The sequence below is a fragment of the Bacillus sp. 7884-1 genome (assembly GCF_002272245.1).
In the GTDB taxonomy this organism is placed as follows: domain Bacteria; phylum Bacillota; class Bacilli; order Bacillales; family Cytobacillaceae; genus Neobacillus.
Map to the genome: position 1 here is coordinate 1 of NZ_NPDD01000022.1, position 85899 is coordinate 85899.

89 protein-coding genes, 4 pseudogenes, 1 riboswitch and 1 other annotated feature are annotated in these 85899 nt (G+C 37.2%); of the genes and pseudogenes, 76 read left to right on the forward strand and 17 right to left on the reverse strand.

Annotation, left to right across the window (positions count from 1 at the left end; translation table 11 throughout):
* The first annotated feature begins 64 nt into the window (after window positions 1-64).
* The 22 genes and pseudogenes from CHI06_RS03490 (at window position 65) to CHI06_RS03595 (ending at window position 20213) form a co-directional block, all read left to right on the forward strand.
* Window positions 65-697 (forward strand): NfeD family protein, encoded by a 633-nt coding sequence (locus CHI06_RS03490; RefSeq protein ID WP_095247040.1) that lies wholly within the window; start codon window positions 65-67, stop codon window positions 695-697.
* Window positions 698-750: 53 nt separating this feature from the next.
* A complete protein-coding gene (gene floA / locus CHI06_RS03495) occupies window positions 751-1716 on the forward strand; it encodes a flotillin-like protein FloA (RefSeq protein WP_133367663.1) in 966 nt (321 codons plus the stop codon).
* A 33-nt stretch (window positions 1717-1749) separates the two neighbouring features.
* The gene (locus CHI06_RS03500) at window positions 1750-2184 is read left to right on the forward strand and encodes a hypothetical protein (protein WP_095247042.1); all 435 of its coding nucleotides are present in this window, start codon (window positions 1750-1752) and stop codon (window positions 2182-2184) included.
* A 95-nt stretch (window positions 2185-2279) separates the two neighbouring features.
* On the forward strand, window positions 2280-2582 hold the full coding sequence (gene yqfC / locus CHI06_RS03505; RefSeq protein WP_095247043.1) for a sporulation protein YqfC: 303 nt from the start codon (window positions 2280-2282) through the stop codon (window positions 2580-2582).
* Window positions 2579-3772: a sporulation protein YqfD gene (gene yqfD, locus CHI06_RS03510; protein WP_095247044.1), complete on the forward strand. Its 1194-nt coding sequence runs from the start codon at window positions 2579-2581 to the stop codon at window positions 3770-3772. The genes yqfC and yqfD overlap by 4 nt, the downstream gene beginning before the upstream one ends.
* The gene (locus tag CHI06_RS03515; RefSeq protein ID WP_095247045.1) at window positions 3769-4731 is read left to right on the forward strand and encodes a PhoH family protein; all 963 of its coding nucleotides are present in this window, start codon (window positions 3769-3771) and stop codon (window positions 4729-4731) included. The genes yqfD and CHI06_RS03515 overlap by 4 nt, the downstream gene beginning before the upstream one ends.
* Before the next feature lie 195 nt (window positions 4732-4926).
* The gene (locus tag CHI06_RS03520) at window positions 4927-7095 is read left to right on the forward strand and encodes an HD family phosphohydrolase (protein ID WP_095247046.1); all 2169 of its coding nucleotides are present in this window, start codon (window positions 4927-4929) and stop codon (window positions 7093-7095) included.
* Complete coding sequence (gene ybeY / locus CHI06_RS03525; protein ID WP_095247047.1) at window positions 7092-7565, forward strand: rRNA maturation RNase YbeY; 474 nt, start codon at window positions 7092-7094, stop codon at window positions 7563-7565. Before CHI06_RS03520 ends, ybeY begins: the two co-directional genes overlap by 4 nt.
* Entirely contained in the window at window positions 7549-7926 is a 378-nt protein-coding gene (locus CHI06_RS03530; protein ID WP_095247048.1) for a diacylglycerol kinase family protein, read from the forward strand. The genes ybeY and CHI06_RS03530 overlap by 17 nt, the downstream gene beginning before the upstream one ends.
* Window positions 7927-8118: 192 nt before the next feature.
* The gene (locus CHI06_RS03535; RefSeq protein WP_095247049.1) at window positions 8119-8520 is read left to right on the forward strand and encodes a cytidine deaminase; all 402 of its coding nucleotides are present in this window, start codon (window positions 8119-8121) and stop codon (window positions 8518-8520) included.
* Window positions 8510-9430 (forward strand): GTPase Era, encoded by a 921-nt coding sequence (gene era / locus CHI06_RS03540; RefSeq protein ID WP_095247050.1) that lies wholly within the window; start codon window positions 8510-8512, stop codon window positions 9428-9430. Before CHI06_RS03535 ends, era begins: the two co-directional genes overlap by 11 nt.
* Window positions 9431-9597: 167 nt before the next feature.
* Window positions 9598-9741 carry a YqzL family protein gene (locus CHI06_RS03545; RefSeq protein WP_095247051.1) on the forward strand — a complete coding sequence of 48 codons (144 nt, stop codon included), beginning with the start codon at window positions 9598-9600 and terminating at the stop codon, window positions 9739-9741.
* A gap of 31 nt (window positions 9742-9772) precedes the next feature.
* Window positions 9773-10525: a DNA repair protein RecO gene (recO, locus tag CHI06_RS03550; protein WP_095247052.1), complete on the forward strand. Its 753-nt coding sequence runs from the start codon at window positions 9773-9775 to the stop codon at window positions 10523-10525.
* A gap of 50 nt (window positions 10526-10575) precedes the next feature.
* Window positions 10576-10762, forward strand: a binding site (T-box leader).
* Window positions 10763-10829: 67 nt separating this feature from the next.
* Window positions 10830-12212: a glycine--tRNA ligase gene (locus CHI06_RS03555; RefSeq protein ID WP_095247053.1), complete on the forward strand. Its 1383-nt coding sequence runs from the start codon at window positions 10830-10832 to the stop codon at window positions 12210-12212.
* Window positions 12213-12266: 54 nt separating this feature from the next.
* Window positions 12267-12902 (forward strand): helix-turn-helix transcriptional regulator, encoded by a 636-nt coding sequence (locus CHI06_RS03560; protein WP_165978985.1) that lies wholly within the window; start codon window positions 12267-12269, stop codon window positions 12900-12902.
* A 68-nt stretch (window positions 12903-12970) separates the two neighbouring features.
* A complete protein-coding gene (locus CHI06_RS03565; RefSeq protein WP_095247054.1) occupies window positions 12971-13780 on the forward strand; it encodes a pyruvate, water dikinase regulatory protein in 810 nt (269 codons plus the stop codon).
* 504 nt (window positions 13781-14284) lie between these two features.
* Window positions 14285-14431, forward strand: a pseudogene (locus CHI06_RS30350) (DUF188 domain-containing protein); the annotation flags it as partial.
* A gap of 38 nt (window positions 14432-14469) precedes the next feature.
* Window positions 14470-16278 carry a DNA primase gene (gene dnaG, locus CHI06_RS03575; protein ID WP_095247055.1) on the forward strand — a complete coding sequence of 603 codons (1809 nt, stop codon included), beginning with the start codon at window positions 14470-14472 and terminating at the stop codon, window positions 16276-16278.
* 42 nt (window positions 16279-16320) lie between these two features.
* Window positions 16321-17448, forward strand: coding sequence for an RNA polymerase sigma factor RpoD (rpoD, locus tag CHI06_RS03580; RefSeq protein WP_095247056.1), 1128 nt, complete (start codon window positions 16321-16323; stop codon window positions 17446-17448).
* Window positions 17449-17949: 501 nt separating this feature from the next.
* Complete coding sequence (gene cccA, locus CHI06_RS03585; RefSeq protein WP_095247057.1) at window positions 17950-18309, forward strand: cytochrome c550; 360 nt, start codon at window positions 17950-17952, stop codon at window positions 18307-18309.
* Window positions 18310-18388: 79 nt separating this feature from the next.
* Complete coding sequence (locus CHI06_RS03590; protein ID WP_095247058.1) at window positions 18389-19120, forward strand: tRNA (adenine(22)-N(1))-methyltransferase; 732 nt, start codon at window positions 18389-18391, stop codon at window positions 19118-19120.
* Window positions 19098-20213, forward strand: coding sequence for a Nif3-like dinuclear metal center hexameric protein (locus CHI06_RS03595; protein ID WP_095247059.1), 1116 nt, complete (start codon window positions 19098-19100; stop codon window positions 20211-20213). Before CHI06_RS03590 ends, CHI06_RS03595 begins: the two co-directional genes overlap by 23 nt.
* 64 nt (window positions 20214-20277) lie before the next feature.
* Here CHI06_RS03595 and CHI06_RS03600 read toward each other — a convergent pair whose 3' ends face one another.
* Both CHI06_RS03600 and CHI06_RS03605 read right to left on the reverse strand, forming a co-directional pair.
* Entirely contained in the window at window positions 20278-21216 is a 939-nt protein-coding gene (locus CHI06_RS03600) for a 4-hydroxy-3-methylbut-2-enyl diphosphate reductase (protein ID WP_095247060.1), read from the reverse strand.
* A gap of 164 nt (window positions 21217-21380) precedes the next feature.
* Window positions 21381-22022, reverse strand: a complete 642-nt coding sequence (locus tag CHI06_RS03605) for a YqfQ family protein (RefSeq protein WP_257009154.1) — start codon at window positions 22020-22022, stop codon at window positions 21381-21383.
* A 252-nt stretch (window positions 22023-22274) separates the two neighbouring features.
* Between CHI06_RS03605 and CHI06_RS03610 the strand changes: the two genes are divergently transcribed.
* Window positions 22275-23585 carry a DEAD/DEAH box helicase gene (locus CHI06_RS03610; RefSeq protein WP_095247061.1) on the forward strand — a complete coding sequence of 437 codons (1311 nt, stop codon included), beginning with the start codon at window positions 22275-22277 and terminating at the stop codon, window positions 23583-23585.
* A 24-nt stretch (window positions 23586-23609) separates the two neighbouring features.
* Window positions 23610-24503, forward strand: coding sequence for a deoxyribonuclease IV (locus CHI06_RS03615; RefSeq protein WP_095247062.1), 894 nt, complete (start codon window positions 23610-23612; stop codon window positions 24501-24503).
* 39 nt (window positions 24504-24542) lie between these two features.
* Here CHI06_RS03615 and CHI06_RS03620 read toward each other — a convergent pair whose 3' ends face one another.
* On the reverse strand, window positions 24543-24797 hold the full coding sequence (locus tag CHI06_RS03620; protein WP_095247063.1) for a DUF2624 domain-containing protein: 255 nt from the start codon (window positions 24795-24797) through the stop codon (window positions 24543-24545).
* A 171-nt stretch (window positions 24798-24968) separates the two neighbouring features.
* Here CHI06_RS03620 and CHI06_RS03625 point away from each other — a divergent pair, with 171 nt between their 5' ends.
* The 3 genes from CHI06_RS03625 to CHI06_RS03635 are packed head-to-tail and all read left to right on the forward strand — an operon-like array spanning window position 24969 to window position 27015.
* The gene (locus CHI06_RS03625) at window positions 24969-25748 is read left to right on the forward strand and encodes a metal ABC transporter ATP-binding protein (protein ID WP_095247064.1); all 780 of its coding nucleotides are present in this window, start codon (window positions 24969-24971) and stop codon (window positions 25746-25748) included.
* A complete protein-coding gene (locus CHI06_RS03630) occupies window positions 25745-26608 on the forward strand; it encodes a metal ABC transporter permease (protein ID WP_095247065.1) in 864 nt (287 codons plus the stop codon). Before CHI06_RS03625 ends, CHI06_RS03630 begins: the two co-directional genes overlap by 4 nt.
* Entirely contained in the window at window positions 26605-27015 is a 411-nt protein-coding gene (locus CHI06_RS03635) for a Fur family transcriptional regulator (RefSeq protein ID WP_095247066.1), read from the forward strand. The genes CHI06_RS03630 and CHI06_RS03635 overlap by 4 nt, the downstream gene beginning before the upstream one ends.
* Window positions 27016-27055: 40 nt before the next feature.
* Here the strand turns inward: CHI06_RS03635 and CHI06_RS03640 are convergent, their stop codons facing one another.
* The gene (locus CHI06_RS03640) at window positions 27056-27619 is read right to left on the reverse strand and encodes a hypothetical protein (protein ID WP_095247067.1); all 564 of its coding nucleotides are present in this window, start codon (window positions 27617-27619) and stop codon (window positions 27056-27058) included.
* Window positions 27620-27727: 108 nt separating this feature from the next.
* On the opposite strand from CHI06_RS03640, the gene CHI06_RS30355 reads away from it, so the two are divergent.
* On the forward strand, window positions 27728-28108 hold the full coding sequence (locus CHI06_RS30355; RefSeq protein WP_257009155.1) for a DUF4190 domain-containing protein: 381 nt from the start codon (window positions 27728-27730) through the stop codon (window positions 28106-28108).
* 73 nt (window positions 28109-28181) lie between these two features.
* On the opposite strand, the gene ispG is transcribed toward CHI06_RS30355, so the two are convergent.
* The 3 genes from ispG to CHI06_RS03660 all read right to left on the reverse strand — a co-directional run bounded on the left by ispG (window position 28182) and on the right by CHI06_RS03660 (window position 30599).
* Window positions 28182-29285 (reverse strand): flavodoxin-dependent (E)-4-hydroxy-3-methylbut-2-enyl-diphosphate synthase, encoded by a 1104-nt coding sequence (ispG, locus tag CHI06_RS03650; RefSeq protein WP_179292528.1) that lies wholly within the window; start codon window positions 29283-29285, stop codon window positions 28182-28184.
* Between the two features lie 118 nt (window positions 29286-29403).
* Entirely contained in the window at window positions 29404-29733 is a 330-nt protein-coding gene (locus CHI06_RS03655) for a hypothetical protein (protein ID WP_095247069.1), read from the reverse strand.
* Window positions 29734-29819: 86 nt separating this feature from the next.
* Entirely contained in the window at window positions 29820-30599 is a 780-nt protein-coding gene (locus CHI06_RS03660; RefSeq protein WP_095247070.1) for a DUF1189 domain-containing protein, read from the reverse strand.
* Between the two features lie 139 nt (window positions 30600-30738).
* On the opposite strand from CHI06_RS03660, the gene CHI06_RS03665 reads away from it, so the two are divergent.
* On the forward strand, window positions 30739-31221 hold the full coding sequence (locus CHI06_RS03665) for a DUF456 domain-containing protein (RefSeq protein ID WP_095247071.1): 483 nt from the start codon (window positions 30739-30741) through the stop codon (window positions 31219-31221).
* A 39-nt stretch (window positions 31222-31260) separates the two neighbouring features.
* Here CHI06_RS03665 and CHI06_RS03670 read toward each other — a convergent pair whose 3' ends face one another.
* Window positions 31261-31956 (reverse strand): Crp/Fnr family transcriptional regulator, encoded by a 696-nt coding sequence (locus tag CHI06_RS03670; protein ID WP_095247072.1) that lies wholly within the window; start codon window positions 31954-31956, stop codon window positions 31261-31263.
* A 305-nt stretch (window positions 31957-32261) separates the two neighbouring features.
* Between CHI06_RS03670 and CHI06_RS03675 the strand changes: the two genes are divergently transcribed.
* The 16 genes from CHI06_RS03675 (at window position 32262) to CHI06_RS03750 (ending at window position 47970) form a co-directional block, all read left to right on the forward strand.
* Window positions 32262-32870 (forward strand): superoxide dismutase, encoded by a 609-nt coding sequence (locus CHI06_RS03675; RefSeq protein ID WP_095247073.1) that lies wholly within the window; start codon window positions 32262-32264, stop codon window positions 32868-32870.
* A 107-nt stretch (window positions 32871-32977) separates the two neighbouring features.
* Entirely contained in the window at window positions 32978-34195 is a 1218-nt protein-coding gene (locus CHI06_RS03680) for an MFS transporter (protein ID WP_095247074.1), read from the forward strand.
* Window positions 34196-34405: 210 nt separating this feature from the next.
* Window positions 34406-36508 carry a peptidoglycan D,D-transpeptidase FtsI family protein gene (locus CHI06_RS03685; protein ID WP_179292529.1) on the forward strand — a complete coding sequence of 701 codons (2103 nt, stop codon included), beginning with the start codon at window positions 34406-34408 and terminating at the stop codon, window positions 36506-36508.
* Window positions 36509-36738: 230 nt separating this feature from the next.
* Window positions 36739-37701 (forward strand): PstS family phosphate ABC transporter substrate-binding protein, encoded by a 963-nt coding sequence (locus CHI06_RS03690; protein ID WP_095247076.1) that lies wholly within the window; start codon window positions 36739-36741, stop codon window positions 37699-37701.
* Between the two features lie 60 nt (window positions 37702-37761).
* Window positions 37762-38727, forward strand: coding sequence for a phosphate ABC transporter permease subunit PstC (gene pstC / locus CHI06_RS03695; RefSeq protein ID WP_095247077.1), 966 nt, complete (start codon window positions 37762-37764; stop codon window positions 38725-38727).
* Entirely contained in the window at window positions 38727-39605 is an 879-nt protein-coding gene (pstA, locus tag CHI06_RS03700; protein WP_095247078.1) for a phosphate ABC transporter permease PstA, read from the forward strand. Before pstC ends, pstA begins: the two co-directional genes overlap by 1 nt.
* Before the next feature lie 25 nt (window positions 39606-39630).
* The gene (gene pstB, locus CHI06_RS03705; protein WP_095247079.1) at window positions 39631-40431 is read left to right on the forward strand and encodes a phosphate ABC transporter ATP-binding protein PstB; all 801 of its coding nucleotides are present in this window, start codon (window positions 39631-39633) and stop codon (window positions 40429-40431) included.
* Window positions 40432-40443: 12 nt separating this feature from the next.
* On the forward strand, window positions 40444-41103 hold the full coding sequence (gene phoU, locus CHI06_RS03710; protein ID WP_095247080.1) for a phosphate signaling complex protein PhoU: 660 nt from the start codon (window positions 40444-40446) through the stop codon (window positions 41101-41103).
* A gap of 211 nt (window positions 41104-41314) precedes the next feature.
* Window positions 41315-41998, forward strand: coding sequence for a DUF4912 domain-containing protein (locus CHI06_RS03715; RefSeq protein WP_095247081.1), 684 nt, complete (start codon window positions 41315-41317; stop codon window positions 41996-41998).
* The gene (locus CHI06_RS03720; RefSeq protein WP_095247082.1) at window positions 41991-43229 is read left to right on the forward strand and encodes a glycosyltransferase family 4 protein; all 1239 of its coding nucleotides are present in this window, start codon (window positions 41991-41993) and stop codon (window positions 43227-43229) included. The genes CHI06_RS03715 and CHI06_RS03720 overlap by 8 nt, the downstream gene beginning before the upstream one ends.
* Window positions 43230-43391: 162 nt before the next feature.
* Window positions 43392-43541 carry a 50S ribosomal protein L33 gene (gene rpmG, locus CHI06_RS03725; RefSeq protein WP_015594975.1) on the forward strand — a complete coding sequence of 50 codons (150 nt, stop codon included), beginning with the start codon at window positions 43392-43394 and terminating at the stop codon, window positions 43539-43541.
* A gap of 58 nt (window positions 43542-43599) precedes the next feature.
* Window positions 43600-44166, forward strand: a complete 567-nt coding sequence (locus CHI06_RS03730; RefSeq protein WP_095247083.1) for a 5-formyltetrahydrofolate cyclo-ligase — start codon at window positions 43600-43602, stop codon at window positions 44164-44166.
* A complete protein-coding gene (locus tag CHI06_RS03735) occupies window positions 44163-44951 on the forward strand; it encodes a DUF92 domain-containing protein (protein ID WP_095247084.1) in 789 nt (262 codons plus the stop codon). The genes CHI06_RS03730 and CHI06_RS03735 overlap by 4 nt, the downstream gene beginning before the upstream one ends.
* Window positions 44952-45049: 98 nt before the next feature.
* Window positions 45050-46000, forward strand: a complete 951-nt coding sequence (locus CHI06_RS03740) for an L-lactate dehydrogenase (RefSeq protein ID WP_095247085.1) — start codon at window positions 45050-45052, stop codon at window positions 45998-46000.
* A gap of 55 nt (window positions 46001-46055) precedes the next feature.
* Entirely contained in the window at window positions 46056-46262 is a 207-nt protein-coding gene (locus tag CHI06_RS03745) for a hypothetical protein (protein ID WP_095247086.1), read from the forward strand.
* A 136-nt stretch (window positions 46263-46398) separates the two neighbouring features.
* Window positions 46399-47970, forward strand: coding sequence for a rhomboid family intramembrane serine protease (locus tag CHI06_RS03750; protein WP_373558130.1), 1572 nt, complete (start codon window positions 46399-46401; stop codon window positions 47968-47970).
* On the opposite strand, the gene CHI06_RS03755 is transcribed toward CHI06_RS03750, so the two are convergent.
* A complete protein-coding gene (locus tag CHI06_RS03755; protein ID WP_095247088.1) occupies window positions 47933-48760 on the reverse strand; it encodes a hypothetical protein in 828 nt (275 codons plus the stop codon). The genes CHI06_RS03750 and CHI06_RS03755 overlap by 38 nt on opposite strands.
* 184 nt (window positions 48761-48944) lie before the next feature.
* Between CHI06_RS03755 and CHI06_RS03760 the strand changes: the two genes are divergently transcribed.
* The 4 genes from CHI06_RS03760 (at window position 48945) to CHI06_RS03775 (ending at window position 52763) form a co-directional block, all read left to right on the forward strand.
* Window positions 48945-49154 carry a YqgQ family protein gene (locus CHI06_RS03760; protein WP_095247089.1) on the forward strand — a complete coding sequence of 70 codons (210 nt, stop codon included), beginning with the start codon at window positions 48945-48947 and terminating at the stop codon, window positions 49152-49154.
* A 9-nt stretch (window positions 49155-49163) separates the two neighbouring features.
* On the forward strand, window positions 49164-50138 hold the full coding sequence (locus CHI06_RS03765) for an ROK family glucokinase (RefSeq protein WP_095247090.1): 975 nt from the start codon (window positions 49164-49166) through the stop codon (window positions 50136-50138).
* Window positions 50139-50238: 100 nt separating this feature from the next.
* Window positions 50239-51426, forward strand: coding sequence for a M14 family metallopeptidase (locus CHI06_RS03770; protein WP_095247091.1), 1188 nt, complete (start codon window positions 50239-50241; stop codon window positions 51424-51426).
* A 194-nt stretch (window positions 51427-51620) separates the two neighbouring features.
* The gene (locus CHI06_RS03775; RefSeq protein WP_095247092.1) at window positions 51621-52763 is read left to right on the forward strand and encodes a hypothetical protein; all 1143 of its coding nucleotides are present in this window, start codon (window positions 51621-51623) and stop codon (window positions 52761-52763) included.
* Window positions 52764-52801: 38 nt separating this feature from the next.
* Here the strand turns inward: CHI06_RS03775 and CHI06_RS03780 are convergent, their stop codons facing one another.
* On the reverse strand, window positions 52802-52978 hold the full coding sequence (locus CHI06_RS03780) for a DUF2759 domain-containing protein (RefSeq protein ID WP_095247093.1): 177 nt from the start codon (window positions 52976-52978) through the stop codon (window positions 52802-52804).
* A gap of 195 nt (window positions 52979-53173) precedes the next feature.
* Here CHI06_RS03780 and CHI06_RS03785 point away from each other — a divergent pair, with 195 nt between their 5' ends.
* Both CHI06_RS03785 and CHI06_RS03790 read left to right on the forward strand, forming a co-directional pair.
* Window positions 53174-53809: an MBL fold metallo-hydrolase gene (locus CHI06_RS03785; protein WP_095247125.1), complete on the forward strand. Its 636-nt coding sequence runs from the start codon at window positions 53174-53176 to the stop codon at window positions 53807-53809.
* Between the two features lie 224 nt (window positions 53810-54033).
* Window positions 54034-55116 (forward strand): class I SAM-dependent methyltransferase, encoded by a 1083-nt coding sequence (locus tag CHI06_RS03790; protein WP_095247094.1) that lies wholly within the window; start codon window positions 54034-54036, stop codon window positions 55114-55116.
* Between the two features lie 45 nt (window positions 55117-55161).
* On the opposite strand, the gene CHI06_RS03795 is transcribed toward CHI06_RS03790, so the two are convergent.
* Both CHI06_RS03795 and CHI06_RS03800 read right to left on the reverse strand, forming a co-directional pair.
* Window positions 55162-55404 (reverse strand): DUF2626 domain-containing protein, encoded by a 243-nt coding sequence (locus CHI06_RS03795; RefSeq protein ID WP_095247095.1) that lies wholly within the window; start codon window positions 55402-55404, stop codon window positions 55162-55164.
* A gap of 80 nt (window positions 55405-55484) precedes the next feature.
* The gene (locus CHI06_RS03800; protein ID WP_095247096.1) at window positions 55485-56180 is read right to left on the reverse strand and encodes a helix-turn-helix transcriptional regulator; all 696 of its coding nucleotides are present in this window, start codon (window positions 56178-56180) and stop codon (window positions 55485-55487) included.
* Window positions 56181-56474: 294 nt separating this feature from the next.
* Between CHI06_RS03800 and comGA the strand changes: the two genes are divergently transcribed.
* The 8 genes from comGA to CHI06_RS03840 all read left to right on the forward strand — a co-directional run bounded on the left by comGA (window position 56475) and on the right by CHI06_RS03840 (window position 60739).
* Window positions 56475-57560: a competence type IV pilus ATPase ComGA gene (gene comGA, locus CHI06_RS03805; protein WP_095247097.1), complete on the forward strand. Its 1086-nt coding sequence runs from the start codon at window positions 56475-56477 to the stop codon at window positions 57558-57560.
* The gene (gene comGB, locus CHI06_RS03810) at window positions 57547-58578 is read left to right on the forward strand and encodes a competence type IV pilus assembly protein ComGB (protein ID WP_095247098.1); all 1032 of its coding nucleotides are present in this window, start codon (window positions 57547-57549) and stop codon (window positions 58576-58578) included. Before comGA ends, comGB begins: the two co-directional genes overlap by 14 nt.
* Window positions 58579-58612: 34 nt before the next feature.
* A complete protein-coding gene (gene comGC / locus CHI06_RS03815; RefSeq protein ID WP_095247099.1) occupies window positions 58613-58924 on the forward strand; it encodes a competence type IV pilus major pilin ComGC in 312 nt (103 codons plus the stop codon).
* Entirely contained in the window at window positions 58924-59358 is a 435-nt protein-coding gene (gene comGD / locus CHI06_RS03820) for a competence type IV pilus minor pilin ComGD (protein ID WP_095247100.1), read from the forward strand. Before comGC ends, comGD begins: the two co-directional genes overlap by 1 nt.
* Window positions 59342-59680 carry a hypothetical protein gene (locus CHI06_RS03825; RefSeq protein WP_095247101.1) on the forward strand — a complete coding sequence of 113 codons (339 nt, stop codon included), beginning with the start codon at window positions 59342-59344 and terminating at the stop codon, window positions 59678-59680. Before comGD ends, CHI06_RS03825 begins: the two co-directional genes overlap by 17 nt.
* Window positions 59664-60104, forward strand: a complete 441-nt coding sequence (comGF, locus tag CHI06_RS03830; RefSeq protein ID WP_257009158.1) for a competence type IV pilus minor pilin ComGF — start codon at window positions 59664-59666, stop codon at window positions 60102-60104. The genes CHI06_RS03825 and comGF overlap by 17 nt, the downstream gene beginning before the upstream one ends.
* A complete protein-coding gene (gene comGG, locus CHI06_RS03835; RefSeq protein ID WP_179292526.1) occupies window positions 60101-60484 on the forward strand; it encodes a competence type IV pilus minor pilin ComGG in 384 nt (127 codons plus the stop codon). The genes comGF and comGG overlap by 4 nt, the downstream gene beginning before the upstream one ends.
* Window positions 60485-60553: 69 nt before the next feature.
* A complete protein-coding gene (locus tag CHI06_RS03840) occupies window positions 60554-60739 on the forward strand; it encodes a YqzE family protein (RefSeq protein ID WP_095247127.1) in 186 nt (61 codons plus the stop codon).
* 93 nt (window positions 60740-60832) lie between these two features.
* Here CHI06_RS03840 and CHI06_RS03845 read toward each other — a convergent pair whose 3' ends face one another.
* Window positions 60833-61624 carry a YqhG family protein gene (locus tag CHI06_RS03845; RefSeq protein ID WP_095247103.1) on the reverse strand — a complete coding sequence of 264 codons (792 nt, stop codon included), beginning with the start codon at window positions 61622-61624 and terminating at the stop codon, window positions 60833-60835.
* The gene (locus CHI06_RS03850) at window positions 61602-63290 is read right to left on the reverse strand and encodes a DEAD/DEAH box helicase (RefSeq protein ID WP_095247104.1); all 1689 of its coding nucleotides are present in this window, start codon (window positions 63288-63290) and stop codon (window positions 61602-61604) included. Before CHI06_RS03850 ends, CHI06_RS03845 begins: the two co-directional genes overlap by 23 nt.
* A 155-nt stretch (window positions 63291-63445) precedes the next feature.
* Window positions 63446-63534: riboswitch (glycine riboswitch) on the forward strand.
* A gap of 195 nt (window positions 63535-63729) precedes the next feature.
* Between CHI06_RS03850 and gcvT the strand changes: the two genes are divergently transcribed.
* Genes gcvT through gcvPB form a run of 3 tightly spaced genes read left to right on the forward strand, consistent with a single transcriptional unit; the run spans window position 63730 to window position 67653 of the window.
* A complete protein-coding gene (gcvT, locus tag CHI06_RS03855; RefSeq protein ID WP_095247105.1) occupies window positions 63730-64833 on the forward strand; it encodes a glycine cleavage system aminomethyltransferase GcvT in 1104 nt (367 codons plus the stop codon).
* Window positions 64834-64853: 20 nt separating this feature from the next.
* The gene (gcvPA, locus tag CHI06_RS03860) at window positions 64854-66200 is read left to right on the forward strand and encodes an aminomethyl-transferring glycine dehydrogenase subunit GcvPA (RefSeq protein ID WP_095247106.1); all 1347 of its coding nucleotides are present in this window, start codon (window positions 64854-64856) and stop codon (window positions 66198-66200) included.
* Entirely contained in the window at window positions 66193-67653 is a 1461-nt protein-coding gene (gcvPB, locus tag CHI06_RS03865; RefSeq protein WP_095247107.1) for an aminomethyl-transferring glycine dehydrogenase subunit GcvPB, read from the forward strand. The genes gcvPA and gcvPB overlap by 8 nt, the downstream gene beginning before the upstream one ends.
* A 92-nt stretch (window positions 67654-67745) precedes the next feature.
* On the opposite strand, the gene CHI06_RS03870 is transcribed toward gcvPB, so the two are convergent.
* Window positions 67746-68129, reverse strand: a complete 384-nt coding sequence (locus CHI06_RS03870) for a rhodanese-like domain-containing protein (protein ID WP_095247108.1) — start codon at window positions 68127-68129, stop codon at window positions 67746-67748.
* Window positions 68130-68312: 183 nt separating this feature from the next.
* On the opposite strand from CHI06_RS03870, the gene CHI06_RS03875 reads away from it, so the two are divergent.
* Complete coding sequence (locus CHI06_RS03875) at window positions 68313-69149, forward strand: lipoate--protein ligase family protein (protein WP_095247109.1); 837 nt, start codon at window positions 68313-68315, stop codon at window positions 69147-69149.
* A 42-nt stretch (window positions 69150-69191) separates the two neighbouring features.
* On the opposite strand, the gene CHI06_RS03880 is transcribed toward CHI06_RS03875, so the two are convergent.
* A complete protein-coding gene (locus CHI06_RS03880; RefSeq protein ID WP_095247110.1) occupies window positions 69192-69671 on the reverse strand; it encodes an SRPBCC family protein in 480 nt (159 codons plus the stop codon).
* Between the two features lie 389 nt (window positions 69672-70060).
* Between CHI06_RS03880 and CHI06_RS03885 the strand changes: the two are divergent.
* The 5 genes and pseudogenes from CHI06_RS03885 to CHI06_RS03905 form a co-directional block, all read left to right on the forward strand.
* Window positions 70061-71500, forward strand: a pseudogene (locus CHI06_RS03885) (vitamin B12-dependent ribonucleotide reductase); the annotation flags it as partial.
* A 176-nt stretch (window positions 71501-71676) separates the two neighbouring features.
* Window positions 71677-72192, forward strand: a pseudogene (locus CHI06_RS03890) (vitamin B12-dependent ribonucleotide reductase); the annotation flags it as partial.
* Window positions 72193-72492: 300 nt separating this feature from the next.
* Window positions 72493-73086 (forward strand): annotated as a pseudogene (locus CHI06_RS03895) (hypothetical protein); the annotation flags it as partial.
* A gap of 58 nt (window positions 73087-73144) precedes the next feature.
* Window positions 73145-73267, forward strand: coding sequence for a hypothetical protein (locus CHI06_RS30360; protein ID WP_257009156.1), 123 nt, complete (start codon window positions 73145-73147; stop codon window positions 73265-73267).
* Window positions 73268-73764: 497 nt separating this feature from the next.
* Window positions 73765-73962, forward strand: coding sequence for an HNH endonuclease (locus CHI06_RS03905; RefSeq protein WP_095247113.1), 198 nt, complete (start codon window positions 73765-73767; stop codon window positions 73960-73962).
* A 253-nt stretch (window positions 73963-74215) separates the two neighbouring features.
* Here the strand turns inward: CHI06_RS03905 and CHI06_RS03910 are convergent, their stop codons facing one another.
* Window positions 74216-75409 carry a chromate transporter gene (locus CHI06_RS03910; RefSeq protein WP_095247114.1) on the reverse strand — a complete coding sequence of 398 codons (1194 nt, stop codon included), beginning with the start codon at window positions 75407-75409 and terminating at the stop codon, window positions 74216-74218.
* Between the two features lie 282 nt (window positions 75410-75691).
* Here CHI06_RS03910 and CHI06_RS03915 point away from each other — a divergent pair, with 282 nt between their 5' ends.
* The 8 genes from CHI06_RS03915 (at window position 75692) to CHI06_RS03950 (ending at window position 85780) form a co-directional block, all read left to right on the forward strand.
* Window positions 75692-76507: a hypothetical protein gene (locus CHI06_RS03915; protein WP_095247115.1), complete on the forward strand. Its 816-nt coding sequence runs from the start codon at window positions 75692-75694 to the stop codon at window positions 76505-76507.
* A gap of 164 nt (window positions 76508-76671) precedes the next feature.
* Window positions 76672-77406: an urease accessory protein UreH domain-containing protein gene (locus CHI06_RS03920; protein ID WP_095247116.1), complete on the forward strand. Its 735-nt coding sequence runs from the start codon at window positions 76672-76674 to the stop codon at window positions 77404-77406.
* 160 nt (window positions 77407-77566) lie between these two features.
* Window positions 77567-77773: a copper chaperone CopZ gene (gene copZ / locus CHI06_RS03925; protein WP_095247117.1), complete on the forward strand. Its 207-nt coding sequence runs from the start codon at window positions 77567-77569 to the stop codon at window positions 77771-77773.
* Between the two features lie 84 nt (window positions 77774-77857).
* Complete coding sequence (locus CHI06_RS03930) at window positions 77858-80272, forward strand: heavy metal translocating P-type ATPase (RefSeq protein ID WP_095247118.1); 2415 nt, start codon at window positions 77858-77860, stop codon at window positions 80270-80272.
* 113 nt (window positions 80273-80385) lie between these two features.
* On the forward strand, window positions 80386-81072 hold the full coding sequence (locus CHI06_RS03935; protein WP_095247119.1) for a response regulator transcription factor: 687 nt from the start codon (window positions 80386-80388) through the stop codon (window positions 81070-81072).
* Window positions 81073-82440, forward strand: a complete 1368-nt coding sequence (locus CHI06_RS03940; RefSeq protein WP_095247120.1) for a HAMP domain-containing sensor histidine kinase — start codon at window positions 81073-81075, stop codon at window positions 82438-82440.
* Between the two features lie 104 nt (window positions 82441-82544).
* Window positions 82545-83258, forward strand: a complete 714-nt coding sequence (locus CHI06_RS03945; protein ID WP_095247121.1) for a hypothetical protein — start codon at window positions 82545-82547, stop codon at window positions 83256-83258.
* A gap of 92 nt (window positions 83259-83350) precedes the next feature.
* Complete coding sequence (locus CHI06_RS03950; RefSeq protein WP_095247122.1) at window positions 83351-85780, forward strand: heavy metal translocating P-type ATPase; 2430 nt, start codon at window positions 83351-83353, stop codon at window positions 85778-85780.
* Window positions 85781-85899 lie beyond the last annotated feature (119 nt).

An 85899-nucleotide genomic window follows, 5' to 3' on the forward strand; every position in this document is an offset into this window, starting at 1 on the left:
GGAAAGTTGAAACTTATTTGGATATAAAACGTATACATAGTGTCGACATGAAGGGAGGATAAATATGGTTGAGTTTTTAACAAACCCAGTCGTTGTAACACTGCTATTAACGATTGCAGGGGCAGCTATTGTCTATGAGCTGTTTTCGTCAAAGTTTGGAATATCAGGATTCATAGGTTTATTTGCATTACTTCTTTTCTTTTATGGACATTTTCAAGCTGGTCTTGCTGGTTTTGGAACGATCATGTTATTTGCTGTAGGAATCATGCTAATTTTCTTAGAATTTTTTCTTCCAGGGGCCATTTCAGGAACACTAGGTTTGGCAGCATTAATCGCAAGTCTTTTCATAGCAGGAGAAAATCCATTGAATATGGGAATATCCATTTTCATTGCTATTTGTATTTCAATTGCTGTCCTATTTTTTATGATTAAGATCCTAGGCAAGAAAATGGTTTTATTTAATCGAATGATACTATTTGATTCTGCAAAAAAAGAGGATGGCTATGTGTCTAATGTGAACCGTACAGATTTAGTAGGAAAAGAAGGAATTGCATTGACAGTATTACGGCCATCAGGAACAGCAGTTATAAATAATGAAAGAATTGATGTTGTGACTGAAGGCGACTTCATTGATCAGAATGCAAAAATCACCGTTATTAAGGTTGAAGGAGTACGTATTGTAGTTAGGAAAGTATAATGAAGGACAACAAGGAGGTAAGTGCTGTGGAATTAACAAGTGGAACTTTATTTATGATTGGTATTATCGTTGTGGCTCTAATTTTTCTTGGAATATTATTATCCTTTGTTCCGGTAATGCTTTGGGTTTCTGCTCTGGCTGCAGGAGTTCGAATTAGTATCTTTACATTAGTAGGGATGAGACTTAGACGGGTTACACCAAGCAGAGTAGTCAATCCGCTTATAAAAGCGCATAAGGCAGGATTAAACGTAACAACAAATCAGCTCGAAAGTCACTACCTGGCAGGTGGAAATGTAGATAGAGTGGTGAATGCTTTAATCGCTGCACATCGTGCAAACATTGAGTTATCATTCGAACGTTGTGCCGCAATTGACCTTGCAGGGCGTGATGTCTTAGAAGCTGTTCAGATGAGTGTAAATCCAAAAGTAATCGAAACCCCATTCATCGCAGGTGTTGCCATGAACGGAATCGAAGTAAAAGCAAAAGCGAGAATTACCGTACGTGCTAATATCGACCGTCTTGTTGGTGGCGCGGGTGAAGATACTGTCGTAGCACGTGTAGGTGAAGGGGTCATATCGACGATTGGCTCCTCGCTCGACCATAGTAAAGTGCTCGAGAGTCCTGAACTGATTTCGCAAACAGTCTTAGCAAAAGGATTAGATTCTGGTACCGCTTTTGAAATTCTTTCGATTGATATCGCCGATGTTGATTTAGGCAGAAATATTGGTGCTGAGCTGCAAACGGAGCAGGCGGAAGCCGATAAGAAAATTGCTCAGGCAAAAGCAGAAGAGCGCAGGGCGATGGCTGTCGCTACTGAGCAGGAAATGAAGGCAAAAGTAGAAGAAATGAGAGCAAAGGTTGTAGAGGCAGAAGCAGAGGTGCCGCTGGCTATGGCAGAAGCATTAAAATCCGGAAATATAAGTGTCATGGAATATATGAATTATAAAAATATTTCTGCTGATACAGATATGCGCGGATCTATCGGCAAGATGACTGGTGATAAAAAAGACGACAAATAAACCACCAATTTTTCCTAAAGAAGGAGGGTGGATATGGAAACCATTTTATTTTTAATTATTGCTGGAATTCTCTCATCAATCTTTGGAAAAGCGAAGGGTAAAAGTAATTCTGGAAGAAGAACAAAATCCTTTCCTGCAAAAGGAATTGATGATTTTCGTACAAAGGTTGAACAACAAATGATGGGCATTCCAAGAAACAAAGGACAAATCTCTACAGGCCAGCCTGCGAAGAAGGCAACTGATTTGCAGAGTTTGGAGGAGAAATATCATGAGATAAAGCAGAATCCAGTTGTCTCGAAAGGCCAAGTAAAGCAGCTGCAGCCAAGTAAAGTTGTCAGAATCGAAGAGGTATCTGACGACATCCCATTTGAAAAACCAGACGAAAAAACGATTATTAATGGGATTATTTGGGCTGAGATACTAGGTGAACCACGAGCGAAAAAGCCATACTTCCCGAGAAAAAGCTAAAAAATTCATTTTGAAAGCCTTCTTATTCGATAGAAAAAGGTGTGCTAGAACCCCCTTTCATTTCATATTATGAGATGAAAGGGGGTTCTTTTTTTATGGCAAAAAAATGGGGCCTGCGTGTCCGGAACTGGATGGCACAAAAAATGGATCTTCCTCAAGATGTCATGATGGATTTACCCCGGATTACGATGATTGGGCAAATCCATATATACATTGAGAACCATAGAGGATTGATTACTTTTACAGAAAAAGAATTGCGTCTGTTGTTAAAGCAGGGTCAATTGCAAATAAAAGGGAATTCTTTCGTGATTAAAACCATATTGCCTGAAGAGATTTTACTTGAGGGGAAAATTGATCAGGTCATTTATATAAATGAAAATCCAGGAGGAGCAAAATGAAAAACCAATGGATCGAATTTTTTTCTGGCAAAGTAACGGTTAAAGTCTCGGGAAGAGGAATAGAAAGATTTTTAAATGTTCTTACTAGGAACGGCCTGATGATTTGGAATGTAAAACGACATGGGACTGAAACGATTACTTTTACAATGAGGCTCAGTGATGCTTTGAAAATCCGACATTATGCAAGAGAAAAAGAATGCTCCATCAAATTCTTAAAGAGGGCAGGGATGCCTTTTTTATTTAAGCGATTATTGAAAAATAGTGGGTTTGTTGGTGGAGCTATTCTGTTCCTCGTAATTATTATGTTTTTATCGAATGTCATTTGGGGAATTGAAATTAAGGGAGCTAAACCTGCAACGGAGTATCAGATTCGCAAAGAATTGGACAAGATGGGAGTAAAAATTGGTAAAGTCCAATTTTTTGTGGATAACGTAGAAGGGATTCAAAGGAAATTGACTAATAATGTTGGTAACCTTACTTGGGTAGGTGTGGAATTAAAGGGGACAACCTATCATCTTCAAGTGGTAGAGAAAAAGGAACCCGAAAAGCCGGAACAACTTGCACCAAGAAATCTGGTTGCAAAAAAGAAGGCCGTTATTGATTCTATGTATGTTGAAACTGGACAAAAAATGGTTGATATACATGACCATGTTGAAGCTGGACAATTGTTAGTATCCGGTATAATTGGAAAAGAAGGTCAAACACAGCAAGTTGCAGCAATTGGAGAGGTTTGGGGGGAAACGTGGTATAAAAGCCATGTAGAATTGCCGTTAGATACAAAATTCTTTGTATTCAACGGTCAGGAAAAGCAAAAACTTTCTTTAATCATAGGAAATCTAGAAATCCCTATTTGGGGATTTGGCGAACCGGATTTTCAGGAATTTGAAGCGGAAAAGAATGTGAATAAAATTCATTTCCTAAAATGGGAGCTGCCTATCTCGATTGGAAATGAAACATTAAGAGCACGAGAAGAAACAAACCGCACGTATACGGAACAAGAAGCCGAAAAAAATGCAATTGATTTAGCAAAAAATAAAATAAAAAGTGGATTGGATGAGGAAGCTATAATAAAAGATGAAAAAATTTTACACAAAGAGTTTAAAAATGGTAAAGTTATCCTAGATATCCACTTTAAAATTATCGAAAATATTGCGGTTGGACAACCAATACCCAAGGAGACTCCTGAATGACAGTAAAGTTAAAAACAATAAATGTACAATTAGAAAATCCAACAGAAGCGATTGCCCTGATTGGCAATGCGGATGCAAATTTAAAAATAATCGAAGAAGAGCTTGAAGTATCGATTGTCACACGCGGAGAATCTGTCAGTCTTTCTGGAGATGAAGAAAGAGTGATGCTTGCTAGTCAGATTCTAGATAAGCTAATTTTTGTTATTAGAAAGGGTGTAACCATTAGCCAAAGGGATGTTTTGTCAGCCATCCAAATGGCTCAAAAAGGCACACTTGATTACTTTGACAATCTTTATGATGAGGAAATAGCAAAGAATGTTAAAGGAAAGAGTATTCGAATTAAGACGCTAGGGCAAAGACAATATATAATGGCTATCAGACAAAATGATCTTGTATTTGGAATTGGCCCAGCGGGTACCGGCAAAACGTATTTAGCTGTGGTAATGGCAGTAAATGCATTGAAAAATGGTCAGGTAAATAAAATCATTCTAACAAGACCTGCGGTAGAAGCTGGTGAAAGTCTTGGATTTTTACCTGGTGATTTAAAAGAAAAGGTCGATCCGTATTTACGACCTCTATATGATGCACTGAATGACGTTTTAGGTGCCGAACATACTCAAAGGTTAATAGAACGTGGAACCATTGAAATTGCGCCGTTAGCCTATATGAGGGGCCGGACATTAGATGATGCCTTTGTTATATTAGATGAGGCTCAAAATACCACTCATGCTCAAATGAAGATGTTCCTGACAAGGCTTGGTTTCGGTTCAAAAATGGTTATAACTGGTGACCAAACGCAAATCGATTTACCTAAAGGTGCAAAGTCAGGGCTAATTGCAGCAGAAAAAATCTTGCAAGATGTAAATGGAATCTCTTTTGTTTTCTTAAATCAAAGCGATGTTGTTCGTCACCCGCTTGTCGGCAGGATTGTCGAGGCATACGAAAAGAAGCCGCTGTAAGGCTAAAGCAAAGGATAAAGGGATAAACCGTCTAATGGTTTATCCCTTTTGCCATATATTCTTAACAAATAGCTTGCAAAAATAGCCCATCATTTATTAGAGGGTGAAACTTGAGAGAAAAACTGTTATCATTTTACATAAAGCGTGTTTACATACTTGTCTACGGTTATTTTTGGTGCTTTTGGGGGGAGTTAGTTGAAAAAAATACAGCAATACTTAATTCAAATAAAAAAGCTTCTAGATTATACCTTTTTCAGAGTATTAGTGTTTGTTGTTTTAGGAATCATTCTATTTACCTCTATGTATGGAAATGTAAAGCCTGAAAAACTCGATATTAGCCTATTAACAGTAGCTGAGAAAACAATTCGATCCCCAGCAACGGTAGAGGATAAAATTAGTACAGAAAAAAAACGTCAAGAGGCATTAGACCAAGTTCAAGATGTATATACATTAAAAAAAGAATATTCATCCAATCAAGTAGATTTGATTTCATCCATATTTGACTCAGGTACAGAAGTAAATGAAGAAATAGAGGATGAAAGGAAAAAACAGATTGCGGCAGAGGAAGAACCTATAGATGTACTGCAGCCAACTATTGAAGAAGAAGTAACCATGCTAAAGGCGAAATTAACAGATCGTGTAATCAAGGATCTATCAGAGCGAGTTTTTACTGCACTTGTACAAGCCAGCGATGATGAATTAGCGATTGCAAAAGACCTAACGGTAACAGCCATCAACAATGTTATGAACAAGCGGATTTCTGCAGATGATGTAGAAAATGCAAAAAAAAGCCTGGAAGAAGAGTTAAAATTTACGACCCTGAATAGTGACTTAAAGAATGCTGCCATAGAATTAGGCAGATATGCAGTCATTCAAAATGAATTTTATGATCCAGAGGCAACAGAAGAGCTGCGTAAACAACAAGCAGAGTCTGTTGAGCCCGTTAAAATCCTACAGGGACAAATTATTATTGAAGAGGGTAAATTAATCCGTCAGGAAGAATTTCGACAGTTAGAACTAGTAGGATTATTAGACAACAAACAGTCTTATAAACCATTCATTGGTTTATTTATCTTAATTTCAATTATTCTTTCGTCACTTTATTACTATTTCTATCAATTGAAGGAGCAGCCGGAAAAGAAACATACCAACCTGCTCTTGTTTGGGATTATTTTTATCCTGACGTTTTTTATTTTGAAAATTGTCAGCATGCTTCAAATTTTTAACTATTCAGGAATTGGCTATTTATTCCCTGCAGCTATGGGCGGGATGTTAATTAAGATATTAATTGATGAAAAACTTGCGATTCTTTCTTCGATTATCTTTTCTATTTTTGGCAGTCTTTTATTCAATGAAGGGGTTTCTGGAACGCTAAATTTTTTTGTGGGGATTTATATAATGTTTAGTTCCCTTGCAGCTTTGCTCTTTTTAAGTGACCAAAATCAGCGCTCTAAAATTCTGCAAGCAGGTTCCTTTGCAGCAGCAGTAAATCTTTTTACCATTTGGGCACTTATGTTTTTACCGAATGGACAATTTTCAGGATTGGAATATGGGTATTATATCTTAACAGCCATTTTTTCAGGTATCGGTTCCGCTGTTTTGACGATGGGATTATTACCATTATTTGAAACCAGCTTCGGAATTCTCTCTACAATGAAGTTGATTGAGCTTTCAAACCCTAATCATCCACTTCTGAGGAAAATCTTAATGGAGGCACCTGGGACCTATCACCATAGTGTTATGGTTGCTAATTTAGCGGAAGCAGCCTGTGAAGCCATTGGAGCTAATGGTCTGCTTGCAAGGGTAGGCTGTTATTACCATGATATTGGGAAAACAAAACGTCCAAACTTTTTTATAGAAAATCAGATGCACCGTGAAAACCCGCATGACCGGCTGCCGCCTGATAAAAGTGCAAATATCATTATTTCACACGTAACAGATGGGGCAGCAATATTAAAAAAATATAACCTGCCAAAAGAAATCATCCATATCGCTGAACAGCATCATGGGAATACTTTATTGAAGTTCTTTTACCATAAGGCTGTACAAGGCGAACAAGAGGTAAAGGAAGAAGATTACCGTTATCCTGGTCCAAAGGCACAAACGAAAGAATCAGCTATTGTTGGTATTGCTGACAGCGTAGAGGCTGCAGTTAGATCCCTTAACCAGCCTACGCCTGAAACAATCGAATCGCTCGTTAAGAAGATTGTTTCAGACAGGCTTCAGGATGGGCAACTAAATGAATGTGATTTAACATTAAAAGAATTAGAAACGGTGTCCCACTCGTTTTGTGAAACGTTAAAGGGAATTTTCCACTCGAGAATCGAATATCCAGAAATGACGAAGAAGGTGGTTCAAGTATGAACAAGTTGATGATTGATTTAGTGGACGAAACAAATCAACTGTCTGCTGAGCAAATGGAACAAATCGAGAATCTGTTAAATTTTGCTGCTGGCAAAGAAAATGTTGAAGACAATAGCGAGGTTTCTGTTACATTTGTATCCAATGAAAGAATTCACGAAATTAATCAAGAATTTAGAGATAAAGATGCCCCCACGGATGTTATTTCCTTCGCAATGGAAGAGCTTGGTGAAGGAGAAATACAGTTGATAGGGGCGGAGCTCCCGCGTGTCTTGGGGGATATCATCATTTCTATACCAAAGGCAGAAGAACAGGCAAAGGAATATGGGCATTCTTTTATTCGCGAACTAGGCTTTTTATCTGTCCATGGTTTTCTCCATCTCCTGGGATATGATCACATGGAAAAGGCAGAGGAAGAAAAAATGTTTTCGAGACAAAAGGAAATTTTAGACGATTATGGACTTACAAGATAAACGTATTCCTTTATGGAAATCATTTTATTATGCCTTATCGGGGATTCAGACAGCTCTTAGGACAGAAAGAAATATGCGCATCCATTTATTGGTTTCTATTGTGGTAATTGGGTGTTCGATATTTTTTTCAATCAATAAATTGGAATGGTTATTTGTCATTGTAGCAATAGGTGGAATTTTCTCCTTAGAATTGATGAATAGTGCAATAGAGCGTGTCGTTGATTTGATTACAGCGGAGTACCACCCACTTGCTAAACAAGCAAAGGATTTAGCTGCAGGAGCTGTTTTTATTTATGCTGTTTTTGCGGTTGCGATTGGGATTATCATCTTTATACCCTATTTTTTTAGATGGTTATTCTGATGTGATTTGAAATGGAATTACGAATTCGGTACAATAACTTATCAGCTTATCCGAATATAGATGAATTAGCTGATTTTTATGAAAATTCAAATTTTTATATTACTTTTTCGCTACAAGTGATGATTTTGTGACATTTTTAGGGTAAAATAAAGAAAGCGGCAGATAATTACTGCTGGAAGGGAAGATTGAACTTTGAACACCGAGAAATTAATCGAAGAATCAAAGAAAGCAAGAGAAAAAGCCTATGTTCCTTACTCTAATTTTCAAGTAGGAGCGGCCCTTTTAACAACAGATGGAAAAGTATATCATGGATGTAATATTGAAAATGCCGCTTATAGCATGTGCAATTGCGCTGAACGTACTGCATTATTTAAAGCGTATTCTGAAGGTGATCGAGACTTTAAAATGCTTGCAGTAGTGGCTGATACTGATCGACCGTGCTCACCTTGCGGGGCATGCCGGCAGGTAATCTCGGAACTTTGTCCAAGTGACATGAAGGTTGTTCTTACCAACTTAAAAGGTGATACTTTAGAAATTACTGTAGCTGAGTTACTTCCAGGTGCCTTTTCTCCGGAGGATTTACATGCTAAGTAATGATAATAAAGGTTATAAATCAGGTTTTATTTCAATTATTGGACGTCCAAATGTAGGTAAGTCGACATTTCTTAATCGAGTTATTGGTCAGAAAATTGCTATTATGAGCGATAAACCACAGACAACTCGAAATAAAATTCAGGGTGTATTAACCTTAGATGATACCCAAATGGTCTTTATTGACACTCCAGGGATTCATAAACCAAAGCATAAACTAGGCGATTTTATGATGAAGGTTGCACAAAACACATTAAAAGAAGTTGATTTAATCCTATTTATGGTAAATGCTGAGGAAGGGTTTGGACGTGGGGAAGAATTTATTCTTGAAAAGTTCGAAACCATCAACACACCTATCTTCCTTGTTATAAATAAAATTGATCAAATACACCCAGATGAATTACTGCCACTAATTGAATCATATAAAGAAAAGTATCCCTTTAAAGAAATTGTACCTATTTCAGCACTTGAAGGAAATAATGTGGAACGTTTACTAGAACAAATTAAAGTTTATTTACCTGAAGGACCGCAGTACTATCCTGCCGATCAGGTAACTGATCACCCAGAAAGATTTATTATCACAGAATTAATTCGGGAGAAGGCGCTGCACTTAACACGTGAAGAAATTCCTCATTCCCTTGCTGTTGTTCTAGATAAGATGGAACGGCAACACGGAGGTAAGGATATCATTCATGTAATGGCTACTGTTATTGTGGAGAGAGATTCTCAAAAGGGCATTATTATTGGGAAACAAGGGAGTATGCTGAAGGAAATAGGAAAACGTGCCCGAGTGGATATTGAAAATCTTTTAGGGTCAAAAGTTTTCTTAGAGCTTTGGGTTAAAGTTCAAAAAGATTGGCGGAATAAAATGTCCCAGCTTCGCGATTATGGCTTTAACGAAGATGAATATTAATCCTAACTAATTAACCCTATCTAAAATATTAACCCTTATATAGAATTATGCATGGACAACATTAACAATATTTTCGTCTTATGATTTTTGCTTAGGCAGGCTATGATAATTGTAAGGTTTGGGATTCTTTAAAAGGCTAGTCTATATCATGAAAGGTGGGGTTTTCGATGATGGATTTTACGTGGAAAGTATTCCTACAGACAGGTAATATTGACACATATCTTCTCTTTAAAGAGCTTGAGAAGGAAAACCAAGAAATACCCGGAAATCAGACTGAAGATCTAGCGCAAATGGATTTTCCCGTTTCATAAGTTTGTCTAATGTATCGGGATGGTGACATATATGCTCCAAAAGTGTGAAGGCATCGTCATTAGAACTACAGATTATGGTGAAACCAATAAAATTATTACCTTATATACGAGGGAATGGGGAAAGATCGGTGTTATGGCAAGAGGTGCTAAAAAGCCAAACAGCCGGCTTTCCTCTATTACCCAGCTTTTTACTCACGGTTACTTTCTAGTCCAAAGAGGATCTGGATTAGGTACCGTACAACAGGGAGAAATGATTACTAGTTTTCGCAGTATTGGTGAGGATATTTTCCTTACTGCCTATGCTAGTTATATTGTAGAATTAACAGATAAGTGTACGGAGGATAAGAAACCAAACCCATTTCATTTCGAACTGCTCTTTCAAACACTTAATTATTTGAACGAAGGGTATGATTCAGATATTCTGATGAATATCTACGAGATGAAAATGCTGAATGTATTGGGATTATATCCAATACTTAATCAATGTTCCGTTTGCGGCAGCACAGACGGACTTTTTTCATTTTCAATTCGTGAAGGCGGCTTTATCTGTCACCGCTGTTTAGATAAAGATCCGTACCATTATAAATTATCGCCATCATCTGTAAAATTATTACGATTATTTTATTTTATTGATCTTTCGAGATTAGGAAATATCTCAGTAAAACAGGAAACAAAAGATGAGTTAAAAACAGTTATTTCATCCTACTACGAAGAATACTCGGGTCTTTATCTAAAAACAAAGAAATTCCTCCAATCCATGGAAAAATTTCGTGATCAATTATAGGACTTATTGACTTTTATTTTAGTTTTCGATAATATGTGATTTAATAATAAATAGTTGCTATGAAGGAAAAGAGTACTTAGCAATCTTTATAAAAGCGAACCTAGGATGGTGTGAGCTAGGGTATAGGGACCTAAGGAAGGCGTTCTTGAGCATATCTTGTGTGACATCACACATTAAAGAGGCTGCTTTTAACATGCAGCAAATAGGGTGGAACCGCGGGTAACTCTCGTCCCTATGCTTAAAAAGCATAGTGACGGGAGTTTTTTATTTTTAATTTTTTATAAAACGAAGAGGAGTAAAGAAAATGAAAGTATCAATGGAGCAAATTGTTTCTCATGCAAAGCACAGAGGATTTATCTTTCCGGGGTCCGAAATTTATGGAGGACTTGCAAATACATGGGATTATGGACCATTAGGTGTTGAATTTAAGAATAACATTAAACAAGCTTGGTGGAAAAAGTTTGTTCAAGAGTCTCCATACAATGTCGGATTAGATGCAAGCATCTTAATGAATCCAAGGACTTGGGAGGCTTCTGGGCATATCGGTAACTTTAATGACCCAATGATTGATTGTAAAAACTGTAAAGCCAGACATCGTGCTGATAAGTTAATTGAAAATGCTCTTGATGAAAAGGGAGTCGAGATGATCGTTGATGGACTTCCGTTTGATAAAATGGAAGAGCTTGTTAAAGAACATAATATTGCTTGCCCTGATTGCGGCAGTCATGATTTTACCGGCATTCGCCAATTTAACCTCATGTTTAAAACCTTTCAAGGGGTAACTGAATCTAGCACGAATGAAATATTCCTGCGTCCTGAAACAGCACAAGGGATATTCGTTAATTTTAAAAATGTTCAGCGTACGATGAGAAAGAAATTACCTTTTGGGATTGCGCAAATCGGAAAAAGCTTCCGTAATGAAATTACACCTGGAAACTTTACTTTCCGGACTCGTGAGTTTGAACAAATGGAGCTAGAGTTTTTCTGTAAGCCTGGTGAGGACTTGAAATGGTTCGGTTATTGGAAGAACTTCGCAGAACAATGGCTTCATTCTTTAGGGTTGAATAAGGAAAATTTAAGACTTCGTGATCATTCTGAGGATGAACTTTCACATTATAGTAATGCGACTACCGACTTTGAATATAAATTCCCATTTGGCTGGGGAGAACTTTGGGGTGTAGCTTCACGGACGGATTATGATTTAAAGCAGCATATGCAATTCTCAGGTGAGGATTTTAACTATATTGATCCAGAGACAAATGAAAGATATATTCCTTATTGCATCGAGCCTTCTCTAGGGGCAGACAGGGTAACATTAGCATTTTTAATTGATGCCTATGACGAAGAGCAGCTCGAAGATGGAACGTCCAGAACGGTCATGCGCTTTCACCCGGCACTTGCACCGTTTAAGGCAGCGATTCTTCCATTGTCAAAGAAACTCTCTGAAGAAGCAAGAGAAGTCTATGAAACATTAGCAAAGTATTTCTCCGTTGACTATGATGAAGCTGGTTCAATCGGAAAACGGTACCGCAGACATGACGAAATTGGTACGCCTTTCTGTATCACTTTTGATTTTGATTCAAAAGAAGACAAAATGGTAACAATTAGAGACCGTGACACAATGGAGCAAACACGTGTCTCAATCGCAGAACTAGTCACATTCATCCAAGAAAAGATCTTGTTTTAACTTTTAAAAATTTTGAGGTGCGGTTTATACCGCACCTCACATAATGGATTATATATGGTGGTGAGAAAAATAGAACTGACCAAACGCCAAGAAACTATTATTCAAATTGTAAAGGATAATGGACCGATAACTGGGGAAAGCATCGCTGAACAGCTAAGCCTAACAAGAGCAACATTAAGACCAGATTTGTCCATATTAACAATGGCTGGATATTTGGACGCAAGACCTCGTGTAGGGTACTTTTATACAGGGAAATCTGGAACGCAGCTATTAACGGAAAACCTCCAGAAGATACTTGTACGAGATTATAATTCAATCCCTGTCATAGTTAGGGAAAATGTTTCGGTTTATGATGCGATTTGTACAATGTTCCTTGAGGATGTGGGAACATTATTTGTTGTAGACCAAAACGCTCTGTTAGTTGGGGTATTATCAAGAAAAGATTTGCTTAGAGCCAGTATCGGCAAACAGGAGCTTACGGCACTGCCAATAAACATCATTATGACTAGAATGCCTAATATTACAATGTGTGAAATGGATGACTCATTAATCGATGTCGCTAAATTACTAATTGATAAACAAATTGACGCGTTGCCTGTAGTAAGGCAGTCAGAAAATGGTTATGAAGTAATCGGCAGAATAACAAAAACAAATATCACAAAAGCATTTGTTGCCTTGGGTGATGAGTGATTCGTAAAACCTATGGCCCGGACGTAGAAAAATAATAAAAGTAATACCAGAGGAGCTGTTGAGGAAGAATGATTACACCAGTCATATATGTAGTATCTGATTCAGTGGGGGAAACAGCTGAATTAGTTACTAAAGCAGCAATCAGCCAGTTTAATGGGTCAGGAATGACATTAAAGAGATTCCCATATGTGGAGGACAAGGAACATATTGATGAAGTAATTTCGCTTGTTACAATGGACCACGCTATGATTGCATTTACTCTTGTAAAACCTGATATGAGAGTTTATATGAAGGAAAAAGCGGATGAAGCAGGAATTTACGCTGTTGACTTAATGGGACCAATCATGGATCAAATTCAAATTTTCAGTGGGAAAGCCCCTCTTTGCGAACCCGGACTCGTAAGAAAACTGGATGAAGACTATTTTAAAAAAGTTGAAGCCATTGAGTTTGCTGTGAAATATGATGATGGACGAGATCCAAGGGGAATCTTAAAAGCGGATATTGTCTTAATTGGAGTGTCTAGGACGTCAAAAACTCCTTTGTCTCAATATTTAGCTTTAAAACGTTTAAAAGTTGCCAATGTACCCCTAGTTCCAGAAGTGGACCCTCCAGAGGAATTATACAAAGTGCCCGCTGAAAAATGTTTTGGATTAAAAATAAGTCCACAAAAACTAAATAATATTAGGCGTGAACGGTTAATCTCACTAGGATTAAATGACCAGGCAAGCTACGCAAATATTGAACGAATTCGTGATGAATTAACTTTCTTTGAAAAAATAGTAAATAGAATTAATTGTCCCGTTATTGATGTTACCAATAAAGCCGTGGAAGAAACAGCAAATGTTATTCTAAATTACTTTCATAAAAGAAGGTCCTAACACATAATCTTAGATTATGTGTTTTTCATATAAGGCTAAAAAAAGTATGGAAATGTAGAAAAGAATGTACTATAATAAAAAATTGTGATAAAAATGAATCTTTTAGGTTTAGACTTGCATGTATACGAATAAACTATTTATTGTTAGATGTCAAGGGAACCTAAAGAAAAAAATTCGACATAAGTCTTTTTGGGCTATTCAGATTTCACATTTATAAATTCTGAATGTATAAGTACAACTACCCTCATGCTCCGGTCTTTTGAACTTGCCAATTAGCGAGTTTCCTAAAAAAGTTAGCATCTTAAAGAAGGAATATGCTGAGAGATGTAGAATTAATACTTATACAAATGGGATTTCAACTAAATTTGTCGATGCAGATTCATGCCCGTTAAAAGAGGAAAATGTCGAAATTGCTTCTACCTTTTCCATTTTATTGCTTCTTATGATCAACATGGAAACAATACGACTACATATGGTAACGCTACATAGAAAGTTGATTCCAGAAAAGAAGCAGCGGACTTATTCATTATGAATCATACTGCAAAGGGGGATATTACTGTAACACAGGATATTGGAATTTATAATTCTGATGATCGTTCAAAATTTACGAAAGAATTAACAAAAATTTTGTCGAAATATGCAGGAATTTAGATTTCTTTGCAGAATAAGTATAAATGGAGATGTTTTTCATGGCAGAACGGATTGCCGAAGAAAAAATTAATCAAATTCGTCAGTCTGTTGATATTGTTGAAATTATTAGCGAATACGTTCAACTGAAAAAACAAGGGCGAAATTACTTCGGATTATGTCCTTTCCATGGAGAAAACTCCCCATCATTTTCCGTTTCAACCGATAAACAAATTTATCATTGCTTTGGCTGTGGAGCGGGAGGAAATGTTTTCTCATTTTTAATGGAGCTTGAAGGAATTTCATTTCTAGAAGCAGCCGTTAAATTAGCTGAAAAGGCTAATGTTGACTTACAAGTAAACTTCTCAGTTAATGGGAAGGGTAAGAGTGTTTCTCCAGAACTTCAGTCAATGCTGGACGCGCATGAGCTTTTGCGTAAATTCTACCATCATTTATTGGTTAATACGAAAGACGGTCAACATGCTTTAGAGTATTTGTTGAACAGAGGCTTTACCCGAGAATCGATTGATAAATTTCAAATTGGTTATTCATTAAATTCATGGGATTTTGTATACAAATTCCTTGCGAAAAGGGATTTTTTACCAGAAATAATGGAAAAGGCCGGATTGATTATCAAACGAGAACGGGATGGAACTTACTTTGATCGATTCCGAGATCGGATTATGTTCCCGATTTTTGACCGCAATGGAAACTGTATTGCTTTTTCGGGGAGATCATTAGGGGCGGATGAGCCCAAATATTTAAATAGTCCCGAAACGGTAATCTTTAATAAAAGTAAAATTTTATATAATTTTCATCTGGCCAAACCTAGTATTCGAAAATTGCAGCAGGCTGTTCTTTTTGAAGGATTTGCTGATGTCATTGCTGCTGATAAATCTGGCGTGGAAAATGGTATCGCCACAATGGGTACTTCTTTAACAGAAGAGCACATTACTCTAATACGGCAGAATACTGAGTCGATAACGATTTGTTTTGATTCAGACAAAGCAGGAATTGAAGCTGCCTTTAGAGCTGGGAATATGCTCATCGATGCGGGCTGTTCTATAAAAGTTTCTATGATGTCTGATGGACTTGATCCAGATGAATATATAAAAAAGAATGGTCCAGAAAAGTTTCGTAATGAGGTCATAGGTGCAAGCCATACATGGATGGCTTTTAAATTTCTTTATTTTCGAAGAGGAAAAAATCTTCAAATAGAAGGAGATCGGCTTGCCTATATCGAAACAATACTTAAAGAAATAAGTAAATTGACAAAAGCTGTTGAAAAAGATCATTATTTGCGGCAGCTTGCCTCTGAGTTTTCCATTTCACTTGACGCCTTACAGCAACAGTTGAAACAAGTTTTCTTCACAGAAAAAAGGAAGTCACATGGTCAAACACCACCAATAAATAAGCCTAGTGTTAGGGTTAAACAGGATAAGAAATTAAAGCCTGCTCATTACACTGCTGAAAGACGGTTAATTGCCCATATGTTAAGAAATCGAGACACAGCTTATAGGGTTCAGGATTTATTACGGGGTAATACGTTTAATATCGATGAACATCAGGCAATAATAACATATCTAATTGGTTTTTATGAAGAGCATATGAATCCTGATTCTAGTGCATTTTTAACCTATATTCAAGATGAAAATCTTAGAAGAATAGTCGCTGACATTGAGATGATGTCGATTAATGAAGAATTAAGCAGTCAAGAATTAACTGATTATATCAAACAGGTGTTGAATTATCAAAAATTGTTAAAGATAAAAGAAAAAGAAGTGGAACAAAAAGAAGCTGAGCGACAAAGTGATTTTAGTAAAGCTGCCGCAATTGGGAATGAAATTATTCAATTGCGTAAATCGCTATAGATTCCATTTTTAATGTCTTTGATTCTGGAAGGAGGGGGACATATGGCTGAAAAATCAGCCCGTTCAAAAGAGACCGAGAACGAATTGACTTTTGAACAAGTAAAAGACCAGTTAACGGTACTGGGAAAGAAAACCGGCGTCCTTGCCTATGATGATATTGCGGAAAGAATGGCAAATTTTGATTTAGAATCCGATCAAATGGATGACTTTTTAGAATCCCTAACTGAGCAGGGAATTGAATTAGTCGGTGAAAGTGAAGACGAAGATCCAAACCCTAAGCAATTAGCAAAAGGGGATGACGATGAGTTTGATTTAAACGATCTTAGCGTTCCACCTGGAGTTAAGATAAATGATCCTGTTCGTATGTATTTAAAAGAGATTGGCCGTGTTGATTTGCTTTCTGCCGACGATGAAAAAGAGTTGGCACTTCGTATAGAAAAAGGTGACGAAGAAGCGAAGCGACGACTAGCTGAAGCAAACCTCCGGCTCGTGGTCAGTATTGCAAAGCGTTATGTTGGACGTGGTATGCTATTTCTTGATCTTATTCAGGAAGGCAATATGGGATTAATTAAGGCTGTTGAAAAATTTGATTATCAAAAAGGCTTTAAGTTCAGTACCTATGCTACCTGGTGGATACGTCAAGCTATCACTAGAGCAATTGCTGACCAAGCTAGGACTATTCGTATTCCTGTTCATATGGTTGAAACCATTAATAAACTTATCCGTGTCCAAAGACAATTACTTCAGGACCTAGGTCGCGAACCTACACCAGAAGAAATTGGCGAAGATATGGACTTAACACCAGATAAAGTTAGAGAAATATTAAAGATTGCTCAAGAGCCTGTCTCCCTTGAAACGCCTATTGGCGAAGAGGATGATTCGCACTTAGGTGATTTCATTGAAGACCAAGATGCTACATCACCCTCAGAGCATGCTGCCTATGAATTATTAAAGGAGCAGCTAGAAGATGTCCTTGATACATTAACGGATCGTGAAGAAAACGTCCTTCGTTTACGCTTTGGGTTAGATGACGGCCGCACACGCACTCTAGAAGAGGTAGGAAAGGTTTTCGGTGTTACCCGTGAACGTATCCGCCAAATTGAAGCAAAGGCGTTGCGTAAATTAAGACATCCTAGCCGCAGTAAGCGTCTAAAAGACTTTTTAGAATAAATAACTAAATAATATTAAGTAGTTTACTTCTAACTAAGAGGTAAACTATTTTTTTGAGTTTTGGAAATGAAAGCACTTTCCTCATTTGTATTTATTTTACTGAATTGTTTTACACTTTGCAAATAGGTAAAAGTAAACATTTTGATTTTAATCACAATTCATTTTTGTAAGAAAGGGTATTCCTTTGCTCATTCCCCGAGAAGTTGGATGTTGATAGTCGGAAATTCATATTCAAAAATAACTAAAATTAATTAAAAGATTTTTTATTTTATGAGTATTAACTGCACAATTGTACGATTATTTGGTTGTTAAAAGGAATAAAAGGGAAGAATAAACAGGCTGACATTTCCTATGGAATTCAGCATGTTTCGTTTTTTTTATAAATATTATCGTGACAAAGTAAGTTTAGGGCTTTTCCTTCTTAAGTTTTTAAAGTAAAATAGTAGTTGTTTGTAGAAGACTATTTATTTACAGCTATACGTACATAAGGGAGGTTATATGATGAATCGAAATCCGGTAATTCCTTACATCCTAATCTTTGTATTTGGAATCGGACTAATGTTCTTATTGTCTTTCAAAGGCCTCGGGGATATGGATGAGCTTGCCAAGGAAAAAGAAGGCGGAGCTGAAACAGAACAGGTTGTAAGAGCACCTGAAGACATTTACACAGGTTCTTGTGTCAGCTGTCACGGTGACGCGTACCAAGGGGGAATGGGGCCTGCTTTAACCGGTGTTGGTGACAGGTATTCCCAAGACGAGATTAAGGATATTGTAGTTAATGGTAAAGGAAATATGCCAGCCGGTATGGTTAAACCAGAGGAAGCCGATGCTATGGCTGAATGGTTAGCAAATATTAAATAATGTTACAATGAAAAGGTCCTTTGCTAATGTAAAGGACTTTTTTTATACTGTAAGTAATACATAAAGAGTGGTGAATGATTTGAATACAGATAAATTATCCGTACGGTTAGAAACGGTAGCAAAACATGTTCCAAAGGATTCAAAGTTAGCAGATATAGGTTCTGATCATGCATATTTACCAAGTTATCTTGTTAAGAACGGTGTGATAACCTTTGGGATTGCTGGTGAGGTTGCAAAAGGCCCATTTCAGTCTGCTGAAAAAAATGTAAGGGCAGAAGGACTTACTGACATGATTTCAGTGAGAATGGGTGATGGTTTGGAGGTAATTCAGCCAGGAGATGTGGATTGTATTACCATTGCCGGAATGGGCGGCAGTCTTATTGCCAATATTTTAGAAAATGGTAAAGAAAAGCTTTCTGCAGTTAAGCGGCTTGTCCTGCAGCCTAATCTGAATGCAATTGCCATTCGAAAGTGGTTAATCGATAACAATTGGGAACTGATTGCTGAAGAAATCATTGAAGAGGATAGCAAAATATACGAGATTTTAGTTGCTGAAAGGGGAGACCCCTTAAAGCCATATCGTGATATTAATTTAGAAACTGGCCTTTTAGTCGGACCTTTTCTGCTTTTGAGAAAAGAAAGTGCGTTTAGAAAGAAATGGAGTTTAGAAAAAAAGAACTGGAAGCGGATTTATGAACAGCTTGAAAGTGCTGCACCTTCTGCAGAAACAGAAGAGAAAAAAGGAGAGGTCTTAGAAAAAATCACTCTAGTGAAGGGGGTATTGGGCAATGAAGAAAGCGAATGGACATGAAATCATTCAACTATTTGAACAGTTTTCTCCTAAGGGTCTTGCGATGGAAGATGATAAGATAGGTTTGCAAATTGGCCGGTTGAATCAGAAAATAGATAAAGTCATGATTGCTCTTGATGTCCTAGAAGAGGTGATTGATGAAGCCATTGAAAGGAATGTACAGCTAATCATCGCCCATCATCCGCCAATTTTTCGCCCTCTAAAGAATGTCCTAACAGACACTGTACAGGGAAGAATGATTGAAAAACTATTAAAGCATGATATAGCGGTTTATGCAGCTCATACTAATCTTGATGTGGCTAAAGGCGGGGTAAATGACCTCCTAGCGAACGCACTGGGATTGGAAGCCCCTGAAGTCCTAGTACCTACATACGAAACGAAACTTAAGAAACTAGTTGTCTACACACCGGCAAGTCACGCAGAGGAAATTAGGAAGGTCCTTGGGGATACTGGTGCTGGCTATATCGGTAATTACAGCCACTGTTCCTTTTCAGCTGATGGAACTGGGAGGTTTTTACCAGGGGAAAATACGGACCCGCATATTGGCCAGCAAGGTCGTTTAGAATCGGTGGATGAAGTAAGAATTGAGACGGTTGTACCTGAGCATCTGTTAAAAAGGGCAGTTACAGCTATAGTAAAAGCTCATCCATATGAAGAAGTTGCTTATGATATTTATCCTGTTGAAAATAAAGGAGAAGTTCTTGGGCTTGGCAGAATCGGCAAAGTCAAAGAAATGACACTCGGAGAATTTGCTGAGAGGGTAAAAGAAGCATTGGAAGTTGATAAGGTTAGGGTAGTTGGTGATTTATCATCACGTGTCAAGAAAGTGGCTGTATTAGGCGGAGATGGCAATAAGTATTTCATGAGCGCAAAGTTTAGGGGTGCAGATGTCTATATTACAGGGGATATTTATTATCATACTGCACATGATGCGATGATGCAGGGATTAAACATGATAGATCCTGGTCATAATGTCGAAAAAATTATGAAAAAGGGACTTACGGCAACACTTTCAAAAATGTGTAAGGAATCTGGCTATGAAGTTGAAATTTTCCCTTCAAATGTGAACACGGATCCGTTTCAATTTGTATAGAAAAGTGGAAGCCCCTAGGTGCTGTAGCTAGACAAGAAAAACCGGTCGAATGTGATGCGACCGGTTATTTTTTTACTTTAGGTAATATTTTATTTAATGGAACATTTCTCTGACGTTCCCAAGTTGCTTCGTTTTTGGGATCAAATTGCTCTAAGAAGGTTATGACTTCCTTGGTGATTGGTGTAGGAGTCGAAGCGCCAGATGTTACGGCGACGTTCTTCGCATCCTTAATCCACTCAATATCTAACTCAGAGATATCAGCAATTCGATAAGCCTTTGTACCAGCAATTTCTTCCGAGACTTGCGCGAGTCGATTGGAGTTATTACTCATCGGGTCTCCAACCACAATCGTTACATCAGCCTCAGTGGCTTGACCAGCAACTGCTTCCTGACGCACTTGTGTGGCGTTGCATATTTCATTATAAGCCTGTGCATGCGGATATTTCTCCTGAACCTTTTTCATGGTATCAGTAACATCCCATTGGCTCATGGTGGTTTGATTGGTAACAATCAGTTTATCACTATGAATGTTTAAGGCTTCTACATCGCTTGGTGTTTCGACAAGGTGTACGAGATCAATAGCTACACCAACAGCACCTTCAGGCTCAGGATGTCCTTTTTTACCAATATAAATGACTTGGTAGCCTTGCTTTGTCTTCTCTTTTATCAAATCATGCGTTCTTGTTACATCTGGACATGTAGCATCAATCGTAACAAGTCCCTTCTTTTTTGCTAGCTCTCTTACTTCAGGGGATATACCGTGAGCTGTAAAAATAACAGTTCCTGTATCTACCTTATCTAGAATGTCTTTGCGATTTTTTCCGTCGAGTGTAATAATGCCTTCTTCTGCAAAAGCATCCGTTACGTGTTTATTGTGAACGATCATCCCTAAAATGTAGATAGGACGTGGTAATGATTTATCTAGTGAAGCATTTCTTGCAATTACCATTGCGTCAACGACACCATAACAGTATCCGCGCGGTGAAATCTTAATGATTTGCATATTATAAAGTCCTCCTAAAGAACATTGACTTTGAATCTATGTATTTATTATATAAAACTAATAGAAATAATACAAAGATACATTTTTCCTGTGAAATTTCTGTAAATATTTCTTGTGAAAATAACAGAAAAATAAAAAGATGCTGATTTTCAGCATCCATTTGTTTAAATGTATAGTTTAGGGATAGATGGCCCATCTGGTCGTTTTTCTTCAACTCTTTCAGATTGAACAACCCTTTTCTTTTTAGGTCTTTTCTTGGGTTCTGCAGGGGGTGAAGCAGACTCCTCTGCGAGTATATGGGTATCTGGCGTGTTTTCTTCACTTTGTTCCTCCGTTGGTAAATCTTTAAAACCCTTATACAATTTCCACATCATAGGGATGTTCTTGACTAATGGTCCATATTGCTGAATCATGGGTGTTATGGATTGAACGGAATTCAAAACCTGTTGGGTGTTGTTAAGAAATCCAGTCAGACTGTTCGGATTACTTAGTGTTTGAAGTAATGAACCAACTCCTCCTCCGCTGGAAGCAGCTCGACCGGCTGTCTGCGCACCCCCAAGGCCAGCACGTTGATTACCTTGCTTTTTCCCGCCAAGAATTTTCGAAAGTAAGCCGCCGCCACTTCTTCTTCCTTGCCCTCTTCCCATCATAGTGCTGCCACTGTTGCTATTCTTCTGAAACCCCATCATCTGTCCACTGCCGCCATAAGGATTCATCATGTGCTGTTGACCTCCATATGGTCCTCTTCCCATCATGTTTGGACCCATATGCCCGTACATAGGATATCTCGGTCTAGGCTGCTGCATACGTAAGTCCTCCTCTCAAAAAAGCCTTATAATTTAAGGTATGCAATTACCTAAATTTGGTTTAGGAATAAACACTAGGATAAACAATAAATTTTCATGATTAAAAGTGGCCCAAAAGTAAAAGATGATAATAACTGGTTATTTAGATGAATCTTTACTATAATGATATGATGGAAATAAAAGTGGAAGCTCTTGCTAAAGTAAGGAAACTACTCCATAAACGGTAGATATTAATATATAAGGAGCAATAACATGAAAGAAAATCGTTTTGAACGTTTTAATTTTCAACCTTTTATTATAGAAGCAATTAAGGAACAAGGTTTTCATGAACCAACTGAAATTCAGGAACGAATGATACCACTGGTTTTGAAAAATGAAAGTGCCATCGGTCAATCACAAACTGGAACAGGTAAAACACTTGCCTTTGTATTGCCAATTCTAGAAAGAATAAATACTGAGCGGCAAGAGGTACAGGCTGTCATCACAGCACCAACAAGAGAGCTTGCTTCACAAATCTATCATCAAATTTTAAAGGTGACAGAGCATTGCAGTCCTGACAAAGCCATCATGACTAGATGCTACATTGGCGGTACAGACAAACAAAGAACCATTGATAAACTAAAAGTACAGCCCCATATTGTAGTAGGAACTCCAGGCAGAATTAAAGATCTGATGATTGAACAAGCACTATTTGTCCATACTTCAGAAGTTCTTGTTGTTGATGAAGCAGATATGATGCTAGATATGGGCTTTATCGAGGATCTAGATCAGGTAGCTGCAAAAATGCCTGAGAAATTACAAATGCTTGTATTTTCGGCAACAATTCCCGAAAAACTTAAACCGTTTCTCAAAAAATACATGGAAAACCCGAAATCCATTCAAATTGATGCCAAGAGAAAAAGTGCTGAGAATTTAACACACTATCTATTGCCTTCTAGGCACAGAAATAAAAAACAGCTTGTTCACGATGCTCTTATTCAATACAATCCATATTTAGCGATTGTTTTTACCAATACAAAAAAGATGGCTGAAGAGGTTGCCAACTTTTTGATTAATAAAGGGCTAAAGGTTGCGCGTGTCCATGGAGATCTTAACCCCCGTGAACGAAAAAAAATGATGAAACAAATTCAAGATTTAGAGTACCAATATATCGTTGCGACAGACCTAGCTTCAAGAGGAATTGATATTGAAGGAATCAGTCATATTATCAATTATGAATTACCTACAGATTTGGACTTTTATATCCACCGAGTAGGAAGGACTGCAAGAGCCGGAAACTCGGGAATTGCCCTCACCATTTATGATATCTCCGATGAAGATGCATTAAACCGCATTGAAAAGATGGGGATTCAGTTTAAATACGTCGATCTTAAAAAAGAAGAATTTGTTGAATTAGAAGATCGCAATAAAAGAAAAACAAGGGTAAGAAAAGAGGATGAAGCAGATAAGACTGCTAAGTCAATGGTCAAGAAACCTCAAAAAGTTAAACCGGGCTATAAAAAGAAAATGCAGTGGGAAATGGACAAAATAAAAAAACGTCAACGAAGAATAAAGAAGAAGTAAGATTTTGAAGGGAGAGAGAAGGTTTTGTTGAAAATAGGATCACATGTCTCAATGAGCGGTAAAAAAATGCTGCTGGCAGCGAGCGAGGAAGCCGTTTCATATGGTGCGAATACATTCATGGTCTATACGGGAGCACCGCAAAACACTAGAAGGAAAAAAATTGAGGATTTGAATATTGAAGCAGGAAGAAGGCATATGGAGGAGAACGGGATCTCTGAAATTGTTGTCCATGCACCATACATCATCAATATCGGTAATACCACGAATCCAGATACGTTTGAATTAGGTGTAAGATTCCTCCGTACAGAAATTGAAAGAACAGAGGCAATTGGCGCTAAACAAATTGTGCTGCATCCAGGTGCACATGTTGGTGCAGGTACGGAAGCGGGAATAAAAAAGATTATTGAAGGATTGAATGAAGTATTAACGGGAAAAGAGCAGCTGCAAATTGCTTTAGAGACAATGGCAGGCAAAGGCTCTGAATGTGGGAAGTCATTTGAGGAATTAGCGATGATTATCGATGGTGTAAACTATAGTGACAAGCTTTCTGTTTGTTTTGATACCTGTCATACCCATGATGCGGGATATAACATTGTCGAAGACTTTGATGGTGTATTAAATGAATTTGATAAAATTGTCGGCTTAGATAAATTAAAGGTTCTTCATATCAATGATAGTAAAAATGCAGTTGGTATGAGAAAAGACCGTCACGAAAATATCGGCTTTGGTCATATCGGCTTTGATGCTATCAATTATATCGTCCACCATCCACAACTGACAGATGTACCTAAGATTCTAGAGACACCATATGTCGGTGAAGATAAAGATAATAAAAAGCCTCCGTATTTATTTGAAATTGAAATGCTGAGAGAGAAGAAGTTTAACGAAAATCTTTTGGACAAAATCTTGCAATCATAAGATAAAGCTGTGCTCATAAGGGCACAGCTTTATTGTTTTTTATTTTGTGAATTGAACAAATAGCTTATTTACTTCTCTTGCTACTTCAGGGCCAGCTATTTTTGCAATTTCTTTAATTAGTGATGCTCGTTCGCGGGCATCAAAAATATTTACATTTTTACCTCTTAAGTATTGAGCAACCTTATTTGCTTGCTGCCTATTCACTCGGATATTAAATTGTTGCGCATACTTGAATAGTTCGTCACCAGTAATGGTATTAATCTTATGATTAATGACGCTCTCAAAAATCTTCACACTCATCACTCCTTCATCTACTGTATGAAAGGTGAAAATAGAGTGTTACAAAATGACTAACATCGACTTTTTAATACTTCGTGTAAAGGTAAATGCTTTACAATAGGAAGTTCCTATTGTATACTACTTTAAGTTAAATCGGAATGATTCTTAAAATTAAGGTGAGAAACCATGAAATCACATTCAATTATTGAAATAAAACAAGTTTCCTATCGCTATGAAAAGGATACAGTTCTTGAAAATATTAACCTCGCCATACCAAATGGCTCATTTTTGGCAATTGTTGGTCCAAATGGCTCAGGAAAATCAACATTATTAAAGTTAATCTTGGGACTATTAAAGCCGCAAAAAGGAGAAATTCACTTATTTGGTCAGGAAATGAGTAAATTTAAAGATTGGCAGCAAATCGGATATGTATCTCAAAAAGCGAATTCCTTTAATACAGGTTTTCCAGCCACAGTTTTTGAAGTTGTTTCCAGTGGACTAACTAAGAAACTGGGATTATTTCGCTTTTTTAAGAAGGAAGATTCCCAAAAAGTATATGATGCTTTGGAATCTGTGGGAATGAGAAAGTTTAGTAATCGAAATATCGGAGAGCTTTCAGGAGGGCAGCAGCAAAGAGTATTCATTGCCCGTGCCCTTGTAAGTGAGCCTAGGCTATTGATTTTAGATGAACCAACCGTCGGGGTTGATGCGGAAAATGTGAATGCATTTTATCAAATGCTTGCTGATCTAAATAAAAAGCGGGGAATTACACTTCTATTAGTTACACATGATGTTGGAACTATTTCAGATAAAGTTACCCATGTAGCTTGTCTGAATAAGCACTTGCATTTCCATGGAGATACACGCGAATTTGAAAAGCACCAAAGTGAGGGGATGTCTGAATTGTATGGTACGGATGTCCAGCTAATATCCCATCAACATGACCACGGAGGCGTTTTTAAATGATTCAAGGAATTTTTCAATATGAATTTTTACAAAATGCCTTTCTAACAGGGATCTTAATTGGTTTTCTTGCACCATTATTAGGTGTATTTATTGTTGTAAGGAGGCTTTCCTTAATTGCCGATGCCCTAAGTCATGTAACCTTAGCGGGAATTGCTGCCAGCCTTCTTCTTGAAAAATACTTTGCTGCGTTAAGCGGGTTAAATCCACTCTATTTAGGAATGGTCTTTTCAGTCGGAGGCTCGTTGTTCATTGAAAAACTACGAGGAGTATATAAGCATTACCAAGAGCTTGCTATCCCGATTATATTATCCGGCGGTATAGGTCTAGGGGTAATCTTTATTTCACTCGCGGATGGTTTTAATACGGACTTGTATAGTTATTTATTTGGAAGTGTATCTGCAGTCAGCCGTACAGATTTATGGGTAATTTTTATTATTAGTATCGGTGTCGTAATGACAATCGTTTTATTATATAAAGAGCTATTTTTATTATCTTTTGATGAAGAACACGCCAAAGCCTCAGGAATAGCAGCAAAAAGCATTCACTTTATTTTTATTATCATGGTCGCACTTGTGATTGCGGCATCGATGCGAATAGTAGGAATCATGCTTGTTTCTTCATTGATGACATTACCAGTTGCAGCAAGCATACGCATTGCTAAAGGCTTTAAACAAACCATTGTTTTGTCCATCATCTTTGGGGAAATATCTGTTCTTGGAGGGTTATTTGCCTCTTATTATTTAGACCTTGCTCCTGGTGGAACGATTGTCATGATAGCTGTGGCCATATTAGTGTTTACCATCATTTATAAAAAAGTAATGATTAATAATCATGTTTCACAAGGGGGGGCAGCAGGGTGAATGTTAATGAAGCCATTCAATTCTTAAAAGAAAACGGATTTAAACAAACAGGAAAAAGAGAGGATATGCTTCAACTATTTTCTGACAGTGATAAATACTTAACAGCAAAGGATGTCTTAGATGAGTTAAAGGAAGACTATCCAGGGTTAAGCTTTGATACGATTTATCGGAATCTTTCTCTTTTTGTTAAAATGGGAATTCTAGAAATGACGGAACTATCTGGCGAAAAGCATTTTCGCTTTTCCTGTTCACGCCACCAGCATCACCATCATTTCATCTGTATGGATTGCGGTAAGACAAAAGAAATTGAAACTTGTCCAATGAACAGCTTAAGTGAGGATTTAAAAGGGTATGATATTTCGGGGCATAAATTTGAAATTTACGGACGTTGTCCTGAGTGTCATTAAATAAAAACAAAACAGCATGGCAGTGGCCATGCTGTTTTTACTATTTTAGCCAATTTTTTACCCAAGTATTGGCCTCATACCAATTATTAACTCGAACAACACCCTTAGGAATAGGATCCTGATTATAAGGGGTATTAAACAATAGGACTGGAATATCACATTCTTCGTGAATCATGACAGCATTGTCGTGTTTATCTTCCAGGAATAGATCCACTTGATGGAGTTTAGCTGCTGCAACCTTATCGTGTGAACCAATTAATTCTATATGGTTATAAGACAAGCCTTTTTTGTTAAACCATTTCTTTGTATTTTCCAATAGGTGTGAGCCCCTTGCACTTATGAAGAATAATTCATGTTCTTTTTTCCACATGTTAAGTATAGTTTCTGCACCCTCTGCAAGTGGAGATTCCTCATAAATTACCGGTTCGTTTTCAACAAACCACTTTGAAAATTTTTCCTGTGAAACATTTACAACTTTATTCAAATCATATTCCTTAACATCAGCGAGTGTTAGGTTTAGCCCGAATCCCTCATTAATAAAGGGAACAAGCGCAGATGGACATGTAACTGTTCCATCAATATCAATTCCAAATCTTTTCCTCATATGTTGTCACCTTCAATTGCCAAGTTTTTAACTTTATTTTACCATATTAAAATGACGAAAGTTACAAACAATAATAAATGCTCCTATTACTGAAAGTGAGGGATTCGGATGGAAGATAAAAAAGACACGAAAATACGTGGGTATCTCCCAAGTCCAAACACTGATGTAGATAGTCCAGATTACCCTTCTGATTATAGAGAGGAAACAGCAGCTGAAATCGCAGCTCCTGTTCCAATCGCTCGCCCTGCATTCCAGGAAAGATCAAAATCCGGTGAAGGAACTGGGGCAAGAGAGGGAACAGGCATGGGATGGGCTGCTTTAGTTCTATCCATACTATCACTGTTTGTCATGCCGATTCTTTTTGGTGCAGCAGGTATTGTATTAGGGTTCATTGCCAGACGTCGAGGAGCAGTGAGTCTGGGAGCGTGGGCAATCGGGATAGGTGCCATATCAATTATTGTTGGTATCTTTATCCTCCCGTTCTTTTAAATGGTAACCTGTAAATATAGGGGCAAAAAAAGAAACCCGGCAGCTTTTGCCGGGTTTCTTCAAGCTCGTTTTTTTAGTTTGTAACCTCAGCCTCTTCAGCTGCTTTTTTCTGGAAATACTCTTCTGCAATTTGATCGATTTCTTTCTTTAATTCATCGACCAATTGAGCTTCTGGTACTTTACGGACAATCTCACCTTTACGGAAGAGTAAGCCTTCACCACGTGCACCGGCAATCCCAATGTCGGCTTCTCTTGCCTCACCAGGACCGTTTACAGCGCAACCCAAAACAGCCACTTTAATTGGCGCTTTTATTGTCGAGATATACTCTTCGACTTCATTTGCAATACTGATTAAATCGATTTCAATTCTTCCACAGGTTGGGCACGAGATTAACGTTGCAGCATTGGAAGAAAGGCCAAATACTTTTAAAAGCTCTCTGGCTACTTTGACTTCTTCAACAGGATCGGCACTTAAAGAAATGCGGAGAGTATTCCCGATTCCTTTGCTAATAATTGCTCCCAATCCTGCAGCACTTTTAACAGTACCTGCAAAAAGAGTTCCTGACTCAGTAATACCTAAGTGTAAAGGATAATCAAATGCCTTGGAAGCTTTTTCGTATGCTTCGATTGCAAGATTTACATCGGATGCTTTCATGGAAACGATGATATCATGGAAATCTAAGTCTTCAAGGATTTTGATATGATGTAGGGCACTCTCAACCATTCCATCGGCGGTTGGATACCCGTATTTTTCGAGTATTCTTTTTTCAAGTGATCCAGCATTTACACCAATTCGAATCGGTATCCCACGTTCCTTTGCAGCCTTAACAACAGCTTCAACTTTCTCACGCTTACCAATGTTTCCTGGATTAATCCGGATTTTATCAGCGCCGCCTTCAATAGCCTTAAGCGCCAATTTATAATCAAAATGGATATCGACAACTAACGGGATATTAATTCTTTTTTTAATTTCAGGAATGGCATTAGCTGCTCGTTCGTCGGGACACGCTACCCGAACAATTTGACAGCCTGCCTCTTCAAGACGTTTTATTTCAGCAACAGTAGCTTCAACATCATGTGTTTTAGTAGTTGTCATGCTCTGTATAAATAATTCGTTACTGCCGCCAATGGTTAAATTGCCAACTGTTATTGGACGGGTCTTTGTACGATGAATAATTTCACTCAAGGGAAATTCGCTCCTTCAAATTGGATTCGAATAATAGTTTAGTTTTAACACGCACCTATTATTTTATCAGTCCTTTACTAATCTTGACAAGACTGACGCCTTGGTTTTCCTATTTTGAGTAATCAGGAAATTGATAGGAGGCACCAATTTGGATTTTCTCCGGAGATTGACCTGGGTTTAGGCTTTTGAAATCCCCAATTAATTCGTCAATTGAAACGGGTAAAGGCTTATTAATATGACCTTCGACAATGGATATGAGTGTTTCACCAGGTTCAACTTCGGCCTCAAATGCGGCAATCGTATTTTCAGGAACAGCCATTGTCGCTATTGCTTGTTCAGGTGCTTGGGATTCCTCCTTAGGTAGAGTACCGGCTGTTAAATCAATATATATAACATAAATGGTTAGAAGTCCAAATAGAAAAAGGAAAATTCTTTTCATGAGACATGCCTCCAAAATGGAATGTTTGTACATTCCTATGCTTGTCCAATACGATATAGAACGAAAAAACGCATCCAAGGGATGCGTTAGTTCTCGATAGTTGCTTTTTCTTTTGGTATTTCTTTAATTGCTAAGTATAAGATGATTATTTCAACAAACCAATTGATCATGAAGCTATTTGGTACAGGTGTATTAATAGCACTCATAATGGTAAAGAATACCGTTGGCAGTGTTACACTGTAAGCGGCCATTCTCCATAGGTGGCGATAACTAATACTTCTGCCAGCCAGATTTTTTAATGCTAAGCCGAATAAAGCCAGTATGGACACTTCAATGAAATTTATCGCACTTGAAAAGAGGAAGATAAGAGAAGCAATGACTGGAATAATAATTCCTTTCATTCCATCTACTGTATCGACTAAGTCAATAAAATCATCTTTCGTAAGTGTTAAGCCTTCAAGCATGGAGTACGAATAGGTATCGATTCTTCCTCCTGCTGATACTGCAATTTCATTCTTAAGTAAAGCGAAGGCATTCTCTTCATCTTCCACATCATCGGTTGAAATAACTCCCGTTGGATCGAAAATAATGGAAAATTCTCCTTTTTCAATGGTAATAGGTTCATCTGTATCTGCAGATAAACTCCCATTGTCTATAGTAAAGGAGGGGAGTTCATCATTCATTACGGATTTTGTCCCTTCAATTCCAGCAGTAAGCATTGTACCTATGTAATAAATAGAAGGCAATATGGAGAGTAATGTGAGAAGAAATACATATAAAATTGTTTTTCCAATTCCCTGAAAGCGAAAAGAGGCAATGTCCTTTGGTGAATGAGTACTTTTATAAAATTGTTTGAAAATATTCATAACTTACCACCCTAATAAAGATTCACCATTCTATTGTAGCTTTAGGAACTGATATTAACAAGAATGATGAATTATGAAACCAATTAGGGAATGAATTCGTATATTTCTTAAAATAAATTTTCTAAAGGAATGAACATTATTGGAAATAGTCTATTGGTCAGTTATCGTCATTCTATTTATCATTGGGTTTGTTGGACTCATTTACCCCATCATCCCTAGTGTGTTGTTCTTATTAGCTGGATATATATTGTATGGTGTCTTTTTTTCCTTTGAGCCTTTTGGCTGGTTCTTTTGGTTGATTCAAAGTTTTTTTATCATTCTTTTGTTTATAGCGGATTATATCGCCAATATGATTGGAATTCAAAAATATGGCGGTTCGAAGGCTGGGGTCTGGGGAAGTACGATAGGTCTAATACTTGGTCCATTTGTCATCCCGTTCTTGGGAATACTGCTTGGTCCATTTATTGGAGCGGTGGGAGCAGAACTGTTAGTAAATAAAAGGGATTTCAAAAATAGTTTGAAGATTGGCTTTGGATCTGTTGTCGGATTTATCAGCAGCGTCATTACAAAAACAATCATTCAAATCCTCATGATTGTATATTTCTTCTTAGTAGTACTTTAGTCAAAAAAACTCCTGCTCATGATTGGAGCAGGAGTTTTTTTAATTTACTCCACAAATTTCATATGGGCAGTTTTGACAGTCTACTTCTTGTTTTAAATATCTAAGATTTTTTATTGTGAATTTTTGCTGATCATAGGATAGCACATCTTTTTCCCGCAATTCTTTTAATGCACGTTGAATAACTTCTCTTGTTCCAAAGGTTAGGTTGGCAAGCTCTTGGTGGGTTAATGGCATATCAATGAGAATTCCATCGTCTGACTTTACCCCGTAGGTATTACAAAGACGGATAAGGATGGAGTATAAACCTCCCTTTTTTCCATTCATAATCAGGTCCTGGCATTTCATTTGAGCCTTTAGGTAGCTTGTGCTTAACCATGCCACAAAAGCATTCATCGCATCAGGGTCATTCATGATAAATTCTTCAAAATGGTCTTTTTTTATAGCAATTATTTCACAATCAGAAAGGGTCTTTGCATAAAACTGATAATGTGGAGTATCTTTAAATATTTGATATTCCACTATTAATTCTCTGCTATTTACTATTTTTAAAATAAAGTCTTTGCCGCGCATGTGAACCCTCCCTAGTGAAACGCTTCCACTAAGCAGTAGATATACATATTCAACAGCATCCTTCTCCTGAAAAAGTACAGTATCCGCTTTTACCTTTTGTATTTGTTCTGCTTTTCGAAAGAATCGATCTAACAAACTATATATAGAAAAACTGCTTTTAAGCATATTTCCCACTCCTTTTATCCCTACAATTTGATTAAATCATGTATTTACAACCTATCACCGGTTGAAACATGACAATTTATCGAAAACTTTGTAATTATAACTGTTTTCATTCCTAAAAAATTAATGTATAAAATTTTACCGGGAAGGAGATTGTATATTTGTTAGGAACAAAGCATTTTATTTGAAACAATAGACTATCTCTGATAATCTTAAGCTACAAAGCTTTAGGAATATTCTAATATCGTTTTGATTTTAGACACAACTAAAGCTGGAAAAATACTTTTTATACATAGGAGGAAATAACAATGGCATTTGAATTACCACAATTACCTTATGCGTATGACGCACTTGAGCCTCACATCGACAAAGAAACAATGAATATCCATCACACTAAACATCACAACACCTATGTGACAAATTTAAATAATGCACTACAAGGTAATGAGGAATTATTATCTAAATCTGTTGAAGAGGTAGTTGCAAACCTTGATGCGGTTCCTGAGCCCGTTCGTATAGCAGTGCGTAATAATGGCGGAGGTCATGCGAACCATGCACTTTTCTGGCAAATCCTTTCTCCAAATGGAGGCGGCGCGCCAACTGGTGAACTAGCAGACGCAATCAATAATAAATTTGGCAGCTTGGAAAGCTTTAAAGAGGAATTCGCGAAAGCGGCTACAACTCGTTTTGGCTCTGGCTGGGCTTGGTTATCTGTAAGCAATGGAGAACTAGAAGTGTCTAGCACACCTAACCAAGACTCTCCTCTAATGGAAGGTAAGACACCTATCTTAGGTCTTGATGTTTGGGAGCATGCTTATTACTTAAACTACCAAAACCGCCGTCCTGATTACATCTCTTCTTTCTGGAATGTTGTAAACTGGGATGAAGTTTCAAAGCGTTACAGCGCTGCGAAATAATAAAAAAGTATTAAGGGAGACAGCTGATTTCAGCTGTCTTTTTGTTTTTTTCGTATAAAGGCCCCCTGCTTGTTAAAGACTAACCCTTATCACAAAGGGGAGTTTTTATGGCGAAAAAATTTAAGTTGTTAGGTGACGTACAATTAACAAAAGATTTATCCTTATTGTTATTCATCGGTGGCACGTATTCTTTAAGTGTTGCACTATCAAATACTTTTGTGAATATTTATTTATGGAAACAAACAGGAGAATATTCTGACCTAGCACTTTATAACCTTTCGATTGTCATTTTACAGCCTTTAACCTTTATCTTAGCTGGCAGATGGGCAAAGAAAATTGATCGCGTTAAAGTGTTAAGAGTGGGAGTTAGTTTTTTAGCGCTTTTTTACTTAATGGTTTTAATAACTGGCAAAAATGCTTCAACATATTTATTACTGTTAGGAAGTCTCCTTGGAATTGGATATGGGTTTTATTGGCTTGCTTACAATGTTTTAACTTTTGAAATAACCGAGCCTGAAACGAGAGATTTTTTTAATGGCTTTTTAGGAATCTTATCCTCGACTGGCGGGATGATTGGACCGATTGCTGCAGGCTTTATTATTACACGATTTGAAAAATTTACAGGGTATACCATTGTATTTGGAATTTCCTTATCGCTATTTGCACTTGCTGTGTTCTTGAGCTTTTCGTTAAAGCCGCGACCTGCCAATGGAAAGTATTGTTTTAAACGAATTCTGGATGAAAGAAAGAAAAATGAAAATTGGCGGCTTATCACCAATGCTAATTTTTTTCAAGGACTTAGAGAAGGAACGTTTTTATTTATTATCTCCGTATTCGTCTATATTTCTACCGGAAGTGAGCTGGCTCTAGGGACGTTTGGACTTATTAATTCCGGAATTTCCTTCATAGCCTATTATGCTGCATCCCGGTTAATTAAGAAGAACAAGCGGAAAAAGGCTATTCTAGTTGGTGGTATTATTCTTTATTTAGCTGTTTTGTTAATTGTCTGGGATATTAATTATGTAAAACTATTAATTTATGCGGCCATGATTGCGGTTGCTTATCCTCTTTTGCTTGTCCCTTATATGTCAACTACATATGATATTATTGGAAGTGCTTGGAAAGCTGCAGAAATGAGAATAGAGTATATTGTTGTTCGGGAGATTTTTATTAATTTGGGGAGAATTGTTTCGATTTTGTCTTTCTTAGCAGCCGTTACTTGGTTTGACGCTGAAAAAAGCATTCCAATCCTCCTTTTATTTATTGGGGCAGGACATTCGTTGATATATTTGTTTGTAAGAAAAGTCCAAATACCCACAGTGTAATGCGATGAGTAATCCTTATTACTCATCGTATTTTTTTAATTTATAAGGGTTTAGCAATTGTTTGTTGAATGTTGTCAATTGGTAAGTGTTTTTCGTAGTAAATAGGGTGATTTTCCGCTAAAATAAGGCTTATAATGTCGAGATGGCAAGGAAGTGGAGAACTTGAATATTAAAAAGAAGAAGAAGCAGCATGTTACTTTTCGCTTGAACATGCTTTTCTTTGTTGTATTTATGCTGTTTTCTGTTCTGATTCTACGTTTAGGTTTAGTACAAATCGTTTATGGGGAAGATTTTAAACGTGAAATCGAGCGAACAGAAGATATAACCGTAAATAACCCAGTGCCTCGGGGGAAAATGTTTGACCGTAACGGGAAAATTATTGTTGATAATACCCCGTTAAACGCCATTACTTACACAAAATTTCAGGATTCAAGCCAAGAGGATATGCTTGAAACCGCTGAACGTTTGGCACAGCTGATTGATAAAGATACCTCTAAAATTCGGGATCGTGATAAAAAGGATTTCTGGTTGTTAAAGAATCCTGAGAAAGCAAAAGAAAAAATTACTGAAAAAGAATGGGACTTATACGACCAAGACGAATTAGATGATAAAGAACTATATAACCTTCAGCTAAAAAGAATTACTAAAGAAGACCTTAAAAGTTTATCTCAACAAGACTTAGAAACCCTAGCCATTTTTAGGGAATTTAATAGTGGTTATGCTTTAACCCAACAAATAGTAAAAAATGAAAATGTAACGCCTGAAGAATTTGCAGTTGTCAGTGAAAATTTAGAAGAGCTGCCTGGTGTTGATACTACTACGGATTGGGAACGATATTATGCATTTGGGAACACATTAAAAACTGTACTCGGAAATGTAACATCTTCTGGTGAAGGTTTACCGAAGGACAAACTAGAGGAATATCTTGCTCGGGATTATAGTCGAAATGATCGGGTTGGTAAAAGCTATATTGAGCTGCAATATGAAGATGTTTTACATGGTCAAAAAGGTAAAGTTAAAAATGTCACTGATAAAGGTGGGAAAATCCTATCTACTGAAGAGGTTTCTGAAGGGCAGCGTGGAAAAGATCTAGTTCTGACGATTGATATGAATCTTCAACTAGAAATAGAAAAGATTATTGAAGAGGAACTTTGGAATGCAAAGCAAAATTCTAAATCGGCTCTTTTAGACCGTGCCTTTGTTGTTCTTATGAATCCACATACCGGTGAAATATTAACAATGGCCGGAAAGCAAATTGCTAAAAATGATGAGACCAATAAACAAGAAATGCGTGACTTTGCACTTGGGAATATAACGACATCATATGCAGTTGGATCTGTTGTCAAAGGAGCGACGATTTTAACTGGATATAATACAGGGGCAATTCGTCCAGGTTCTATTCAGTATGATTCACCTTTAGTAATAAAAAATACACCACCTAAATCATCTTGGAAGAACTTTGGTTCTATTAATGACCTAAGAGCAATACAAGTGTCATCAAACGTTTATATGTGGAAGACTGTGATTGAGATGGCAGGTGGAACATACTCACCGAATAAGCCGCTTCCATTAGATTTAACTGCTTTTGACACGATGCGTCAATCTTTCAGTCAGTTTGGTCTTGGTACCAAAACCGGAATTGACCTTCCAAATGAGAGTACTGGATATGTTGGACCTTTGAAGCAGCCTGGATTATTACTTGACTTAGCAATTGGCCAGTATGATACCTATACGGTTATGCAATTAGCACAATATGTTTCAACCATTGCTAACGGCGGCTACCGTGTTCAGCCTCATATTGTAAAGGAAATTCGTGAACCTGTGCTTGAGAGTAACCAACTTGGTCCGATTATTCAAGAAATTGAACCCAATATATTAAATCGCATTGATGGTAAGGATGAATGGATTGATCGGGTACAGGAAGGCTTTAGAATGGTTATGCAAGTAGGGGATGGTACTGGTGTTAGTACCTTTAAGGGTGTGGAGTACAATCCTGCAGGTAAAACCGGAACGGCCCAAGCTTTTTATGATGGTCCTCAGCGAAAGAACTTTGGGAAAATACCTCCTGAAGTGATGAATCTTAGTCTTATAAGCTATGCACCGTTTGATAATCCAGAAGTTGCCATGGCTGTTTTAGTTCCATGGGCATATCAGGGAAACAGCGGTCCAGCTACAGCGAATATTATTGGCAAGAGGGTAATGGATACCTATTTTAATCTAAAGAAGCAGACTCCTGCGACGGAAAACCAAGATGCTACACAGAATGAAGAAGGAACAGAAGAAACTACGGATACACAACAAAATAACCAATAATACTTCTAAAACCTGTCTCAAAACTTGAGGCAGGTTTTTTTTATTACTTTTTTAAACAAGGAGTATACTATAAAAGCACAATTTTATTAATGATTTACAAAAGTCATACATTCATTTACAAAACCTTTACAATTCATTAAAACAAGCTTTACAGAAGGAGTTTATTATTAATCTTGTAAGGAAAACGAACAACGATTAAACAAACCATATTTCGTAGGGGGAATTAAGTAATGAAAAGCTTTAAGAAATTAGCACTAACAGCAATGATGACTGGTGTGCTAGCGATTACTGCAGCTTGTGGTGCACAAGGAACTGAAGGCAACAAAGAACAAGCTGGCGAAGAAGTAAAGCAACTTCAAGGTGAAATTAAAATAGACGGTTCATCTACAGTTTTCCCTATCATGGAAGCTGTGGTTGAAGAATATGGAATGATACAACCTAATGTTAAAGTTCCTGTTGGATCATCTGGAACTGGCGGTGGTTTTGAAGCTTTTATCGCAGGTGAAACTGAACTAAGCAATGCTTCTCGTCCAATTAAAGATGAAGAAAAAGCAGCTCTTGAAGAAAAAGGTATTGATTATACAGAATTCCAATTAGCATATGATGGACTTTCAGTTGTAGTAAATAAAGACAATGACTGGGTAGAAAGCTTAACAATCGAAGACTTACAGAAAATTTGGATTGAAGATGGAACCACTAAAAAATGGTCGGATATCAATCCTGATTGGCCAGCTGAAGAAATCAAATTATACTCTCCAGGAACAGATTCAGGAACTTTTGATTATTTCGATGAAGTAATTCTTGATGGAAAACCAATTGTTGAAAAAGCAACTCTTTCTGAAGATGACAATACACTAGTTCAAGGCGTTCAAGGTGATAAGAATGCAATTGGTTACTTTGGTTATGCTTACTATGCAGAAAACAAAGATACTTTGAAAATCGTTCCAATTGATGGCGGAGACGGTCCTGTTGAGCCAACGAATGAAACCATTGAATCTGGAGAATATTCTCCACTATCTCGTCCATTGTTCACTTATGTGAAAAACTCTGCTATTAAAGATCAAGAAGAAGTGTATGATTTCATGAAGTTTCTTTTAGAAAATGCTGCAACATTATCTGAAGATGTTGGATATGTACAATTACCTGAAGAAGAGTATACAAAGCAGTTAGAGACATTAGAAACTCTTAAGTAAAATCTAGAATAATTTTATAGGTGAGAAGCATAAAAATATGCTTCTCATCTTGTCATTGGAATGAAAGGGGTTTTCAATTTGACTACTCAAAACACAAATTCTTTCTCTGTTCAGAAAATGATTCAAGAGAAGAAAAAAAGGAAGAGTGCTGGAGGAATTACTGAAAAAATCATGCCATATATTTTATTCCTTGCAGCGGCCGTTTCTGTTTTGACCACAATTGGTATTGTTCTTACGCTCATTTTTGAGACATTTTTGTTTTTCGATGCAGTATCTATTAAGGAATTTTTTACCGCTAAAAAGTGGTATCCTTTTTCAGAAACTAATGGATCATTCGGTATTCTGCCTTTAGTAATGGGAACTATAAAGGTAACTGTAATTGCTGCTATAGTTGCTGTTCCTATAGGATTGGCTTCAGCCATTTATTTGAGTGAGTATGCATCAGAAACTGCTCGCAGAATTATTAAACCGATATTAGAAGTCTTAGCTGGAATCCCAACGATTGTTTATGGATTTTTTGCGCTAACCTTTGTTACTCCTATATTACGTGAAATAATTCCATCTCTTGAAATTTTTAATGCGTTGAGCCCCGGTATTGTGATTGGAATCATGATAACACCGATGATCGCTTCTCTCTCAGAGGATGCGATGACTTCGGTTCCTAATGCGATGCGTGAAGGTGCACTTGCACTAGGGTCGACTAAATTTGAAGTAGCCATTAAAGTCGTCCTGCCAGCTGCTGTCTCAGGAATTATTGCCTCTATCGTTTTAGGTATCTCACGAGCAATCGGCGAAACAATGATTGTAGCGGTTGCTGGTGGTTCAACACCGAATCTTGAGTGGAATTTGACAGGATCGATTCAAACGATGACTGCATATATTGTCCAAGTCAGCCAAGGTGATGCAGGTTATGGTACGACGATCTACTATAGCATTTATGCAGTTGGTATGACATTATTTGTATTTACGTTGGTGATGAATTTATTAGCTCAATACATCACCCGTCGTTTTAGGGAGGAATATTAATGAATTTAATTAATCACGAATCCGTTGTAAAGCGGATGAAATCAAGATTATCTAAAAATTCATTTTCAAAATGGACATTTTTTGCGTTAACCATGTTTGTGTTATTAATATTAGGAGTATTATTATATCGGATATTCTCTCAAGGACTTGGCTATTTAGATTTGCAATTTTTGCAAAGTCTTCCTTCAAGGAAACCTGAAAATGCAGGTGTTTATGCTGCTCTAATTGGAACCATTTGGCTTATGGCTGTTGTTGCACCTGTTTCATTATTGCTGGGTGTAGGTACTGCCATCTATCTCGAAGAATATGCAAAAGACAATGCGATAACAAATTTTATTAAAGTTAATATCTCCAATCTAGCTGGTGTCCCATCTATTGTTTTCGGATTACTCGGTTTAACAATATTCGTACGTGCATTTGCACTTGGGACAAGTGTCCTGGCCGCAGGACTTACCATGAGTCTACTTGTTTTACCAGTCATTATTGTAGCTTCACAAGAAGCTATTCGCGCAGTGCCTAATCAATTAAGAGAGGCTTCATTTGGAATAGGTGCTACTAAATGGCAGACTATTGTTCGAATTGTTCTTCCTGCTGCTATTCCAGGAATACTGACTGGCGGAATCTTGGCTCTTTCCCGTGCAATCGGTGAAACAGCACCGCTTGTTGTCCTTGGAATGCCTTTATTCCTTGCGTTTTTACCAAAAACATTTTTTGATAGTATGACCGTATTACCTTTACAAATTTACAATTGGACAGGTCGTCCTCAAGTTGAGTTTCATGCTTTAGCTGCAGCAGGTATTATTGTTTTACTTGTGATGTTAATTATCATGAATTCGATTGCTGTTTTAATTCGAAATAAATTCCAGAAAAGATATTAAGGCTAGGATAGGGAGGCAAACTACTATGGTAACAACAACAGCCACTGCAAAAATTATTAATCCACATGAAAAAAAAATTGTTTATAAAACAAGCGACTTAGATTTATGGTATGGCGATAATCAGGCGCTAAAGAAAATAAACCTAGATATTATGGAAAATGAAGTGACGGCTATTATCGGACCTTCAGGTTGTGGAAAATCAACGTATATTAAGACATTAAATCGTATGATTGAACTAGTTCCTGGCGTTAGAACTTCTGGTGAAATTCTTTATCGAGGGAAAAATATCCTCGATAAATCTTATCAAGTAGAAGAACTAAGAACAAAGGTCGGAATGGTGTTCCAAAAGCCAAATCCCTTTCCGAAATCAATTTATGAAAATGTGGCTTATGGACCAAAAATACACGGTATTCGCGATAAAAAAATCTTGGATCAAATTGTAGAAAAAAGCTTAAGAGGAGCGGCCATTTGGGATGAAGTAAAAGACCGTCTCAATCAGAATGCTTACGGGTTATCGGGGGGACAGCAACAGCGTCTTTGTATTGCCCGCTGTCTAGCGATTGAACCGGATGTTATTTTAATGGATGAGCCAACTTCTGCTCTAGATCCAATTTCAACATTAAAAGTAGAAGAACTTGTACAGGAGTTGAAGAAGGAATTCAGTATTATTATCGTTACTCATAACATGCAGCAGGCTGCACGTATATCTAAGAAAACTGCTTTCTTTTTGAATGGAGAAGTGATAGAATTTTCAGAAACTAATAAAATCTTCTCCACTCCAGAAGATAAGAGAACCGAAGACTATATTACAGGAAGATTTGGATGATGAGGTGATAGGATGAGTACAAGATCGAAATTTGATAGTAAATTAGTTGATTTAAAAGAAATGCTTTTAAAAATGGAAAGTTTAGCGGAGACGGCCGTTCGTGATTCATTAAGCGCCCTTATTAATCACGATATTGAAAAAGCTAATCGAGTCATTGATGGTGATGATAAAATAGACGCCTTGGAAAATGAAATTCATGATAGAGCATTGCTTTTGATTGCAAGAGAATCGCCTGTCGCGAAAGATTTAAGAACACTCAATGTCGCTCTGAAGGTTTCATCTGAAGTAGAACGAATGGCTGATATGGCGGTTAATATTGCAAAAGCTACATTGCATATCGGTAATGAAAAGCATTTTAAAGAAATATTGGATATTCCGAAAATGATGGATCAGGCCCTTGAAATGGTATCCATGTCCGTGAAGGCTTATATAGACGAAGATGTTATGTTAGCACAAAAATGTGCTGAAAAAGATGATGAAGTGGATAAAATGTTCGGTAAACTGGTTCATGAACTAATCAGCATGGTACCTGAAAATCCAAATGCTACAAACCAAATTATTCAACTTTCTTTTGTTTGCCGATTTATCGAAAGAATTGCAGATCATTCAACAAATATTGCTGAGAATGTCATTTACCTAGTAACAGGTAAAAAGTTCAACCTAAATGAGTAAAAAATAAATAGTTCACCTAAAAGATGAGACCTATCTATGATAGCTCATCTTTTTTTGATGCTGAAAAATTGTTTTATAATGTATAAGCAAAATACGACAAAATACGTTCATTGTACAGTTTGTTTACTGATGTTACCATTAATAGTATCTATGAAAGAATATTTCGATTACTTTTGCATATAGTAGTTGTTTGCGGAAATGGAGGAGAACAATGATTGAAGAAATTATTAAACTAAGAGAGGATGGTTTATCATTCCGAAAAATCGCCTCACACTTGAACACCACTGTTGGAAGAGTTCAATATAGATGGAGTAAATATATTAATAATCTGGAAAATAATATAGAAGTTGTTTCAGTTGAAGAGAATACGCAAATGGAAGTATTCGAGTTAAATCACCAAACAATCGATTATACTCCTGTTAAGGGGGAATTACAGGTTAAACTGGTTACCCCTAGAAAGGTAATTGTTTATTGGGAGGCATCTAAAGTTCCCGCAAAGGTTATCACTTCATTTTATGATAGACCTTTTGAGGAACTGGTACATATCGTTAGAATTTATGATGTAACGGATATTATTTTCACTGGGAATAATGCTCACCATTACTATGATATTACTGTTCCTTATAACCAGGGCTATTGGTTTATTAAAGGATTGACAGCGAATCGGAGTTATGTGGCTGAAATAGGTGTGAAATTAAATGAAAATGAGTTTTTGCCGGTTCTGCGCTCAAATTCAGTTCAAACTCCAACTATGGGTAATTTAAATGGCAGTGAAATTTATACGAACTTGGTGAACTTTCAACAGATTGATAATTTTTCACCAAAATGGATTGATTATGTAAGCACTTACAGCTATTATGGAGAATCAAAAAATACGAAGAAGAATAATGGATGATTATTTAAATACCGAAATGAGCCAAAAGCATTCCTACAACTGGCAATTAAAAATTCTGATATTAACCTGGGAGTACCCTCCAAATGTTGTTGGCGGGCTCTCGAGGCATGTCAGTGGTCTTGCTGTCCAATTAGCGCAACTTGGTCACGAGGTCCATGTGATTACCGCTGGGAATGGCGGTCTCTTAGCTTATGAGGTAGTAGATGGAGTTCATGTCCATCGTGTCATACCACTAAACAATCAGGACAACAATTTTCTCTCTTGGCTTGCAGGTCTGAATTTAACCATGAGCTTTAAAGGAGTGAAAATTGCAGAAAATATAAAGTTTGATATCGTTCATGCTCATGATTGGCTCGTAGGAACTTCTGCTGTGACTTTAAAAGAAGAACTGTCCATTCCATTATTAACGACTATTCATGCTACCGAACATGGCAGGAATAATGGAATTCACACGGATATGCAGCAGTTTATCCACAATAAAGAAAAGAAGTTAATAATGGAATCAGATCAAATAATTGTCTGCAGCACCTATATGAGAGAAGAATTATTAACAAACTTCCAACTCTCTGAGAAAAAACTAGAAATTGTTCCTAACGGAATTGAACCAAGTACTGGTGAGGTAAACTCAAACGAAATTTATCCATTCATTAAGCGTAGAAAGTATGTCTTCTCTGTAGGTAGAATGGTTAAGGAAAAGGGATTTGAAACAATTATTGAGGCTGCACAACTGGCAAAGGAAAACCGAAGGAATATTTATTTTGTAATTGCTGGCAAAGGACCAATGCTCGAAAGATACCGAAAAATGGTTTCGGAAAGACAATTAGATTATTTCATTGTTTTTATTGGTTATGTTTCGGACGAGCAAAGGGATGCACTGTTAGTAAATTGTGAAATCGCTGTTTTCCCAAGCTTATACGAACCCTTTGGAATCGTAGCTTTAGAAGCAATGATTCTAGGTATACCTACCATTGTTTCAGACATAGGCGGGTTAAAAGGAATTATTATGGATAAGCAAACCGGCCTGCTAATGAATCCAGGTGATGCCAAAAGCCTCCTATCTAATATTGACTTCTTATCACAAAATTCTGATAAGGCAAAAGAAATAGGCGAAAAAGGCAGGCAAATAGTTAAGAACCTATATGGATGGAAACGAGTTGCTTCCCAAACAGTTAAAATTATGGAAGAAACGCAGTTAAATAAACGAGTAAATGTGAATGAAAATGCAAGATAATATACTTTTATTGTCTAACTCAGCGCTTAGGAAAAATTGAACTGCATTTTTCCTAAGCGCTTTTGCTTTTCTTTAAAAACACACTAGCATTTCCTTTTGAAAAGTGATATCATAGAAAAGTCGTATGAACGAACTAGCATAATCGTTTGGAGGGAAATTGACATGCGTGTAAATATTACGTTAGCTTGCACTGAGTGTGGAGATCGTAACTATATTTCAACAAAAAATAAACGTAACAACCCTGATCGTCTTGAGCTTAAGAAATATTGCCCAAGAGAGAAGCGTACAACAGCACACCGTGAAACAAAATAAGCAGTAGGGCTTCCTGCTGCTTTTTTTGTTGCAAAAAAATAAGGAGAAATCAATTTATATGAATGAAAAAAATATCATACGTAAAGAAATGAAAGAGAGACTTACTGGACTTACTAAGCCTAATTATGAAGATTACTCCTATAAAATAGCTAGGAATCTATTTAATGAAGATGACTGGAAACAAGCTGAAGTAATTGGGATTACTATCTCGAAGGAGCCTGAAGTCGATACATATCAAATTATTAGAAGAGCGTGGGAATCAGGAAAAGTGGTTGTCGCTCCGAAGTGCCATCCAAAGGAAAAGGTTTTATCCTTTCATAAAATAACCCGATTTTCGCAGCTGGAATCTGTTTTTTATGGTTTACTTGAACCCATAGAAGAGCACACGACAGAAGTAAAGTCTGATGATATCAATCTGTTAATCGTCCCTGGTTTGGCTTATACACGAGAAGGATACCGGTTGGGCTTTGGCGGTGGTTACTACGATCGTTATCTACCCAATTTTAAGGGAAAAACAATCTCTCTTGCCTTTCACTTCCAGGTTCTTCCTCAATTTCCTATAGAAAAGCATGATATTCCAGTCTCGAAACTTATCACTAATGATGAGGTAATAACTATAAAATGATACAAAATCTAATCATTATCTCAATTATTATTTTAGGTGGTTTTGCAGGTTATCGGGAACGGTCCTTAAGTAGTAGTGGGGCTATTGCAGCAGTAGCAGTAGGAGTCGCTGTCTATTTCGGATTCGGTTTAAAAGGGCTTTTCCTTCTTGGATTATTTTTTGCAACATCCAGCTTTTGGTCAAAATATAAAAGCTCAGCAAAAAAAGACATTGAAGAAAAATTAGCAAAGGGAACTACCAGAGATTGGCGTCAGGTTTTAGCTAATGGTGGTTGTGCTGTATTATTAAGCATAATTTATTATTTTCAACAGGACATGATTTGGCTGATTGGTTTTGTTGTCTGCCTTGCTAGTTCAAACTCGGATACGTGGGCATCAGAAATTGGCACGTTAAGTAAAAGAAAACCTGTATACATACGGACTTTTAAACCAATAGAAAAAGGAACCTCTGGTGCCATCAGTTTGTTGGGTACGGCAGCTGCACTATTCGGATCCATGGTAATCACTTTTGCAGGTGCTTGGCTTTTTCATTTGGGCTTATTCCACTTTTTGATCATTTTCCTGTTCGGTTTCTTAGGTAATGTTATTGACACTTTATTTGGTGCCTACTATCAGCAGGTCTATATTTGCACCAAATGCGGGATTGAAACGGAGAAAAAGGTCCATTGCAAAACATCTGCTAAAAGAATAAAAGGGTATCATTTAGTGGATAATGATATGGTGAATTTCTTATCTGGATTTATTGCTGCACTGTTAGCAATGATCTTCATTTATTTTATAACATAATAGATATAAAGCTGAATCGGTACTGAAAAGTTGTGAATTATTGTACAATTTAAGTCTATGTAAAATTTTATAACCACTATCCCCCCAGAGGAGGAAATATCATGGTAAAAGTGAATAGAGTTGTCCTTGTTGGAACAGGTTTTGTAGGCTCAAGCTATGCCTTTGCTTTATTAAATCAAGGAATAACCGAGGAACTAGTATTAGTTGATTTAAACGAAGCAAAAGCTGAAGGGGATGCGATGGATTTAAATCATGGTTTGCCTTTTGCTCCTTCACGCACTAAAATTTGGTACGGAACCTATGCAGATTGTGATCAAGCTGACCTTGTCGTGATCACAGCTGGTGCTAACCAAAAACCAGGTGAAACACGCTTGGACCTTGTAGAGAAGAACACCAACATTTTTAAAGGTATAGTCGAACAAATAATGGCTAGTGGTTTTGATGGTATTTTCTTAGTTGCAACAAACCCAGTTGATATATTAACATATGCTGTCTGGAAATTTTCTGGTCTTCCAAAGGAACGTGTAATTGGTTCTGGAACTATTTTAGATACAGCAAGGTTCCGCTTCTTATTGGGACAGTATTATGATGTTGATACACGTAACGTTCATGCTTACATCATTGGCGAGCATGGGGACACGGAACTTCCAGTATGGAGCCACGCAGACATTGCTGGAATGAAAATCTCCGAATGGACAAGTAAACATGAAACAAACCAAGAGGACCTAGATAATATATTTATTAATGTCAGGGATGCTGCTTATCATATTATTGAACGAAAAGGTGCCACCTATTATGGAATTGCGATGGGGCTCGTTCGTTTAACAAAAGCGATATTGCGTGATGAAAATTCAGTTTTAACTGTCTCAGCTTATTTAGATGGTGAATATGGACATAAAGACGTCTATATTGGTGTACCTGCAGTAGTGAACCGCAGTGGAATAAGGGAAGTTGTAGAGCTTGATCTGAATAAGAAAGAAAAAGAAAAATTTACAAACTCTGTAAATGTACTAAAACAAACAATGAACCCTGTGTTAAGTAAGTTCTAATATAAAGTGGATAAAAACCAACTCCTATTCACATAATATCGATAGGAGGGATGATATGTCTCGTATGCTGACATCCATATTTATGATTGGATCCATTGGCTATTTTGCATTCCGCTTCAGATATCGGATTATTAACCTTTTACTCAGGTCAGGCTGGATGCGGCGAATAGCTGTAGGCTCGTTCATGAGTTTCCCTGGTGTTAAAAGTAAAATGATACAGACTGTATTTGGGGGACCAGCTGAAAGACCATCTGATTGGTGAAAGCCGCAGATGGTCTTTTTTTGTTGAAAAAATGCCTTCCTTATCATCTTGTTTAGTCATTATAAAGCTTGTTTTTCGTTTATAATGAAATAAATTAGTGAAAAAAAGATAAAAAATATAGTCTTAATAGAAAGTAGTGGGGGTATTGAATTATAAAGAGGAGTATGTCTTTTGGAGATTGGCAAATTTCTTTATTTCGGAGCAAGGCTACCGAATTATTCAATTATTTGAAAATCAAAAAGAATTATGGCTGGAAAAACTCGAAAATAAAAAGGCGCCAATACTTCGATTGGTACGGATTGATTTAGACTGGAGCAACTTGTTGCAAAGAGACATAGAATTTACAGCCTCAAATGGCGAACAGATACGGAAACAAATCGGGCGTAGCGAGCTTTCAGTTGTGAATATCTATATTAGTCAATTTCCTCCGGTTGATGACTATGAACATCGCCTGCAAAGTCCATTTATCGCTCCCCAGGCAAATAAAACGAGTGTAAGTTCATTATTATTAACGGGCAGCCAATACGAATCAGGATTTAAAGCATTATCAGAAAGACTGGAAAGAGAAATCTCCTTCCCAATACATGGTGAGTACTCAGACCAGGATGTTATGGTCCAAAAGAAAGCAGCATTAGATTCTGCACTTCAAATGTCTAAAAAAGAAAAAGAAATATTCTCGAATGGTAAACCATTTTTTACATACCTTTTTATGATTATCCAGGTTGCCGTTTTCTTATTATTAGAGCTTCAAGGGGGAAGCACGAATACCTCTACTCTGATTAAATATGGGGCCAAATTTAACCCTTATATTTACGAGGGAGAATGGTGGAGATTCATAACGCCTATTTTCCTTCATATCGGTTTTTTACATTTAGCAATGAATACCTTGGCTTTATACTTTTTAGGTCCGGCAGTGGAAAAAATCTTTGGGAATACCCGATTTTTATTTATCTATCTTTTTGCGGGTATATCAGGGGTTATTGCCAGTTTTATATTTAGCCCAAATATTTCAGCAGGAGCAAGTGGAGCAATCTTCGGCTGTTTTGGGGCATTGCTTTATTTTGCACTCATGTATCCAAAGCTTTTTTTTCGGACAATGGGTACTAGTGTCATTACAGTACTGGTCTTTAATTTAATATTTGGATTCACCGTATCCATCGTAGATAATGCCGGACATTTAGGAGGTTTGGCTGGCGGTTTCCTTGCAGCTGGAATCCTCCACTTCCCTAAGAAGAAAAAGCCATTTTTACAGATACTATTTATGTTACTATCAGCCTCTATCATATATGGGTCCTTAGTGTATGGTTTTCAACATTCGAAAACAAGTGGAAATGAAAGCTCTACTATGATGTTAGCCCAAGAATATATTAAACAAGAGAACTATGAACAAGCATATGACGTATTAACGAAATACGTAAAGGACGCTGGTAAACCATCTCTAGAAGTATATTTTGCCTTGTCTTTTGTAGAAATAAAATTGAACAAACTCGATGATGCTAAATCTCATCTGCTGAAGGTCATACAATTAGACCCTGATTTACCTGAAGCCTACTATAATTTAGCCTTACTCCATTTAGAGGAAAACGACCTAAATGAGGCAAAAAACAATGCTGAAAAGGCGTCAGAATTAAAACCAAGCCAACAGGAATATTCTGACTTGGTTCAGGAACTTAATCGTTTACTGCCATCATCTGACGGAGAAGAATAGGTTCACCTAAAGCGGTCTCTGTTAATACTAATAAATGTGACTTGTCGGTTGCGATTAAAATAAGCGGAAGGGTACTGCCTTTGGGACTTTCAATGGCATCCTCTGCTTTTTTTATTCCAAGAATATAATTTTTATACAAGCCCTCCCAAAGGTTTCCTACAATTTTAGCGGTTTCTGGTTTTGTAAAACCCGGTAAGGAGTCCTTGGCCAGTTCATTAAACTCGCTAAGGGGATATGCTTGGTAGTTGCTCAAATTAATAGAAAAATGACGTAATCCTTTGTTCCAACTGAGCTGCAGCATTGTTTCTATCTGCTGTTCCAACTGTTTCTTTACATTATCAGCATGAGCTGTAAGGAAGAAAGTTTGGTCCGCAGACATTGCTTGAGAACTGAAAATTTTATTTTCATTTTCATGGAGCTCTGCATGGTGAAAGGTAATGGCTTGTAATAGAACATTTTTGTCCAATGTCATTCTTTTTTCCTGTTCAATTACTGCAGTATTCTGCTTCCAGTTCCAAAGTTGATCAATAAGACGTCCGTTGGCATACAGCAAAGCAGCATCCTGCCTTAAGTATGCTTTACGATCCAAAGTGGAATGTTCCTTCCATAAAATTGTATTTGCTGGATTATTCATCACTGTAAGGATCGTCTGTGCTGTTTTAAAGCTTACATTGGGATCAATCGGAAAGTAGGTGATACTCTCCTGTATTTTCGGATTTTTATACTGATGTATTGTAAAAGCTAGAATAACAATGATAAATACTCCTAGCATCAAATAGTTTTTTTTCATCTAATCCCATCCTTCTTTTTTACTATTAAGAGATTAATAGCAGCTATATTAAAGTTATATGGAATCAATTGACTGGACATGCCAGATTCTTGCATTTCTTAGCAAGAACTGCTTGAGGGTGGTATGGGCTTAAGGTATACTTTACATGTAATGTTTCTCATTCTTTATGTAAGAGGGCTAAAAGATGAAGTCAATTTATGATATTCAACAATTTTTAAAACAATATGGAACAATTATTTATATTGGAGATCGAATCGCAGACCTAGAATTAATGGAGTCAGAATTAAAAGATTTGTATCAAGCTCAGTTAATTGAACCGAAAGAATACTCGACTGCACTGTTAATTTTAAGACATGAAATTAGATTTTTAAAAGAAAAAGAAGAAAAAAGATAGGTGATTATGGTGTCGGAAAAATGGATTGTTGGTGTTGACCTGGGTGGGACCACTACAAAAATAGCTTTTATTAACTTGAACGGAGAAATCCTTCATAAGTGGGAAATTCCTACTGATAACTCTAATGAAGGTCAAAATATTACGAGTAATATTGCGAATGCAATCAATCAAAAATTAGCAGATATAAATGTACAAAAGTCCAAATTAATTGGAATTGGTATGGGAGCACCAGGACCTATAGATTATGAAACTGGAGTTGTTTTAAATGTTGTTAATCTTGGATGGAAGGATAACTTTCCTTTACAAGAAAGTTTGCATTCACTAACAGCCTTGCCGGTTGTTATTGAAAACGATGCTAATTGTGCAGCGTTGGGGGAAATGTGGAATGGTGCTGGTAAGGGTGCCAGAGATTTAGTTTGTGTGACACTTGGAACGGGTGTAGGCGGCGGAGTTATTGCTAATGGTGATATCGTACGAGGTATTAACGGTGCAGCTGGAGAAATTGGCCATATCACGTCTATCCCTTTTGGAGGAGCGCCTTGTAACTGTGGAAAGACTGGCTGTTTGGAAACAATTGCTTCCGCAACGGGCATTGTTCGTCTGGCTGAAATTGAACTTTCAAAAGCTAAAGCAAAGGGACAGCTGGCCATTTTACTTTCTGAAAATGGGAAAGTTACAGCGAAGGATGTTTTTGATAGCGCTCGTAATGGTGATGAACTGGCTAAAAACATAGTCGATGAAGTTGCCTTTCATTTAGGATTTGTTCTTGCAAATATTGCTAATACACTGAATCCGGAAACCATTGTACTTGGCGGTGGTGTATCTCGTGCAGGGGACGTTTTATTAGACGCAGTAAAGGTAAACTTCTCTATGTTTGCTTTCTCATCAGTTAGAGATTCTACAACTCTTTCACTGGCAACATTAGGTAATGATGCGGGAGCAATTGGTGCGGCTTGGCTTATAAAAAATAAACTAGAATTATAAAGAACAACCTAAACCTGCATTTTTTAGCAGGTTTTTTGTTGTGCTCATTTTCTCCTGTCGTTCGTCATATTATTTTTATGATGGAAGGAGGGAGAAAAATATGGAAGTTCGAGTCCGTGAAGGTGATTCCTTTTCGTATTATGGTCGATTATTTATGGTCCCGCTTGAACTTATTACCGATTCAAACGAGAAGGTAAACCCAACCAGTTTGAAATCTGGTACAAAAATAGTTATTCCAGGCTACGTTTCTGTTCCGTACACAATAAAAGAAGACGATACTTTGTGGAAAATTGGAAATGAAAATAATCTACAGATTGACGCTGTCATGATTCTCAATCAAATGAAAGATCCCAATCGCTTAATACCAGGTGAAATCCTTTATCTTCCAGAACGAATTGCAAAGCAAAATGTTAGTTCAAAATTACCATTTGGTTCAGGGATATTAGTGAAACAAATAAAAACTCTTAAAAAGTTTTATCCATTTATTAATGTTGAGACTATAGGGACTAGTGTTTTAGGGAATCCCATTCAAGAAATTAGAATTGGAAAAGGGTTGAAAAAGGTTCATATGAACGCCTCTTTTCATGCAAACGAATGGATTACAACGATGGTATTAATGACCCTAATGAATCAGTACCTCATTTCATTAACAAATCGAACTGCATATAGAGGAATTAATACAATAAATTTATATAATGAAACGGAATTATCAATTGTACCAATGGTTAATCCAGACGGGGTAGACCTAGTATTAAATGGTCCACCAACAAGCCGTCGGGATGAAGTGGTGAATATCAATGAAGGCAGCAATGAATTTGTTCATTGGAAGGCAAATATAAGAGGGGTAGACTTAAACAACCAGTTTCCGGCGAATTGGGAGATTGAGCAGGAGAGGAAGGAACCTAAGTCTCCCGCACCAAGAGATTATCCAGGCAAGTCTTCTTTATCAGAACCTGAAGCAATTACTATGGCTGATTTAATGAAAAAAAATAATTACGACAGAATACTAGCCTTTCATACTCAAGGTGAAGAGTTCTATTGGGGATATGAAGGCTTCGAACCTCCTGAATCAGAAGTCCTGGCAAAGGAATTCGAACGAGTAAGTGGTTACAAGGCGATACGAAATGTCGATAGTCATGCGGGATTCAAGGACTGGTATATACAAGAGTTTAAACGCCCAGGTTTTACTTTAGAACTCGGAAGGGGAATAAATCCATTGCCCTTATCTCATTTTAATGACATTCTCCAAAAAGTTGAGGGTATATTTCTAGCCGCACTTTATTTGTAAATAGTACTTCCATGACTTGTAAAATGATTTCAATGACATTAAAATAAACTATTGTGCTGGTTATTTGTGAATAGAAGAAAAGTCGTATGCATGCGACTTTTTTCTTGTTTTTTAAAATAATTCTGTTATTATTGAAACATTTTTGTAATGAAAACGTACTAATCATTAAGGAGAAAATAGGAGGGAGGGGAAAAATGAGTTTATACAAAAGGAAAATAAATATTAAATATATGTTTCAAATCATGTTTTTGCTCATTTTCACCTCCTTTTTTAGTGCTTGTACTCATCAACAAGATGCCAAGCCCAGCCCTTCTAAAGAAATTGACAAGGATAATAACAAACCCTCACAGCCAGTAGCAGCTTGGAAACTCCCAATTAAAATACCTGAAGGTGAATTCTATAAAGTAGGGAGCTGGTTTTCTGACCATCAGTTACTCTACATTACTAACCTTGAGCAATCATCATCAGTATATTTTTATAATCTTTTAACTGGTAAAAGTGAATTACTATATAAGAGCGAGTTCCCAATTGTCACCTTACAGGTTAGCCCATCAAAAAAGTATATACTAATACAAACTTCTCCTTCCACCTATGAAGGACAAGTTATCATACTTTCTTCTGAGGGCTCTGAGTTAATGAAGCAATCTTTCCCTTCTTATGAATTAGCCTTTGAATGGAACCCATTTAATGAATCGGAGATTCTAATCTCTGCTTTTAAAGAAGATTGGACATATCAAATGCTGCTGCTTAATATTGAACAAAGTAAAACAACTGAATTATCAATTCCTCAACCATTTATTAAGTGGGTAGGAAAAGATGAAGTTGCCTATCTGAACTGGGATGAAACCAGTCCTTCACTTTTTGCGCCACTCATGTCGAAGAAAATAGGAGCTGAGGGTGAGGAAGTACTATTCAATGATGTACTCCAATTCTCAACCTATCATAATATTCTAATGACTGTTACCGCTAGGGATGAGGAGCAATTACAGGCATCTTATCGTTTTTATAATAAGGATAAAAAGGAGCTTTATTCTTTTTCTATCCCTCATTTGACAATGTTCTCAGGCTGGTTAGTTCCTTACCATGACTTTAATGAAAGTAAAGGGAAATTCATTACCTTAAAGCCTTTAAAAAGTGCAGAAGCCGATGCTTACAGTGAAGGCTTTGAGCTTATAAGCTATGATATTAATAAGGGCATCAGCAATATGATTTTGCAAGGAATGAAGAATGAACCAATTCAGCTTTCACCTTCTGGCGAAGCTGCACTGTATGGAAATCGTTTTGAAAAAATCATTCATTTAAAAACAAAAGAAATATCTGAGCTCGTAGATAAATAAAAAGACTGCCGTTTGGCAGTCTTTTAATTTTATTGAGCTTAATGTGTTCCAGTAGGAAAACCACTTTCAATAACGGTCATGATTGCAAACCAGCCAAAAACAGCCAATGTTGCTACGGCCCAAAATGCCCCTAAGAAATTTTTATTTTTTAGGGCAGTGAATGCACCATAAGCAGCAAGTAAGGCAACCAAAGCAAAAATAATAACTACTCCCATTAATAAAGCCCCCTTTATTAGATAATACTTGGACTTAGCCCAACTCTCTAAAATAGTTATGTAAGAATATTATATACATTCGATTCTTATTTTATATTCTTTTTTATCATTTGTCGAGGGCTAAAAATGTTAGCAATGCAGCTTACATAGTGTAAAATAATAGTAATGCAAAAATAGTTGGAGGTAATGAAAGAAATGAAATGGTCTCAAATCCCTCTAGGGGTATTACAAACAAATTGTTACATAGTGGAAAGTCCTGATAAATCCTGTTTAATCTTTGATCCAGGCAGTGAAGGGAAAAAGCTAATAAAGTGGCTAACGAAGAGAGAACTCAAGCCAATTGCTATTTTTTTAACTCATGCACATTTTGACCATATTGGTGCAGTTGATGTGGTAAGAGACTACTATAATATTCCTGTTTACATTCATGAAGAGGAAGAAGATTGGCTGATAGATCCGGCTTTAAATGGCTCGAAGTTTTTTCAAATGCAAGAGTTAATGAAAATGAAAAAAGCTGACAATATCTTGAAAAAAGAAGAAACTTTAACAATTGGTGATTTTACTTTCTCAATCTTTGAGACTCCAGGACATTCACCTGGTAGTGTATCGTATTACTTTGAGTCTGAGGGATTTGTTGTATCAGGGGATGCACTATTTAAGAGCAGTATTGGTCGAACAGATCTTCCAGGGGGTAACCATAAACAATTAATGAAGAGCATCCATGAAAAATTATTATTTTTACCTGAAGAAACAGCTGTTTTATCGGGGCATGGACCTATAACCACTATTGGAGAAGAGATGGATAGTAATCCGTATATAAATGGGTTTTAAAATCAAAAGCGGAAGCGCCTTGTCCAGGGAAAAATGCAGTTCAATTTTTCCTAGGCGCTGGAGCTAGACGATTGTATCAAAAGAAAAAACCCTTCTCGTTGGAGAAGGGTATTTCTGGGGGATGTCCTATTATAAATAATGGGAGGGATATAGTTAAGCTACTAAAAATACAATATAACAAAGTTAACACTATGTCAATGATGTAAACTGGAAGAAGGAAAATTATGTTCACCTATTTAAAGAGGTTAATTTCAAACTCAGAACTAAACTTAATATCTTATGCAGAGTACATTGAGGCAGTCCTCTATCATCCTGTATTAGGATACTATATGAAAAGTAAACAAAAAATTGGCAGCCAGGGAGATTTTATAACGACAAGTAATATTTCTGATATTTATGGGCGAATTATTGCAAAATGGTTTGCAAATGTTTGTAAGGAAAATAATTTAGAACCTATTTTTTGTGAGATTGGTGCAGGAAATGGCCGTTTTGCTCATGCCTTTTTACAGGAATGGGAGAATTCCATCAAAACCCCATTAAAATACATAATTGTAGAAAGTAGTCCTTATCATTTGAATTTGCAAAATGAATTATTAAAGCCTGCCTATATTGTTACCCAAGTAACCAAGCTTGATGAACTAGAGCCTTTTGAAGGGATGGTCTTTTCCAATGAATTATTTGATGCCATGCCTGTTCATGTAATTGAGCAAGAGAACAATCAATTGTATGAAGTAATGGTGGGAATGAAAAATGAGAGCTTATATGAGGAAAAGGTTCCTTTAATTAATCCAGCTATCTATACTTTTTTAGAGGAGAGCGATCTGGTATTGAAGGAAAAGCAGCGAATAGAAGTCCCTTTGTTAATGGAAGGGATGGTGCAGGATATATCCCGTGTGTTAAAGAGGGGGCTTGTCTTAACAGCAGATTATGGTTATACCAAGGAGGACTGGAAGCATCCTTCAAGAATAATGGGAAGCTTAAGGGGATATTATCAGCATCAAATGATTCATGATGTTTTGGAGCACCCTGGAGAGATGGACATAACGACACACATTCATTTTGATTGGCTAATTCAAAAGGGCCAGCAGGCAGAATTGTTATTCTATTCAAAGCTTAGGCAGGATGAATTTTTACTTAAAGCAGGAATATTAAAGGAGTTAGAAAGCCATTATGATCCAAATCCTTTTTCAGAGGTAAGTAAACGAAATCGTGCTATTCGCAGTTTGATTATGCCATCTGGTATGAGTTCTTTTTTTCACATAGTCATTCAACAAAAAGGTATCAATGGTAATCTATTTCTAAAATAAAAAACACCGGAAAAGGTCCGGTGTTTTTTATGTGTTAATATCTTCTCAATGTCCTCCACCCAGTGGCATCATAAATGTTGTCCAATAAGTGAAACCTGCGAAGAATACTGTCAAATACCCACAGAAAACATACATGTACATACGTTCTGATAATTTTAAATAGCTTAACAAAACAAAGAATCCAGTTTGGGCCAAGAAAAGCATGGCAGTTTTATCCATATCACCTAGATAGAACATTACGGTGAAAATACCTGTCCAAAAACCCAAGACTCTGTACATACGATCCATATGTATCCCTCCTTTTCCCCTACAGTACCATCAAGAAATATTATAAAGAAAAGGAGTTCAAAAGTAAATAAAGTTTCAAATTAGTTTGAAACAAGCGCCTGGTAAGAACAAGTTTCACAACCAGATATGATATTTTCTTTCTCAACCAGCTCTACTTTGTCAAATAATGCCTCGAACATTCCTTTTAGGAACTCATGATGCATAGCACAAACACTTTCGTGTTCCTCTGCCACTTCTTTGAACGGACAATTATAAATCTGGAAGAAAATTTTTGTGTGATCCCCATTAACTTCAAATTCTGGATAGAATCCAGCTAATGTTGCAGCACTTTTTAATATGCTTAACTTTTGATCGAATTCTATTTCTTCCCCAAAGGATTTTCTTGCCAATTCCTGCTCAATCACTTCAGTCCCAAAACGCTTACCAGTTAAATAAAGAGCTTGTTTACCAGCCTCACCTAACGTTAGCATAGTAGTAATTGCAACTTTGGATAGAAGCATAAAATCCCGGAACGGGAAGTGCAATTGAATTACATCGTCCGATAAACGATATAATCTACTTGGTCTGCCGCCTTTACCAGTCTTTTTAGTTTCAGAAGCTAACATGTTAACATCTTCAAGCTTAGATAAATGTAATCTTGCAACATTGGGATGAATATTAAAGTTCTCCGCCACTTCTTGTACAGTTACTTCTTGGTGACGTTTCGTAATGTATTGATAGATGTAATACCTGGTTGGATCTGATAAAACATTTGTTATCTTTAATGTTTGTTCCATCTCTAGTTCACCTCGAACCCCCATAATTTAAAACAATTATAATACAGCGATTTAAACATGGGAATGAGGTTAACAATGTTAACACTATATGTTTAGAAATTGTTCACATTTGCCGAATGTGCATCGGGGTTTAGTTATGCAAATGTTGTACAAAATATATACAACCTGTCTGTCAATAGTTGTTTTCTAGGGGATAATGGAGTGATAAACTCCGAAAATATTTTTTTAAAAAAGAGAAGAATCTTGAAGGAAAAGATTGAAAGATGTCGAATAACTACAAAGACAAAATAAAAGGTGGTGTTATTCATTGTAAGTTCAATTGAAATACTAGCAAATAGGATTATCACAGATGCTGCAAGAAACCAAGCTACAGATATTCACATTGTACCAAGAAAGAAAGACACTCTCATTCAAATCCGCTTAACGAACAAACTCATTCCCCGGTTATCACTTCCAAAAGATGAATGCGACAGATTAATTTCACATTTTAAGTTTACTGCAAATATGGATATCGGAGAACGAAGACGCCCACAAAGCGGTGCGATTTTTTGTGAGGTGGATGGAAAATTAATGGGTCTTAGACTTTCAACCCTTCCATCTAACAATCGAGAAAGTCTGGTTATCAGACTATTGCCTCAACAAGAACAGATTCCCTTTCACCAACTCTCACTTTTTCCTGGAATGACCAGAAAACTACTTGCCCTTCTAAAACACGCACATGGATTAATTATCTTTACTGGTCCGACCGGATCGGGAAAAACCACAACTCTTTACTCCCTTTTAAATGAAACCGCACATCTTTTTCATCGTAACGTAATCACACTTGAAGACCCTATCGAAAAAAACTACGATTCTGTTTTACAAATACAAGTGAATGAAAAAGCGGGCATAACATACGCTGCTGGCCTTAAGGCGATTCTTCGTCATGATCCCGACATTATTATGGTCGGTGAAATACGTGATGCGGAAACGGCTAAAATTGCAGTGCGGGCTGCATTAACGGGACATTTGGTACTCAGTACCATGCATACAAGGGATGCGAAGGGGGCGGTATATCGTCTCCATGAGTTTGGTGTAAATTGGTTAGAGGTAGAACAAACCTTAATTGCTGTTACAGCACAGCGATTAGTGGAGCTAACATGTCCGTATTGCCAAGGGGAGTGTTCGCCCTTCTGCTACTCATATGGGAGATGGAAAAGGGCGAGTGTTTTTGAACTTCTATCAGGGAGAAATCTTAATGCTGCGATGAAAGAAGCGAAAGGAGAAAATATAATATCGCGATACACGACAGTAAGGAAAGTTATAAACAAGGGGATTGCTCTGGGTTATATTAAAGAGTCTGAATACGATCGCTTGGTGTATGATCATGAAGCGCCATAATTGGTCTGTTAATGAGCAGGCTAATTTCTTAAAACGGATAGGAGAATTATTGGCACGCGGGTACCCTATTGCAGAAGCAATTGAAAGCTTATCCTTACATTTACCAAAAAATCGAAAGGAGGAGCTTTACCAATGTTTGGCAGATTTAAAAAATGGGATATCATTTCATGATGTCTTAGGTAATCTTGGCTTTCACAAGGATTTAATTGGTTATGTCTATTTTGCAGAACAGCATGGCAGCTTTGCAGAGGCACTCCTAGAAGGCAGCTCTCTAGCATTAGTAAAAGAGAATGATAGAAAAAAATTAGTAAAACTTATACAGTATCCAGCCTTACTGATCTTTATTACTGGTTTTTTGTTAATGTTTGTACAGAAATCATTGCTGCCCAAATTTACAAGTCTCTTCGAATCTATGAGTCTTGAAGCAAATTTCTTTATGAAGGTACTCTACTCATTTGACACCTATGTTCCAATATTAATGGCTATCTTCCTGCTTCTTTTGGCATTAGGTGCCACTTATTATATTTTTGTATTTCGGAAAATCTCCGTCCTGCAGCAGCGGTCACTACTCGTAAGAATTCCGATTGCGGGAAGAATCCTCAAATTGTTGTTTACCCATTATTTTTCTGTCCAGCTAAGTTTTCTTTTATCAGGGGGAATATCCGTATTTGAAGCCCTGCTTTTATTTGAAAAGAATCAAAGGCAGCCATTTTATAGCCAGTTGGGATTGGAAATCAAGCAAAAGCTGTTAACCGGTGAAAAACTTGAGTCAATCTTGGCTCGGTTTCCATTTTTTGAAAAAGAATTCCCAATGATAATAAAACATGGTCAAGAAAATGGAAAATTGGAACAAGAATTACTTTTCTTTAGTCAGCATTGCTTATTGAATATGGAGGAAGGGATTGAAAAAAGCTTAAAATTGATCCAGCCTGTTCTTTATGTCTTTATCGGTTTTCTCGTTGTATCAATGTATTTGGCAATATTATTACCAATGTTCCAGCTATTAGATGGAATATAGAAAAGCTTACAATATTAAATTGGAGGAATGAATGATGAAAAATGAAAAAGGTTTTACACTTGTTGAAATGATGATTGTTATGCTGGTTATTTCTGTTTTACTAATTGTTACAATTCCAAATGTGGCTAAGCACAATACTAATATTAACAACAAAGGCTGTGAAGCATATGTGAAGATGGTTCAAGCACAGGTACAATCTTATATAATCGACAAGAATAAGGTACCTACAATGGCAAATCTTATTTCAGAAGAATACCTTATGGAAGATAAAGGTTGTCCAAATGGAACAAAAAATGTATTAATCGATTCAGAAGGAAAAGTAACCGCAGCAGCAACAACATCTTAATGCACAACAATCAAAACGGATTTACATTAATTGAATCTTTGATTGTTCTCTCCATCTTTTTAATCATCTCTTCGATTACTGTCTTTAGCATAAAGCCACAATACCAAATAGCTACTAACAAGTCCTTTATTTCCCAATTAAAAGCAGATTTATATTACGGTCAGCAGTACGCCATCGCTAATCAGACGGAAGTGAGAGTTATCTTTATTGAGAATGAGCATTCGTATGTCATCGCAGCAGGTGCTAATAGCATTGTTGAAAGAAATTATTCTCCGAAGATAACAGTAGGTCAGGGCACCATCCAATTATATTTTAAATATAATCCGAATGGGAATGTAGATAGATTCGGTACAATATTTATTCGGACACCGCAGGAGGATTACAAATTAACTCTTTTAATTGGAAAGGGACGGTTTTATGTTTTGGAAGAATGATGGCTATTTTTTACTTGAGCTCCTTTTATCATTGTCCGCTTTGTTTATGCTGAGTATGTTTTTTTTGCCCTTGTTAATAGATTTGGCAAATCAATCTCAGCAGCTTATAAGAGATAAAAGAGCTAAACAGTTTTTATTTGAGGAACTACAAGCAAATTTAATTGAGGACAGGATTAATACCCAATACGCCATCACTCTTAATGAAACAGAATATAAGATTTACTGGCGTCTGACCTCAGTTAGTGGACAAAAGGAGGTTTGTGTAAAAGTTGAAGAAAATACACTTCTCCCAAGTTTTGAAGACTGTGCGATACCCGAATGAAAAAGCTTTTACTCTCCTCGAAGTGCTTTTTGCATTCTCAATCTTCACAACAATCGTGTTTTTCATGTTTCCGGTATTTCAAATCATATCAGACAATAAAGATTCAAATGGAAGGCTTCAAGCGATGGAATGGGATGTATTTTGCAGTCAGATAAAAAAGGAAATCCATATTAGCTCTAAAGCGGAAGTAATATCAGGGAACCTAGTATTAACCCTAAATAATGAAAAAATTTTATATGAAAAGTATGGCAGTAATATAAGAAAGCGAGTGAATTCTACTGGTCATGAAACATTACTGCAGAATGTTTCTTTGGTCACTTTTACTAGGATAAAAAACTCAGTGAAAATTACTGTAAAAGATGTTTGGGAAAGAGAATATAGTGTTGTAGTGCATTCCTATATTGAATGGTTTCCAATATTATGAGGAAAGATGAACGAGGATTTACATACCCATTAACTTTGGTGGTACTCATTCTGTTTCTATCAATCTTTTCCTTTCGTGTAGAACAATTGCTTTCTGAAAGGAAATTATCACATGAAACAACTGTGATTCTTCAGGAGGAATATTATTTCCATTCTTCTTTTAAAAAAATCGAAAAAATATTGCAATCGGGTGGTGTTATACCAGTAAAGGGTTCATTCTCCTATCAAAAAGGGATTATTGGATATCAAGCCGACATTCCGATTGGATCGGTTCAGAAAATTAACTTTACGCTTGAAATGCACACAGGTGAAACAGTGGAAGGACGCGGTTTTTTTGATATTGCTGCAAAAAAAATGATTAAATGGGCTGAACTATATTAAGGGTGTTAGTTGTTTGAAATAAAAAAACATGGACATACTTGTAGGGAAGAAATAAAGGCAGGTGTGTCCATGAAAACAAATGATTATGTAAAATATATGACTCAAACTCTTGTTAAATATGCGGACCAGCCAAAAGATGAGCGAAAACGGCTCCGGGAAGAGAGAAAGCTAGCCAAGGCATCTTTTTGGTATCGTTGGTTTGGGATTCTTCCCTATATTTTTTATATCGAAGTAAAAAATAGGAGAAAAAGGTAAAGAAGCAGATTGATGTCTGCTTCTTTATTTTATTGGCTAGGATTAGGTATAGTGCACAAATCAACAACCACCAAAATTAACACAGCCAATTTATTAAACAGCCTTATCGGTTAAATAAAACAATCCGCCGTTAATAAACGATATGTTTATTTTTGGTTCATACTGTTCCTGTAAAGCCCTTTTCTCTGTTTCGTAACTTTCATTTTCTTCTTCTGCATCCTCATAAAAATGGTGTAGAAGCTGCAAATCCTTCTCCCAACGCATCCTGGCATCCTCTGCCCAAGAATGATCATCTTCTTCAATTACTGCTTTGAGATAATTTTCAATCCGCGATAAACCGCTTTTCGGTTTTACAAGTGGAGATAACGTAAACGAATAATCTGGTATTTTCGGTGTAAGCTGAACATTCTGCAAACGATTATGGAAATCCTCTACCATTTGTCCATTTATGAGCTGCAAACCGATTGATTTAAAAATATCCCGTTTCCGATCGCATTGATACGATATCTTAACATTCATACACAACCAAGGCATTAATGGAGTTTGTTGATTGTTATTCTGGTGATTCTCATAAAGCCTGATGTAGCTCGAAAGTTTTTTAGTTGATTGAAATATTTGATGCAGTCTTGGAGACCCGAAATGAATCGTTTCTCCTTTTATATTTTCAGGTGCAATCTGTGGATTCGTAATAAAAGTAAGCTTCATTGGATTTGGAATCCCGCCTGTTTTTTCTAAATAATGCCAATAAAAAGGTCTATTCATTAATTCCTTATCGAGCTCGATAGATAACTGAACAGTTAAGTATCCAGGACCATTTTCTGATATTTCACATTCATTAGCCTGAAAGTAGCGTATGAGAAAGTTATGAATTTCCAGCTGCTGCATGTGAATCCTCCTTCTGCATATCTTTTGCCAAATCAATCATCGATGTAAGATTTTCCATCTTAATCCGCATTTCACCTTCGGAGCAGGATTGTCCAAATATATCAATTAAATGATCTTCAATACTTCCAAAGTCTAGCTTCGTTAAGATATCGTCTAAGTCACCTATTACTTTTTCAAATAGTTCAATTTTTTCATATAGAAGCTTTAATATATGTTCTTCAACCGTGTTCTGGATTGCAAAATTATAAATCATTACGTCCTTTTCTTGGCCAAGACGATGAATCCTTCCAATTCTTTGTTCAAGCCTCATTGGATTCCAGGGTAAATCGAAATTAATAATATGATTACAGAATTGAAGGTTGATTCCCTCTCCGCCAGCTTCAGTTGCTATGAGGACTTGTGCATGCTTTTGAAATAGCTCACGCATCCAGTCTTTTTTGCCGCGCTTAAAACCGCCTCGGAAGGGAACAGATGATATACCATTTTGTTTTAAATACCATTGCAGGTACATTTGGGTCGCTCTATATTCGGTAAAAATTATTACCTTATCATCGATTTTTTGAATTAACTCCAATGCCTTTTCTGCTTTTGAGTTTGTTGTAACTGCTTCTACCTTTGAAATTAAATATTGAATTTGATCTTCGAATGCCTTTGTTGGATTTTCCTTTTTTTGCAGCATATTTTTAAGTGTATAAAATACGGACTCCCTGCTGCTACAAGCTTCCCGCTGTAAGGTCATCACCGAGAAAGCACTTGTATGAACCCAATCACCTTCACTTTTTAATTCAGTGATGGCTTCATACAATTCTTTCTCTTGAGTTGAAAATTCAATCGGAATCGTTTCCACCTGTCTTTTAGTCCATTCAATCCCTGTATCGGCACGCCGGTTTCGTATCATTACCTTATTTACCAGCTCTTTCAAATGCTCATTGTCATTTAATGAGCGGGCATCCCGCTTGTATTTTTCATAAAATGCTGTTTCACTGCCTAAATGTCCTGGTTTTAATAGGGAAACAAGGTTAAAGATTTCTTCAATACGATTTTGAATCGGTGTTGCAGTGAGAAGCAGACAAAACTTCTTTTTAAGATTTTGAACAAACTCATAGTTTTTAGTCTTATTGTTCTTAAGTTTGTGAGCCTCATCAATAATGATTAAATCGTAATCTTGTTTATAAATGATATCACGATGCGGGTCCCGTTTAGCTGTATCAATGGAAGAGACCACTACATCGCATTGCTCCCATACATAGCTTTTCCTTTGAGAAACAGCGGGAATAAAAAACTTACTATTTAATTCATAGGACCATTGGGTTACTAGCGAAGCAGGAACGAGAATTAATACTTTTTTAACGAGTCCGCGAATCATGTATTCTTTTAAAATAAGTCCGGCTTCAATTGTTTTTCCAAGCCCCACTTCATCAGCAAGAATAGCTTTTCCATTCATGTTTTCAATTACCTGCTTTGCGGTTTCGAGCTGATGAGGCAGCGGGGTAAGATTAGGCAGATGACTTGGTGCTTGTAAGCCTTCAAAATCAGGGATTATCAGATGCTTTTCAACTCCAACTGCAAGCTTAAAAAGCTCCCAATTTCCCCATGGGCCATCGTTTTCAATCCTATGTAAAAACTCATCCTGCCAAGAGGAATCAAATTCTATTTGAACTGTCATGTTTTCAGCTCCCTTTTGCAGAAAAATTTATTGCTCAATATTATGCTTTAATGGTAGGATGTAAATAGCTTTGAAAGTTTAAAATATTGTAATAAAATAATTTTTTTCAGATGTATATTTTAGTATGACCCGATTATGAAATTATTATAATGCGGATGATGACAAGGGGAGAGACTACTGATGTAGCGCCGAAGGAGCAAGCACAATGTGTGAATCTCTCAGGCAAAAGAACTCTTGTTTGACGCAGCTCTGGAGAGTGCTGACTAAAGGGCAGCCACCAAAGGGGAAAGCCGATCATAGGTAAACTTTCAGGTGCAAGGACAGAGACCTTCTTTTGCGTAAAAGGGAGGTTTCTGTCCTTTTTTGTTGTTTATGCGCTCAAGGATTTGACAAAGGTAACAACGTATGAAAAACATCTTTGATTAAAGGGGGATTATTGATGACTGAATTAAAACGCACACCACTATTCGACGTGTATAAGGAATATGGCGGGAAAACGATTGATTTTGGAGGCTGGGAGCTGCCTGTTCAATTCTCAAGCATCAAGGAAGAACATGAAGCCGTCCGCACAAAGGCTGGTTTATTTGATGTTTCGCATATGGGGGAAATTGAGGTAAAGGGACCAGACAGCATAAATTACTTGCAAAAGATGTTAACAAATGACATTTCAAAAATTAAAAATGGCGGAGCACAATACAATGCAATGTGCTATGAAAATGGCGGCACTGTTGACGACCTGCTAGTTTATAAAATAGAAGACAATCATTATTTACTTGTTGTGAATGCCTCGAATATTGAGAAGGATTTCAAATGGCTTGAAGACCATTTAGAGGGCAATGTTTCGATAGATAATTTATCTGAAAAAATGGCTCAATTGGCGCTGCAAGGCCCACTCTCTGAAAAAGTACTTCAAAAGCTAGCAGGTGATAGCAATTTAAGTGAAATTGGCTTCTTTAAGTTCCAACAGGAAGTGAAAATTAATGGAAAGAACGCACTGGTTTCACGAACTGGGTATACAGGTGAAGACGGCTTTGAAATATATTGCGATGCATCAGATGCTGTAGAACTTTGGCAGGCAATTTTATCTGCTGGTGAAGAGGATGGCGTGGTTCCATGCGGACTAGGCTCTCGGGATACACTTCGCTTTGAGGCAACTTTAGCTCTCTATGGCCAAGAATTGTCTCCTGAAATCACTCCATTAGAAGCTGGAATTGGCTTTGCTGTTAAGTTGAACAAAGAAGCAGATTTTATCGGTAAGGAAGTACTTAAACAGCAAAAAGATACCGGGGCGGCTAGAAAGTTAGCAGGAATTGAAATGATTGATCGCGGTATACCTCGTCATGGATACCCAGTATATAAAGGTGAAGAGCTAATTGGTGAGGTTACAACTGGAACTCAATCACCATCCTTGAAAAAGAATATTGGACTTGTCCTTATTAAAAGTGAACATGCAGGTATAGATTCTGAAATTGACGTGGAAATTCGCGGAAAACGCCTAAAGGCGAAAGTAGTCCCAACACCTTTTTATAAACGAGAAAAGTAAACACGAGGGGAGATTAGGTTATGAAACATCGCTATTTACCTATGACAGAAGAAGATAAAAAGGCAATGCTTGAAACAATTGGCGTTAGTTCCGTTGATGAATTATTCAGCGATATACCAGAAAAAGTAAGATTTAAAGGTGAATTAAACATTAAGGCAGCAAAGTCAGAGACTGCTTTGATGAAAGAGCTTTTTAATATGGCTTCTCGTAATGCCGATTTAAAAAGAAATGTCTCCTTTTTAGGAGCAGGGGTTTATGACCATTACATGCCAGTCATTGTTGACCATGTTATTTCCCGCTCTGAATTTTATACAGCTTATACACCATATCAGCCAGAAATCTCTCAAGGAGAGCTACAAGCTATTTTTGAATTCCAGACGATGATCTGTGAATTAACAGGCATGGATGTTGCGAACTCTTCTATGTATGATGGCGGTACAGCTTTAGCTGAAGCAGCAATGCTAAGTGCTGGTCATACAAAACGTAAAAAAATCCTTGTTTCTGGTGCCGTTCACCCTGAATCAAAGGAAGTCCTTAAAACGTATGCAAAAGGACAGTATCTTGAAGTGATTGAAGTTCCAGTAGATAACGGGGTAACAGATATTGAAGCCTTAAAAGGTTTGGCAAATGAGGAGATTGCAGCTGTGATTGTTCAGTATCCAAACTTCTTTGGCCGAATTGAACCTTTAGAGGAACTGGAAGAAATCATTCATGCTAACAAGTCACTGTTTGTTGTTTCAAGCAATCCGCTATCACTAGGAGTACTAACACCTCCAGGGAAGTTTGGAGCAGATATTGTTATTGGTGATGCACAGCCGTTTGGTATCCCTACAGCGTTTGGCGGACCACACTGCGGATATTTTGCGGTAACTACTAAGTTAATGCGTAAAGTTCCAGGTCGTCTAGTCGGCCAGACAAAAGATGATCAGGGACGCCGCGGTTTTGTACTAACACTTCAAGCCCGTGAACAGCATATCCGTCGTGATAAGGCGACTTCTAATATTTGTTCAAACCAAGCATTAAATGCCCTGGCAGCCTCAGTAGCGATGACAGCACTAGGTAAAAAAGGTGTTCGTGAAATTGCCGCTGCTAACCTGCAAAAAGCTCACTATGCGAAAACTGCATTTAAAGAAGCTGGTTTTGAAGTCATCCATGATGGTTACTCGTTTAACGAATTTGTTGTTAAATTAAACAAACCAGTAAAAGAAATTAATCAAGAGCTGTTGCGAAAAGGAATGATTGGCGGGTACGATTTAGGCCGTGATTATCCTGAGCTCGTAAATCATATGCTCGTTGCGGTTACAGAACAAAGATCGAAGGAAGAAATTGATACTTTTGTGAAAGAAGTGGGGGATTTACATGCATAACCAAGACCAGGCACTCATTTTTGAACTTAGTACACCAGGAAGAATTGGATTCAGCCTCCCTGAAATGGATGTTCCTGAATTAGAAGTTAGCAGCCTTCTTCCAGAAGGGTATTTGCGCGAAGAAGAGCCAGAGCTGCCTGAGGTTTCTGAGCTTGATATTATGCGTCATTATACCGCCCTTTCACGGAGAAATCATGGAGTCGATTCTGGTTTTTATCCATTAGGCTCCTGCACAATGAAATATAACCCAAAAATTAATGAAAATGTAGCGCGTTTCAATGGATTTGCTCACGTCCACCCGCTTCAGGACGAAAGCTCTGTCCAAGGTGCTCTTGAGTTGTTATATGATTTGCAGCAGCATTTAATTGAAATCACGGGAATGGATGAAGTGACACTACAGCCAGCAGCTGGTGCACATGGTGAATGGACTGGATTAATGATGATTCGTGCTTACCATGAAGCAAATGGTGATCTAAAGCGTACAAAGGTTATTGTTCCGGATTCAGCACATGGAACAAATCCAGCTTCGGCAACGGTAGCAGGCCTTGAAACGATTACGGTTAAATCAAATGAGTATGGTTTAGTTGACCTTGACGATTTAAGAAGAGTGGTTGGCGAAGATACAGCGGCCTTAATGTTGACCAACCCGAATACACTTGGTCTTTTTGAAGAAAATATCGTTGAAATGGCTGAGATTGTTCACGCTGCAGGCGGTAAGCTCTATTATGATGGTGCAAACTTAAATGCGGTTCTATCTAAAGCTAGACCGGGAGATATGGGATTTGATGTCGTTCACTTGAATCTTCATAAAACATTCACCGGTCCACATGGCGGCGGTGGTCCTGGTTCAGGTCCAGTTGGTGTAAAAACAGACCTAATTCCTTTCCTTCCGAAGCCAGTAATAGCAAAACGTGGTGAAGAGTATGTGTTTGATTATGACCGTCCGCAATCTATCGGCCGTGTGAAGCCTTTCTATGGTAACTTTGGAATTAATGTACGTGCATATACCTACATTCGTTCAATGGGTCCTGACGGCTTAAAGGCGGTAACAGAGTATGCAGTATTAAATGCAAATTATATGATGAGAAGACTTGCTGAGTATTATGATCTTCCGTTTGATAAGCATTGCAAACATGAATTTGTACTAAGTGGAAGAAGACAGAAAAAATTAGGTGTTCGTACTTTGGATATTGCAAAACGACTACTCGATTTTGGCTACCATCCGCCAACCATCTACTTCCCATTAAATGTTGAAGAATGTATCATGATCGAGCCAACTGAAACAGAATCGAAAGAAACACTAGATTCTTTCGTTGATATCATGATTCAAATTGCGAAAGAGGTTGAGGAGAATCCAGAAATCGTCCAAGAAGCACCGCACACAACCGTTGTTGGGCGTATGGACGAAGCAACCGCTGCTCGTAAACCAATTCTTAGATATCAAAAGGCTTAAATATAGAAGGGCCAGACTCTGACAACAGAATCTGGCCCCTTTTCTATTCACAAAATAAAAAGACTTCCGCATAAAAGGAAGTCTTCATTGGCTTATTTTTTTACTTTTACTTTACCAGACCATTTTTTAAACCCACCTTGAAGCTGGGTTAGGTCTTTGTAACCTTTACGGTGTAGAAATTGTGCTGCACGGGCACTGCGCATTCCGTTTTGGTCATATAAATAAACAGGTAAATCTGGGCGAAGCTCCTGCATTCGTGTTCTTATTTGCGAAATTGGAATATTACGGGCTCCTAAAATATGACCTGCCTGGAAATCGTTCGGTTCACGAACATCGATTAGCTGTGCCTTTCTATAACCGGCACGAAACTCCTCTTCTGTTACCGTTTTAACAATCCTTTTTTGATAAAAATAGGTGAAAACGGAATAAGCTATAACTGCTACAATGATGATTAATAGAGGTATAAGTGAATTCAATTTCTTTTTGCTCCTTTCAAGCTTTGGTACACTATGTTTTATTATATAAGTCAAACGTGCAAAGATAAAGAATAAACGACAAAATATTTCTTCTTCATTATACCAAAAACTTCTCGTTTTGAATTCATATCAGATTTTGGTAGACTAAAACAAGAGTAAACTACATAAAGATGAGGTTTTTAAATGGATAAAGAGGTATGGCGTTTTATAGATTCTGGAAATTGTTCCCCATCATTTAACATGGCGTTGGATGAGGCTTTGCTTGATTGGCATAGTGAAGGAAAAATCCCGCCTGTTATCAGATTTTATGGATGGGAACCTGCGACTCTATCCATAGGATATTTCCAAAAGGTTGATAAGGAGATCGACTTGGAGGCAGTAAAAGCCCATGGATTAGGGTTTGTAAGAAGGCCTACTGGCGGCCGTGGTGTTCTGCATGAGCATGAGCTGACTTACAGTGTCATTGTTTCTGAGGATCACTCAGAGATGCCTAAAACGGTAACAGAGGCTTATCGTGTTATTTCAGAAGGTATCTTAAAAGGATTCCATCAACTTGGATTAGAAGCATACTTTGCAGTTCCAAAAACAGACGAAGAGCGGAGTGCACTGAAGGATCCGCGCTCAGCAGTTTGCTTCGATGCCCCAAGCTGGTATGAACTCGTGGTAGAAGGTCGTAAGGTCGCAGGAAGTGCACAGACAAGGCAAAAGGGAGTCATCCTACAACATGGTTCGATACTATTAGATTTAGATGAAGATAAGCTGTTCAGTTTATTTAAATATCCAAACGAGAGAGTAAAGGAACGGATGAAATCTTCTTTTAAAAATAAAGCAGTTGCTATTAATGAAATTAGTTCTAGAAGAATTAGTTTAGAGGAAGCGAAAGAAGCTTTTTATAAAGGCTTTGCAGATGGGCTTAATATCGAACTTGAATCCTATCAATTAACAGAAGAAGAACTAGCTTACGTTAATAAAATCGCAAAAGACCGATATGAAAATGATGAATGGAACTTCAAAAGATAAAATAAGACAGGCGAACCCATTTATGAGGTTCGCCTGTTTTTGTTATTGTTTGGTGACTTTTTGAATTTCCTTTACATATCTTTCATACCAGATTTTCCATTCTTCCTTACGTTCAATAGTCCGGCCATCCAGCAATGCTTCTATGACATCCAAACAGACATGCCAACCGGCAAGGTCTCTCGGAGTATGGTCAGTTATGGTATGTATTTTTTCAATGAACTTTAGTAAGCAGCCCTCAGATTCCTCGGACAATTCGAACCTGACTGTGTCTACCCACCAGGAGAATTCCAAAACAGAATTTATTTTTAATTCTAGGATAGAAAGCTCATCAAAGGTACCATCCCCCATGTCAAACTTAATAACCCCGCCTTCACGAAGCTCATCTACTCGTAGCTCTGAAAACCATTTTGGCAGTTTCTCGTTATCGGTTAAATAAGACCATACCTCCTCTACAGGATGGTTAAGATGGCGTTCATAAATGGCAAAATGGCCATTGTCCACTTTTTCAATACGTGCTATCATCTGGACTTTCCTCCTTTAAATAAATCTCTTATTAAGTATACCTTTTTTAATATTCTTGATAATCACTTTATCTCCTTCTTTACCAGGTATTTTCATGTAATTAAAAAGAGCAACCTGCGAAATTTGTTAAATTTTCCTGTTTTTTGCCGAAATATAAAAGATATCTTATCTTTTCTCCTGTTTCTAGTTTATTTTGAGTTTGACAAACAAGTGTTTTTCTGCCTGAACACAATATGTAGTATTGTCGAAAATATTTTCGGTACTATATATTGATTTGTGCGTCCTATCTGTGTTAATTTATTTATATTAAGTCAACTAGAAATACAAGATATAGTCTTGCATACTAGGATTTCACACAAGATATAGAATTTTTTGAAGGAGTTGTTCTCATGTCTGTAGTTTTTAGACAAAAAATGAATATTGATTTTGAAAGGTTGAATGAGGATATCCACTTATTCCCCCAAGTGCACCCGGTTACCCCAGATATGAAAATAACTCATAAGGGTGTTTCTCGATTGGTCATGTTGGACCGTTACACCTTTAAAGACACTGCAAAAATAACCCTAACAAATGGCGACTTTGTTGTTCTCACGATTAAGGAAGATCCAAAATTCCCAGCACGCGGACTTGGATACATCATGGAAATAGATTGGGAAAGTAAAAAAGCAAAGGTTTTAGTGGAAGAGGAATTCAGAAATGTTCTTGATGACCCTGTTGAAAGCGAAACAGGAGCGATTTGGCGGTCTCTAGATGTAATTGAAAAGCCTCTGGAACTGTTTTATGAACAAATTGCTAAGCGAAATGCAACCGGGCTTGCCTCTGTTGAAGAAACAGAAGAGAATCGAATTGAGTGGTTTGAAAAGTTTTACAATGAGCTTGTTTCGATGAACTTCATTCCTGCAGGTCGTGTGCTTTATGGAGCAGGAGCAGAAACTGACGTTACATTTTTTAACTGCTATGTAATGCCGTTCGTTCCAGACTCACGTGAAGGCATTTCTGATCACCGTAAGCAAGTTATGGAAATCATGAGCCGTGGCGGCGGTGTAGGAACAAATGGATCAACATTACGACCTCGAAACACCTTGGCAAGAGGCGTGAATGGAAAATCATCTGGTTCGGTATCGTGGTTAGATGATATTGCGAAATTAACGCATTTGGTTGAACAAGGTGGGTCAAGACGCGGAGCTCAGATGATAATGTTGGCCGACTGGCATCCAGACGTTATTGAATTTATTATTTCAAAAATGCAAAACCCTAGAATTCTACGGTTTTTAATAGAAAATACAAGTGATGAAACAATTAAGAAACATGCTAAGGACAAACTTAAATTCACTCCATTAACTGCACAGGAAAAGGCAATGTATCAGGGAATTGTTAATTATAAACATATTCCAGGTACTGGTGGTTTTGGTGAAGAAATCATTGCTGAGGCTGAAGAGAAGCTTCAAACTGGTGGTAACTACACCGTTCATAATTCGGAATTCTTAACAGGAGCGAACATCTCAATATGTTTAACGAAGGAATTTATGGACGCGGTTGAAAAAGATAGTGAGTATGAGCTTCGTTTCCCATATGTTGAACATTATAGTAAAGAGGAAATGAAAATTTACAATGAAGAATGGCATAATGTTGGAGACGTACGCGAATGGGAGAGACTCGGTCACAAAGTACGGATTTATAAGAAAATCAAAGCAAAAGAACTTTGGAATCTAATTAACATTTGTGCAACTTACTCAGCAGAACCAGGAATATTTTTCATCGATAATGCCAACGACATGACAAATGCAAAAGCATATGGTCAACAAGTCGTGGCAACAAATCCGTGTGGTAAAGTGCTTGCCTCACGTTAAAAACTCGACCTAATTGACTTGGAACCTGACCACGTAAAGGTGAAGGCAACAGGGCGGAACCCAATAGGGACCGTGAGAGACTAAAGCGGTTGAGCCAGTATTTCGATACTGTAAGCGATAGTCCAATCCTCTTAGAAATAAGAGAGCGAGAATTGGAGCAGCCTCTCGCACCATTTTCTGTTTGTAACCTTGCTGCTGTTAACCTAGCTGAAATGGCTGATAAGGAAACAAAAACAGTTGATTTTGAAAAGTTAAAGAAGACTGTAGCAATAGGCGTTAGAATGCAAGATAACGTTATTAATGCTACACCATATTTCCTTGAAGAAAATAAGAAGCAGGCTCTAGGTGAGCGCCGCGTAGGTCTTGGTGTAATGGGCTTACACGATATGCTTATTTACTGTGAAACAGTGTACGGTTCAGAACAAGGAAATAAACTTGTGGATCAAGTTTTTGAAGTAATTGCAACCACAGCTTACAAAACTTCAGTAGAATTAGCCAAGGAAAAGGGAAGCTTCCCATTCTTAAATGGTGAAACACGCGAAGAAACAAATCGTTTACGACAAGCATTCATCGATACAGGATATATGAAAAAAATGCCTGAAGATGTCCGTCAATCTATACTAGAAAATGGAATAAGAAATTCACATTTGCTAACTGTTGCTCCAACGGGTAAAATAATTGCCCCCAGTGTTCGTAAGAGCGCTGCGTAAACTTAGCTATATGCGGGAAACCCTGGCGTATCTCTTACTACCTTTGTCTTGCCAACAAGTAATTAGGTAAAAATGTAAGAGTGTTGGCTTAATAGCCTACCAGACAATCCGCAGGGAAGTCGTGGCTGACCCTTCAACGACTATACGCTGAGCAACCATATATATTATGGTTGATGATAGAGTCTGACCCATATTGCGAGATATGGAGCGGGTACTAATATTCCCGCCCTCTATAATGATTTATAGAGAGTAACAAAAGTGAGTACTGGAACAATGGTTGGCGTTTCAACTGGATTAGAACCTTATTTCTCATTCTCTTATTTCCGAAGTGGACGACTAGGAAAATTTATCGAAGTTAAGGCTGATATCGTTCAAGAATACCTAGATAGTCACCCAGAAGCAGATGTTGATAATCTTCCAAACTGGTTTGTTGCAGCAATGGAACTGGCACCAGAAGCACATGCTGATGTTCAATGTATCATTCAACGATGGATTGACAGTTCTATTAGTAAAACGGTTAATGCCCCACAAGGGTATAGTGTTGAACAAGTTGAAAAAGTATATGAGCGCCTATACAAGGGCGGAGCTAAGGGTGGTACTGTATACGTAGATGGATCACGTGATTCACAAGTCCTGACCCTTAAAGCAGAGGAAAACGAGATTCCAACATTCAAAGAAAAAACGAAACAGCACGTGGTACTTGTTGATACCATTAATGACCTTCGTTCAACAGATGTGACCATAGGTTCTGAAATAGGCAACACATGCCCAGTCTGCCGCAAAGGACAAGTAAAAGAAATCGGCGGCTGTAATACATGTTCAAACTGTGGTACACAGCTAAAGTGTGGTTTATAAAAAGATAAAACGAGGATGCCTCTTAGGGTATCCTCGTTTTTTTATTCTTACAGAAGGAATGCAAAAGCAAAAAAATCTTGTTGCGAAATTTGTAAGAACGTTTGTTCTGTTGTATAATAAAAGAAAACAGGGCGGCGATTCCAATGATAAAGGAATGTCTAAATTGTGGGGAGCACATTAAGGTTAAACCAAGTCATTTTGAAAGAAAAAAGTTTTGCTCTCGTGACTGCAAAACTCTTTATCAAAAAAAGAATCCACCTGATTTCTGAAAGACACTTTCTAAAAAAGCAAAAATTAGGTGTGATTTTTGTGATACAGAAATGAATAGGAAGCCATCCGCAATTTTAATAAAAATTTCTGTAATTTGAAATGTAAACAATTATATCAGTTAAAATACGGTCACTTAATAAACCAGCACCTAGTAAATCAAGTAGGAAAAATTTGCATTAATTGTGGAAAGAGCTTAGTGTTCCTAAAAATAGAGAGCATTCAGCTAAATATTGTTCTAAGGGATGTCTTGGAAAAGAGAATGGTATAAGAGGGAAAGTATTATATAAAAAGAGAATCTTGATTTCATGTGAAAAATGTGGAACCGAATTTGAAAAGAAACCTTCTACCATACGTAAATTAAATTTTTGTTCTACTACTTGTATGGGTGATTATTATAGGGAAAGTTAGATGTTTACAGGCGAGAATAGTGGAACTTGGAACGGTGGAGATATTGACTACTACGGACCTAACTGTCTACATCAAAGAAGATTAGCTAGAAAACGAGATCAATTTACTTGCCAAGATTGCGGAAGTACAGAGAAGGACTATGGGAAAGAACTCTCTGTTCATCATATAATCCCTTTCCGCAAATATGAAGATTTTTAGAGTGTAATAAATTTGAGTACTGGGTGGTTGGGGTATCCGCAAAATTAGAACCTTATTTCTTATTCATTTATTTCCGAAGTAGACATTTAGGGGAATTTATTGAAATGAGGCTAATATCGTTCAAGAATACCTAGATAAAAAAAGTAAAAGAAATTGGCAGCTGTAATACATGTTCTAACAGTGTTCACAGCTTAAGTGTGGTCCATATAAACAAAAAACGAGGATGTCCTTTATTTGGGGCATCCTCATTTTTCTACAATAATTGTCCGATTAAATTAAGTAAGTATCCTCCAATAATTCCTGTAACCACAATCACCCAAGGTGGCAGTTTCCAATAGGACAGCATGCTGAACAATAGGGCTGCGAAAGCAAAATCAATTGGTGCAATTATAGAACTAGTCCATATCGGATCATAAAAGGCAGAAATTAATATACCCACAACGGCTGCGTTTACCCCCATTAATGCACCTTTTATTTTTGGATTATGGCTTAAGCTTTCCCAAAAAGGTAATGTACCCAAAACCAGTAAAAACGCGGGGAGAAAAATTGCAATGGTTGCAAGCAATCCGCCTACCCAGCCATCCATTATTGCACCTATATATGCAGCAAAGGTAAACAACGGTCCAGGTACAGCTTGTGCTGCTCCATATCCTGCGAGGAAGGCTTCTTTACTAAGCCATCCATTCGTAACAAATTCACGTTCCAATAACGGTAAAACCACATGCCCGCCGCCAAAGACCAGCGAGCCAGACCGATAAAAGCTATCAAACATCGCCACCCAGCTAGAAGTAGTCAACTCTCTTAAAATAGGAAGGACAATTAATAATCCGAAAAATAAACCTAAACAAATGAATGCAAATCTTCGAGAAAGTGGGACCTGAATAGTAGAGGGGAACTCTTCCCTTTGCCCCTTATAGATAATAAAACCAGCAACAGCTGCGATTAGGATTACACTTACCTGTGTATATGCTGTTTGCCATAACAAGGTAAATATTAAAACGAGTAAGGCAATTAATTTACGGGATAAATCAGGCGTTAACTTTTGTGCCATCCCCCATATAGCATGAGCCACAACGGCAACTGCTACAATTTTTAATCCGTGAATCCATCCAGCATTTCCTATATCCATTCCCTTAAGAATTAGGGCAAAAAGGATCACTATAACAACTGATGGCGTTGTAAAACCAACAAATGCTAGAATTCCACCTAACAAACCGCCACGCATAACGCCAATCCCAATTCCAACCTGACTACTGGCCGGACCAGGTAAAAACTGGCACAGAGCTACAAGATTGGCGTATGCTTGTTCATCCAGCCATTTTCTTCTGCGAACATACTCATCATGAAAATATCCTAAATGTGCTATGGGTCCGCCAAATGAAGTTAATCCAAGTTTTGCTGAAACGATTAGAATTTCAAGTAGTAAAGAAAGTTTACTTTGTTTCATAAATCCCCCTTTTAAGCTACAGGTGTATTAAGATAAGTTTATCTGTTTGTTTCGAAATAATCATTTAAAATGGCCTCCATAGAATGTTAAAAATATGTAAATCCCTCTTTACATACTATACCGGGGTATAATATAATCTTTTTACTAGATAATTTACAACATTATCATGTTAGTTAATTTGCCTAAATTTAAAAAGAAAATTGTCAAGAAACGTGCAATCGATTAGCACGCTCTATTTTTCAAAAAAATATACCCTATATGGGTATTAAGGAGTGAGATTAAGTGAAAAAATGGGCTATTACTGCACTTGTATACTTGTTAGTTGTGGTAGGGGGGTATTATGTCTATGCTTCTTTTGCGGAAATCGAATTTCATAATGAGACTAAGGCACCACACAATAAAGAGGCAGAGTCCTCCCATGGTCAGGAGCATGAAGAAAATGGCGATAACCACAATAGTGAAAGTGAGGTCATTCCTACTCTTCAAGTTGAAAATGGAGAATTGATTATTACCTTAACAGATTTGGCGGGAAATCCTGTATCAGAATTAGAGGTGAATCACGAAAAGCTGCTGCATTTGATTGTTGTCAGCACAGATTTAAAAGAGTATCAGCATTTACATCCTCAAACAAACGAGCCTGGAGTCTTCAAAGTAGCTCATTCATTACAAGCAGGGGAGTATAAAGCGTTTGTTGATATTAAACCAACAGGCAAGACCTATGAGGTTGCACCTATTTCATTCATGGTAGGAGAAAACCATAATGAACATGAGGAAGATTCTCTAACCGTTGACACCGAATTAACAAAGGAAGCTGGCGGTCATACAGTAAAACTGCTTCCAAGTTCATTAAAAGTAAATGAGGACATTCAACTTACATTTGATTTAGGAGGAGATACCCCAGAGCAGTATCTAGGGGCATTGGGACATGTCGTAATTCTTGATCAAAAAGGCGATAATTATATTCACGTTCACCCACTAGAAGGAAATGAGCCTGTGTTTGCTACAAAATTTACAGAACCAGGGGTTTATAAGATATGGGCAGAGTTTAAGTTTAGTGGCCAAGTATTCGTATATCCGTACGTTGTAGAAATTAAATAGACTCTAGAAAGCATCGGTACTTCCCGATGCTTTTCTGTTTTGATAATTGTCCCAGAAATGTCAAAAACTCTTCATACGTTCTTCATAAAATGCGACTACTATTGTTATAGTATTAACTTAGTAAAGCAGTCCTTTTTATCATCCAATAAAAATAAGGTGATTCTATGTACAATCTCATGAGTCAATTTAGTTCATTTGTAAGCAAACCGTTTTTTATCATCGCCAACAACTTGGAATCTTGGCCATTCGTTTTTGCCTTACTATTAGGAATAGTGGGAGCTCTGGCACCCTGTCAGCTTACTGGAAATATCAGCGCATTAACGCTTTATGGTAACCGCTCCTTTCAACAGAAAATTGTGTGGAAGGATGTTCTCTTTTTTACATTAGGAAAAGTGGTTGCTTTCTCTTTATTAGGAGGACTTGTATGGATATTAGGAAGAGAAATTCAAGAAAGCCTAATTTCATATTTTCCTTGGGTTCGCAAAATAATGGGACCATTACTTATCATTGTTGGGTTATATATGATTGGATTAATAAAACTAGAAGGAACAATCAAATTATTTAAAAGGACTAAAGAGTACAAACGGGAAACACCATTTGGTTCCTTTATGTTAGGGTTCAGTTTTTCACTGGCTTTTTGTCCAACTATGTTTATCCTATTCTTTGTTACCTTAATGCCGATTGTTTTGTCCAGCACATACGGGTTTATCCTGCCTTCTGTATTTGCATTAGGAACAGCTTTGCCGGTAATCCTTTTTATTTTGATTATTTGGTACTTAGGCGGGGGAGGAGTACTGCTGAAAAAGGGAAGAAAGTTTGGGACTTCCATACAAAGAGTTTCAGGAATATTGATTATACTATTAGGAATATTTGACTCCCTTACCTATTGGTCTCTGTAACTCGTGGATAAAAATACGGATGAATGAACAAAATGTGAAAGTTGGAAAAAACGTATAAAAAACACTTTACATAGGGTAGGGGGGTATGGTTAAATGAAGTTAGAACATAACCTCTTTTACAAGGTTAAATTAGTGTTAATTAAGAAAGGATGAATATACAATGGAAAAGATTACTTTAAACGTACAAGGAATGTCATGCGATCACTGTGTAAAAGCAGTTGAAGGCAGTGTTGGTGAACTAAACGGAGTAAGCTCTGTTAAAGTTAACTTAAAGGCTAATACAGTAGATGTGGAATATAACAACCAAGAGGTAACATTAGATAAAATCAAAGAAACAATTGATGATCAAGGTTACGACGTAGAGTAAAAATAGGAAAAGACACGTGCTAGTGAATAGCACGTTCTTTTTAAAACAAAATATACCCATATGGGGTATAAGGGAGTGGATTCTATGTCTCAAGTTTTAAAAGAAACCAATTTGCAAATTTCCGGAATGACTTGTGCTGCTTGTGCCTTAAGGATAGAAAAGGGTTTAAATAAATTAGAAGGTGTAGAAACAGCAACCGTTAATCTTGCATTAGAAAGATCTGCTATAAAATATGATCCACAAAAACTAAAGGTCGAAGATATTGAAAAAAAAATTAGAGACCTTGGTTATGACGTGGTTACCGAAAAAGCAGAATTTGATATTACCGGGATGACTTGTGCGGCATGCTCAACGAGAATAGAGAAGGGTTTGAATAAATTAGATGGGGTCGTTAAGGCGAATGTGAATCTGGCACTTGAAAAAGCTACGTTGGAATACAACGGGTCTGTCTTAACACCAAGTGACATTATTAATAAGGTTGAAAAGCTTGGTTATGGGGCTCGTGTGAAGGAGAATGTAAAAGAAACAAGTGACCATCGTCAAAAGGAGATTAGTAAGCAAACGGGCAAATTTATTTTTTCAGCTATTCTCTCCCTTCCGTTATTATGGGCAATGGTTGGACATTTTTCTTTTACATCCTTTATTTGGGTTCCTGAAGCTTTTATGAATCCATGGGTACAACTGGCTTTGGCTACACCCGTTCAGTTTATAATTGGTTCCCAGTTTTACATTGGAGCCTATAAAGCTCTCAAAAATAAAAGTGCTAATATGGATGTACTGGTTGCCCTCGGGACATCAGCAGCCTATTTTTATAGTCTCTATTTATCGATTATGTCCCTTATGGAAGAAGCACATGGTGTTGAGCTTTATTATGAAACAAGTTCCATATTAATTACCTTAATTATCTTAGGGAAGCTTTTTGAGGCAAAAGCTAAAGGTCGATCCTCTGAAGCGATTAAGAAATTAATGGGACTTCAAGCTAAGACGGCGACAGTTGAAAGAGATGGGCAAGAACTGGTAATTCCACTTGAAGAGGTTGTTGTAGGAGATATCTTATATATAAAACCGGGCGAAAAAATACCTGTTGATGGAAAAATCATCGAAGGAAATTCAGCCATTGATGAGTCCATGCTTACTGGTGAAAGTGTCCCTGTAGATAAGACAATTGGTGATGAGACAATAGGTGCCACACTTAACAAAAACGGCTTTTTAAAAGTGGAAGCTAAAAAGGTTGGAAAAGATACTGCCTTAGCACAAATTATTAAAGTAGTGGAAGAAGCACAAGGATCTAAGGCTCCCATTCAAAGACTAGCAGATAAAATTTCTGGAGTATTCGTACCAATCGTGGTTGGTATCGCGTTTCTTACTTTTATTATTTGGTTTGTATGGGTAGCTCCTGGGGATTTTGCGGAAAGCTTAGAAAAAATGATAGCCGTCCTTGTTATTGCCTGCCCATGTGCACTAGGACTGGCAACTCCAACATCAATCATGGCTGGCTCAGGCCGGTCTGCAGAATTTGGAATTCTGTTTAAGGGTGGGGAACATTTAGAAATGACCCACCGAATTACCACTGTTGTATTGGATAAAACCGGAACAGTAACAAACGGTACCCCTGTTTTAACGGATGTCATCACAACCGAAATGTTTGAAGAGGAAGAATTTCTATCCTTGATTGGCTCGGCTGAAAAGCAATCGGAGCACCCCTTAGCACAAGCGATAGTCCAGGGTATTAAGGAAAAAGGAATTCACTTTAAAGATGTTACTGAATTCGAAGCCATTCCTGGTTTTGGAATCAAAGCTGTGGTTGATGGGAAAGAATTATTAATTGGTACAAGGAAATTAATGAATAAGTACAACGTGGAGGCAGCTTCTGCTTTTGAAAAAATGAATGAATTAGAAAGGGCAGGAAAGACAGCGATGCTTACAGCCATAAACGGACAATTTGCAGGTACCGTTGCTGTTGCTGATACGATTAAGGAAACATCAAAAAGTGCCATCAAGCGACTGAAAGACATGGGGCTGGAAGTCATTATGATTACGGGTGATAATCAGCAGACTGCCTTAGCAATCGCAAAACAGGCTGGAATTGAAAATGTGATTGCTGAAGTCCTTCCGGAGGGCAAGGCATCTGAAATTAAGCAATTACAGGCGCAAGGCAAGAAAGTAGCAATGGTGGGTGATGGAATTAACGATGCTCCGGCGTTGGCAGTTGCTGATATTGGGATGGCGATAGGAACCGGAACAGATGTGGCAATGGAAGCAGCTGACATTACCCTTATTCGCGGGGATTTAAATAGTATTGCAGATGCAATTTTCATGAGTAAGAAGACTATTACGAACATAAAGCAAAACCTTTTCTGGGCACTTGCCTATAATTCACTGGGAATACCATTTGCAGCACTCGGTTTCTTAGCCCCTTGGCTTGCCGGCGCAGCTATGGCTTTCAGTTCTGTATCCGTTGTCCTTAACGCATTACGATTACAAAAAGTAAAACTATAGTGAACTACAAAAGGGCTGACACATAATTGTCAGCCTTTTTCACATTTTTCACTATCTTTAACTATTATACTTATTTTACAAGGAATCAAATTTAATAAGCCGGGTGAGATCGTATGAATCATATTTTACTAATTGAAGACGAGGAAAGTGTTTCAACTGTCATAAAAGGTTATTTAGAAAAAGAAGGTTATACCGTTCATTGTGCAGCCACTGGTTTAAAAGGGTTGGATCTTTTAAAAATAGCGGATTTTAAATTAATTATATTGGATTTAATGCTGCCTGATATTAGCGGAGAAGAAGTTTGCAAGATTATTCGGCAATCATCTGATGTGCATATCTTTATGCTGACAGCAAAAGGCTCATTAAATGACAAAATAGAGGGATTAAATATCGGGGCTGATGAGTATTTAATAAAACCATTCAGCCCAAGAGAATTAACTGCAAGAGTAAATGCTTTATTTAGGAGAATAAGCTCCAAATTTCCTTCTTCCAAGGTTATTTTTGACGACGGTTATTTAACGATTGATTGTGATAAAAGAACAGTCCAAATTTTGAAGCAAGAGGTCCCTTTTACACCTAATGAGTTTGATATTATTTGTGCACTTGTTTCAGCAAAAGGAAGTGTGTTATCGAGAGAACAGCTGATTGATAAAATCTTCGGCGTAGATTTTAGCGGCTATGATCGGACCATTGATGTGCATATAAAAAATATTCGTAAAAAGATAGAAATAGACACGAAGAACCCCAAATTTGTCCTTACGGTTATGAAAGCAGGATATAAGTTTGGTGGTGAGAAGTAAGTGCAATCAATCAGCAGAAGATTAAGCATTTTATTGGTATTATCAGCGGTGGCGGCCATCCTGCTGGTTACTATTTTTGTTAATATGACTGTTTCCAATAAATTTAACGAATACATGATTGAAATCCAGAACAAGAGGTATGAAAGAATTGTTTCCTATTTTGAAGAAGCCTATAAAAGGGAAGGTAAATGGTCCTCAGATACAGGTGTAGAATTAATGCATGAGGCATATATGGGAAATTATTGTTTGACACTGTTAGATAGCAGCAAACAGGCAGTCTGGGGAATGGATCCTGAGGACTTACAAACTCAAATCCATATCGGAGAAATGCCAGGGCATGAAAGTGGTGTTTATACTACAAAAACGTTTGAGATTAAAGAGAATGGTAAAATAGTTGGGTTTATCGATATCGGACAATATTCGTCTGTGCTTCTAACAGAAGAAGATTTAACCTTTAAATCTTCCATAAACAAAAGCATTATAGCCAGTGGTACCCTTGCTCTAATTATCATCATTAGCTTGAGTCTGTATTTTTCAAAACAATTTTCTACTCCAATTCGAGCGGTGGCAAAAATGTCTGTCAGTCTATCTCAAGGAAACTTTGATACGGTATCGAATATAAAAAGTAATATTGCAGAGTTAGAGGATTTAAGAAAAAGTGTGAATATCCTTGCAGGAAAATTAAAGTACCAGGACACTCTCAGAAAAAGATTAGTATCAGATATAACGCATGAGATTAGAACGCCTTTAAACGTGTTACAAAATAATCTTGAGGCAATGATTGATGGTGTAATTCCTGTAACAAATGAGGGATTAAATTATTTAAATGAGGAAGTCATTCGATTTGGGAATTTAATAAATGACTTAAATTTGTTAAAAGAGTTTGAATCAGAAAGTATCAAACTTAATTATGAAACTATTTTACTTGATCATTTGATTTCAGAGATTTGTAAGGATTTCTATAGGGCTGCTGAAAATAATAATAGTATGATTCAATATGAAATTGCCCCTGATGAATATCAAATCATAGCAGATAAGGACAAAATGAAACAAGTAATTATAAACATATTATCAAACGCACTTAAATTTTCTGAAAGTAATGGTAAGATTTCGATTAAACTTTATAAAGAAAAAAACTTCATTATTATGGAAGTGATAGATAACGGCATTGGTATTAAGCAAGAAGATTTACCATTTATTTTTGAAAGGCTTTATAGAGGAGATAAGAGTAGGAGTCAAATTGAAGGAAATGGTATTGGTTTAACGATTGTTAAGAATATCCTTGAGCTTCACAATGCGATGATTGAGGTAGAGAGTGAAGAAGGATTAGGAACTACAGTGAGGGTCTATTTTAATTCAACAAATTAACGCAAATCTGTGACCGAAATTTGACACTCTTATTTTCTTCATACTGTCTTCATAACACTTCACTATTCTAATGTTGTAAGCATTACACATTAGGAGTTGTAGAGATGAAAAAGAAAATAGTCACCTTGCTAGTTTCGAGCGCAATATTAGTAGCCTTCACGGGTTGCAGCAGACCAGTAACAGGAGATAAAGAGGCAGATAATGCTCTTTTTGCCTTTAATAAAATTGTAAAGGCATATCCTGATAAAAAAGGGTTCCATGAAGCTCTAAAACATTGGGGCTTTGAGCTGTCAACAGGTGAAAAGTTTGAATGGAGTAAAGATATGTCAGCTAATAAGGCAGATTTTGCTATGGTTATGCTGGCGGATCCTCTTGTAGAAGCAGGACTAGATATTAGTAAGCTTGATGAAAACGAATGGCTTTATGAACCAGCTGCTAAGGACGATAAAGGGAATGATTTACCTAATCGTCTTATTAAACCCTACAATGTATCAGATAAGAAACAAGCTTCTAATGGGTCTGAAGATTCCATGAGAAGACTCTTAAAGGCTGATACAGACAATGTGAAGTATCATAAGGATGTACAACATTTTGGTCTTAGCCTTGGAGAAGGTTACCAAGTTCAGTGGACAGAAAAGCTTGGTACAAATAATGCCGATATGATCTTTGTGTTAAATGCGGAGCCCCTTGTAGAAGCAGGAATAGATATCAATAGACTGGAAGACAGCGGTTGGGTCTTTAAAGAAGCAAGTGATGATGATATGGGAATGGGAGCAAGTCCAGATCAAATCGTTAAAATCTATGATATTAAAAAATAATAAATAAACCACCCCTGATATCTTGGGTGGTTATCATATTTGATAGAAAAGATTGAGGTGAGTAGGTTGGAACAGAGTCTAAAATAGGTGGAATGACCTGTGCAGCTTGTGCCAAACGAATTGAAAAAGTAACAAAAAAGCTTGAGGGAGTTCAAGATTCGAGCGTGAATTATGTAACCGAGAAATTAAGCATTCAATATGATGAATCCGTCGTATCACTCCCAGCTATTCGTGCAACGATTGAGAAGGCAGGGTATGAGGCCATTATTGAGTCGGCAAAGAGGGTACTGCAAATAGAAGGCATGACCTGTGCAGCCTGTGCGAAAAGAATTGAAAAGGTAACTAGTAAGCTTGATGGAGTGCTGGAATCAAGTGTAAATTATGCAACCGAAAAATTATCAATAGGCTTTGAGCCTTCTAAGGTGAGAGTTTCAGATATTAAACAAGCAATCGAGAAGGCAGGATATAAAGCAATAGAAGAGGAAACGACAGTTGATAGTGATAAAGAGAGAAAAGAAAAAGAAATCAAGCTGCTATGGAAGAAGTTTGTGATTTCTGCTGTATTTACCGTGCCGCTGCTTGTAATCACAATGGGTCATATGTTTTTTGAACCGCTTGGTTTTAAACTTCCAGCGATTATTGATCCAATGGTGAATCCACTTTACTTTGGCTTAATTCAATTATTATTGGTACTTCCAGTGTTATTTGCTGGCAATAAGTTCTTTACGGTTGGCTTTAGCTCTCTGATTAGTAGAAGCCCCAATATGGACTCTTTAATTGCTATGGGTACTTCTGCAGCATTCCTTTACGGAATCTTTGCTATCTTCCAGATATATGGCGGGAACATCGATTATGCCTACGATTTATATTTTGAAGCGGCCGGCGTTATTATAACCTTAATCCTGCTAGGTAAATATTTAGAAGCCGTTACAAAAGGAAAGACCTCTGAGGCAATAAAGAAACTAATGGGACTAGCCCCTAAAACAGCGATGATTATTCGTAATGGTAAAGAAGTAGAAATGGCAATCGAAGAAGTAGAAGTTGGTGATATCATTGTTGTTAAACCAGGAGAAAAAATGCCTGTAGATGGTGAAGTAATCGAAGGGATGACTTCTGTTGATGAATCAATGCTGACTGGTGAAAGTATGCCAGTAGAAAAAAATATAGGCGATGCAATTATCGGAGCAAGTATCAATAAAAATGGATTGATCAAATATAAGGCTACTAGAGTTGGAAAAGATACTGCTTTAGCACAGATTATTAAACTAGTAGAAGATGCGCAAGGTTCAAAGGCTCCGATTGCAAAGATGGCAGATATTATTTCTGGATATTTTGTTCCTGTGGTAATTGGGATCGCAATTGCGGGAGCGTTGGCTTGGTATTTCTTTGCAGGTGAAACGGGAGTATTCTCTTTAACCATTTTTATATCTGTTCTTGTTATCGCTTGCCCGTGTGCTTTAGGATTGGCAACCCCAACAGCTATTATGGTAGGTACAGGAAAAGGTGCTGAATATGGGGTACTAATTAAAAGCGGTGTTGCCTTAGAGACTGCTCACAAAATTAAAACCATTGTCTTTGATAAGACTGGGACAATTACTGAGGGCAAACCAAAGGTTACGGATGTTGTTGTGACGAGTGAAATTACGGAGGAATACCTGCTTCAATTGGCTGCTTCTGCTGAAAAAGGATCAGAGCATCCATTAGGGGAAGCAATTGTGAAAGATGCTGAGGAAAGAGGTATAGAATTTAAAAACTTAGACTTCTTCAAAGCAATTCCTGGTCATGGAATTGAGGTTAAAATGGATGGTAAGAACATTTTACTCGGAAATCGAAAGCTTATGGTTGAAAGGGAGATTTCGCTAAAAGACCTAGAGGTTACATCTGATAGGCTTGCTGGCGAGGGTAAAACTCCAATGTATGTGGCAATAGATGGTCGTATGGCTGGAATTATCGCAGTAGCAGATACTGTTAAAGAAAATAGTAAAAAAGCAATTGAACAGCTTCATAAGATGGGCATTGAAGTTGCCATGATTACTGGCGATAACAGAAGGACGGCAGAAGCGATAGCAAAACAGGTTGGGATTGACAGAGTGTTAGCGGAGGTCCTGCCAGAAGACAAGGCAAACGAGGTTAAAAAGATTCAAGCAGAAGGTAGTAAAGTAGCGATGGTGGGCGATGGTATAAACGATGCTCCTGCGCTTGCACAGGCAGATATCGGAATTGCAATTGGTTCTGGTACAGATGTTGCAATGGAATCTGCAGATATTGTTCTTATGAGAAGTGACCTAATGGATGTACCAACTGCCATCCAATTAAGTAAAAAAACAATCTCAAACATAAAACAAAACTTATTTTGGGCATTTGGTTACAACACATTAGGAATACCAATAGCGATGGGAGTACTCTACTTATTTGGAGGACCGCTGTTAAACCCAATCATCGCAGCCGCTGCCATGAGTTTAAGCTCCGTTTCAGTATTATTAAATGCATTAAGATTAAAAGGCTTTAAACCAGCTAGATAAGGCAGTTGAATTAATTTAGAGTGGCAGGGAACTTTAATCACTGCCATTTTTTTAATATAGTCTGTGTTAAAGGTAAATGTTGATATTAGAACGTTGATTTGTGCGGAAGGCGCGAGACT

Excerpts from the sequence above, each read along its gene's own strand:
- CHI06_RS03755 (WP_095247088.1), bottom strand. The coding sequence starts at position 48,760 with ATGAAAAAAAACTATTTGATGCTAGGAGTATTTATCATTGTTATTCTA.
- CHI06_RS03680 (WP_095247074.1), top strand. The coding sequence starts at position 32,978 with ATGGCGAAAAAATTTAAGTTGTTAGGTGACGTACAATTAACAAAAGAT.
- CHI06_RS03610 (WP_095247061.1), top strand. The coding sequence starts at position 22,275 with ATGAAAGAAAATCGTTTTGAACGTTTTAATTTTCAACCTTTTATTATA.
- CHI06_RS03720 (WP_095247082.1), top strand. The coding sequence starts at position 41,991 with ATGGATGATTATTTAAATACCGAAATGAGCCAAAAGCATTCCTACAAC.
- CHI06_RS03600 (WP_095247060.1), bottom strand. The coding sequence starts at position 21,216 with ATGCAAATCATTAAGATTTCACCGCGCGGATACTGTTATGGTGTCGTT.
- ybeY (WP_095247047.1), top strand. The coding sequence starts at position 7,092 with ATGAACAAGTTGATGATTGATTTAGTGGACGAAACAAATCAACTGTCT.
- CHI06_RS03630 (WP_095247065.1), top strand. The coding sequence starts at position 25,745 with ATGATTCAAGGAATTTTTCAATATGAATTTTTACAAAATGCCTTTCTA.
- CHI06_RS30360 (WP_257009156.1), top strand. The coding sequence starts at position 73,145 with ATGCAAAAGCAAAAAAATCTTGTTGCGAAATTTGTAAGAACGTTTGTT.
- CHI06_RS03690 (WP_095247076.1), top strand. The coding sequence starts at position 36,739 with ATGAAAAGCTTTAAGAAATTAGCACTAACAGCAATGATGACTGGTGTG.
- rpmG (WP_015594975.1), top strand. The coding sequence starts at position 43,392 with ATGCGTGTAAATATTACGTTAGCTTGCACTGAGTGTGGAGATCGTAAC.
- CHI06_RS03880 (WP_095247110.1), bottom strand. The coding sequence starts at position 69,671 with ATGATAGCACGTATTGAAAAAGTGGACAATGGCCATTTTGCCATTTAT.
- CHI06_RS03655 (WP_095247069.1), bottom strand. The coding sequence starts at position 29,733 with ATGAAAAGAATTTTCCTTTTTCTATTTGGACTTCTAACCATTTATGTT.
- CHI06_RS03950 (WP_095247122.1), top strand. The coding sequence starts at position 83,351 with ATGACCTGTGCAGCTTGTGCCAAACGAATTGAAAAAGTAACAAAAAAG.
- CHI06_RS03795 (WP_095247095.1), bottom strand. The coding sequence starts at position 55,404 with ATGGATCGTATGTACAGAGTCTTGGGTTTTTGGACAGGTATTTTCACC.
- CHI06_RS03490 (WP_095247040.1), top strand. The coding sequence starts at position 65 with ATGGTTGAGTTTTTAACAAACCCAGTCGTTGTAACACTGCTATTAACG.
- CHI06_RS03675 (WP_095247073.1), top strand. The coding sequence starts at position 32,262 with ATGGCATTTGAATTACCACAATTACCTTATGCGTATGACGCACTTGAG.
- CHI06_RS03825 (WP_095247101.1), top strand. The coding sequence starts at position 59,342 with ATGTTTTGGAAGAATGATGGCTATTTTTTACTTGAGCTCCTTTTATCA.
- CHI06_RS03560 (WP_165978985.1), top strand. The coding sequence starts at position 12,267 with ATGGTGGTGAGAAAAATAGAACTGACCAAACGCCAAGAAACTATTATT.
- gcvPB (WP_095247107.1), top strand. The coding sequence starts at position 66,193 with ATGCATAACCAAGACCAGGCACTCATTTTTGAACTTAGTACACCAGGA.
- cccA (WP_095247057.1), top strand. The coding sequence starts at position 17,950 with ATGAATCGAAATCCGGTAATTCCTTACATCCTAATCTTTGTATTTGGA.
- copZ (WP_095247117.1), top strand. The coding sequence starts at position 77,567 with ATGGAAAAGATTACTTTAAACGTACAAGGAATGTCATGCGATCACTGT.
- CHI06_RS03845 (WP_095247103.1), bottom strand. The coding sequence starts at position 61,624 with ATGCAGCAGCTGGAAATTCATAACTTTCTCATACGCTACTTTCAGGCT.
- CHI06_RS03930 (WP_095247118.1), top strand. The coding sequence starts at position 77,858 with ATGTCTCAAGTTTTAAAAGAAACCAATTTGCAAATTTCCGGAATGACT.
- CHI06_RS03760 (WP_095247089.1), top strand. The coding sequence starts at position 48,945 with ATGAAGTCAATTTATGATATTCAACAATTTTTAAAACAATATGGAACA.
- CHI06_RS03515 (WP_095247045.1), top strand. The coding sequence starts at position 3,769 with ATGACAGTAAAGTTAAAAACAATAAATGTACAATTAGAAAATCCAACA.
- dnaG (WP_095247055.1), top strand. The coding sequence starts at position 14,470 with ATGGCAGAACGGATTGCCGAAGAAAAAATTAATCAAATTCGTCAGTCT.
- CHI06_RS03920 (WP_095247116.1), top strand. The coding sequence starts at position 76,672 with ATGTACAATCTCATGAGTCAATTTAGTTCATTTGTAAGCAAACCGTTT.
- pstC (WP_095247077.1), top strand. The coding sequence starts at position 37,762 with ATGAAAGGGGTTTTCAATTTGACTACTCAAAACACAAATTCTTTCTCT.
- CHI06_RS03775 (WP_095247092.1), top strand. The coding sequence starts at position 51,621 with ATGAGTTTATACAAAAGGAAAATAAATATTAAATATATGTTTCAAATC.
- rpoD (WP_095247056.1), top strand. The coding sequence starts at position 16,321 with ATGGCTGAAAAATCAGCCCGTTCAAAAGAGACCGAGAACGAATTGACT.
- CHI06_RS03530 (WP_095247048.1), top strand. The coding sequence starts at position 7,549 with ATGGACTTACAAGATAAACGTATTCCTTTATGGAAATCATTTTATTAT.
- CHI06_RS03910 (WP_095247114.1), bottom strand. The coding sequence starts at position 75,409 with ATGAAACAAAGTAAACTTTCTTTACTACTTGAAATTCTAATCGTTTCA.
- comGG (WP_179292526.1), top strand. The coding sequence starts at position 60,101 with ATGAGGAAAGATGAACGAGGATTTACATACCCATTAACTTTGGTGGTA.
- CHI06_RS03745 (WP_095247086.1), top strand. The coding sequence starts at position 46,056 with ATGTCTCGTATGCTGACATCCATATTTATGATTGGATCCATTGGCTAT.
- CHI06_RS03545 (WP_095247051.1), top strand. The coding sequence starts at position 9,598 with ATGATGGATTTTACGTGGAAAGTATTCCTACAGACAGGTAATATTGAC.
- CHI06_RS03790 (WP_095247094.1), top strand. The coding sequence starts at position 54,034 with ATGTTCACCTATTTAAAGAGGTTAATTTCAAACTCAGAACTAAACTTA.
- CHI06_RS03840 (WP_095247127.1), top strand. The coding sequence starts at position 60,554 with ATGAAAACAAATGATTATGTAAAATATATGACTCAAACTCTTGTTAAA.
- CHI06_RS03640 (WP_095247067.1), bottom strand. The coding sequence starts at position 27,619 with ATGAGGAAAAGATTTGGAATTGATATTGATGGAACAGTTACATGTCCA.
- floA (WP_133367663.1), top strand. The coding sequence starts at position 751 with ATGATTGGTATTATCGTTGTGGCTCTAATTTTTCTTGGAATATTATTA.
- CHI06_RS03935 (WP_095247119.1), top strand. The coding sequence starts at position 80,386 with ATGAATCATATTTTACTAATTGAAGACGAGGAAAGTGTTTCAACTGTC.
- gcvT (WP_095247105.1), top strand. The coding sequence starts at position 63,730 with ATGACTGAATTAAAACGCACACCACTATTCGACGTGTATAAGGAATAT.
- CHI06_RS03625 (WP_095247064.1), top strand. The coding sequence starts at position 24,969 with ATGAAATCACATTCAATTATTGAAATAAAACAAGTTTCCTATCGCTAT.
- era (WP_095247050.1), top strand. The coding sequence starts at position 8,510 with ATGCTAAGTAATGATAATAAAGGTTATAAATCAGGTTTTATTTCAATT.
- CHI06_RS03565 (WP_095247054.1), top strand. The coding sequence starts at position 12,971 with ATGATTACACCAGTCATATATGTAGTATCTGATTCAGTGGGGGAAACA.
- CHI06_RS03685 (WP_179292529.1), top strand. The coding sequence starts at position 34,406 with ATGCTTTTCTTTGTTGTATTTATGCTGTTTTCTGTTCTGATTCTACGT.
- CHI06_RS03715 (WP_095247081.1), top strand. The coding sequence starts at position 41,315 with ATGATTGAAGAAATTATTAAACTAAGAGAGGATGGTTTATCATTCCGA.
- CHI06_RS03660 (WP_095247070.1), bottom strand. The coding sequence starts at position 30,599 with ATGAATATTTTCAAACAATTTTATAAAAGTACTCATTCACCAAAGGAC.
- yqfD (WP_095247044.1), top strand. The coding sequence starts at position 2,579 with ATGAAAAACCAATGGATCGAATTTTTTTCTGGCAAAGTAACGGTTAAA.
- recO (WP_095247052.1), top strand. The coding sequence starts at position 9,773 with ATGCTCCAAAAGTGTGAAGGCATCGTCATTAGAACTACAGATTATGGT.
- CHI06_RS03730 (WP_095247083.1), top strand. The coding sequence starts at position 43,600 with ATGAATGAAAAAAATATCATACGTAAAGAAATGAAAGAGAGACTTACT.
- comGB (WP_095247098.1), top strand. The coding sequence starts at position 57,547 with ATGAAGCGCCATAATTGGTCTGTTAATGAGCAGGCTAATTTCTTAAAA.
- comGD (WP_095247100.1), top strand. The coding sequence starts at position 58,924 with ATGCACAACAATCAAAACGGATTTACATTAATTGAATCTTTGATTGTT.
- CHI06_RS03500 (WP_095247042.1), top strand. The coding sequence starts at position 1,750 with ATGGAAACCATTTTATTTTTAATTATTGCTGGAATTCTCTCATCAATC.
- CHI06_RS03670 (WP_095247072.1), bottom strand. The coding sequence starts at position 31,956 with ATGCTTAAAAGCAGTTTTTCTATATATAGTTTGTTAGATCGATTCTTT.
- CHI06_RS03905 (WP_095247113.1), top strand. The coding sequence starts at position 73,765 with ATGTTTACAGGCGAGAATAGTGGAACTTGGAACGGTGGAGATATTGAC.
- CHI06_RS30355 (WP_257009155.1), top strand. The coding sequence starts at position 27,728 with ATGGAAGATAAAAAAGACACGAAAATACGTGGGTATCTCCCAAGTCCA.
- pstB (WP_095247079.1), top strand. The coding sequence starts at position 39,631 with ATGGTAACAACAACAGCCACTGCAAAAATTATTAATCCACATGAAAAA.
- CHI06_RS03850 (WP_095247104.1), bottom strand. The coding sequence starts at position 63,290 with ATGACAGTTCAAATAGAATTTGATTCCTCTTGGCAGGATGAGTTTTTA.
- CHI06_RS03735 (WP_095247084.1), top strand. The coding sequence starts at position 44,163 with ATGATACAAAATCTAATCATTATCTCAATTATTATTTTAGGTGGTTTT.
- CHI06_RS03945 (WP_095247121.1), top strand. The coding sequence starts at position 82,545 with ATGAAAAAGAAAATAGTCACCTTGCTAGTTTCGAGCGCAATATTAGTA.
- CHI06_RS03800 (WP_095247096.1), bottom strand. The coding sequence starts at position 56,180 with ATGGAACAAACATTAAAGATAACAAATGTTTTATCAGATCCAACCAGG.
- CHI06_RS03770 (WP_095247091.1), top strand. The coding sequence starts at position 50,239 with ATGGAAGTTCGAGTCCGTGAAGGTGATTCCTTTTCGTATTATGGTCGA.
- CHI06_RS03785 (WP_095247125.1), top strand. The coding sequence starts at position 53,174 with ATGAAATGGTCTCAAATCCCTCTAGGGGTATTACAAACAAATTGTTAC.
- phoU (WP_095247080.1), top strand. The coding sequence starts at position 40,444 with ATGAGTACAAGATCGAAATTTGATAGTAAATTAGTTGATTTAAAAGAA.
- CHI06_RS03605 (WP_257009154.1), bottom strand. The coding sequence starts at position 22,022 with ATGCAGCAGCCTAGACCGAGATATCCTATGTACGGGCATATGGGTCCA.
- pstA (WP_095247078.1), top strand. The coding sequence starts at position 38,727 with ATGAATTTAATTAATCACGAATCCGTTGTAAAGCGGATGAAATCAAGA.
- yqfC (WP_095247043.1), top strand. The coding sequence starts at position 2,280 with ATGGCAAAAAAATGGGGCCTGCGTGTCCGGAACTGGATGGCACAAAAA.
- CHI06_RS03875 (WP_095247109.1), top strand. The coding sequence starts at position 68,313 with ATGGATAAAGAGGTATGGCGTTTTATAGATTCTGGAAATTGTTCCCCA.
- gcvPA (WP_095247106.1), top strand. The coding sequence starts at position 64,854 with ATGAAACATCGCTATTTACCTATGACAGAAGAAGATAAAAAGGCAATG.
- CHI06_RS03780 (WP_095247093.1), bottom strand. The coding sequence starts at position 52,978 with ATGGGAGTAGTTATTATTTTTGCTTTGGTTGCCTTACTTGCTGCTTAT.
- CHI06_RS03595 (WP_095247059.1), top strand. The coding sequence starts at position 19,098 with ATGAAGAAAGCGAATGGACATGAAATCATTCAACTATTTGAACAGTTT.
- CHI06_RS03555 (WP_095247053.1), top strand. The coding sequence starts at position 10,830 with ATGAAAGTATCAATGGAGCAAATTGTTTCTCATGCAAAGCACAGAGGA.
- comGC (WP_095247099.1), top strand. The coding sequence starts at position 58,613 with ATGAAAAATGAAAAAGGTTTTACACTTGTTGAAATGATGATTGTTATG.